This window comes from Streptomyces sp. NPDC050625, from assembly GCF_040654755.1.
Classification (GTDB): domain Bacteria; phylum Actinomycetota; class Actinomycetes; order Streptomycetales; family Streptomycetaceae; genus Streptomyces.
Genome location: NZ_JBFAIQ010000016.1, coordinates 1 through 114,907 on the forward strand (window position 1 = coordinate 1; position 114,907 = coordinate 114,907).

The window sequence follows — 114,907 nt, forward strand, 5'->3', positions numbered from 1 at the left end:
GCGGGGGAGCCCCGCCGCGGGCACGTCGGCGTGTGCCTGGAACGCGCTCAGCCGGCCGGCTCCACCGTGCTGCCGGCGGTCCTGAGCCGGGCGATCTGCTCGGCGAAGGCCGCCCGGTCGTTGCTGCGCGGGAAGGGCTCGTCGGGGACGGGCACCCCGAGGAACGCACACAGCGGCTCCCAGCCCTGGCCGACCTCGAAGACGAGCAGCCGTGCGGGGTCGAGTTCCTGCTTGACCGCGGCGATGTGCGTCTCGTAAACCTCCAGTGCGTGCTGCCGGTCGGTGAACCGCCCGCCGAAGACGCCGTCCCAGACGACGTCGAGCGACATCTGCCGCACCTGGGCGAACAGCGGATCGGCGTCGTCGGGCAGCGGTGCCACGGCGGCGGCGTGGATGCTGCTCTCGGCGCTGGCGTACCAGGCCTCCGGGTCGCGTTCGGTCAGGATCACCTTCGCCTCGGGGAAGGCGGCGGTGATCTGCCGCCAGAAGGCGGCTCCCGGCCAGTCGACGCCCGACCGGTAGCCCTGGTACATCCGCGTCCAGTCGACCGGCTCCCCGCGTGCGGCGGCCTGCCACAGCGCTACCGTGTCCGGGTCCTCGAACAGGCCCAGCATGTGATGGCACGGGTCGAACCCGAGCCGCTCCAGGGCCTTCTTGAGCGACAGGGTTCCGGTGCGCCCGAAGCCCACGCCGAAGATCTCCAACATCGTCTCTCCTCAAGTCGTACGGGTCTTACGGGTGCTCACGCTCCGCGCAACAGCACCGCCCAGATGGTGGCGCCGGGCCCGAAAGCCAGGACGACGCCGTGCTCTTCGGGGGCCAGCGGCCGGGCCGTCTGCAGCCGCTGCAGCACGCCGAGGACGGCCGGGGCCGCGGTGTTGCCGTACGCGCGCATCGCGGCGCGGGCCACCGCCATGGAGTCCTCGGGCAGACCGATCGCATCCTCGACGCGGTCGAGGATGCGCCGGCCGCCGGGATGCACAGCCCACCAGACCACGTCGCCCCACGCGAGACGGTTCCTGGCCAGCAGCGCCTTCGCCGGGACGCCGACGGCCGAGGCCACGACGTCCGGCATGGTGGGGGCGAGCCGGATCCGCAGCCCGAGGTCGCCGACGTGCACCTGAAGGTCCTCGGCATGTGCCGGGACGGTCAGTTGCTCGGCGTCGACCACCTGCGTCCCCGAGGCGCCCCGCTTGTCCTTGTCGGGCAGCAGCACGACCGCCGCCGCTCCGTCGCCGAAGAGTGTCCACACCACCGCCGCCTCCTTGTCGTACGGCGGCGGCTGCATGTGCGGCGAGAACAGGTCCACGGCCAGCAGTACGGCGGGCTTGCGCCGGGCCGCGACCCAGTGCGCGCAGGTGGTCAGGGCCGGCAGGGCCGCGTAGCAGCCCATCGGACCGAGGGAGAGGATCTCGACGTTCTCGCGCATGCCGAGTGCCGGGGCGAGGGCGTCGAGGCCGGGTGCCGAGTGGGTCGTGGTGGTGACGGTGGCCAGCAGCCCGACGTCCCGTGCGCGCAGTCCGGCCCGGCCGAGCGCCTCCAGCACCGCCGCCCCGCCCAGCCGGGAGGCCTCGGCGAGACCGCGGTCCATCCGCTGCCGGGTGGACCACCACCGTGGGTCCTCGGCCAGCATGTTGACCGCCATGCCCTTGGTGGAGATGGCCGAATTGCCGACAACCTTGGCGATGGCGAAGCCGCCGACGTCGGAGGCGACATGACCCGCCAGCTCCGCCATCTTCACCAGCGGCGGCGTCCGGAAGGAGAGCGCCGCGATCCGTGCGTGTGTCATCCCGGCCCCCGCTCAGCGGCCGCCGGACGCGGCGGCGCCGATGGGTGTGACGGGCGAGCTGTCGATCACCTTGCCCCGTTCGTCGAGGGCCTGGACCTGGAGCCGCGCGGCGTCGCGAGCGTCGGCGGGCAGCTTGATCGGCGTGTCGAACCCGTCCCAGGACGCGGTCGCGACCGGCTTCAGGGCGCCCTGCGACCCACCGGCGAGCAGCCGCCAACGGGCCACGTCCGAGGCGCCGTTCCAGTTGGCCCTGACCACACCGGAGGCGGCATCGTCGACGATGAGGTCGGGCTTGGTCAGCGGCCGGCCCTCCCAGCCGAGCCGGTAGGCGCGGTAGCTGCTGCCGTTGTACGGGAACGTGGCGTCGAACAGCAGCCTGCCGTCGCGCGAGAACTCCGACATACGGCCTGGCCCCGCCACACCCCAGCTCACGAAGGTGTCTCCGTTGGTGAGCGCCTGACTGTTGCCCTCCACCGGGCTCGACATCAGTTTCGGGTGGACCTGCTGGCGTATCAGCTTCGACGTGCCGTGAGCGGGGTCGATCCTGATCCACGCCACCCGCGACTCATAGCCCTCCAGACCGCGCCGCGTGCCATTGTCGAAGACGCGGTACGTGTTGTGGCCGACGGACCGCACATCGTGCTGCCAGCTGAAACGTACGCCCGCGCCGAGCCGGAAGTCGCTGTGCCGCCCGCCCAGCCGCCAGATGATCCTGCCGGTGCGACGGTCCACCTTGTAGACCGTGCTGGCCCCGTTGCCGGAGATGAGCAGGTTCCCGTCGGTGTCGACGTCGACGGAGTTCACATGCAGGTAGTCGTAGGGGACGGTGCTGCCGGGGGCGGGCCGGAAGTCGGAGTCGGTGAGCGGCACATGCGCCAGGCTGCTCCAGTTCATCACCTTCCTGCCGGTGGCGATGTCTATCTCCTGGACGACACTGTCGACGACCGAGCCGTCCTTGGGCCCGCCGTACTCGCTCAGGTCGTACGGCTTCTGCTGGTAGCTGACGATGAGCGCGGTCCCCTGCGGAGTCAGCAGGAACTCGTGAAGGTCCATCACCTCGCCGGGATCAGGGGTCTGCACCGTTGCGATGATCTCGTAGTTCTGGTTGGCGATGTATCCGATGCCGGAGCCGACACCGGTGTTCGTGGACTCGCCCTCCCACCACGTCAGCACTTTCTGCCCGTGGTACTCCTGCACACGGAAGTCGCTGGCGAAGTTGCCGTCCGGCACCTTGCGGAACCAGATGGGGCGGCCGTGGTCGTCCATGATCTGCGGCCCGCGCGGGAACTCGGTCTGCCCCTGGGCCGTGACGAAGAGGTCTCCCTGGGCCAGCCCTGGGCGATGGACCAGCACGTCGACGGGCGGCGGCTCGTCCACCGCCGAAGAGGCGACGTCTCCCGGGTGCAGCGCGGAGTCCGGGCGCGCGGCGGTGGGGGCATGGGTGGAGACGGCCGACGTGGCAGCTGTGGCGGCTGCCGCCCGCACGGCCGGGGTTCTGCCAGTGCTGTTGGACACGACCACCATCAGGGCGGTCGCTGCTAACGCGGTACAGGTCCGGAGCCGATGAGCCATCCGCTTGATCTCCTGTGTCAGAGGGGGTGGCGGGCGGGTGTGCGCTGATCTACCGGCGTTGCACGCTGTCGCGCTGTCGCTCCTGCGCCGGCTCGGCAGGAGCGCCGCGACGGTCCCGAACGTTCTATCCGCTCTTCGGTCACCGGACAGTCATGAGCTCTGTGACCGCTGGGTGACCGTGGCCGACCGCCGACTCGTGTGACGGCGGTCCCGCTACTCCTGGGACGTTGCGGCGGTCCGTCGCGTCGCGCGGCGCCAGATGCGGCGTTGCAGACGCAGGGTGAGGACGCCGACGACCACGAGGACGACGATGTTGAGGAGGAGCTGGACCAGCGAGCCCCATGCCTCGTGCCAGTCGGCGAAGGCGATCGAGACGGCGATGTCCGAGGCGGCGGGGATCGTGGTCACGGAGATGAAAACACCCAGCAGGGCACTGCCGCGAGCCTCGGTGAGCGAGACGATGCCGACGACACCGGCGAGGGCGGCGACGACCACCGAGAAGAAGTCGGGCGTGTTGATGAGGTGGGACACGGGCCGCAGGCCCAGCTCGAAGGCTTCGGACTGGAAGCCGGCCCCCCGCGCGAGCGCCGCGAACCCCAGAGTGACCACGATGGCCAGCAGGAAACCGAGCGTCAGCGCGCGCAGGCCGTCCCGCACCCGGCGACGGTTGCCCCGGTCGAGGCCCAGGGCGATGCTCGTGATCGCGCTGTACTCCGGGCCGACCACCATGGCCGCCACGATGAGGATCTGCGAGTTCGTCATGATCCCGACGGAACCGATGAGTCCGGCGATGACCAGGAACAGATAGAACGACGGCAGATAGGTTCCCTCCGCCCGGATGTGGGCCTCGACAGCCGCCCACAACGGTGTGTGCACGAGCGTGCGTGGCTGATCCGCCTCGATCCGCTCCGCGCGCTGGGAGAACATCATGTCGACATCGTCGACGGCGATCGATCCGCCGCGGTCGATGCCCAGCCTGTGCAGGCCGGCCAGCACACCGTTCGCGGCGCCCCGCATGACATCGCACTCGAGCGCGTCCCCGACCGGCTCCTGAGCCGCCGACTTCACGACCACGAGGTTGAGCACGCGGCCGTCCGCGGTCAGCAGGTCCACGGTCTGCTGGGTGAGCGCGGGCGGTGTCACCATCCGGAAGTGGACCAGATCCATCCGAGCCTCCTGACCGCATGCTAGGCAGCCCTGCCGACCGCGGCCGCGGTACAGCGCGTGGCGTTCATCCGATCGGGCACGGTGTTTGCCGCATGGGTCCGTGCATCACCTCAATGGGCGACTTCCGGGCTCGATTCCGTCGCCGGTCATGTGTCCCGCTTGCTCGGTCCCGGTGCGATTCGCACGCTCGACAGGTGCACGAGAACCAGACCGGACGTCAGCTGACACTGCGACACCATGACCACATGGCCGTCGTGGTGGAACTCGGGGGCACACTGCGGTCCTACTCCGTCGGCGAGCGGCAGGTGCTCCACGGGTTCGGCGCCGACGACCGGATCACCGGCGGCCGTGGCCAGATCCTCGTGCCCTGGCCGAACCGCATCAGCGGCGGACGCTACCGGTGGGACGGCGAGGACCTCCAACTGCCGCTGTCCGAACCGGAACACGGGAACGCCATTCACGGGCTGCTCCGCTGGACCTCATGGCAGGTGACCGAGTCCGATGGGCACCGGGCCGTGCTCCGGAGCACCCTGTGGCCCCAGCCGGGCTACCCCTTTCACCTGCGGGTCCACGTGGAGTACGCGGTCGGCGACAGGGGCCTGGAGGTGGCCGTGACCGCGTGGAACAGGGGCGACAGCACCGCGCCCTACGGGGTCGGCCAGCACCCCTATCTCACGGTCGGTACGGCGACGGTGGACGAGGTTCTGCTGACCGTCCCGGCGGAGACCTGGCTGAGCACGGACGACAGGGGCCTCCCGGTGGCGGAGGAACCGGTCGCCGGCACGCCCTACGACTTCCGCACGGCGCGGGCCATCGGCCGCGAGCAGTTGGACACGCCGTTCGGCTCACTCGTACGAGACGCACACGGACGCACGTCGGTCCGCCTCGCCCATCCCACCGGCGAGCGCGGCGTGGACCTCTGGCTCGGCGAGGGCGCGGACTACCTGCAGATCTACACCGGCGACACGCTCGCGGAGCCGGAGCGGCGCCGGGCCATCGCCGTCGAACCGATGTCGTGCCCGCCGAACGCGTTCGCCAGTGGGACCTCGGTCGTCGCCCTGGAACCCGGCGATCGGCACACCATGCGCTGGGGGATCACCCCGTGGGGCCAGTGACCGCACCGCCCCAGGAGCCGGACCTACGCGTCCGGCCGGGTGAGCCGGCGCAGCGCCGCGTCCAGGATGTCCGCGGTGCTGAGCGATGCGTCGACCGTGAGTCCGGGCTCGTCGGCCTGCAGCGGCTCCAGGGTCTCAAGCTGGGAGTCGAGCAGTTCCGGGGGCATGAAGTGCCCCTTCCGGTTGGCGATCCGCCGTGCCGCCACCTCAGGGTCCAGGGCCAGATGGATGAACTGCACGTTCGCCCCCGTGCGGCGAAACTGATCCCGGTACGTGCGTCTGAGGGCCGAACACGACACGACCCCGCCCCGCTCCTCGCCGGCCGTCCGGATCCAGGCCGCGAGGGCTGCCAGCCAGGGCCGGCGATCCGCCTCGTCGAGAGGGTGCCCGGAGGCCATCTTGGCGCGATTCGCGGCCGGATGGAGATCGTCACCCTCCAGGAACGGCACGCCGAGACACTGCGCGAGCCGCGTTCCGACCGTGGACTTCCCGGACGCCGACACACCCATCACGACCACCACCGGCACATGTCCAACGGACCTGGTCAACGGGCCTCCCTCGCGACACTCCGGGAACCGGTCCCCGTCCACCATCGCCTCTCACCACCTGGCCGACACCTCGCCGTGACGGTGCCGCTCACAAACGTGGGGAAGGCCTAGCCGCCCGGGGGACGACCCGCCCAGGTGTACGGGTCGTGCTGGACGTCGATGGCCGCGCCGATGAACGGCCGTTCGCGGCGGATGCCGCGGGTGAACGCCAGCGCCCAGGTGAGGATCGCACCCACGCGGTTGCGGTAGCCGGTGAGAAACGCGATGTGGATGAAGAGCCAGGTCAACCAGCCCGGCATGCCACCGAACTGCAGACGGCCGACGCTGACCACCGCCTGGCCCCGGGAGATGTACGCCGCCGAGCCGAGGTCGAGGTACCGGAAGGGACCGGGGGCGTCGTGCCCGTTGGTCAGCCGTCTGATCCGGTGTCCGGCGTACAGTCCGCCCTGCATGGCGACCTCCGCCACGCCCGGCAGCTTGTCCAGGCTCATCAGATCGCCGACGACCGAGATCTCCGGGTGTCCCCGCACCGTCAGGTCGGGTTCGACACTGATGCGGCCTGCTCGGTCGCAGGAGGCGCCGGTGGCCTTCGCCAGCGCGCCGGCGAGGGCGGGAGCCTGCACCCCTGCCGTCCACAGCACGGTTCCCGCGTCGTAGCGCGTTTCGTTGCCCTGCCGGTCCCGCGCGATCAGCCCGTCGGCGTCGACGTGGGTCACCAGAGCGCCCATGTGCAATTCGACTCCGAGAGCCCGCAGAGTGCGCGCCGCCCTGGCGGCGAGTTTGGGTCCGAAGGCCGCCAGCGGCTTCCCGGCGCCGTCGAAGAGCAGGACACGCGCGTCCTCGGGCTCGATGGCGCGGAACTCGGACCTGAGCGTGTGCGTGGCCAGTTCGCGCAACTGCCCGGCGAGCTCCACACCCGTCGGTCCTGCCCCGACCAGGGCGAAGGTGAGCAGTCGCCTGCGTTCGACGGGATCCGCAGCCGTCTCGGCCTGTTCGAAGGCGCCGAACACGCGTCGCCGGATTTCCAGTGCGTCGGCCAGGGTCTTCATACCCGGTGCGAAGCGCGCGAACTCCTCGTGCCCGAAGTACGACTGATGGACACCGGCCGCGACAATGAGGTGATCGTAGGGAAGCTCGATCTCCTCCCCGCCCGGCCGTCGCGCCAGCACCTTGCGGCCCGCGAGGTCGAAATCGAACACCTCGGCCAGGACCACTTCGGTATTGCGGTGGCGTTTGAACAGGTCACGCAGCGGCACGGAGATCTGCCCCTCGGACAGAATTCCGGTGGCGCACTGATAGAGCAGCGGCTGGAACAGATGATGGCCGGCACGGTCGACGACCGTCACGTCGACCTCTGCGCGGCGCAGCTCGCGGGCCGCGAACAGCCCGGCGAAGCCGCCGCCGATGATCACGACCTTCGGCCTGGTAGCGATACGGTCCATGTCGTCGGGCCCGTCTTCGTTCAGCGGTAGCTGTGCAGGTCAAGGGTATGAGCACGGCATCATCCGGGCGACCCGGGCGCCGTGAATCACTTGAATGGGCCAACTCGCCGGAAATACAGCCCGGAGATACCTTTGTGTGGGAGTCCAGGACCTGAGGGCGGTGGCCGAGATGACCGAAGCGCAGCACTACGACGTCATTGTCATCGGTACAGGTGCGGGCGGTGGCACGATCGCCCACCGGCTGGCGGACACGGGAAAACGGATCCTCCTTCTCGAACGCGGCGACTATCTTCCCCGCGAACGCGACAACTGGGATTCCACCGCGGTCTTCGTCAAAGGGAAATACCGTGCGCCGGAATTCTGGTTCGACAAAAACGGGAACCAATTCCCGCCCGAGGTGAATTACTACGTGGGCGGCAATACCAAGTTCTATGGCGCCGCGCTCTTCCGGCTGCGCCCCGAGGACTTCGGCGAACTCCGTCACCATGACGGCATCTCGCCCGCCTGGCCGCTGCGCTACGAGGACTTCGAGCCCTACTACACCCGGGCCGAACACCTCTACCTCGTGCACGGTCGGCACGGTGAAGACCCCACCGGCGGTCCCACCAGCGCCCAGTACGCCTACCCGCCGGTCCAGCACGAGCCCCGCATCCAGCAGCTCAGCCACGACCTGGAGAAGCAGGGCCTGCACCCCTTCCACCTCCCGATCGGGGTGAACCTCAGCCAGGACGACCGGGGCCGGGCCGTGCACACCAGCGCCTGCATCCGGTGCGACCGCGTCGACGGCTTCCCCTGTCTGGTCGGCGCGAAGTCCGACGCCCAGGTCATCTGTGTCGATCCCGCCCTCGAACGCCCCAACGTCGAGATGATCACTCATGCGGATGTGCGGCGCCTGGAAACCGATGCGAACGGCCGGAGCGTCACCTCGGTCGTCGCCACCGTGGGGGACGGCGACCCTTCGACCGTGAAGTTCAGCGCCGACGTCGTGGTCGTGGCCTGCGGCGCCGTCAACTCCGCGGTCCTGCTGCTGCGTTCGGCCAACGACCGGCACCCGCAGGGCCTGGCCAACAGCTCGGACGTGGTGGGCCGGAACTACATGCGGCACAACAACCTGGCGCTGATGGCCGTGTCCAGAGAACCGAACGACACCAAGTTCCAGAAGACCCTGGCGCTGCACGACTGGTACCTGGGATCCGAAGACTGGGAATACCCCCTCGGCGGCATCCAGATGCTCGGCAAGTCCGACGCCGAGCAGATCCACGGCGAAGCACCCCGCTGGGCCGGCGCCGTGACCCCCGACATGCCGTTCGAGGTACTGGCCCACCACGCGGTCGACTTCTGGCTGTGCGGGGAGGACCTGCCGACCCCCGACAACCGCGTCACCCTGGACCGGGACGGCGGCATCCACCTGGCCCTCGACGAGAAGAACAACATCGCCGGGCTGCAACGTCTGCGGCACAAACTGCAGGACATGCTCAGCCACTTGGGCATGCACGAACACCATCTGCTGTCGCGCAGCATCTACCTGCACAAGGGGATGCCCATCGGTGCCACCGCGCATCAGGCGGGCACGGTCCGCTTCGGCAGCGACCCCGCAAGCTCGGCCCTGGACGTCAACTGCAAGGCCCATGACCTCGACAACCTCTACGTCGTCGACACGAGCTTCTTCCCGAGCATCGGGGCGGTCAATCCCTCCCTGACCGCGATGGCCAACGCCCTGCGCGTCGGCGACCACATCGCGGAGCGACTTCAATGACCTCGGCAATGACCTCGGATCAGGGCGCCGTAGGCTTCAGAGCCGCTTCGAGCACCTGGTCCGAGCCGTCGGGCTGGGTGCCGTTGTGGTCCGTGTTGCCCGTGAAGAGCCACAGCGCGGCCCTGCCCGGAACCTTCTGTACAGCGCGGAGGCGGCCGTACTTGTCCTGGTAGTACGCCACCGGTGTGCCGACGTCGGTGCCGCTGACGGGGATGCGCCACAAGCGCTGGCCGCGCAGGCCCGCCATGTAGAGATTGCCGTCGGCGTAGGCGAGTCCGCTCGGGGATGCGTCGCTGACGGACCAGGTGGCCTTGGGATTGGTCATTCCCGCGGTGTCGCAGGGCCCGACGCAGGTGGGCCAGCCGTAGTTGTTGCCGGGCTCGATGAGGTTGAGCTCGTCGTTCGAGTCCGGGCCGAACTCGGACGCCCACAGACGGCCCGCGGAGTCGAACGCCAGACCCTCCGGGTTGCGGTGCCCGTAGGAGTAGACGTATGTGCCGAACGGATTGCCGGGCGCGGGTTTGCCGTCGGTGGTCAACCTCAGGATCTTCCCGTTGAGGGAGTCCTTGTCCTGGGCGAGTTGATCCTGGTCTGCGTCCCCGGCCCCCGCGTAGAGGTGACCGTCCGGGCCGAACACCAGTCCGCCGCCGTTGTGCCAGTCCCCCCGTTCGATACCGGTGAGCAGCGCATGGTAGTCACCGAGCGTGGTCCCGTCGCAGGTCATCCGCGCGATCCGGTTGCCCTCGTCGGCCGTGTGGAAGACGTAGACGTAGTGGTCCTCCGCCCAGTGGGGGGACACGGCGAGGCCCAGCAGACCGTCCTCCTGCCGGGTGGTCACCGTCTCCGGGACGGACCCCACGAGGATCTTCTCGCCGGTCGGGCTGAGCCGGTAGATCTTGAACGTCTCGCTCTCACCGACCAGCGCGGAGCCGTCCGGCAGCCAGCTGACGCCCCAGGGGGTGGTCCACCCGGTCGAGACGCTCGTGACGTCGCCCGGTTCCGTGGCGGCGCGCGGTCCCGGCAGGCGGGACGCGCCGCTTCCGTGCTCGGCCAGCGCGAGCAGGCCGACGACCATGGCGACGATGGCGGTTGCCGTACGCAGCGGCCTTCTCCCGGGGGTCCTTCGGGGCATCGCGACAGTGGGCAAGGTGCATCCTCCAGGCGGAACCGGCAGTTCACCCGGAGCGTAGGTCGGCCTTGCCGCACGGAGGCCGGGACAGGTCCGAAGGGACACCCGTCTGGCCGCCCCCCGGTTGCCCGACCTGCAAAGACTCCGGATGCTGCGGTGGGGGCCCCACCGCCCACCGTAAGGAGAGGCGACATGCCGAACGAAGCGATGGACCACACGAACGGTCCCGACCGGGAAGCCCGCACCGAGGCGGCCCCGCGCCCGAGCACGGCCGAGGGCGCCTGGGAGCGACCCGACTACGTAGTCGTCGACACCGCCCTGGAAGTCACCGCGTACTCGCTGGCCACCCGTTAGGGCCGCCGCGGACGTGACGCCGACGGAAGAAGACCACGCCATGACGGCTGCGCAGGCCCTGCGGCCGTGGAGCCGCGAGGAGTTCGAGGAACGGCTGCGGGTGGTGGCCGAAAAGCACTACCACGACCGCCATCCGTTCAACCTCCGCATGCACGAGGGACGTCTGAGCCCGGCGGAGCTCCGGCGCTGGATCACCAACCGTTTCCACTACCAGCGGCACATCCCGGTCAAGGACGCCCTCATCACCGCCAAGTTCGACTCCCCCGACCTGCGGCGCATGTGGCTGCGCAGGATCGAGGACCACGACGGCCGTGAGGAGGGCGAGGGCGGCATCGAACGGTGGCTGCGGCTGGGCGATGCCGCCGGCCTGGACCGGACCGTACTGCTGTCCGGCGCGGACGTGCTGCCCGGGGTACGGCTCGCCGTCGACGGATACGTCAACTTCTGCCGACTGCGCTCACCACTGGAGGCGGTCGCAGCTTCCCTGACCGAACTGGCCGCTCCGGACCTGATGCAGCGGCGCATCGAGGCCTTCGAGCGGCACTACCCGTGGATCGACCCCGACGGCCTGGCCTACTTCCGCACACGCGTCCGGCAGGGCCGACGGGACAGCGGTGAGGCGCTGCCCCTGGTCCTGAAGTGGGCACGCGGCAGGGCAGAACAGGAACAGGCCTTGGCGGCGCTCGCGTTCAAATGCGACGTCCTGTGGTCCCTGCTGGACTCCGTGGACCAAGGACCGCGGGAGACCCGCTCATGACGGCGGGAGCCGCGCCGCACTGGCGCCCCGGACTCGCCCCTGCCGTGACGCTGCGGCACGACCGGGTGCGCGGCACCGATCTGCTGGTCATGCCGGAACGCGTGGTGGTGCTGACCGGGCAGGCAGGCACCGTCCTCCGCCTGTGCGACGGTGAGCGCGACGTCCGGCGGATCGTCGGCGACCTGGGTGCACGCTTCCCCGGATCCCCGGTGGCCACCGACGTTCCGGTGTTCCTCGGCCGGATGCGGGCCGAGGGCTGGCTGCGATGAGCCGCGTGCCACGCCCCTGGGCCCTGCTCGCGGAGCTGACGCACGCCTGCCCGCTGCGCTGCCCGTACTGCTCCAACCCGCTGGAACTGACCCGCCGCTCACGCGAGTTGTCCACGGACCAGTGGGTGGACGTGATGCGACAGGCCGGGGACCTGGGCGTCGTCAGCACCCATCTGTCCGGCGGGGAGCCGCTGTTGCGGGACGGCCTGGAGACGATCGTCGCCGCGGCGGACTCGGCGGGGATCCACACGCAGCTCATCACCAGCGGGCTGGAACTGGACCGGGCCCGGCTCACCGCGCTCCTGGCGGCCGGACTGCGCAGCGTACAGCTGTCGGTCCAGCACGCGGACCCCGTCTCCTCCGACCGGATCGCCGGGCGCCGGTCCTTCGCCGCCAAGGAACGCGCGGCCGCGCTGATCCGGCAGGCAGGCCTTCCCCTGGGGGTCAACGTCGTCCTGCACCGCGACAACCTCGACGCGATCGACGCCCTGGTACGACTGGCGCTGGAGTGGGGCGCGGACCGGATCGAGCTGGCCAACACCCAGTTCTACGGCTGGGCCCTGCGCAACCGTGCCGCGCTCATGCCGAGCCGCGACCAGCTGCGCCGCGCGGCGGAGACCGTGGCACGGTGGCGGGAGCGGCTGGCCGGACGCACCGAACTCGTCTGGGTGGTACCGGACTACGTCGACGGGGTCGCGAAACCGTGCATGGGCGGCTGGGGAGCGGTGTCGCTCACGGTCGCTCCGGACGGCACCGTGCTGCCCTGTCCGGCCGCGGCGACCCTGCCCGGCCTCGATCCGCCCAATGTCGCGGACCGGCCGCTCGCGTGGATCTGGGAGCACTCCGGCGCCTTCGGCCAGTACCGCGGCACGGACTGGATGCGCGAGCCGTGCCGCAGCTGCCCGCGCCGTGACGAGGACTTCGGCGGCTGCCGCTGCCAGGCCTTCGCGCTCACGGGGGACGCCACCCGCACCGACCCGGCGTGCCGCCTGTCCCCGGACCACGACCTCGTGGAGAAGGCGGTGGCCGCGGAGGGAAGCGGGTCGGGCTACGAGTACCGGGCGTACGCGGAACGCAGGACGCGCTGAGGACACGCGAAGGTTCAGATCTCCATGACGGCATCGCAGTCGGTGCAGACGACGGACGCGTACTCGGCGGGATACCAGGGAGCCCCAGGGCTCTCGGACGGATGCCCAGGGGCCCTCTCCATGGCGAAGGTGTCCTTGCCGCACAGCGTCCGCGGTCCCGCGGCATCGGGCCTGCCAGGAGCGGCGGGCGCGGCGTGCACCCGACGGGGGAGCCGTTCCGCGTCGGGCGAGCCGGCCACGGGTGTATGCCCCGACACCGGCTTGTCGAGCTCGTACACGACGACGATCTCGCTCATGTGTCCACACCAGGCTCGTTCGCGGCTGAGCCGCCGGGCAACGCGTTCACCCGCGTTCACCCGTGCCCGGCGCCGGGGAGGGTGAGTTCACGGCCGCGGTAGAAGCCCTCGCTCTCCTCGACGACGTAGGGGGCCATGGCCGCCCGTCGCTGCTCCTCCGCATCCGAGGTCCGCCATGAATCGCATGCCTCCTGGGACTCCCAGAACGACACCCCGGTGATCTCCTGACCGTCCTCGGACCAGTACGCGAAAGCGCGGCGCAGCCCTTTGGGGGCGGGGGCCGGGCGCCACGCCCTCTCGAACTCCTCCAGCGTGCCCTGCTGAATGCGGCGCGTCGTCACCCACACGTAGTGCTCCTGCATGGCGGCTTCCTTCGTAGTACGCGTTCGGCTTGACCCCTCTCAGATTCACCGTAGGTCCGATGCGCCACTTCGGCGCGTCCTGGACGTCCAGGTGAAGAGGAGCCGGCTGCGCGGCTTGTTCAGGATGTGGCCGTGAGGCAGCTCCCCGTCAGGGCTGTCCGCGGGGTGCACCTGCAGTCGGGGGCTGGTGTTGCGGGCCTCGCGGTCCCACGCGACGACCAGGTCGGCCATCGCGTCGGCGAGGGCGTCGGCGTGCGGGCCGTGGGCATGGATGCCGAACTCCGCCACGCCGGTGCCGCAGCCATCGGTCACGAGTGTGCGGGTGAGGAGGTGGGCGAGGGAGTCGTCGCGGATCAGCGCGGCGCTGTCCCAGCCGCCGGAGCGGTGGAGGAGGCCGGTGTCGAGGTCGGCGTCGACGGCGAGGCGGGCGAAGCCGTCACCGAGGTGGTTCGCCAGCCACAGCAGGAGCATGTCGAAGGGCACGTCGCCGGGAATGGTCACGCCGGTCCAGCGTTCGGTACGGGGCATGTCGAGGGCGGCATCGAGGCGGCTGGTGTCGGCAGGGGTGCCGTCGGCGAACCGTACGGTGATCTCGCCGCCGCGGAGCCGGGTGACGACGTCGCCGCGGTAGCCGGGACCCTGGAGGGGCACGAACCCGCACACGGTGTATGTGTCCGCGATCAGCACTCCGCCGCGTTTGGTGAAGGGGATCGACCACGTGTGGCCGTGGATGCGCAACGGGACGACGAGACGGCCGCCCTCGGTGAGGCAGTCGACCCAGGCGGGCGGAATGTCGCGGGCCTCGACGGTCACGACGAGGGCGTCCACGCTCCCGGCCGCCACGAGGTGGGCCGGGGCCTGCTCGCCGTCGCCGAGGTGGACGCGGACCCGGTGGTAGCCGGTCTCGGTGAGGAAGCGGTGGGCGCGCTCGGTGACCCATGGGTCGATGTCGATGCTGATCACGGTCCCATGGGGGCCGACGACCTCCTGGACGAGGGCGGCGTTGTAGCCGCCGGAGCCGATCTCCACCACGGTGTCGCCGGGGCGGAGGGCGGCGTCGCGGATCATCTCGGCCTGCAGCCAGGGCGCCGACACGCTGCTGGTGGGCGCCCCGCGAACGGTGCGCTTGGTGACCGGGGCCCGATACGCGTCATGGGCCTCGTCGAGCGCGACGCCGGGCAGGAAGCGGTGACGTGGCACGCGCCGCACGGCAGCCTCGATCGTGCCGCCGGCGTCCATCCGGCCGTCGGCCAGCAGCCGGTCGGCCATCGCCTGCCGCAAGGCTGCCGCCTCCAGGGCCTGTTGGGCGGGCTCGGGTACTTCGGCGGGCGCGATCGGGTAGCGGTGGACGGGCGGCAGATCGGGCAGCAGACCGGGCCAGAAGGTGTCGATCACATGCGCGCTCGGCGTGAACAGCGGCTGAGCGAGCGCGGGCAGGTCGGTGAGCTCGTGCCACTCCCAGCGGCTCAGCAAGTGCGGTTCGGTCACGGCCGGTTCGCCGCTGAAGGCGGTGACGCGCACGGCGGCCGTCACCCGGGGGATGCCGTGCACGGAGTCCATCAGGAGGGCCGACAGCCGTGCGTCGGCGCGGTCGGCCCGCAGCCCGGTCTCCTCTTCCAGCTCCCGGACGGCGGCGTCGAGGAAGTCCTCGTCGCCGTCGTTCTTGCCGCCGGGCAGCTCCCACACACCGCGCCGGGTGGACCGGCCCAGCAGGATCCGCCCCGCGGAGTCGGTCACGACGACACCGGCCCCGGTCAGGGCGTGCGCGGCAGGCCGCCCCTTGTCGGCGCAGGTGACCCGCGTGGCGGCGGGGTCACGAAGGACGACGAAGGCGAGCCCGTCCGCGTCGTGTCGCTCGGCGAACGTCCAGCCTTCCTGGAGCAGGCCGATCTCCTCCTCGTCGAGGGCGATGTCCTGGCGGCTGTCCGGCACGGCCTCGCTGAGGGGTGTGATGACGCAGAGCGTGCCGCCCGGGCGCAGGAGTTCGCGCAGCCGGTTGACGATGCGGGTGCGGTCCCGGACGAAGGCCCAGCTGAGGCGGAAGGTGATGAGGTCGTAGGCGGGGTGGGGCAGATCGTCGAGGCCGTCCCGCTCGATGTCGGCCGGCCGGTAGGTGACCGCCGTGGCGGCGGTGTTCAGGGCTTCGGCCTGGGCGAGTGCGGCGGGGGCGTAGTCGATGGCGTCGACCTGGTAGCCGCCGGCGGCGAGGTGGCGGGCCAGTTCGCCCAGCCCGCAGCCGACATCGAGGGCGAGGCCGCCCGGGGCGGCCGGGGCATGCTCGGCCAGCAGTCGGCGTTCGGCGTCGCCGAGGGGCCGGAAGCTCTTGCCGCTCGCGTAGTGCGTGTCCCACTCGCCGGGCGTGGTGTGTCCCACCAGGAGGGCTCCCTGTCTGGTCGAAGTGGCCCTGGCCGTCGGCCCGTTCCGTCCGGATCCCGGGTCCGCCCCGCGTCGCCGGGGGCTGTCCGTGGACGCGGCGACGAGGGGCGAGACGACCCACGTTCTTGGAGATCGGGGGTGCGGGGTCAGGCGAGGCAGGTGAGGGGACGGCCGCCGTTGTAGGCGATCATGTCGGCGATCGCCGCGGCGACGTCGATGGGCCGGCCGAGGGGGCCGTCCTCCAACTCGGCGTACGCCCGGTGGAGGTTGCCGACGATACGCTCGCGGTCGAGCAGGTCGGCGTAGGGGCCCAGATCCACTTCGCGGGCGGTCTCCAGCGGCGTGAGCCCGGCCTCACGGCCGGAACGGGCGGTGGTCTGCACGAACCGCAGATAGCCGAGCACGTCGTCGATGAGGTCGGGGCCAGCGACACCGCCGTGCCCGGGAACGATCGTCGTCGCTCCCAGGGGCCTGATCACTTCCTCCAGGACCTGGACGGCACCGGCCACGGACCCCTGGAGGAGGAACGGCGTGCCGCCGTTGAACAGCACGTCACCGCTGAAGAGCAGCTTCCGCTCCGGCAGCCAGACGATCGAGTCGTTCGTCGTGTGGGCGGCCACACCGACGTGGCGGACGTCCGCGCGCAGCTCGTCGGACCAGACCGTCACCGCGTCGGTGTAGGTGAGGAACGGAGGCTCGGGGACGATGTCACCCCAGTCGACCTCGGTCCAGAACGGAGCTATTGCCTTCGGGTCGCCCCACTCCAGCACGTTCGCCCGGGTGGCCTCGTGTCCGACGATCGTGGCGCCGCCGAAGAGATGGTTGCCGAAGGTGTGGTCGCCGTGGTGGTGCGTGTTGATCAGAGTCCGTACCGGCTGCGGGGTGATGGAGGAGATGGCGTCCAGGTAGGCGCGGGTACGACGCACCGTCGAGCAGGAATCCACGCTGATCACCCCGCGCTCGCCCACGATGAAGCCGGTGTTGTTGATCCACCAGCTGCCGTCGGGCTGTATGTAGGCGAACACCCCGTCACTGACCTCCTCGACCCGCGGCGGGGGAAGCTCGGTGACGTCATGGTGGACGGTGCTCATGCTGGGCTCCTGCCGTAGTGGGTGGGCGGTGTGCTCGAAGCGACCAGGAGGTCGACGACAACATCCTCCCGGACGCGAGCGGCATCGCCGCGATCATCGCATCGGCGATCGGCGCGTCGGTACCCCACCGGTCGGCCAACCCGAGCAGTCCACCCCGGCATACGGCAGCGCCGACAGGCCGGGAGGGGCCCTTGTCACACCGGACGGCTGGACGCCTGGCGTGGCAGGAGTGTCCCTCCCGACCCGTCGACGGGGCGTCAGCCTCGGTACGCCGCGAAGATCTTCGCGAACTCGTACGGCGACTGAGTGATGTTGGTGCACCGGTACAGGGCACCCGTGCACGCGTTGCGGTCGCGGGTCGCCTCCCAGAAGGCGAGCTCGCCGAGATGCCTGCTCTGGGCGAAGGCGACCAACTGGCGGGCGTCGGTCTGGTCGTACACATGGCCGTCGTCGTTCTGGCCGAGCATCGGCGTCACCCCGACCATCGCCCACACCTGGGCGTCCGACCTCCCCGGGTAGAGGGACTTCAACTGGGTGAAGGTGCTCTGCGCGGCCTGGAGCGCGGCATCGCCGTAGTCGACACCGCGGTAGTAGTCCATGGCCATGACGTTGACGACGTCGAGGTCGACCCCGGCGTCGCGGGCGGACGTGACCACGTTCAGTCCGTCGGCGGTGAGGCCCTCGGGGAGCACCGGGAGGGTGAGCGAGATCCTCAGTCCCGGATGGGCCTGCTGCAGACGTGCCAGGGCCTGCGAACGGCGCGTGACGGAGGCCGGGTCGGCGGTGGCCGCGCCCTCGATGTCGAAGTCCACGTACGTCAGGCCGTAGGCGTTCACGACGGCGTTGTACTCGGCGTAGAGCGAGTCCACCGAGCCGCAGGCCTGGGCCAGTTCGATACCGGAGGCACCACCGAAGGAGACCTTGACGTCCCCTCCGCCGGCCCGGATCGCGTCGATCTGGTCCTTGGCCCAGCCGTCGCGCGGGTCATAGGCGTTGAACCACATCGCCTTGCAGCCCGAGGCGGTGATGAATGCCATGGTGTAGCTCGTGACCCCGCTCGCGGAGGCCATCTCGGGCATGCTCGGGGTGGGCCAGGCGCCCATGTCGACATAGGGCGCGGTGTGTACGCCACCGCCCGGCGGGGTGCCGCCGGACGTGGTGGTGCCGCCGGCCGCCGCGCTGTAGGCGGAGACGTTGCCCGCCGCGTCCTTGGCCCGGACGCGGAAGGAGTAGCTCGTGCCCGCCGTCAGTCCGGTGGCGGTGTACGAGGTTCCCGTGACGGTGACGGGTGTGCCGCCGTCGCGTGAGACCTCGTAGCCCGCGACCGATCCCGAGTCGTCGGTGGCGGCGGTCCATCGCACGGTGAGCGACGAGCCGGTCGCCGAGCCGACGGTCACTCCCGTCGGCACGCTGGGCGGTGTGGTGTCGCCGCCGCCCGAACTTCCTGCGCAGGAGCCGCCGTTGAGCCGGCAGTTGGTGGGTGTGCCGGTGCCGGTGGACACCCAGCCGAACGTGGTGGAGGCGCCCGGTGCCAACGTGCCGTTGTACTCACGGTTCTTGAAGGTGTAGTGGCTGCCGCTCTGGGTGAGCAGAGCGTCCCAGTACGAGCCGACCGTGGTGCCGGAGGGCAGGTCGAACTCGACCGTCCAGCCGGACAGTGTGGTGCTGCCGCCGTTGGTCACGGTGTACGCGCCCTGATAACCGCCGTCCCAGGAAGCGGACTTGGAGAAGGTGGCCGTAGCCGATCCCGCGGCATCGGCGGGCTGGGCCACGAACAGGAGCAGCGCCCCGATGAACAGGGCGATGAGTGCTGACGGTCTTCGCATTGCTGCCTCCACTGGGGGGTTGGGCGCCGGGGCGGCGCGCGAGGCTGCGCAGGATTGGTCCATACCAAGTTCTCTGTCATGTACGTACAGAGCTGCGGACCGTCCGTCAAGCAGAAAGGCCCTGCCGTTCAGTGACGGCAGGGCCAGGAGGCGGGGTCAGGCACAGCGGTTGGCGTGCCTGACGTCGAGGACGAAGCGCTCCGGGGAGTGGAGCTTGAGTGTCGTGTAGGCGGGCTTGGTGTGGAAAGCGGCTCCGAAGGTGACCGTACCCTCGAAGTCGCCGGTGAGGGCGAGGCCCTTGAGCGCGGGCAGGTTGATCTTCACCAGCTGGGGGCCTCGGTAGACGGACTGGCCCGCCTCGTTGTGCGCGGCGGCGGGGGAGAGCTTGATCTCAAGGAAGTACCTCCCGGCGAGCGGGACCTTCTTCCCGGAGGCGTCGTAGCGGAGTTCCTTGACCGGTTTCACGGTGACCGGGGGCATGGTGCCCCGGACGTCGATGACGAGCCGGTCGTAGGTGCAGTGCCCGCCCCAACGGGCGTTGACCACCAGCGCCGTCGCGGGAGCCTGCCGGGACTGCTGGGCAGCGGAGGCGGGAACCGTGGCGCCGAAGGCGGCGATGAGAAGAATTCCGGCCGCGATGGCCGTACGGCGTGGATGCTGGCGCATGACGCCCCCGATCTTTCTCGCAAGGGGACAGCGATTTCACCAGGGGAGACATACGAGCGGGCCATACGGTTGCATCGCTCGCGAGCAGCGTTTCATGCGTCCGCGTCCCTGTGAGGGGCGAGTGGATCAGGCCTTGAGGTGCCTGAGGGTGAACTCGGGCCGCGCATAGGGACCGGCCTGGAGCGCGGCCGGATCGGCAGGGAGGTCCGCTCCGGGAATGTCCGCGGCGTGGAGTTCGGCGTCGTCGACGGGGGGGGGTAGTCCAGTACGGCCGGGTCGGGGAGCTCCCAGAAGCGGCGTGTGTTGGCGGAGACGGCGTACACCGTGGCGAAGCGGGTGGCCGGCGGGGCGGTCAGTGCGGCGCGCAGGTAGCCGACGACGTCGCGTGGGCTCAGCCAGGTCGCGAGATGCCGGTGACGCGATTGCTGCCGGCCGGCACCACCCGCCCGATCCCCGTGCGCTGCGCCGCCTCCAGGACGTGATGGGTGCCGAGCACGTTGGCTTCGAGCAGATCGGCAAGCGGCGCCTCGTCCGGAACACCGCCCAGGTGGAGCACGCGGTCGGCCCCGGCGAGCGCCGACTCCACGGCGGCCGCGTCCCTCAGATCGACGGTGTGGACGGTCTCGTACTCGGCCTGCGGCGTCAAGGGCACCCGGTCGACCAGGACCAGGCGCGCCGCCTCGCCCCGCAGCGCCTCGCGCACCACGGACCCGATGTTCCCCGCCGCGCCCGTGACCGCCACCGTTCCCAGCCCCACCGTGCCTCCCCAGGTTGCGACAACCCGCGCATCCGCGCGGCGGTCGAACGGTGCGTGGTAGGGACCGCGGCCCCGGCGAGAGGGCGGCCGGGGCCGCGGTCGTGCGGTGGGTTCAGCAGGTGATGGTGCCCCTGCGCAGTGCGTGACCGCTGTCGTTGCTGTCGTCGGCCCAGAACACGGGCTTGGAGCCGCCGACGCACTCATCGGCTCCGGCCACCGAGAAGCCCTCGTTGTTGAGGTTGGCCATGCCGGTGGGCCGGTTGTAGATCGCCGTGGTGGCGAAGGCGCCGGACGCATCGACCTGCATGGTGCGGTGCTGACCGCCGCAGGTGTCGTCGCAGACGACCCACAGACGCGAAGCCTGCGGCTCCCACTGCAGTTCCATGACGCCGGCCATGCCGCTGCTGATGGACGCGACGCGAGTGAAGGCGCCCGAGTCCTGGAGGACGTAACCGTAGATCATGCCGGTGCCTTCGACGCCGACGAAGAACACCCCGCCCGTGTGCGCGCTGTACACGCTCGGGTCGTAGGCCGAGCCCGTCGACCCGTCCTTGGGCCGGCGACGCCGTCAGGGCGCCGACGACCAGCGTCGGGCCGACAACTGCGGTGAGGAGAAGACAGAGGCTACGGCGCCACCGGGGAACACGTGATTCGATCACGAAGTCCGTCCTGGGATCGGTCTGACAGGCCGCCAGGACCCTTCCGACACGGGCCGAACGGGCTCCCTACGATGGGTGAGTGTCGTGTGAACGATGAACGAATCGGAAGCGGAGCGCACAGCCGCCGGCGACTCACGCGTCAGTGTGCTGCCAGGGGAAGGGCGTGCGGTCGGGCTCGACCCAGCTGGTCCTGGCCCGGGCGCCGGCCAGCGTCGAGGGCTGGTAGAAGCGCGTGAGCAGCTTCTTGTCGAGCAGCGCGGGGTGCTGGTCGGCGAAGGTGTCGAAGTCGGCCGTGTCCGGCTGGGTCGCGTGGTGGCCCACCAGCTCGACCCAGGCGCGACTCACGGTGGCGTGGTACTTCTGCGGGGCACCTGCGTAGCGGGCGGTGCGCCGGATGCCGTCGCTGACCAGGTCCACCGCCGCTTCGGTGCCGTAGCGCCGGACGGCCAGCCAGGTGAGGTGGACGTGCTGGCGGTGCCCGAAGCGCTCGGCGGTGGCCATCACCTGCGCCATCAGTTCCGTGAACGGCGAGGACTGCTCGTTCACGTCGTGGCCGCTCGTGGTCACATCCCCTCCGCGACCAAAGCGTCCAGAACGGTGTGGAAACCGGCGATCGCCTCGGCAGACAGGCCCGCCAGCGCGCGGCCCTCGATGTCGGCCAGCGTCTGCTCGATCAAGGCTGCCGTGGCGCGACCGGACTCGGTGAGTTCGATCAGTACCGAGCGGCGGTCGCCTGCCCGGGTGCCGCGGGTGATGTGACCGCGGCGTTCCAACCGGTCCAGCACGCTGGTGAGCGTGGTGGGCCGGATGCCGACGGCGGCGCCCAGCTGGGACACGGTGCGGCCTCGGCCGTCGGCGAGGTTCGCCAGCGCGTTGATCTCCGAGGCGGTGAGGTCGAGGTCGACGAGTTCGGTGCTGATCAGCTGCAGGGTGGCGTGGGTCGCGCGCTGCAAGGTCAGCAGCACCGACCGGCCAGGTGGCACGGATTCGGACTTCATGGTCTCGGACTTCATGATTTCGGATATTACGAAATCGTACTAACGGCTCGCAAGCCGGTTTTCGTCGCGTCCGCGGCTCACGGTGCTTCCAGGAGATCGCCCGCCCCCGGCAACGGCCGGGTCGGGTCGTCGTACATCAGCATCAGTCCGTCGGACCAGCGGACGTCCGGATCGCCTGCCGCCGTGCGAGCGCGCATATCGAGGAGCGCTTGGGGCAGCTCGGCCACCCCGCGGATCGAAGCCACCGTCTGGCGGATGCCCCGGTGGTACTCCCCGCAGTCAGCGCCGGCGAACCTGCTGTGCCGGCGCCACAGCACGATGGTGAAGCCCGCGAGGAGGAGGCGGCCGAGCGCATCCGTTTCCTCGGCGTAGCCATGGCTCCTGCCGCACAGGACGGGGATCGTGGTCGGGGGAAGGGCACGCAACGACTCCACCTCGCGCAGGGGCATCGCGATGCCGTCCGCACAGTCCAGCAACTCCGGGACGGGCTCACGGGCGTGCAGGGCGCGCCAGCGTGCGAGACGCTCCTCCGCGAATTCGGAGTCCTCGTCGAGCAGGGCGTCTGCGCAACGCGTGACGATCGGGCGCGTGGCTCCCAGAGGACGGTCATCACTGGGCACCAGGCGCCAGGCATCGACAGGCAGGTCCAGGAGCCGTGCCGGGGTGGCGATCTCCAGTGTCGCGGGGTGGCCTGGCTCGTCGAAGCGGCGAAACGCCTCTGCGAGCGGGGCCACCAGAGTGGGAGCAAGTGCTTCCAGCGAAGTGCGGAAGCCTTCCGCGAGCGGCAGTACCTCATCCCGCGTTGTGTCGAGCAGAGCGATCCGCCAGTCCACGCGGCCGGGTTCGAAGCCACGCCCCGTGAGTTCCAGCAGGATCCTGCCCGGGGAGCGGGCCTCGGCACGGGTCGGCTGCTGTGGTCCGGAGCCCGTCCGGTAGCCCGGTCCCGGCCGCGACGCCTGTGTGGACCGCGCAAACCGGAGCCGTTCGACCCGCTGTTGGGCGAGGTGTTCGCGGTAGGCCGCGCCGAGGGGCTGCGCGGCTTGCATCACCCACGCCCAGAGCGCTTCCTCGGCACCGGAAGTCTGCGGCCCGTCCCCGGCCCGGTCCGTCGACATCGCCTGCATCGCGAATTCGAGCACGGCCTCTCGTCTCCTCGTGCTCTCGTACAGGACACCGAGCCCGTCCCGCCAGCCGCGCGGCGCGGGCAGGGGAGTGGGCGTACGACGCTCCTGCACGGAGGCCAGGATGTCGACCAGACTGCGGGTGCTGACCGGCGGCGGAAGGTCGGCGAGCAGACCGAGCAGCTCGGTGCGCTCGTACGGCGTCAGCATCCGGCCGGGTCGTGCGCCGAGTTGGTTCTGTAGCTCGGCCCAGGTGGGGCGGGTGATGTCGGGTTGGCGCCGGCGGGTGCGGTGGTATCGGTCGTGGGCGTGGAACACCGCTTGATAGAGGTCGGCGTGCTCGCTGTTCACCGCGGACACCGGCAGGGCGCGCAGCTCGGAGATCCCCACACAGGTTCCGCCGCGCACATGATCCGGTCGCGTCGTCAGCACGCCGACGACCTCGCCGCGGACGGGGTCGATCACGGGTCCGCCGGAGAGGCCGTGGGGGAGGTCGTCGTCGGCCAGGTGCACCCGGGCGGCACCGGACCGGCCGGCGATGCTGCCCTGCACGGCGAGCGAGCCGTGCTGGCGATGCACCTGGCCGTCCGTCTCGGCCCAGCCCGCGTAGAACATCCAGTCGCCGGGGCGCAACACCGTGGGGCGTTCGGAGAGATAGGCGCACTCGTGCTGGACAGGCTCTGTCAGCCGCACGAGTGCCAGTTCCGGAAGTATCGCCGCCACCGTGCCGCGGACGACGGACGTGCTCCGGTCCGGTGCGCTTTCGTAGACCACCGTCACGTCGTTCCCCACCGCTCGGGAAGCCACGTGAGCGCAGGTCACCACCCAGTTGGGGGCGGCGAAGAAGCCGCTGGCGATGAATGTGGCGGACTCGTCCAAGTCGTACCCGGAGGCGGGGTGATGAACACGGACCGTCGCCGCCTGGACGAGTTCGCGCAGCAACGTGAGGGCAAGGTCGTCGGAGCCACGCGATGCGCTCGACGCACTGAGCAGCTCTCGGTACAGCACTTCCAGGGCGCCATCGATCGGGTCGCCGTCCCGCTCCCGGAGCTCCGCGTACGACTCGTACGACGCGACGGCCTGGGCGATGCGCCCCTGGCCCCTGAGCGCCAGCATGTGCAGACGGCGGAGGTGCACTTGGTCGGGATGGTCTCGGACGAGGACCTCCAGCTCGGTCGTCGCGCCGGCCAAGTGACCCAGTTCCACGTCCAGTTCGGCACCGGCCGTGCGCAGTGACAGGCGCAGCGCGTGCACGCGGGCGCGGGTCGCTTCGGCGGCCGGACCGGGAATGCCGTCGAGGGGAGGGCCGTACCAGAGATCCAGGGCCCGACGGATCTCGGCGCGTCGGCTACCGGCGTCCTGCTCGCCGGGCGCGCCGGATGCGCCACTGAGCAGGTCCTCGCAGTGGAGTACGTCGACGAACGCACCGGGCACATGGAGGGCGTAGCCGTCCGGGAGGGCGGCGACGGTGCCCGGGCCCAGGCGTCTCAGTACCTCGGCGGCCAGCAGATCGATACGGCGGACGGCCTCGGGGTGCGTGGGCGGCTGTTCCCACATGCCCTGGGCCAGCTCCGGGTAGGTGACGCGCCGCCCGTGCCGGAGAATCAGCATGCACAGCATGGCCTGTGCCTCGGAGACCGGCACTGTGATGACCGGCTCGTCGGGGAGGGTGATCCGCAGTGGGCCGAGCAGCCCGAAGCTCCAGGAGTCGGGGTCCTGCGCCATGGCCAGTCGCGGGGCCGCCGCCTCGGCCGTCAGCCGGCCGTTGCCGATCTCGGCCAGCAGCTCCCTGTACTCCGCGGGTGTCGTCACGGACGGCACCAAGTCTCGTAGCAGTGCGTTGAGTTCGTGGAAGTCCGACGTCGCGTCCTTGCCCAGGGACTCCTCGCCCAGGGCGAACCTGCTGATCACGACGGTGCCGTCAGGGCGAAGCAGCAGGCCGGCCGTACCCGTCTGCCCGCGCACCAGACCACGCTCGTGCAGGGCGCGCAACCCGGGGACCACCTGGGAGGCGAGACGAGCGAACAGCCCGAAGGGCACCCCCGGTCCGCTGCCCCGCTGCAGCTCCGCCAGCGTCACCCCGTCCACGAACTGGGTGACCAGATAGGGGACTTCGCCCTGCACCCCATGGCTCAGGACCCGCACCACATGTGGGTCGTCGATCGCGGCCAGCGCTTGTGCCTCGCGCAGGAACCGGTCCTGAGGCGCAGTTTGCTCCCGGTACAGGTGCAGGGCGACGAGCTGGTCCGTGGCCACATCCACGGCCGTCCACATCCGCTGCCCCGGCCCCCGCCGCTCCACCGGCCGGTACCGTCCACCGATCAGCCCCTGCTCCGTGCCTTCGCGCGCCTGGTCCTCTCCTGCGCCCAGACGCTGTACGGTCTCCTCGCTCACCGTCGCGAAGGGCGCGTCCCCATGGCTTCCCGCATGGGCACGGAACTCCCCGGCCGCGAACCCCGCGCGCTCGTCGATCAACCCGCCGACCTGGGCCAGGAATTCGCGTGCCCGTTCCCGGGCCGTACGCGGCAGCGTGCGCATCAGCAGATCGCGGACCCCGGGGCGGAAGTCGTACGAGCCCGGCGGACCGGGGACGGCGGTCAGCATGCCGCTGAGGATGACCTCGGCCAGGTGTTGAGGGCGCGGGTCGCGGAGCAGGGTGTGCTGCACGAGGCGCATCACCGGCACCGAGGGGACGGCCAGCGCGAGGTGGCCGGCGAGCCGGAAGGCTTCCGGGGTGGCAGTGGCGCGGAAGTGACGGAACAGGTCGTCGGGCGCCAACGACGCGATGTCCGGGGCGGGTTCGGTGTCAGGGGTGGGTGCGGGCGGGAGCCAGGCCGCCGCGCCGGGCGTCCGGCCGCCGCCCGGGTCGGCGATCAGGCCGGCCCAGTGCGCGAGCCACTTCGGGCCCGGTTCCAGGACGGGGAGGAGGACGGCGCCGTCGCGCGGAGGCGGGGCGTCCGCGTCGTACGGCGCGAAGGCGAGTGCCGCGGTTGCGGCTGCCGTCGCCGGCGCCGTGAGCAGGCCGGGCTCGGCGGGCAGGGTCGTGGTCGGCCACAGGCGTTCGGGCAGCGGCTGTACGACGGCCAGCGGCATGCGGAGCGCCCAGCGCCGCAGGGTGTCGTACCAGCGTCGGCCCGCCGGGCCCGGACGCCATTGCGGGCCCATGCAGTCACTGACGACGAGTGTGACGGTGCGGCCGTCGGCGAGGTCGGGGACGTGCCGGGCCCGGCCGTCGGGGGTGGCCGGATGCAGGGTGACCGTGCGGAAGAAGCCCGACTGTGCCAGGGCGGTGTGCAGTTCGCGCACCAGGGGGCGCCAGACGGGCATCGTGGGGCCCGTGTCGTGCACCAGGCTCAGCCGTAGCCAGCGGTCGGGGGCCGGGCGCAGCACGGGTAGCCATGCGTCGGGATGCGCTCCGAGCCGGGCGATGCGGTCGGCCGTCGCACGCTCGTCCAGGATGCGGGCATGTGGGGACGGCACCCTGCGCTTGAGGGGACGCAGGGCCCGCTGGAGCGCCAGTGGTCGCTTCAGCATCGGGGGTGCGGGGGCCAGCAGCGAGGGGCCGTCGGCGGCACGCTCGGGCTGGGCCGAGGGGGGTGCGGGCATGTGCAGGGGGACTCGGCCGTCCGGGGGCGTCGCGGGTGAGGGGTCCGGCTGTGGCGCGCGGGGAGTCGGTGGTACGACGTCGGTGGCACCCTGTTCCGTCGGGACCTCGGTCTCCGTGTCCCGTGCGGGGGCGACGGGTGGTGCCGTGGCCGGTGCCACCGCTGGTTCCTCGACGGGGCCCAACCGCTGTGCCAACCACAGCAGTTCCGCCAGCTCCCTAGGCGTCGGTCCGTCGCCGGGCGCCGATGCGTGGGCTGTCTCCGTCGCTTCAGCGGCGGCTGCCAGCACGGCGGCGAGCTGGGGGACGAGTGATGCGTCTCCCGGCACAGCGGCGCCCCTGGAGTCAGAAGCCATCGCCGTCCGCGGCCGCACTGAGATACGGCATCAGCTGCGCGGCGAGATCCTCGCGGGACTCGGTGTCCAGGCCGGCGACTCCGGTGAGGTAGATGGCGTTCAACAACTGGTCGGTGGCGAGCTCCCCGCTGCCGGCGCGGGTCAGGAACGCCCGGATGAGGGACTCCGCCCGGTCGTCCGGGTCGCCGAGATGGGCGCGGACGATCTCGGTGAGCTGCTCCCGGCCGGGGCGGAGCAGCTTCAGCCGGACGCAGCGGCGCAGGAAGGCGGGCGGGAACTCGCGTTCACCGTTGCTGGTCAGCACGACGAAGGGAAAGGCGCGACAGCGGACGAGGCCGCGGCTGATCGTGACCGGGCGGTCCGTGCCGTCCGCCAGGACGTCGGCCGTGTCGCCGTCGTCGGCGTAGCGCGCGGAGCGGACCAGCTCCGGGATCTCGTACTGCCCCTCCTCCAGGACGTTCAGCAGGTCGTTGGGCAGGTCGAGGTCACTCTTGTCGATCTCGTCGATGAGCAGCGCGCGGGGGCGGTCGTGGGGGAGCAGCGCGGTACCCAGGGGGCCCAGGCGCAGGTGGTTCTCGATGCCGCCCGCGCCATGGTGCGGTGCGTCGGCACCGGCGCCGGGACGGGCGGCGTAGAGCCGGGACAGCGGGTCGTACTGGTAGAGGCCGTCGGCGAGCGTGCTGCGGCTGGTGATGTTCCAGCGCAGGACCGGGCCGAGACACAGTTCGCGCGCCACCGCGTACACCAGCGAGGACTTGCCGGTGCCGGGCGGTCCGGTGACCAGCAGCGGGCGGCGCAGACAGAGCGCCGCGTTGACGAGCTGGACGCTCTGCGCAGTGGCGACATAGGTGCGGGCGCGGTGCACCCGGTCGGGTGAGACGGCCGCTCCGTCGTCGTTGTCGCGGGGCGGCGGCAGCGTGGGGCCGCCGTCGAACGCCCGCCAGGGCGGCGGGGCCGGCAACTGCTCGATGCCGTCGTGCGGCTCGCTGTTGCCGGTGTAGACGGACCAGTGCGGCATGGGCGGTCTCCGGTTCGGTTCTCCGGGGCTGGGTTCAGGCGACGGGTGAGCGGGAGTGGGCGGCGGTGGCGTGCGGGTCGGTGAAACGGCGTGGGTCGTCCCACAGCAGCTGGATGCCCTCGGCCCAGTGTCCGGCCGGGTCGTCCGTGGTGTAGGCGGCACGGCGCAGTTCGCGGATGTGGAGCGGGAGTTCGGCGGGCGGCACGTCGGCGACCCGCTCGTCGAGCCGGTCCAGGAACGCCGTTCCGGCGCAGTCGCCCGCGCACGCGTCCCCTTCTCCGGTCTCCCCGCTGCCGCAGCCGTTGCGCGACCAGGCGATGACCGGGGCCGGTGCGGTGACCGACTTGTTGAAGTGACCGCGGGTGCGGGTCGTCTGGGGAGTCGTGGCGAAGCCCGCGAGGCATGCGTCCGCCTGCCAGAGCCTGTTCAGGAGCTGCTTGGGGCCGACTGATCCCCCGCACTCGACGCGTTCCATCCGGCAGCCGGTGGCGGAGTCGAGCCGGTTCCACGCCTTGGTGAGGTCGTTCCGGGCCGTCGGTTTGCGGCGCGCGTGGTCGGTGACGACGAGCGGATGGACGCAGCCGAGCGGAAGCTCGTCGTCGGGGTCGCTCTCCCAGGTGTCGACGGGCCAGTGGAGCCAGTCGCGGGGCAGGGAAAATGTGATCAACTCATCCGCCCCGGGCGTGAGATGAAGGATGGCTGCCTCGATGCGGTCCTGGACGTATGCACTCAGCCGGGTACGGGGCACGGTGTCCGAGGCGACCGGGTGCCGACGGCCTTCGCTGAACGCCGAGACCTCGACGCGCACTTGGCCCTCGCCCTCGCCGCTGGGACCCAACTCGACGAGAATGGGCGACCAGTCGGGCCCCGACTCCTGCGGATCACCGGCACCGAGCAGGGCCTCCAGCCGGTCGGCGAACCGGGTCACGGTGTCCTTGGCCTCACGTCCGTCGAGTTCGCACAGGACGAACAGCGCCGCCGACCGGAGCGAGTCGAACCCGTCCTGCGGTGCGGGCGGGTCGTAGTCGCCCGCGGCGGCGTTGTAGAGCCGCACCGGATCGCACTCCAGGCCCGCGCGGACCGCCTTCTCGACCAGCTCGCGCAGCCGTGCCCGGTCGGCGGCCGCGCGCGGCGACTCCGGGACCAGGCTGCGCAGGTCGCGCCAGTAGCGTTGCAGGACCCGGGTGGGCAGCATCCGCCCGACCAGGACGCCCGGGGCGGTCGTGATGGCCGAGACCATGCCGACCACCGTGCCGTCGGCGAGCGCCACCGCCGCGCCGCTGAACCCCGCCGCCAGCGGCTGGCCGTGCGCCGTGAACGCCTCCAACTGGACCCACTCGCCGAGGATCAGCGGGCCGGGCACGGCACGGTAGGAGGCGAGCACTCCCTCGTCGGACCCCTCCGGGAAGCCGTACGCGACCAGTTCGGGTGAGGGACTTCCGCGCTCGGCCCCGGGAGGCGCGAAGGCGGCCGGGGCGAGTGACACCGGGCGGTCCAGTTCGAGGACGGCGATGTCCCCGGCATCGGTGACGCCGCCGGACCAGCCGCCGTGCACGACGACGCGCGCCGGAACGGGAGGGGAGGCGGGGAGCTGCGGGAAGGACACGGCCACCGCCGACTCGGCACTGCCGTGCACGACATGAGCACAGGTCAGAACCTTGTCAGGGGTCACCAGGAAGCCCGCACCGACGACCTGACCCGCGCACTCGATCCTGGCGTGCCACTCGGAGCTCGGCATGACCGGACTGTTCTCGAAATCCACCACGCCTTCCATGGCACGCCCCCGTCGTCACACTGCCGCGCGTATGCCCATTGTTACGGGCGGTACTTGGGGTTGTCCCGATGTTCACAAGGTCGGTTCGACCAGCAGCACCGGCGTGAGCCCTGGCTGCCCGGTCGACCGCGGCGGGACGGCGCCGGGCGCCGGGGCGGAGCCTGCGGGCCGGTGTCCGTCGTCAGGTACGGGTCTCGCTTGCGGGGGCCTCGATGTCTTTGATGCCTTCGGTGCCGGAGCGGGTCCGGGCCGTGCCGTCGACGGCGAATGCGCGGAGGCGGTCACGGGCGGGGGTGTCGGGCAGAGCGTCGAGGTGGGCGAGGGCCCGGCGGATGTGCTTCTGCGCCAGCTCTCCCGCGGCGTGGAGGCCACCGGTCGTGGCGACCAGTTCCCGGATCCGTCTGCCGGTCCGCTCGTCCGGCGCGGTGGTGAAGGCACGGGCGAGCTGTTCGCGTTGCGCCGGCCCTGCGTGGTCACGGGCGAGCAGAACGGGGAGGGTGGGCCGCTGGTTGCGCAGGTCGCTGTCGGACGGCTTGCCCGGCAGGCCGCCGGTGTACGGGAGCAGGTCGTCATGGATCTGGTAGGCGATGCCGAGCGCCTCGCCGTAGCCGGTCAGCGCCGCGGCCTCGTCCTCACCGGCGCCCGCGAGGGCGGCACCGATGCGGCAGGCCGCCGAGAACAGTACCGCCGTCTTCAGCCGCGCCATCTCCAGATACTCCTCGACCTGGATGCCGAGGTCCCCGGTCTGTACGAGCTCCCGGGCCGCGCCCTCGCACGCCTCGCGCCCGGCACGGGCCTGGACCCGCATCGCCGTGACGATGCGGGAGGCCGGTACGCCACGGTCGGCGCATTCGGCGAGGGCATCGAACCAGGCGAAGAACAGTGAGTTGCCGGCCACCACCGCGGTCCCGGGACCGAACCGCGTGTGGACGGCGGCGCGGCCCCGGCGTACGGCGTCGCGGTCGATGAGGTCGTCGTGGACGAGACTCCCCGCATGGGCGCACTCCAGCCCCGCCGCCGCGGGCACCACCTGCTCCAGCACCCCGCCGACGGCCAGGGCGCTGTACACCAGCAGCAGGGGCCGCAGCAGCTTGCCCGGCGGGTCGAGCGCGGCCGCGCATGCTTCTGTGAGCACCGGGACTCCGGCTCCGCACGGGCGGACACAGCGGGCGATCTCGCCCCGGAGTACCGCCTCCGGCCCGGACCGTGCAGGTGGGGGCGGGGCAGGCGGCGCGTCAGCCACGGGCTTCTCCTTAGCGAGACACAGAGCCATCGGCTACGTGTGATCTTCGTAGCGGTCAGGAAGGCGGCTGCCCCGGGTGCCCCTGCGTCAACTCACCCGTATGAGGGTCGAAGTCATACAGTTGCCCGCCTTGCTGTCACAGGCCCAGGGAGATGGCCAGCCGGGTGAGTTCCGCGGTGCTGTTGATGTTCAGCTTGGCGCGGATGCGGCGGAGATAGGCGTCGACCGTGTGCTTGGACAGTCCCATGTGACGAGCCGTCTGCAGGTAGGTGTGACCCGCGGCGATGTGCTGCAGGGTCTCTCGCTCACGCGGGGCCAGCGCGGGCACGGTGTCTTCGTCGTGCTGCGTAGTAGCGGTGAGGCTCATGAGGTTTCCTCTGACAGATCGGCTCGGTCATCGCTGCTCACGTCGACGGAAGCAAGACACATGCCCGAAAACTGCAATTTGTCCGTTTCCAAATACTTTGATCGGCCGACGTCATCACGGTGTCCGTCGACTGTCACAGGCGTGTCACAGGGCCCCCTGGGGGCGCCGGCGAGGGGTTCGCGCCTACGCCCGAGGCCCCCCGGCGGCGGACTGGTGCTCCGTGGCCGTCGGGATCATGCTGGTTAGAGGGCCTCGGCCGGGCAGGTTCGTCGAAGGATGAGCGGCGATGGAGCGACTTCCCACCCCTCCCAGGAAGCAGGCGCAGGCTCACGCACACGCTGTGCCTCCTCGGGCCTACTCCGCTACGGCCACCGTCGATGAGCAGGGCGTCGTGACGGGATGGAGCGACGGTGCCAGGCTGCTGCTGGGCTACCGGCCCGCGGAGGTCGTGGGACACGAGGTCGTACGTCTGCTCGCCGACGTTCCGGGCGAGGCCGTCGGCCGGGCGTGGCGGGAAGCAGCCGCACGTCGGCGGTGGGGCGGCGCCGTCGTACTGCGCCACCGGGACGGCTACCAGGTGGAGCGGCACGTACTGGCGCACCTACGCCCCGTACCGGGAGGCACGGGTGCCGAGTGGCTGATCGTGTCCGCGGTGACCAGCCCGTCGCATCCCGACAGTGACAGAGCACTGGGGGAGTGGGCCTTCGACCGTTCTCCCTGCCTTCTCGCGGTCTTCGACCAGGATCTGCGACTGGTGCGGGCCAGCGCCGGAATGGAGCGCGCGCTGTCCCTGACCGAGGACACGATGCGCGGGCTGCGCCTGCCCGACATCGTGCCGCACCCGGCCAGTCACGAGGCCGAGACGAGCATGCGGGGGATCCTCGACGGCGGTGAGCCGCAGGACCTCCCGCTCTGCCTGGACCCCGTCGACCCGCGGCGCACCTGGCAGGGCGGTCTCGCGCCGCTGGTCGACTCCGCCGGCCAGGTACGAGCCGTATCCCTGACGGCACACTCCCATCCGCCCGAGCAGCTCATCCAGCAGCGGATGCGGCTGCTGAGCGACGCGGGACGGCGCATCGGTACCAGCCCCGACACGCATCGCACCGCGCAGGAGCTCGCCGACGTCGCGGTCCCGCGACTCGCCGACACCTGCACCGTCGACCTGCTGGACACCCCCCGGCGCGGCCAGCCGCCCCCCTCCTGGTCGGCTGTGGGCCTCACTCTCAGCCGCGTCGCGGTGCAGGCTGTGACCGAGCAGCACCCCGCGCCCCGGCCCCTGGACCGACCGCGGCGCTGCGCGGCCGGGTCGCCGCTCGCCCGGTGCCTGGCCGAGGGCCGGGCCGCGGTGCACTCGGGCGGCGAGGACGCCGTCATCCACTGGGCTCAGGACGACCCGCAGGCCGCCTGGATCCGCGACAGCGGCACACACTCGCTGATGGTGGTGCCGATCCGGTCCGGCGACACCTCGTTCGGTGTGGCCCTGTTCGGGCGGCATCAGCGCCCGGACCCCTTCGACGCGGACGATCTGTGGCTGGCCGAGCAACTGGCCGCGAAGGCGGCCACCAGCATCCACAGCGCCAGCCGCCCCGAGCGGCAGCACACCTCCACCATGGCCCTCCAGCGCAGCTTGCTTCCGCAGTCGCTGCCCGAGCAGGGGGCCATGGACATCGCCACCCGCTACCTGCCCTCCGTCAGCCAGGCAGGAGTGGGCGGCGACTGGTTCGATGTGATCCCGCTGTCCGGCACCCGGGTCGCCCTCGTCGTGGGCGACGTCGTCGGCCATGGGATCCGCGCCTCCGCCACGATGGGCCGGGTCCGCACCGCGGTCCGCACGCTGGCCGACGTCGACCTGCCGCCCGACGAACTGCTCAGCCACATCGACGACCTCGTCATCCATCTGTCCGCCGAGGAGGCAGGCACCGACAACGCCTCCGAAACCGCCGGTGGCGTCGGCACCACCTGCCTGTACGCCGTCTACGACCCCGTCTCCCGCCACTGCACCCTCGCCCGGGCCGGTCACCCCCCGCCCGCCGTGGTCACGCCCGGCGGCGCCGTCCGCTTCCTCGACGTCCCCGCGGGTCCCCCGCTGGGCCTGGGCGGTCTGCCCTTCGAAGCCATCGAGACCGAACTGCCCGAGGGCAGCCTGATCGCCCTCTACACGAACGGCCTGCTCGAACCCCGCGACCACGACATCGACGACTCCCTGGACACCATGTTCGCCGCCCTCGCCCGCCCCGCCCAGAGCCTCGACGCGGTGTGCGACAGGGTCCTGACCTCGATGCTCACCCACCGCCCCGACGACGACATCGCCCTGCTCATCGCCCGTACGAAGGCCCTGGACGCCGACCGGGTCGCCACCTGGGACCTGCCCTTCGACCCTGCCACGGTCGCCGACGCGCGTCAGCTCGCCACCGACCAGCTCACCGCCTGGCACCTGGACGAGGCGGCGTTCATCACCGAGCTCGTGGTGAGCGAGCTGGTCACCAACGCGATCCGCTACGGCCGACCCCCCATCCGGCTCCGCCTCATCCACGACAACCACACCCTGACCTGCGAAGTGTTCGACTCCAGCAACACCGCGCCCCATATGCGGCGTGCTCGCACCTTCGACGAGGGAGGACGCGGCCTCCTGCTGGTCGGGCAGCTCTCGCAACGCTGGGGGGCTCGCCCCACCTCGGTGGGAAAGACCGTCTGGGCGGAGCAGTTCCTCAGCGAGGCCTGAAGCACGCTCAAGAACCGGGCGACCAAGAACTTGGCGATCAGGAACTTGGCGACGCGTCGAAGACCGGTTGTGCCCAGGCCGGCGGGCCGGGGATCGGATCGGAATGCCGCACGGCCGTGACCGTCCGGCGACCGCCGCGAGTCGGTGCGGGTGACTTCGTACGGGAACCGCCGGTGGCAGCCCGCAATGCGCCCACGAACTCCAGGCACGACTCGTAACGGTCCTCGGGAACCTTGGCGAGCGCCTTCGCGATCACACCGTCCAGCTCCGGCGGCAACTCCGGCCGCAGCTCGCTCAGGGGAGGCGGACTGTCGTACTGATGGGCCCAGAGCAGCGCGATGTCATCCTCCTGACGGAAAGGAGGCCTGCCCGCGAGTATCTCGTAGGCGACGCAGGCAAGGCTGTAAAGGTCACATCGGCCGTCCACCGGGCGACCCGAAATCTGCTCCGGCGCCACGTAGTCCAGTGTTCCGACGAATTCCCCCACCGTCGTGAATCCCGACAGCGACAAGCACTTCTTCGTCAGTCCGAAATCCGTGAGATAAACATGCTCGGGATGCTCGCTGTCCGTGCCCTGTGCCACCAGGACGTTGCCCGGTTTGACGTCCCGGTGCACCAGGTCGTTCTCATGGGCCGCATCGAGCGCCGACGCGACCTGACCAGCGATGCGCAGTACGGCGTCGACGCTCAGCACGCCCTCCCGGTCGATCAAGGCCCGCAGGTCGCACCCCGACACATAACGCATGGCGATGTACAGCACGCCGTCCTTCTCGCCGGCCTCGAAAATCGGCACGATATGTGGATGGTCGATCGCGGCAGCCACCCGCGACTCGTGCATGAAGCGTTTGCGGAACGTGTCATTGCGGGCCATTTCCGGAGTGAGCAGCTTCAACGCCACCGTCCGATCGAGGCGCAGGTCCCTTGCGCAGTACACCACCGCCATTCCCCCGTGCCCGATCTCACGCAGCACCTCATATCCGGCGATCCGCGTCCCCACCAGATCGAACGTCTCGCGCATCACTCGTCACCTGCCCCTACCGCCCATTCACGCCAAAACCCCATGTCCGGCATCATGCGCACGCGGGACGACAGGGTCATGTTCCGACAGCTCGGGACTTGACGCGGGCGCCGGTCGGTTCTCTTCGCCCTCGGTTCTCTTCGCATCCGTCCTCGAAGCGCAATCCCAAACGGCTCCGCCGACGTACTCAAAGTAGGGCCGCGACCACAGTCCTTTGCGGCTTGCGGCTGCGGTCATCCCTCTCGTGACGCTGAGAGTCGCGCGAGACGATGGAAGGAAGAGGGCATCCGTCATGCGAGCACACCGCGCGAGGCGTCTCGTCGCGGCGTCCGCGGTCAGCATTCTGATGGCCGGCGGCGCTTCGATCGGCGCAGCAGGCACGGCAGCGGCGGCAGCCCCCGCCGTGCACCCCCAGGTGACCAGCAACATGTGCTTCGGCCGCAGCGACTTCCGCTGCTTCGACCGCGGCGGGTTCCGCTTCGACAACAGGCAGTTCTGCTTCGACCACCCAGGGTTCTGCTTCGGCAACGGCTTCGGTAACCGCTTCGAACGGTTCAACCGCTTCGACCACTTCGATCACCGCTTCGATCACCGCTTCTTCGACAACGGATCCATCGTGATCCTCGTGCTGTAGCGATGGTCGCCGCGAACACGAGGGGGCGCGCCCATCGCGGGCGCGCCCCTTTCGTATGCGCCGGCTCACGGGCGGGGCCCTGCCTGACGAGGTCACAGGGTGGGATCGCCGAACTGTTCGAGGAGAACGTCGACCGGTGTGTAGGCGGCGGTGGCGGAAGCGCCGTCGTGGAGGACTTGTTCCGCCCAGATGACCTTGCCGCCACGGTTGTACCGCGTGCCCCACCGCTGCGCGAACTGTGCCACGAGGAACAGCCCCCGGCCGCCCTCGTCCGTGGTCGCCGCCCGCCGTAGCCGGGGCGAGGTACTGCTGCCGTCCGACACCTCGGAGGTCAGATAGCGCCCGTTCAGCAGCCGCAGCTTGACCGGTGGCGATCCGTACCGGATGGCGTTCGTGGTCAGCTCACTGAGAATCAGTTCCGTGGTGAAGGCGACCTCCTCCAGCCCCCACTCCCGCAGCTTCTCCCTGCACTCGGCCCGGATGGACGGCACCACGGCCGGGTTCGGCGGTACGTCCCACTCCGCCACGCGCGAGGGCGGGAACAGCCGGGTCCGCGCCGTCAGCAGCGCGATGTCGTCGCCGGGGTGCTTGGGCTTCAGGGCATCCATCACCATGCCGCAGGTCTCCTCCGCGGTGCGGCCCCCGGCCCCGCCCAGCACACGGCGCAGCCTCTCCAGACCCACGTCGATGTCGCGGGTACGGTCCTCCACCAAACCGTCGGTGTAGAGCACCAGTTGGGAACCCTCGGCGAGGTGCAGCTCGGCGGTCTCGAAGGGGTAGCCGCCCAGACCCAGTGGTGCCGAGGCCGGCACTCCGGGACAGGTGACGGTTCCGTCCGGGCCCACCACCACCGGTTCGGGGTGCCCCGCGCGGGCCATCGTGCACGCCCCCGAAACCGGGTCGTAGACCGCGTACAGGATCGTCGCTCCCGTGACTCCCTCACCCTCGTGGCCTTCGGCGAGTCCGTCGGTGTCCTCCTCGTCCATGCGTACGACCAGGTCGTCCAGGTACCCGAGCACCTCGTCGACCGGCAGGTCCAGCGTGGAGAAGTTGTGCACCGCGGTGCGCAGCCGGCCCATCGTCGCCGCCGCGTGCAGCCCGTGCCCGACGACATCGCCCATCACCAGTGCCACCCGGGCGCCCGGCAGCGGGATCACGTCGAACCAGTCCCCGCCCACTCCGGCCTCCGCCGGCACGTACCGCCAGGCCACCTCCAGCGCGTCCTGTTCCGGCTGTCCCCGGGGCAGGAGACTGCGCTGCAGTGTCACCGCCGTCGCGTGCTCACGGGCGAACCTACGGGCGTTGTCGATCGCCACCGCGGCCCGCGCGCCCAACTCCTCCGCGACGGACAGATCGTCCTGCTCGTACGCCGGGGAATCCACCGTCCGGTAGAAGTTCACCACGCCCAGCGGCACACCCCTGGCCTGCAACGGCACGGTCACCAGGGAATGCAGCCCGCGCTCCAGGGCCTTCTCGGTGCGCTCCGGATCCTGCTGCTGCCAAGCGTGGGCATGCCGCAGGTCCGCCTCCAGCACACCCCGCCCCTCCTGCAGCGTCCGCATCTGCGGGGTGTCCGGCGAGAAGGTGATCACTTCGCCGAGCGGATACACCGGCATCCTCGACTGTTCACCGCTCAGCGCCGCACGGTGCAGATGCCGCCATCCCTCCGCCGTCGGTTCCAGCCCGCGCAGCACCGCATCCATCAGATCCACGGTGACGAGATCGGCGAACCGCGGCACCGCGACATCGCCCAGCTCCCGGGCCGTACGCCGGACGTCCAGCGTCGTCCCGATCCGCATGCCCGCCTCGTACAGCAGCGTCAGCCGCTCCCGCGCCACCTCGGCCCGCCCGGAGACCGCGACCAGCTCCGTGGTGTCCCTCAGGGTCACCACGTTGCTCCGCCGGTCCGTGTCCCGGAGCGTGGACCGCTTGCTCACCGCGAGCAACCGCTCGTCCGCGAGATGCACCTCGTCGGTCACCATCTCCGGCGACGTGAGCACATGCGTGAGCTGCTCGGGAAGTCCCAGCTCCCGTACCGGGCGCCCCAGCGCGTCGGACCGCAGGCCAAGGAGCCGCTGAGCCTCGTCGTTGGCCAGCATCAGCCGTCCGTCGGCGTCGACGATCAGTACTCCTTCCCGTACCGAGTGCAGGACCGCGTCGTGGTGCTCGTACATCCGCGCCAGTTCCGCGGGCGCCAGCCCGTGCGTCTGACGCCGCAGGCGCCGGGAGATCAGCGTGGTGCCGGTCGTCGCGAGCGCCAGCGCGAAGGCGCCGGAGACAAGGATGATCGGCAGTTGTGGCATCCAGCGTTGCGTCACGTTCGTGACCGTGATCCCGGCCGAGACCAGCCCGACGACCTTTCCGTGCGAGTCGGTCACCGGGACCACGGCCTGCACGGCTGTCCCCCTGCCCGCGGGCAGGGGCGGGCCGCCGGCCTGCTCGATGACGGTGCGGCCCTCCAGCGCCGGCTTGATGGTGCCGACGAACTTCTTCCCGATCTCCTCGGGGTAGGGATACGTATAGCGAATTCCGTCGGTGCTCATGGCGACGACGAAATCGACGCCCGTCCTCTTGCGTGCTGCCTCGGCTCGCGGCTGCAGTACCGAGCTCGGATCCCGGCTGAGCAGGGCTTCGTCCACACCGGGGGAGTTCGCGAACGCCTGTGCCGCGACGACCGACTCGCGACGTCCCTGCCGCAGGGCGTCCCGATCCGCCTGGATCACCAGAGCCACCACCGCCGCCACGACGAGCAGCACCACGATCATGATCTGGAGGAGGAACCCCTGTCCGGCGGTACTGCGTGGGTTCAGCAGGGTGTCCCGGTCGCGCAGCCGCCGGGTGAGGGGATGATGCGACGGGCTCCGAAAACGCCCGAAAGGTCCCATACAACCTTGATAGCACCGCCGCGTGACCCCTGACCTGCTCAGCCGGAACCATCGCGGCCGAGCGAGTCCTAGCCTGGTGTGTGGTGACCTTCCCGTGAAGTCCATGCCCAAGGAGCCGGCAGATCTCGTACGAGCCCTCAGAGCCGCCGGGATCGAGGACGAGCGGCTGCTCGAAGTCGTGCGAACGACACCCCGGGCCGCATTCGTCCCGGCCGGACACGTGGCCGACGCCTACCGCGACGTACCCATAGCGATCGGGCAGGGACAGGTCACCACTCAGCCGTCGCTGTCCGCCATGATGATCGAGAGCCTCGGTCTGGACGGCATTGAGCACGTCCTTGAAGTCGGTACCGGCCTCGGCTTCCAGACCGCGCTGCTCGCCCGGCTGGCCGCCGACGTGGTCAGCATCGAGACACGGCCGGGCATCGCCCACCAGGCGCGGGAGAATCTCGCACGGCAGGGCGTACGGAACGTGGAGTTGCGGATCGGCGACGGCAGCGGCGGCGTGCCCGACCGCGCTCCCTACGACGCCGTCCTCGTGTCCGCCGCGTACCCGGACGTGCCCGCGCCCCTGGTCGCGCAGGTACGGCCGCGCGGCCGCCTGGTGCAGCCGATCGGTCCCGGCGGGCACGAGCAGGTGGTGTGCTTCGAGCGCACCTCATCGGGGCTGGAGCAGTTGCGGACGGTGACCGGGGCGTGCTTCGTGCGACTGCAGGGGCAATACGCCTTCCCGCCGGGCGATGCGGAGTCGCCTACGCGTCCGCGACGCGCACGACCGCCAGCGTGATGTTGTCGGGGCCGCCCGCCTCGATGGCGGCCTTCCACAACTCGACCACCGCACGGCCGTCGTCGTGCTCCCGCATCACGTCGTCGATCACGTCCGGCGGCACCGGATCGGTCAGACCGTCGGTGCAGATGAGGTAGCGGTCACCGAGCGACAGGGAAACGGCCGCCACATGGGGCTGGACGGCGCGGTACGTGTCGGTACCGCCCAGGCACTGCGTCACGAGGGAGGTGGTGCGCCGCCCGGGTTCGAGCGGAGGACTGTCGTCGACGCTGACCTGGAGCAGCCCGCGGCCGGAGGCCGCCAGGACCCGGCTGTCGCCCACGTTGAACACCAGCAGTGAGTCGGGCAGTACGACGGCACCGGCGATCGTCGTCCCCATGGTGGCGAGTTCGCCTCCCTCGTCACCGCCGGAGGCCAGGTACACGGCGCGGTTGCAGTCGTTCAGCGCGTCGCGGACGGCGTCCTCGCTGCTCAGGGCGGGACCGATCGACGCGATCCGGCGGACCACCAGGGCGCTGGCCACCTCGCCGCCGGGATGCCCGCCGAGCCCGTCGGCGACGGCGACGACGAGAGGCGTCGCGAGCGGGAAGTACAGGGTCTGCGGGCTCTCGGTCACCGTGGCGCACAGGGTCCACGGTCCGATGACGAGACTGTCCTCGTTCCGGGAGCGCAGCAGCCCGGGATGGCTCAGCGCACTCACCGCCACGTACGGCACGGAAAGCCACCGCCTTCCCGCACAGGGCACAGGACCCGAGGTCGGCCGATGGTCATGCATCAAGGGTAGGCGCGCTCGATGTGACTCCCGCAAGTCGCGGCGTTAAGTTGGCTGCGACAGCGGAAGGCACGAGGCGGGAGCTCGCCATGGGCCTGCGGCAGTGGATCGACGGCTGGCCGGTGTACCGGCAGATCACCGGTGACGACGCGCTGGGCAGGGGAAGCGCGGCCCGCTCGCGCGGTACCGAGCAACTGTCGGCGCGTACCGAGCAGGCAGACAGGGTCGTACGGTCCGTGTGCCCGTACTGCGCCGTGGGCTGCGGCCAGAAGGTCTACGTCAAGGACGGGAAGGTCACCCAGATCGAGGGCGACCCGGACTCCCCGATCTCACGCGGCCGGCTGTGCCCCAAGGGCTCGGCCAGCAAACAGCTGGTGACCGGCCCAGGCCGGATCAGCACCGTCCTGCACCGGCCCCCGCACGGCGCGGGATGGGAGCGGATCCCGCTCGACCAGGCGATGGACATGATCGCCGACCGGGTCCTGGAGACCCGTCGGCGGACCTGGCAGGACACGCACCACGGTGTTCCGGTCCGGCGCACGCTCGGTATCGCCTCCCTCGGCGGAGCGACGCTGGACAACGAAGAGAACTACCTGATGAAGAAGCTCTACACGGCACTGGGCGCGATCCAGATCGAGAACCAGGCGCGGATTTGACACTCCGCCACCGTCCCCGGTCTGGGGACCTCGTTCGGCCGTGGCGGAGCCACGACGTTCCAGCAGGACCTGGCCGAGGCCGACTGCATCGTCATCCAGGGCTCGAACATGGCCGAGTGCCATCCGGTCGGCTTCCAGTGGGTGATGGAGGCCAAGGAACGGGGTGCCACGATCATCCACGTCGACCCCCGCTTCACCCGCACCAGCGCGCTCGCGGACGTCCACGTACCGCTCCGGGCCGGAACCGACATCGCCTTCCTCGGCGCCCTGGTCAACCATGTGCTGAGCAACGACAAGGACTTCCGCGAGTACGTGGTCGCCTACACCAACGCCCCGGCGATCCTGCGCGAGGACTTCGCCGACACCGAGGACCTGGACGGGCTGTTCTCCGGCTACGACCCGGACAGCCACCACTACGAGACCACCAGCTGGATGTACGAGGGCGCGCGGGTCGCGGCCGCGGCCGGCGAACGGGACCAGTGGCGGGCACCGGGGGACGAGGGCGAGCGGGGCACGGCTGCCGGACAGCAGCACGGAGGCAGGGAGACGCACGAGAGCTCCCGCGGGCAGTCGTACGGCTCCGGCGGCCCCACCCTGCGCGGGAAGCCGGCCATGGACCCGACGCTGCGCCACCCGCGCTGTGTGTACCAGGTGCTCAAGCGCCATTTCGCCCGCTACACGCCGGAGTTGGTCGAGGACGTCTGCGGCGTTCCCCGCGAGCTGTTCGCGCGCGTGGCCGACGCCATCACCGCCAACTCGGGACGCGAGCGCACCACGGCACTGTGCTACTCCGTCGGCTGGACCCAGCACACCGTCGGGGTGCAGTACATCCGGACCGCGTCCATCCTGCAGACGCTGCTGGGCAACATCGGGCGGCCGGGCGGCGGCATCCTGGCACTGCGCGGACACGCCAGCATCCAGGGCTCCACGGACGTACCGACGCTGTTCGACCTGCTGCCCGGCTACATCCCCATGCCGCACGCCCACCAGCACCAGGACCTGGACGCGTTCGTGGCCGCGGACTCCGGCACCACCGGCTTCTGGGGCAACATGCGCGCGTACACGGTGAGTCTGCTCAAGGCGTGGTGGGGAGAGGCGGCCACCGAGGAGAACGACTACCGCTTCGACTGGCTGCCCCGCCTGACCGGCGACCACGGCACCTACCAGACCGTGCTCAACCAGCTCTCGGGGGAGTGCAAGGGGTACTTCCTCGTCGGCGAGAACCCGGCGGTCGGCTCGGCCAACAGCAGGCTCCAGCGCCTCGGCCTGGCGAACCTGGACTGGCTGGTGGTGCGTGACCTGCGGCTGATCGAGAGCGCGACCTTCTGGAAGGACGGCCCGGAGATCGAGACCGGTGAGCTGCGCACCGAGGAGATCCCGACGGAGGTGTTCTTCCTGCCCGCCGCGGCGCACACGGAGAAGGACGGCAGCTTCACCAACACCCAGCGGCTGCTGCAGTGGCACCACGCGGCAGTAGAGCCGCCCGGCGACGCCCGCAGCGACCTGTGGTTCTACCACCACCTCGGACGGATCATCAGGGAGAAGCTCGCCGGATCCACCGACCCACGCGACCGCCCCCTGCTCGACCTCACCTGGGACTACCCGACGTCGGGCGCGTCGGCCGAACCGAGCGCCGACGCCGTGCTGGCCGAGATCAACGGGTACGGGCCGGACGGGCAGCCGCTGTCGAGGTTCACGCAGCTGCGCGACGACGGCTCGACCTCCTGCGGAGTCTGGATCTACTGCGGGGTCCACGCCGACGGGCACAACCACGCGGCGAACCGCCGACCGCGCGACGAACAGAGCCGGGTCGCCCCCGACTGGGGCTGGGCCTGGCCGGCCAACCGCCGCATCCTCTACAACCGGGCGTCGGCCGACCCCGAGGGACGACCGTGGAGCGAGCGCAAGCGGTACGTGTGGTGGGACGCCGGACAAGGCCGGTGGACCGGGGACGACGTCCCAGACTTCGAGGCGGACAAGCCGCCCGACTACCGGCCGCCGCCGGACGCGAGGGCCCAGGACGCCCTGGCCGGCACCGACCCGTTCATCATGCAGAGCGACGGCCGCGCCTGGCTGTTCGCGCCGGCCGGACTGGCCGACGGCCCGCTGCCCGCACACTACGAGCCGTACGAGTCGCCGGTGGACAACTCGCTGTACGGCCGGCAGACGAACCCCACGCTCCAGGCCTACGACCACCCGGCCAACCGGTACCACCCGGCGGGCAGCGAGGTGTATCCGTACGTGTTCACCACCTACCGGCTCACCGAGCACCACACGGCCGGCGGCATGAGCCGTACCCTGCCCTATCTGTCCGAGCTGCAGCCGGAGTTCTTCTGCGAGGTCTCCCCGGAACTCGCCGCGGAGCAAGGCCTGAAGCACCTGGGCTGGGCCACCATCACCACGGCCCGCACGGCGGTCGAGGCGAGAGTGCTGGTGACCGACCGGATCAAACCCCTGCGGATCCGCGGCCGCACCATCCACCAGGTGGGGATCCCCTACCACTGGGGCCCTGACGGGCTCTCCACGGGTGACTCGGCCAACGACCTGCTGTCCGTGGTGCTCGACCCGAACGTACGCATCCAGGAGTCCAAGGCGGCGACCTGCGACATCCGGCCGGGCAGGCGTCCACGGGGCCCGGCGCTGGTCGCCCACGTGGCGGCCTACCGGCTGCGCGCCGGCCTCCGCGACGACACCCCGCCGGGCGACGACATGCCGCCGGGCTCAGGAGAGGGGCAGCCATGACCGCGGACCGCAACAGGCTGTCCGGACCGCTCGCCGACCCCGCCGCGGACGCCGGTTACCCGGACGCCCACCCGCCCCGGATGGGATTCTTCACGGACACCTCCGTCTGCATCGGCTGCAAGGCCTGCCAGGTGGCGTGCAAGGAGTGGAACCTGGTCCCGGCGGAGACCGAGGAACTCGACCTGCTTGGGCAGTCGTTCGACAACACGGGCGCGCTGGACGCCAACAACTGGCGGCACGTGGCGTTCATCGAGCAGAAGGTGACGCCGGAGCGGCCCCCGGTCGATCTGGGCATGCCGACCGTCGGCCCGCCCGTTCCCGAGACGGAAACCGGCGACGGCCAGGTGCGCTGGCTGATGTCCAGCGACGTGTGCAAGCACTGCACCCACGCCGCCTGCCTGGACGTCTGCCCGACCGGGTCGTTGTTCCGCACCGAGTTCGGGACCGTGGTGGTGCAGGCGGACATCTGCAACGGCTGCGGCTACTGCGTGCCGGCCTGCCCGTACGGCGTGATCGACATCCGTCCCGGCGACGGCCGGGCCTTCAAGTGCACGCTGTGCTACGACCGGTTGGGAGCGGGCCGGGAACCGGCCTGCGCCCAGGCGTGCCCGACCGACTCCATCCAGTTCGGCCCGCTGGAGGAACTGCGCGAGCGGGCCGACCGGCGCGTGGCCGAGCTGCACGAGCGCGGAGTGGACCAGGCACAGTTGTACGGCCGGGATCCGAACGATGGCGTCGGCGGTGACGGCGCGTTCTTCCTGCTGCTGGACGAGCCCGAGGTGTACGGGCTCCCGCCGGACCCGGTGGTCACCACCCGCGATCTGCCGTCGATGTGGCGGCACGCGGCCACGGCCGCCGTCGGCGTGGCCGTGAGCGTGGCGCTGTCCTTCCTCGGGCGGGGGACCGTGGAGAGGAGAAAGCCGTGACGGGGAGCGGTGAGCGGGAGCGCCCCATGGTTCCGCGCGCGGAGTTCCGGTCGTACTACGGCCGGCCGATCCTCAAGCGCCCCACGTGGAAGGTGCCGGACGTGCCGGCCTATCTGTTCCTCGGAGGAACGGCCGGTGCCTCGGCGACCATGGCCGCGGTGGCAGAACTGACCGGCCGCCGGGAACTGGCCGCAACGGGCCGGTGGGTCGCCGCCGCCGCGTCGGCGGCCAGTGTCACCGCACTGGTCCATGACCTCGGCCGGCCCGAACGGTTCACATATATGCTGCGCGTCCTCAAGCCCACCTCGCCCCTGTCGGTGGGCTCCTGGATCCTCGCGCCGTTCTCCACGCTCGCCACCGCCTCGGCCGCCTCGCTGGCCACCGGACGGCTGCCGGGGCTCGGCCGGCTCGCCGCACTCGGCGCCGGGGTGCTGGGGCCCGCGATGTGCACGTACACTGCGGTGCTGCTCTCCGACACCGCGGTGCCGGCGTGGCACGAGGCGTATCCGGAGCTGCCGTATGTGTTCGCGGGCAGCGCGCTGACCAGCGCCGCGGGTACCGCACTGCTCTGCGCCCCCGGTGCGGACCACAGGCCTCCGATCCGGATGAGCCTCTTCGGCGTGGGCATGGAACTCGCCGCGATGCGCCGCATCGAGCGACGGCTCGGACCGGCCGGTGAGCCCTACCTGATGGACCGGCCGGGTCGGCTGCTGACCCTGAGCAAGGCGCTGACCGCGGCCGGAGCCGGGTTGTCGCTTCTCTCCGGTCGCCGAACCGCCCGGCTCCTGGCCGGAGGGTCGTACCTGGCAGCGGGACTGTGCACCCGGTTCGGCATCTTCGCGGCAGGCATCGCGTCCGCCGAGGACCCGGCCTACGTGGTGACCACGCAGCGGCGGCGGCTTGGGCGGGACCGCGAGTCGTAGAGTGCAACTCCCTTTCATATAGGGCATGTTGACGGCAAGTCGCAACGTGGCTTAACGCAGCCCTGATGGCCTGTGTGCCGAGGATCCGATGCGCCGACAGTCTTGACGTGTGCACGTCTAGTGGCTACGTTGCGACAGTGCTCCGAGTCGGCCGGCCGGGAGTGAGACAACGTTGTCAGGAGACAACGTTGTCACCTCCCGGACTCCGCCGCTTCCCTGGCCACTACCCCAACTGGTCGCCCCCGCTGGGTTCTTCGTCGTCCGTACGGCTCGGTGTGCTCCCGAACGCATCCCCTCAGGAGGCAGATCGCGATGTTATCGACTCCGGCCGGTGGCCGCCGGCCTGGTGTGCGCAGACGGCCGTCCCGCGGCCGCCCGATCCGCACGGTCCTGGGCGCCGCCGCCGGCGCGGCACTCCTCGGCGCGTACGCACTGCCCGCCCCCGTCGCCTGGGCGGCGCCGGCGAACTCGCCGAAGCTCGTGTCGTCCCCCGCGGACCTGGTCAATCCCTTCATCGGAACGTCGAACGACGCCAACGACTTCCCGGGCGCGGACATGCCCTTCGGCATGGTCCAGTGGAGTCCTGACACACCGTCACGGCCACCGGGCGGCGGGTACGAGTACAAGGACTCCTCGATCACCGGATTCAGCCTCACCCACATCGCGGGACCGGGCTGCGGTGCCGCGGGTGACATACCGGTGCTGCCCACGGTGGGCGCCGTCAACAACGCGGCCACGGACTCCTTCTCGCACGCCAACGAGTCCGCCGCACCCGGCTTCTACAAGGTGGCCCTCGACAACAAGGTGACCACCGAACTCACCTCCACCACACGCAGCGGCATGGCGCGCTTCACCTTCCCCGCGACCTCCCAGGCCAACCTGATCTTTAAGCTGACCGGCAGTCAGAACAGCGGCACCTCGGCACAGTTCAACGTCGTCTCCGACACCGAGGTCAGCGGCCAGGTCACCAGCGGGGGATTCTGCGGCGCGGGAAACACCTACACCGTCTACTTCGACATGCTCTTCGACCAGCCGTTCACCTCCAGCGGCAGCACGCTCGCCCCCCGGACGAAACCGTCCGAGCCCTCCGCCGAACGGGCCGACAAGAACGCCCCGGAGCAGCCGAACAAGCCGCGCCTGCACGGCTCCATGCCGAAGGCCCGCGCCCACGACGCGGTGCCCCACGACGCGACCCCGGGCGCCGCCGCCTCGAACGCGCACGTCACGTTCAACACGAGCGCGAACCAGGTCGTCCAGGCCAAGGTCGGCGTCTCCTATGTCTCGGTGGCGAACGCGGCCGCCAACCGAAGCGCCGAGAACACCGGCTGGAACTTCGACGGTGTCCGCTCCGCGGCCCACAGTGCCTGGGACGCGGCACTGGGCAAGGTGCAGATCGGCGGCGGCACCGCGGACCAGCAGAAGATCTTCTACACAGCGCTCTACCACTCACTGCTCCACCCGAACGTCATCAGCGACACCAACGGCCAGTACTACGGCTTCGACGGCGGAACCCACCAGGTCGACGCCGGACACGACGCCGCGTACGCCAACTACTCCGGCTGGGACATCTACCGCTCCCAGGCCCAGCTCGAAGCACTGGTGAGTCCTCAGGTCGCCTCCGACACCGCCCAGTCGATGACCGACGACTACGCCCAGACCGGGATCTTCCCCAAGTGGTCGGAGAACAACGGGGAGTCCTACGTCATGGTCGGCGACCCGGCGGCGGCGATCATCGCCGACTACCACGCCTTCGGCGCGCGGGACTTCGACACCGCGAAGGCACTGGCCGGCCTGCTGAAGCAGGCGAGCACCACGAACAACGACCGACCGGGTCTCAACTACCTGGACAACCCGGGCTACGAACCGCACGACGGCAGTTACGGCTGCTGCAACTTCTACGGTCCGGTGGCCACCACCCTGGAGTACAACACCGCGGACTTCGCCCTCTCCGCCTTCGCCGGCGCCCTCGGCGACACCCGGAGTCAGCAGACGTACGCCCATCGCGCGCAGGACTGGCGCAATGTGCTGAACCCGGCGTCCGGCTTCGTCCAGCCCCGCAACGCCAACGGCTCCTGGACGGGCGGCTTCGACCCCACCAGCGGCACGGACATGGTCGAGGCCGACTCCTGGATCTACTCGGGCATGGTGCCCTTCAACGTCGGCGGGCTCGCCACCGCCAAGGGCGGCAACAAGGCGATGGGTGACTACCTCGACACCGTGCTGCGCAGCTACACCGGCGCCAACGGCTACGCCTGGGTCGGCAACGAGCCGAGCATCGAACTGCCCTGGGAGTACGACTACATCGGCCGTCCCTACAAGACCCAGGCGACGGTGCGCTCGATCCAGGACCAGATCTGGTCGAACACCCCCGCCGGACTCGCCGACGGCAACGACGACCTCGGCGCGATGAGTGCCTGGTACGTCTGGTCCGCGCTGGGCATGTTCCCCATGACGCCCGGGACGTCGGACCTCGCACTCGGCTCGCCCCTGTTCCCCCAGGCCGTGATCACCCTGCCCTCCGGCAAGACCCTGACGATCAACGGCGACGGCGCCGCGGACAACGCACCGTATGTGCAGTCCGCGACGTTCAACGGGTCCGCGTGGAACAACGCCTACGCACCCCCGAGCGCGATCACCTCCGGCGGAACGCTCAACTACACGCTCGGCACCAGCCCGAACACCGCCTGGGCCTCGGCCCCGTCGGCCGCCCCGCCCTCCTACCCCGGTGACACGGCCGCCCCATTGAAACCACGGGTCGGTCCCGTCAAGTCCGGCGTGAACTCCGCACAGTGCATCGACGACGCCAACTCCGGCACCGGCGACCACACCGCGATCCGTCTGTGGACCTGCAACGGCACCTACGCCCAGGACTGGACGATCGCGGCCGACGGCACCCTGCGCACCCTCGGCAAGTGCCTCGACGTGTCCAACAGCGGGACGACCAACGGCACGCTCGTCCAGTTGTACACCTGCAACGGCACCGGCGCCCAGAAGTGGACGATCGGCACCGACGGCTCCCTGACCAACCCCAATTCCGGCCTCTGCCTGGACGATCCCAACTCCTCGACCACGGAAGGCACACGGCTGCAGATCTACACCTGCAACGGGACCGCCGCGCAGAAGTGGACGCTCCCACCGGCCTGACATCCCCCCGACACCCGGGTGTCCGCACACCACCTGTCGCCTCGCGGTCCCGTCTCCGGCGGGACCGCGAGCGTCCAGTGTGAGCACGTCGAGCACTGGGGGTGGAAGTGGTGGCAGAAGGGTCCGCCGGCGCCGACGTCGTGGTGGGCCCAGTTCCAGATCCTGGTCCTCCTCGTGGAACGGCTCGCCGAGATGCCGAGCCAGGAGCGCGAGAGCGTGCTCGACGACCCGTGGCGGTTCCGCGCGGAGTGCTTCGCCGTGCAGGATGCGGAGGGGCACGGGGGGTGTCGCGCTGCGCCACCTGGCCGACCACCTCCACGGCGTGCACGCGCTGCGCCGACCGTCTTCGAGCGGTTCGTCACCTCGGCGCTGGGCGGCGCCCTCGCCCGCCACGGGGTGCGGTGCGCCGCACAGGAGCAGCACCACCGCCTGGACCTGGCCGGTCACGTCCAAATCCGCCCCGATCTGGTGCTGTACCGGGCGGGCCGCACCGTCTCCGTCGTCGACGCCGCGCAGCCCCCGGAAGCCCTCCTCACGGCCGTGTTGGCGCTGGCCGACCGAATCGGGAACGACGAGGAGCTGACAGGGCGTCAGTGAGTCACGCCTGGCAGCTACTTCAGCCCGATGGCCGCGCAGTCCGCCGCGTAGGCCGCCGTGCAGATCTGCCGGACGGTGTAGACGTTGTCCGCGATCACCGTCTCCTTGATCTTGTCCTTCGTGAGGGAGACCACCGGTACGAGCATCGCGGGGATGTGCTTCTTCGTCGGGCTGTCGACCGTGTCGCGCGTCAGCGCGTCGAAGGCGATGTCACGGCCCTGGACCTTGTTCACCGCCATCTCCGCGGCATAGTCGGCCTCGTCCAGGAACGGCTTGTACACGGTCATGTACTGCTCACCCGCGACGATCCGCTGCACCGCGTCCAGGTTCGCGTCCTGCCCGGTCACCGGCGGGATCTTGGTCGCGCCCGATTCCTTCAACGCGTCGATGACGGCGGCGGCCATGCCGTCGTTCGCCGAGTAGACGGCGGCGATGTGGTCCAGGCCCACCGCCTTGATCGCCTGCTTCATGTGCGCCTTGGCGACCGCGGGCGACCACTTGTCGGTGTCGTACCGCTCGACGATGTCGACCTTGCCCTGGAGCTCGCCGAGCGCGCCCTTCTCGAACTGCGCGGTGTTCGGGTCGGCGGGATCGCCGTTCATCATGACGACCTTGCTGTTCGCCCCCTTCGAGGCGAGCGCCTCGGTGATCGCGCGGCCCTGTACCTGGCCGACGAGTTCGTTGTCATGGGAGACGTACGCGTCGATCGGACCCTGTGCCAGACGGTCGTACGCAATGACGGGTATGCCTGCGTTCTTCGACTTCTGCACGTCCGGTGCGATGCGCTCGGCGTCCACGGCGTCCACCAGGATGACGTCGACCTTCTCGTCCACCATGTGCTGGAACTGCTGACTCTGCTTGGCCACGCTCGCCCCGGCGTTGGCGTAGAGGACCTTCCCCTTGTCGTGCGTGAGCGAGGCGACTTCCTTCTTGATGATGGGGTAGTCGAACTTCTCGAAGCGCGCCGTGTCCCGGTCGGGCAGGAGCAGCCCCACGGTGATGTCGTCGCGCGCCGGGGCTGCGGAGCCGCCGCCCCCGCCGCTCCCACCGATGGCTCCGCACGCGGAAAGTGAAAGTGCGGAAGAGAAAGCGGTCAGGGCTGTGGCGGTACGGCGCACGGCGGTCCCGCGGATGGTACGAGTATTCACGTCAGGGGGGTGCCTTCCGGACCAGGGTGCAACGTCGCGCCCCGAGTGGCCGTTAGCCAAGCGGTGATTGATGTGACACGTCAAGATGTTGTCGTAACAAATTCACCGTCGCATGCGGTTACCAGTCAGTCACCCGTCCGACCGTGTCCGGTCACACGTGCGGTGCGTGCTGGAGGTGTCCCGGGGACAGGGGAGCGGCGTTGAGTTCGCGTACCAACTGCGGGGTGAGCAGTTCGCCGACGCGGTCGGCGAGCACGGCCATCTCATAGCCGACCAGGCCGACGTCACACCCCTCCGCGGCGAGGACACCGAGGCAGCTGCCGTCGCGGATACGACCGACCATGAGGAAGCCTCCGAACATTTCGATCATGACGAGTTTCATGCCGTGGAAGCCGTGTGCCGTCGCCGCGTTCTGGGCGAGGCTGGTGATGCCGGAGACAACGGCGGCCAGGTGATCGGCGCTGTCTCGGTCAAGGGTCTCCGATGCGGCCATGAGCAGCCCGTCGGAGGAGACGGCGACGGCTGCCGTGACGCCGTCGGCGGTGCGTGCGAATTCCGAGATGAGCCACCCGAAATTCTGGACGGCGGTGGTCACGATGACGCTCCTTGTGTACTTCGGGCCTCGGCACGGGCGACACCTGCTCGAAAGCCGTTGAGCAGGGAGGAGACAGCGGGCCTGGCGGGTGGTGGTGTGGTGGTGGAGGAGCCCTCCGCGGGGGCGAGCAGGCGTCGGGGAAGGGCAAGGAGGGCGGACAGGCCGCCACCGGTGGTGTCGAAGAGGTGGACTTGGACGCCTTCACCGAGGCGGTGGGCGAGTCGGCCGACGACGAGGTGGCCGAGGAACCGGGTGGGCGCGGTGAGGAAGGCTTCCTCGCCGGCGTCGCGGAGGCGGGCGTTGGCACGTTCCTTGTCGGCTTCGGACATCCCGATGCCGTGGTCGACGACGGCGAAGCAGTAGGTGTCATCCTCGGTGTCGTACCAGCCGTGCACCTCGACCGGTTCGTTGGGCGGTGAGAAGGTCAGCCCGTTCTCGATGAGTTCGGCGAGGAGGTGGGCGACATCGGCGACGGCGTGCCCGCGTACCCGCACCGGCTCCACGGGGGCGATCAGGACCCGCCGGTAGTGTTCCACCTCGGCGACGGCGGACTGGACGACTTCCAGGCCGTCGGCGGGCGCGGCCGTGGGTCGCGGTGGATTCTGCCCGGCCAGGACCAGCAGGCTTTCGGCGTTGCGTCGCATTCGGGTGGCGAGGTGATCGAGCTCGAAGAGTTCGGCGAGCGCGTCCGGGTCCAGTTCCTGCCGCTCCAGCCGGGTGATGAGGCTGAGCTGACGACGTACGAGGTTCTGGTTGCGGCGGCCGAGATTGGCGAGTGATTCGGTGGTGTTGCGGCGCAGGCCGGCCTGCTGGGCGGCCAGTTGGAGGGCGGTGTGTTCCACCTGGTGCAGGGACGTTGCGACCTCGGCGATCTCCGCCGCCCCGCCCAGCAACCGTGCGTCGGTCTCGTCCGGCGCGTCGGCTGCCGTAAGCAACTCACCCTGGTCCTGCGGGGCTTGCTGGATTCGGGCGACGGTCGCGGGCAGCCGGTGCCGCGCCACGTCGTGGGCGGCCTTGGCGAGGGCACCGAGCGGGCGGGTGAGGGAACGAGAGGCGAATGCGGCGAGGCCCGCGAGGAGGGCGGCGATGAACGCGCCCGCGAGGAGACAGACGGTGAGACCGATCTCGGCGTCGTGACTGAGCCGTTCGGCCCGGTGACTTGCGTCGTCCCCGATCGACTGCTGGACGGTGTACAGATCGTCGACGAGTACGGTCATCGCATCCCACCAGGCGCCGGCGTCCGCGCGCAGTGTCGAGCCGTCGGCGGCGCCTTCCGCCCGGCTCTCGTAGGCGGTGGCGCGTTGGGCCTCCGCGGTGCCGAAGGCCCTGTTCAGAGCCGTGCGCTGCGGTGCGGTGGCGTACTGCCGGAAGCGGGCGAGGGCGGCGACGCGCGTGGCCCGTATCTCGGTGAAGGTCAGGTACTCACGGCCGTGAAAGCCGTGGGCGGCGAACACGCCGTTGAGGAAGCCGCGTTCGAGAGCGACCGACTCCTTGGCGGCGGCGAGTTCCCGCATCGCCGCCAGTGCGTCGCGCAGTTGACGATCGGCACCGGTCGCGGTCTCTGCGACCGGATCGACGGAGTTGAGGGCGTCGACGGCGTTGGTGTAGAAGGCCAGGGTCGCGGACCGGTCCGCGGTGTCGGTCTGGGCAGTGTCCGTCTTCGCCGTGCCCGTCTTCTTGGTGTTCGTCCCCGCGCTGCCCTTGTCGACGGCCGCCCGGATACCGTCGAGGCGCTGCAAGTGCCGCTGGAGAACTGCCTCGACGGCGCCTTCGCTGTGCATTCCACGAAGCGCTGTGTCAACGCGCCTGCGGGTGGCGGCGAGCGCGGGGCGAAACTCCCGCTCCCCTCCCAGCAGACCGTTGCTGAGGCCGCGTTCGCGCTGCAGCTGATGCACAAGGGCCTGGATGCGCAGGCTGAGGCCGACCTCGGAACGGGTCGCCCGGGCATTGCCGAGGGCCTCGGCGCGACCCTGCACGGCGAGCCCGGCCACCGCCAGCAGCAGACAGATCGGGACCGTGACGACCACCGCCACACGGCCCCGGATACTTCGCCAGCCAGGCATCGGCCGCCGGCCCCGGGACGTTCCGGCAGTGCGGCGGCGCCCTGAACTGCCCTTGCCCAAAGCGCCCTTGCCGACGGCGCCGAGCCTGCCGAGCGCCGACCGTAACGGCGTGCACACCTTCATGTTCACGAAGCTAGTCCGACCGCCGTAGCAGCCGGTTTCCGACCTGTAAGGCCGCGTGGGAGATTGAATTGCGCCGCCCTCACACTCTGGGCAACGGGACTGTGACCGTGATGGATGGTGAGGCGCTGCCAGGGCGCATCGGCGGGCCGGCGGAAAAGGAGTTGCCCGGGGGCGGCATCCTCGCCCATGATCCCCCGCATGGATCTGTAATGACTGCCACGTACCCACAGTCAACCTGTCGCGCGATCGACCTAGGAGCCTGACGACTCGGCCCCCGGGGCGGCGGCCGCGCCCTCGTGTGCATCACCGGATCCCGCCCGGGAGCCGCGGCTCGGCCCGCGAGAGCTCCCGCTGAGCCAGAAATCAACCACATCCATGAATATCGACCGCAAGGCCCTGTGGGCCGTGCGTCAGTCCGCCCTGCCCATGGTCGTGCGACCCTGCCTGAACTGCTCGGGGACGCGTCACCATCCGTCGGGCAAGATCCGCGTCAACGCGAACGGCAAGCTCCTCGACGTCTGGTTGCTCCTGCACTGCGCGGTGTGCGCCCGAACCTCGAAAGTGCCCGTCCACGAACGCGTCCACGTGTCGTCGCTGGAACCCGCCCGCCGGGTGGCGTACGAGACCAACGACCCGGCCGCGGTACGGGAGCTCGCGATGAACGCGTCGCTCGCCGCGAGAAACGGATACCGCCTCGACTGGACCGGTACGTGGGAACTGGAGACCGACACGCCCTTCTCCGCACTCCACGACCCGACCCCGCTCAAGGTGGTGATCAGCTTCGAGCTGCCTGCGCCGGTCCGCGTCGAACGACTGCTGATGCTCGGGCTCGGTCTCAGTCGTACTCAGGTACGGCGCATGGTCGCGGACGGGAGAGTCCACCTGCCACTGGCTCCAGGCGCCAAGACTCATCAGGACTTCGAGCTCACCATTGACCGCCCCTGAGGCCCACAGTTTCGGTGTTGAGCTGTTCCACGACGGCCTGCCCCGCGGCACGGTGCTCGGCGGCCCCAGCCGGATCCGTCTCGTCGAGCACGATCGCGATGCCTTCGTGGGCCAGCGCTTCCGCGTACCGGTTGCCCAGCTCGGGGGCCAGCTCCAGTGCCTGTCGGTGCAGCCGTAGTGCCTCTTCGGGCAGGCCCGCCAGTCGGCAGGTCTCGGCGTAGGCGTTGAGAAAATGGATCTTCCAGTGTTCCTCGAACAACTCGTCCAGCAGCGCGAACGCCTCGCGGTGGCTGGCGAGTGCTTCCTCGTACCGGCCCATCTGCCGCAGCGCGACACCCAGGCAGTTGAGGCACCACGCCTGGTTGTGCAGATGCCCGTCGTCGCGGGACAGCGTCAGCGCCCGGTGCAGGTGTTCCGCCGCCTCGTCGGGATTCTCGTGGGCGATGGCAACGCCGAGCGTGATCCGGGCCGTCAGAGCGGGCGGCCACGCGGGGTCGGTGTGCGGGATGCCCAGCACCTCGCCGGCCCGCCGAGCCGCCTCCTCACGGTGTCCCAGCTGTAGCATCGCCCAGGCCTCCGAGGCGGCCGCGTGGGCGGCCTCCGTCGGGCAACCGGCCTTCTCGTACAGCTTGGCTGCCAGCCGGAAGAGTTCGAGCGGCTCCTCGACGTGCCCCGCGTCCCAGCTCAGATAGCCGCGTCGTACGGCCAGTTCGGCCTCCGCCCGCTCGTTCCCCGTCTGGGCCACCCGGAGTCCGGCCGCCTCGTACGCCGACGCGGCCTCCGCCATCCGGCCCGCGTTGTACCGAGCGAAGCCCAGATCGCTGTGCGCCTCGGCCAGTTGCAGTGGATCGCCCAGGCGCTCGGCGGCGGCGAGCGACCGCTCGAAGAGGACGTTGAGATGGGTCGTGCCGCAGCGTCGCGCGAAGTACGTCCGCAAGAAGCGCGGCAGCTCGCACACGTGCACGTCGGCCCCGACGGCGGCTGCCGTCTCGAACGCGGCCATCAGGTTGCCGTACTCCGTCACGAGCCAGGCGAAGGCCGCGTTCTTGTCCGTGAAGCGCGGCAACTCGGCCGGGGGCCGGCCCGCGGAGACCGTGCGGCCGGGCGACAGGAACGGCATCGCGGCATCGGCGGCGGCCGCCGCGTGCACGTAGTAGTCGAGCACCCGGCCCAACGCCCGTTCCCGCTCGGCCGCCGAGTCCTGTTCGGCCGAGGCCCGGCGCGCGTGCTGGTGCACCAGGTCGTGCAGCCGGTAGCGGCCCGCCGTCGGCTGCTGGACGAGGTGTGCGTCCAGCAGGTCCTCCAGCATGGCCCGGGCGCTGCGCAGCGGCACGCCCGCCAGCGCCGCCGCCACGTACTCGTCGAAGGACTCGCCGGGGATCAGGCCCAGCATCCGGAAGAGACGAGCCTGGGACCGGTTGAGCTGCCGTACCGACATGGCGAGCGCGGTGTCGAACTCGCTCGCGCCCTCGGCCATCCGCTCGACGAGGATGCCCACGGTCCAGCCCGGCCGGTGCCGCAGCCGTGCCGCGGCCAGCCGTAGGGCCAGCGGCAGATGCCCGCACAGCCGCAGGACCTCGGCGGCGGACTCCGGATCGCGGGCCAGCCTGCCCTCGGGGCCGCCCGGATCGCCGCTGGCGCGAACCAGCAGCTGCGCGCTTTCCTGCGGGGTCAGCACGTCGAGCGAGACCGGGGGCACCTCGTCCAGGCCGAGGAGCCGGTTTCGGCTGGTGATGACGGCGACGGAGTCGCCGGCGCCGGGCAGCAGCGGGCGGACCTGATCGGCGTCCGCGGCGTTGTCGAGGACCACGACGACCCGCCGACGGGCCAGTTCCGACCGCCAGCAGGCGGCCAGTTGCTCGATGCCCTCCTGCGGGACTCTTTCTGACGGGACGTCGAGTGCGCCGAGCAGCATCCGCAGCGCGGCGTCGGGGTCGAGCGGGGGCCGGCCCTCGGTGAACCCGTGCAGATCCACATAGAGCTGGGCGTCCGGGAAGTCGGCGGTGAGCCGGTGTGCGGCGTGCACCGCCAGACAGGTCTTGCCGACGCCCGCCATGCCGTCGACGGAGACCGCCCGATGGCTCTCGATCGCGGCGAACACGGCGGCGAGCCGCTCCTCGCGTCCGGTGAAGTCCGGTACGTCGCGCGGCAGATCGTTGCGGGGCACTGTCCGGACCTGGCGGCTGCTTTTCGGGGGCGCCGGCAAGGGGTTCGAGGTCCGCTCCCACAGCGGACGCAGCGGGCGGGGGTCGCGCTTGACGAGGCGGCAGAGGGCGACGACCGCGGGCCAGGGCGGCACGGTCTGCCCGTTGAGGTAGCGGGACAGGGACGAGGAGCTGAGACCGGCGTCCCGCGCCAGAGCCCGCACGCCGAGCCCGGACAGTTCCTGGAGCAGGCGCAGCCGGGCCGCCAACTCGTCCTGCGGATCGGCCTTCGCCGTTCCTTCCTGCGCGTCCACCGCTGTCCCCCCGCCTTTCCGTCCCGTCGCGGCAGAAGTTTTGCCAGCCAACTCGCCGCTGGTCAAGGCCGTTTCAGCTGTCCCACGGTGTCCCACCGCCGTGGTCGCCGCAGACGGGCTCGGCTGTCATGGAGTCACGCCCCGGGGGAACGGGGCACCGACCCTGAAGAGGAGCAGACCGAGATGCGGTCCCGTATGCAGAACCCCGCCGTCGTACTGTCCGGTGCGATGCAGCCCATCCAGGAGATCCTCAAGGCCGCGCACTCCGGTGGAGTGGACGGGCAGACGCTGGAGCTGGTCCATCTGCGTGTCAGCCAGATCAACGGCTGCAGCGCCTGCGTCGACGGCGGCGCCAGGACGGCCCGCAAGGCCGGAGTGAGCGACGAGCGGCTGGCCACGGTCGCCGCATGGCGGGAGGCCCCGTACTTCACCGAGGAGGAGCGGGCGGCCCTCGCGCTGGCCGAGGCCGCGACCCGGCTGGCCGACCGTCCCGACCCGGTGAGCGACGAGGTCTGGGACACGGCCGCCACCTACTTCGACGAGAAGCAGCTGGCCGCGATCGTCCTGATGATCGGCGTCACCAACCTGTTCAACCGGCTCAACGCCACGACCCGTCAGATCGCCGGCGCGTGGGGCTGACCCGGGCCGCGGTCGCGGCACCTCTCCGGCATCGAGATGTACCCGTTCAATCCGCTCGACGTGAGGAAACCGCTGTGAAGGACGTACAGAAGACCACCAGGAACACGGCCACGAAGAGCACCGCCGTCGCTGCCGACAGGCCGTCCGAGCGGTTCACGGACGAGGAGCGGGCCGCGATGAAGGAGCGGGCCAAGGAGCTGAAGGCATCCGCGCGCCGCGGATCGCGTGCGGACAAGGCGGCCGAGGAGGAGGCCGCGGTGCTCGCGAAGATCGCCGAGATGCAGGACTCGGACCGGGCCATGGCCGAACGGATCCACGCCGTCGTCAAGGCGAGCGCGCCGGAACTCGCGCCGAAGCTCTGGTACGGGATGCCCGCGTACGCCAAGGACGGCAAGGTCGTCTGCTTCTTCCAGAGCGCTGAGAAGTTCAACGCGAGGTACGCGACGTTCGGCTTCAGCGACAAGGCGAACCTCGACGAAGGCGCCATGTGGCCGGCCTCCTACGCCCTGAAGGACCTGACCGCCGCGGACGAGGCGAGGATCGGCGAGCTCGTGAAGAAGGCGGTGAACTGAGGCGGTACAACCGTTCCGCGCACTCGCCTGTCTGATCGGCAACGGGTGGGCTATTTCGAGGGGCCCGCATCCGTGACCGGTGGCCGGGAACGGTTGGTCTGGTGGCGTTCGCATGGAAAGCGCGGCTCGCCCGGGCTGTGGCCCGGGTGGCCGTCAGCGAGTATGTACGCCCGATGCGCCGGCTGCTTCTGCCTGAACCGGAGGCGGAGATGCCTACTTGGTGCTCTACCCGGCCGAGCCGACCACCTGATGGCAGCCCTCGACCTGACGACTGAGAGCGACCGAGCCCGGCTGAACCTTTGCGCACCTCCAGCCGGAGGCTACCGTCCCGAACTGCGGAGGCGCTCCCGGGCCTCACGCCGAAACGTCTCGATAAGTGCCCCCACGGCAATCAGAACGATCGCTCCGGGTACCAGAGCCCACACTCCCTGCCGTGCCCCGACGAATGCAGCCACCACAGCTGCGGTGATCGATGCGGCGAGAAGAGCCGTCTTGTCTCCCGGACCGCCTTGCGAGGCCACGGTCATTCGCTGCGCCACGACGCGACGCGCCTGCAACGCGGCCGAGCGCTCCCAAAGATCACGGCGCGCCTCACCGCTGTAGCGCGACAAGATCTCATCGGCGTACTCCGGATTGGAAAGCAGCACCTCAAGCAGTTCCCGTTCGTCGTCTGGACGCGGTTGTCCACGCCTCACCCTGCCTACCATCTAACCCCTCCAGCTATTGAATGGGCGAGTGCTAAGGATGCTCAATCGAGGCCCCCAATAGGTTCGCCAGGACCCGCAGGAGGTTCTGGTGGGAGGCATCCAGACTGCCGGCTTTCGGAGCATCGACGATGAGCACCCCTTTGGGTGTGCCGGCCACCTTGACCGAAACCGCAGCGAGCGTTTGGTACCCACTTCCAGGCGTGGGCTTGATATCGGGGTCGTCCTTGAGGTTCGTGGGTGGATACTCACCGCCGACCTTTACGAGGTCGATCAGGGCTACATTCCCCGGCTTGCTCGGGTCGTAATCAAATTCGTCCCGCGGCGGATTGGGGCGACCCCGGTAGTCCACTCTCTTGAGCTTATTTGATGCGGCATCCAGTTCGTAGTAGACGCATCGCGAGTCGGCACCGATGCCCATGACCGCGGCCTCCAGCGTGGAGGTGAGTATCTGACCCTTCGCACGGTTCTTGTCGGCATCGTGCGCCCGTACGCCTGCGTCGATCAATTCACCCATGTGCCTGGATACGGGATTCAGGCCGGTTTGAAGTGCTCGGGTGAGCTGAGCGGTGGCATCTTCGGCCACCCGGACGGCAATCCTCCTGGATCGCTCGGAAATGAGCTGCAGAATAGCGGCACCTGCGGTAAAGGTGACACCGACGCCGATGTAGAACGATTGATCGGAATTGGATTTGGAGTTTCCGGCCAACGTGCCGTAGTAATAGGCGCCCGTGGCGAAGGCTACGGTGAAGAGAGATAACAGTCCACGAAGCGCCTTGCCCCACCAACCGTTGTTCATACGCCCCCCGATATTGATCGTGCAGCCCGTCGACCCAGACTGGCCCAACCTCAGACACGCCGTGATTCGTTGCGTCCTGTTGTTACCCAACGGTGACGGTACGTGAAACGGCGCGGACCCCGCGCCCTGGAAGGGAGCCGATGCGTTACGGTGCCGCATCGTGAGTACGGACATCCATGGCGGCATCGAGTTTCGTCACCCCGGCGTCGGCACCGACTACTACGAGGGCGAGCCGTGGGTGGCCGCCATGGACCTCTGGCCGCTGTATGACGAGACCGACTACGCGGCCTTCGGCTGTCTCTTCGGAGTGCGCAACTACGCGGGATGCCAACCGCTGGCACCGGACCGTGGCCTTCCCGTCGATCTGTCGAGCGGCATGCGTGCGAATTTGGGGTCCTGGGTCGCGGCGGGCAGCCTGTACGGCGCGAGTTGGGTCAGCTGGGCGGAGCTCGCTTCGATGGATCCCGCGACCGTGCCCGATCGGTTCATCGGCCGGCTGACCTGGCGCACGACATCGCTGCCATCGACACCGCATCAACAGCTCGTGTCCGATTCCTGGCCGTCGGAGACTCTGTCCGCGGTGGGCGTGCCGCCCGCGGACTTGCACGGCGCGACGGAACGCGTGGAGTGGACCACCGGCGAAGTGATGTGCACGTACGAACCGCTGACCGTCGGCGCTGTCCTGGGACCTGAAACGCACTGGCCGCATGTCTTCGCCGTGATGAACGCGCTGGCAGGCCGCTTCGGTGATGACGGCGTGCGCCTGGTCGTGGCGTTCGACTGACCCCACAGGGCCTCTCATTCGTCTACACGCCGATCGCACCAATGATCTTTGTCGTGGAGCCGGTCCGAAGCCGCGTCTCCGCACCCGCTGGACGCCCAACTGCAGCCTGCTGATGGAGGATTGACGAGCCGTTCGCGCGACTGCTTCACTGATGCCGCTGTGGCTGAGCCACTCACCCACTGATCCGCCGCTGATCTGAGTTGTCACGTGCAAGACACTGCATCCCCAGTGAAGGGAATCACGATGCGTAGAGCACGCAGGAGACGCAACGCACTGATCGGCGTGATGCTGTCCGCCGTCGTCATCGGAACCGCCCAACCCACCGTCGCCTCCGCAGCGGCAGAGCGCGGGCCCCGACCCGCAGCCGCCCCGCAGTCCTCGGTCCATGGCGTCGAGGAGGCGATCGCACGTTCGCTCGCGTCCTCGCTGTCGCACTCCGCATGGCGCGCACAGGTGCGTTCGGCCGCCCTGCGCACGGACGAGGTGGACCTCCAGGCGCTGACCGACCACGCCGCCAACCCCGCTGGAGCGCGGCTGCGATCGTCGGCGTCCGGCGCGAACCGGCAGGTCGCCGGCCTCAAGGGGCTTCCATCGTCGATCGGTTCGCTGCTTCGCATACGCCTGGGTGCGCCCTCCATGCGCGCACGTCTGAGCGCCGACGTTACCCCCTGGGTCGCCGTCGCCGACTCCGACGACCACGACAGAGTGATCACGGCCTACGACAGCCTGGGCCGTCGTCATTCCGTGGACGCGACACACGTACCCGAATTCCCCCTGTACGTGGTGGACATCGACGCCGCCAAGGCCCACCGGGCCGGGCTGCGGGTGCTCTCGAAGGCCCTCGCCGCCAACGGCCTCAGCGCGCCGCAGGCCGGGCGCGCGAACGCGGCCGCAGCGGCGGGCTGGTGGGCCACCAAGGTCACCGCGGTCGAGGTGAACGACGATCAGGAGCCCTGGTTCAAGGGTGCAGCTGAGATGTTCTCGCTCGTGACCGGCTTCGGCCAGGACGGCAAGGCGCGCGTCGACTCGGTCGACATGCCGTACCTGGACTACGACGGCAAGGTGTATTACCCGAACCAGATCCTGGTCAACTGGTCGAACTACAAGTACAACCTGGCGGACGTCGTCATGATGGAGGACGACGACGGCACCAACTACAAGTCACTCGCCCAGGCCCTCACCACGGCCCTGCTCACCATCACCGACCAGGGCACCTACATCCCGCTGGTGAACGCGGTACTGGCGGCGATGCCCGACTCCTGGTTCACCGACGACCCCGACTATGTGGAGTCGTGGTACACCCTGTCCAGGAACTCCTCCGGTCGTCTATACGGGGCTGCCGGCAACGGCTGGATGACCGTCGAGCCCTACTTCGTCGAACAGTTCTGAGCCGCCGCCGGTCGCCGCCCACGACACTGCCAGGGCCGCGACCGGCTTGCCGGCCTTCACCGTGAGCACTACGAGCACTACGAGCATTGCGAGAAAAGAGCTTCGCCGTCGATTCCCACTCCGGGCATGATTCCCACCGTGCATGAGGACCGGGACCATCGCGGACGGGCGCGATACAGACTTACGGACACCGAGAACGGACACATCTGGGGCGTGTGCTCAGAAGCGGACGGACTGTTCGGGTCCCCGCGGCGGGGGACGTACGAACTGTTCGGCTGGGTTCCGGAACCGGAACCGGAAGAGGCCGAGGTGCGTGGCTGGGTCGGCAGCCGGGTGTGGCTGGTGCCGGAGGACGGCGAATCCGAGCCCTGGCTCCTTGAAGACGCGCAGAGCCTGGGGCGTCACCCCGGCACGGACGGCCTCGTCCTGACCGGTCTCGACGACTACGAAGGCCCGCCCGAGGGCCACCGGGGCATGGTCCGGGTGCACGACGAGTACCGGTGGCTGGGCTCGTGCCGGGAGTTCGCCCGGGTCCTGCCGCCCGAGCGGGACGCGCCCCCGCTCGTCCTGCGGGGGCTCGCACCAGATGAACGGCTGCGACAGGCACTGTCGAAGGGCACCCGGCGGGCGTTGGACCTGGAGCAGGCAGCGCTGGAGATATGGGACGACCAGGGTGAGCCGCTCATCGAAATGCTGCTGTGGACCAGAGTCAGTGCCTGGCGTCCCTCGGCCTACGGGACGGATCCTGGGGCGTGTCCAGGGACGCACCTCATCGACCTGGAGCTGGACGGAAAGCTCTTCACGCCCGTCCCGGAATATGTACGGCCCCTGTGGGAACGGTGGTTCTCCGGGCCGCCGGACGCCCCCGGCGCCTGGGCCGGCCTCGACACCCGGCGGCGCGGTGCATGGCTCGACCTCGTCCGGGACAGGGCCTGCCGGCGCGCGCACCGCGACCGGCCGTCCGGCCACCCCTACGAACTCGACGGCCGGCACATCACCGATGTCCCCGGCCTCTACCTGGCACTCGGTGAGGCGGTGAACGGCCCGGGTGGCTACTTCGGCGGCTGTCCGGCCGCTGTCGACGACTGTCTGCGTGGCACCTTCGGCTACACCGCCCCCGGGGCCCTGCTCTGGCGTGACGCCGCGATCGCGCGCAAGCACCTCTCCCGAATCCTGACGCCGGACGGCCGGCCCTACGACCTGTTCACCGAGACCCTCGATGCGCTGACCCGAGGCGGCATTGACGTCACCCTGAGGTGATATGCGCACGACACACGGTTACTGCGTGGTGAAGTCGCACCGGTGGTCCAGGTACAACCGGTGGCGTGTGCCGGCCGAGTCCGGCCGGTTGGCGGGGGAGTGCCAGCCGGTTGGCGGGTCGGTTCCGGACACCCGCCGGATGTTGCGCCGGGCGCCTTCCACCCGAACCTGGAGCTCATGAGTGGTCGGCTCTGGGACACGCACTGATCGTCCTGGAGCGGCCGTGCCGGGCCAAGGAGGAGGTCCGTCCTATGACGATCCGCCTGACGTTTCTGTGTGCGCCCGGCGGTGACGCCACCCTGGATGCACTTCTCGGTGACGCTCCCCTGAACGAGCGTGGCCTGCGTGAGGCAGGCGCCGCCCGAGCAGCACTCCCGCCGCACGGGCCGGTCCTGCGAGGGCCCTCGCTGCGGTGCCTGCAGACCGCCGACGCCCTCGGCCTGACGGCAGCGTCCGAGCCGGCACTGCGCGACGTCGACCTCGGCGAGTGGGGCGGCCGTACCGTCGACGACATCGCCGTGACCGACCCGCACGGTTTGACCGCCTGGTTCACGGACCCGGATGCCGCACCACACGGCGGTGAGTCCGTACGACAGCTCTGTCGCCGTACGGCGAACTGGCTGAGCGGCCTGGCACCGGGCACGGACCGTGCAGTGGCCGTCACCGAAGCAGCCGTAGTACGGGCCGCCCTCATCCATGCCCTGGCCATACCGGCGCGAGCCTTCTGGTATCTCGCTGTGCCGCCCCTGTCCGCGATCTCCCTCACGCGGCGAGGCGGCTGCTGGGACGTCCGTCTCGACTGCCTCAGCGCGCGAGTGGGCAGGCGATGGGTGCTCTCGCAATCGGGGACTCCGCCGCACCCCGTCGGTGAACTGCTGTCGCCCACCCACCTGGTCGGCGTGAATCGATCGGGATACGTTCGCGAAACGCTCTTCGTCAGCTGTGGGTAGGCCGGGGTTGCCGACGTACAGAAGACGCGCCGTACGCTGACCCCGCGCTGTCGGCGGACGGAAGAAGCCTCGCCGGGCGGGCGCTGACTGCGGGCGAGGGAGGCGCGCATGGGCGGGGCGACACCCCCGGGGACTGTCCTGGTCGTGGACGACGACGCCGCCATCCGGCGGTCGCTGGAGCGCGGGCTGAGGCTGAGCGGCTTTGCCGTGCGCACCGCACCCGACGGGCTCGGCGCGCTCGCCGCCGTCGCGGACGGACAGCCCGACGTGCTGGTCCTCGACGTGTCGATGCCCGGCATGAGCGGCATCGAGGTGTGCGCGCGGCTGCGTGCCGACGGCCGGGATCTGCCGGTGCTCATGCTCTCCGCGCTCGACGAGACCGCCGACCGGATAGCCGGGCTGCAGGCCGGGGGCGACGACTACCTGGTCAAGCCGTTCGCCCTGCAGGAACTGGTACTGCGGCTGCGTGCGCTGCTGCGCCGACGCCCGCCCGCCGTCCCGGAACAGGTGTTGCGGGTGGCGGACCTGCTGATCGACCCAGCCGCCCGCACCGTACGGCGGGGCGGACGGCCGCTGGACCTCACACGGCGCGAGTTCGAGCTGCTGGAGGTGCTGGCCCGCAACGCCGGGCTCGTCCTCACCCGTGACCAGCTGCTGGAGCGGGTGTGGGGCTACGACTTCGACGTGCGCAGCGATGCCGTCGACACCTTCGTCAGCTATCTGCGGCGCAAGCTGGAGGCCGACGGCGCACCGCGGCTGATCCAGACCGTGCGCGGGGTCGGCTTCGTGCTGCGGGAGGAGTCGTGAGGCTGTCGGCCCGGATCGGCCTCGCGGTCGGCTGCACGGTGCCGCTGCTGGTGCTGGCCTCCGGGTGGCTGCTGCTCCAGCTCGTCGCCCGCGATCTGCACCGCGCCGAGGACGATCATCTACGGGAACGGGCGGCGGCCGTGGTGCCCGACGCCAAGGCGTTGCTGCGGGCCGGGGCGGCCGACCGGCTCAGGGCGGCGGACACCCGTGAACGTGCCCTCTACAGCGCGGCGCTCGACGTGGGTGTGCGGGTGGTGGGACCGGACGGCACCTTCAGCGGCGGACCGCAGCCCGGTCCCGGCGTACGGCTGCCCGCGCGCGCCGGCACACCGGTCACCGTGCGCGCCGACGGCGACAGCTGGCGGGTGCTGGCCCGCCGGGTACGTACGCCGCTCGCCTCCGGCACGCTGTGGGTGTTCGCACCGGACACCGCCGACCGGGGCCAGCAGCGACTGGTCCGGCGCCGGGTGCTGGTCACCACCCTGCTCGCGGCACCCCTGTCCGGCCTGCTGGCGTGGGGCGTGTCCGCGAGTGCCGCCGCGCCGCTGCGGAGGCTGACCCGCAGCACCGCGGGACTGGACCCGCGTACCGACCTTGCCCGCCCGCCACTGGAGCGGTCCGGAGTCACCGAGGTCGACGAACTGGCCGCCACCGTGCGTACCGTGCTGTCCCGTTACGACGAGCAGGCCGCCCGAACCGGCGAGGCGCTGGACACGGCCCGCTCCTTCTCGTCGGCCGCCGCCCACGAACTGCGCACTCCGCTGATGAGCATGGGCACCAACCTGGACATCCTGGCCGACCACCCCGAGTTGCCCGAGGCGGATCGCACGGAAGTCGTCGCGGACCTGCGCCGTGAGCACGGCCGCCTGCTGGGCCTGCTGGTGATGTTGCGCGACCTCGGACGCGGGGACCTGGTGGAGGCGGAGGCGTTCCGCACCGCCGACCTGACGGAGATCGCGGAGGCGGCCGTCGCCGACGCCGGGCGCCGCGTACCCGGCGCGCGGATCGAGCTGGACGCACCGGCGGGCATCACCGTGCGCGGCTGGGAACCCGGACTGCGGCTGCTGCTGGACAACCTGCTGGCCAACGCCGTGGCACACGGAGCCGACGCACGAGGGCGGGTGAGCGTGACGGTCGGCATGCGGCGTGCGGGGGAGTGGATCGTGCTCACGGTGGACGACGGCGGTCCCGGGGTGCCGGAGCCGGACCGGGAGCGGATCTTCGAACGGTTCCGGCGCGGCCCGGCCAGCGCCGGTTCCGGGCTCGGCCTCACGCTGGTGGCCCAGCAGACCGCGCTGCACCGGGGCAGCGTCACCGTCAGCGACGCACCGGGCGGAACGGGGGCCCGCTTCGAGGTGCGGCTGCCGGCCGCTGCGGGTGAACTGCCCGACCGCCGTGACTGGTTGATCGGAACAGTCGGGACATACCGGTCACAGAGTTTCCCCAAAGAGCGCTCCTAGCCTGCCGCGGGACGGGCGGCCGAGCGGTCCGTCCGGGAACGGAGGCATGTGATGGACATCCGGCGAAGGCGCCGCACCCTGCTGGCAGGACTGGCCACGGCCGCGCTCCTCGCGACCGGCACCGGCGCGGCCGCGGCCGACAGCTCCCCCGCACCGGCACCGACCGGCGACGGGGCGAAGGCACTGTGCAAGCGGGTGCCGAAGATCGACCGGCGGATCGAGCGGGCGCTGAAGCGGCTGGACGCCGGGGCCGGTACCCGGGGTTCGGTGGCGCGGCTGGAGCGACGCGTGGACAACGCCAAGAAGGCGGGCCACACGGAGATAGCCACGTTTCTCGAGGACCGGCTGAAGACCCGTAAGGCGCTGGTGCCGACGCTCAAGCAGCGGCAGAAGGACCTCGCCGACGTCAGGACGTGGTGCCAGGACAACAACGGCGGCAGGGCAGCGAGTTGACGCGCGCAAAGGACTCCGCGGTACTGATCGCCCTCCTGGCGGCCCTGGCCGTCGGCTGCTCCGGCCACGACGGGGCAGGGCCGAAGGCACCCACGGCCACGCCGTCGGGCTACTCGCAGATGCGGCAGAAGGTCGACGCGGCCGAGTCTGCCGCCGCCGCGGCCGACCGGGACGCGGCCTCGGACACGGACCACTGAACCGAGGGGGAGGCGCGTTTCGCCTTCAAGGCCGTCAGCCCTCAACGCCGTCAGCCGAGGTCCCCGAAGATGGCAGCCAGGAGCACACCGGACGCGAGGAAGACCAGGGTCAGCGTCGCCATCGCGGCCTTCTGCTCCCGGGTCACCTCGGGGCGAGGCATGGTCATTTCAGTGCCGGGCGGGGCGGCCGCGGCCGTCGGTTCGCTGATCGGCTCGCCGCCTTCGCCCAGCACACGTACCGTTCCCATCCCGTGCTTCAGGTGGTTGCTCACCAGCCAGACATTGACGGGATAGGCCAACGCCAGACCGGCCAGGACGGCGAGGGAGAACGTCGCCCAGAAGCGCACCCCGGCGGCGTCGTGGGTGCCCGGCACATGGCTCCGGATGATGACGATCACGGCCACCATGGCGCCCATCACGCAGTTCATCGACAGCCACTCCGCGAACACCGTCGAACGGACGGCTCGCAGATAGCTGCCACCGAGCATGTCGCGCATGAAAAGGGCCTGGAAGACGAGCAGTCCGAAGCCGAAGCCCACGAGGTACTCGGTCAGGCTGTCGGCCCAGGCCGGAAGGCCGATCACCGAGGTGACGACGGCCGCCAGCACGATGCCTGTGGCGTCGCCCGCCACACAGTGGATGGTCGATCCGAAGGCCTGCTTCCACAGGGGCGCCACGAACTTCTCGTGGGTCCCCGGCCGAGGCTCCTTGCAGGAGAGCACATAGAGCGCGGCGCCGACCGGTCCGATGTAGAGGGTCACCAGGACCCAACCCCACTTCATGACCGTGAGTTCGGGGTTCTTGGTGAACGCGTCGAACGCGACGTAGACGGTGGACAGGGCGACCAGGAAGAACCAGATGTACATGAGGGTGTCAGCGGTGGTCCCGCTCATGCCGCCACTGGCCGCAAGCACGTCCACCGCGCCCTCCACCCCGCTCGCACACCTGATGTGGCATCGCTCTTCCGTGACACGTCATGATGCGGCAGGGCGCTGCCACCGGGCGGCCCGACGGACCTCACCGCGTCCTTCGGGGTGGCTGCTTTCACCCCGGTGGAGGCAGCACAGCGGGCAGCACAGCGGGAATCCGCGTACGGCTACTTCGTGCGCAGCATGAGGGCCTGGCGCGTGTTGTCCCCGTACACGCCGACCTCGTCACCGTGGATGCCGTACCGCTGCTGGAAGCGGGCGACAGCCTGGCGGACCTTGGTGTCGTACCGGCCGTTGATCGCGCCGCGGTCGTAGATCTGCGGGATCTGGAGCAGACGCACCTGCAACTCGTACACGCCATGGCCGCTGTCGCCCGGACGCAGCACCCCCGTGCCGGGGATCTCGGGCAGCGGGGCGGTGCTGCCGGGCTCCGGCTGGTCCGGTTGCCCCAGGGCTGCGGGTGGCGCCACCGTCGGTGCGCCGTGACCGTTGGTGAGGAGGGAGGAGGCAATGAGCACACCGCTTACGGCGCCCAGTCCGAAGACTCCGGCGACGCGGGCGTGCCGCGGGTCGATGGACCTCCGGTGCTTGCGGCCATGCTTGCGCGAGGCCGGGTGGACCGGGGGTGGGGGCATGGGCGCCGCGGGAGTCGGGGCGGCGGACGTGGCCGCGGGCGGACGGTGCCTTGCCGCGGATGAACCCGGGGAGTGAAGAACGGCGACGGCTCCCCGCGCCGGGGGTCCCCGTACTCCAGGGTGGACGGCTCCGCGGCCTGCTGTGGCGAAGGCGCCTGCGGACCCCCGCCGCGTGCCCACAACGGCTCCACCACGGAGGCTTCCACGGCCCCGGGCACGTGCCCGCGGAGGTCGCCGTCCTCGGTCGTTGTGCCGGGGTGCTGCTCCCGATCCAGCGCATGAAGGTCGGCGCGCGCGGCGTCCAGCGCCTCCAGAACCGCCCGGAAGGAAGCCCGGATGTCCTGCGCCGGGTCCTCCGCGGAGGCGAGGGCTCGCCGCGGCTCGGCGTCGTCGAATGCCATGGGCAGTCCTCCTCGGTCGACGTCTGTGGCATGCCACGTCGGACACCCGTCCTTGTGCAGCGATACGCAGGCCGGTCCCCCTTGTCTCAATCAGCCGCCGGGAGTTGAGGCCTTCGGGCCCTCGGCCACAGACGGTGTGGAGGTACAGCGCGAAGGGGATCACCGGATCAGATCGGTGGTCAGGACGATGACACCGCAGGCCAGGGGCCTCGGCGAGGCGGAGAGGAACGAATTCACCGCCGTCAACCGGGCTTTGGGGCTCTTCGTCACGCTGCGTGCCCCTACCGGGCGGCTTCACGGTCACTGTGAGCGGCTAGCGCGACGGGCGGCCGATCACCCGGCGGCTGGGGATGACGTCCGCGCGGGACGGTGGCCGTATCCCCTCGTCCTTAAGGTAGTTGCGCAGGCCATTGATCGACAAGGGGTGGGAGACGGCCCGGGTCGCGAGGACGGTACCGAGGCCTTTTCGTAACCGGTGTTTAACGCCAGACCCTTGCGCTCGGCCGCGTCGACCGCAAAGGTATCGCACCAAACCTTTGATTGAGGCGGGGAGCGGTACGTCGGATCCACCGGCGGCCACCAGAGCCCGAGGAGGCCCGTATGCCCACCGACAAGTCAGTGACGGAGCCGGAGCGCGAGAAGGCTCTGTCCGGAGACGCTCAACGCCTTCACGAACTCGGCTACGCCCAGGAACTGGCGCGTTCCATGTCGGCGTTCTCGAACTTCGCCATTTCGTTCACCATCATCTCCGTCCTCTCCGGCTGTCTCACGCTGTACGGCTTCGGCATGGTCACCGGCGGCCCGGCGATGATCACTTGGGGCTGGCCGCTGGTCGGCCTCATGACCCTCTTCGTGGGCCTGGCCATGGCCGAGGTCTGCTCCAGCTACCCGACGGCCGGCGGCCTGTACTACTGGGCGGCCAAACTCGCTCCGTCCCACGGCGCGGCCTGGTCCTGGTTCACCGGCTGGTTCAACTTCCTCGGCCAGGTGGCGGTGACCGCGGGCATCGACTTCGGCGCGGCCTTCTTCCTCAACGCACTGCTCGACCTGCAGTTCGGCTTCTCCGCCACGCCCGGGCACACCATCCTGATCTTCGGGATCGTGCTGGCCGTCCACGGCGCGCTGAACACCTTCGGCGTCAAGCTCGTCTCCTTCCTCGGCAACGTCAGCGTGTGGTGGCACATCCTCGGCGTGCTGATCATCGTCGGCGCGCTCGTGATCTTCCCCTCGAAGCACCAGTCGGCGGACTTCGTCTTCACTCACTTCGTCAACGGCACCGGCTGGGGCTCCAGCTTCTACGTCGGACTCCTCGGCCTGCTGCTCGCCCAGTACACCTTCACCGGCTACGACGCCTCCGCGCACATGACCGAGGAGACCCACAACGCGGCCGAGGCCGGACCGCGCGGCATCGTGATGTCGATCCTGGTCTCCCTCGTCGCCGGCTGGGTCCTCCTGCTCGGCATCACCTTCGCCATCCAGAGCTACGACGGCGCTCTGACCAGCTCGACCGGCGTCCCCCCGGCACAGATCTTCATCGACGCCCTCGGCGAGACCGGTGGCAAGCTCCTGCTGCTCATCGCGATCGGCGCCCAGTTCTTCTGCGGCATGTCCTCGGTCACCGCGAACTCCCGCATGATCTACGCCTTCTCCCGGGACGGCGCACTGCCCGGCTCGCAGGTGTGGCACCGCATCAACAAGCGGACCAAGACCCCCACCAACGCGGTCTGGCTGGCGGCGGGCGGCGCCTTCGTCCTCGGCCTGCCCTATCTGTGGAACGCCACCGCGTACGCGGCCGTCACCTCGATCGCTGTCATCGGCCTGTACATCGCCTATGTCATGCCCGTCTTCCTGCGGCTCCTCCAAGGCGACAACTTCGAGCGCGGGCCCTGGCACCTCGGCCGCTGGAGCCGGCCGGTCGGCATCGTCGCCGTCACCTGGACGCTGATCATCACCGTCCTGTTCATGCTGCCCACGGCCAGCCCCGTCACCGGTAAGAACTTCAACTACACCCCGATCGCCGTCCTCATCGTCCTCGGCTTCGCCGGAGTGTGGTGGCTGGTCTCCGCGCGCAACTGGTTCAAGGGCCCGAAGGTCCAGGGCACCGCCGAGGAGCTGGCGGCGATCGAGCACGAACTCGAGTTCTGAGCCGGTGCGGTAAACCATGTGACGTATCGCTCCGCCTGCCCCCGGTGACCGGGGGCAGGCCGCGTCCGCGGCGGCGAGGACGGCCGGCCTCGTCGTCGCGGACACCCCGGACGCCGGCGCATGTGCCGTTCATCGTCCGTCGTCGATCCGCTCGGCGAGGAGCATCGCCGTGTCGTCGGCCAGACAGCGCCCCGTGTGATCGAGCAGTCCCTGGTGGATGCGGTCCAGGAGTTCCGACGGGCCGCACGGGTGTGCCGCTTCCACGGCCTCGTGCAGGTCGAAGAACGTGTTGTCGGGGCTTCGGGCCTCGATCACGCCGTCGGTGTACAGCAGCAGACGATCACCGGGCACGAACGGAAAGCTCTCGACCGGCGGAGCGGAATCGCTCAGGAACTCCTCCATGCCCAGAGGTGGCAGCTCCGTGCTGGTCTTCAGGGCCTCGACCTCGCCGTTGCGCACCATCAGCGGTGGCGGATGGCCGCGATTCACCACCTGGACCTCGAAGCTGTCCGTCACCTCCGCCACGACGGCGGTGACGAAATCCTCGGCCCGATCCTTCGCATTGTCCTGACCAGCCGCCACAGGTGCGACGGACTCCCGCTCGATCGCCGCCGCGCAGTGGTTCACCACCTCCGCCAGATCGGCCTCGTAGTGCGCGGCCTCCCGGAACGCACCCAGCACGGCCGCGGCCAGCCGTACCGCGGGCAGACCTTTGCCACGGACATCACCCACGATCATCCGCACCCCGAACCGCGTCTGCGTGGCCTCGTACAGATCACCGCCGATCTGTGCCCCTGTCTCTGCCGCGAGGTACGTGCTGGCCATCCGCACCGGACCGAGCCGGTCCGGCACACCTCTCAGGAGGACTCGCTGTGCGGCCTCGGCGATCCGGCGAACCTGGATGAGCTCGATCTGCCTGCGCCTGCGCATGGCATTGCTCACGGCGACACTGGCCGCCGACACGACGAGCAGAGACGCGAGGTTGGTGTAGACCTGGCTGCCCCAGCTGTGATGGAGGGACGCCGTGACCAGGGTGACGGCGCAGGCGCCGGCCGCCACCGAGAGGATGCCCTTCGGGCCCCAGGTCAGCGAGGCGAGAGCCGGTGTCGCGGTGAGGATGGTGCCGGTCACCACGCTATGTACGGGCGAGAGCTCGATGACCAGCGCCAACGGGACGATCATGAACGGCGCCCAGCGTCCGAGCAGGTAGAGGAGCCGGCCATGACTGCCCGCATCCGATGGGTCGGACGAGCGGAAGTGCGACCGCATGAATACAGCCTGACGCAACGAAGTCGAGTGTTCCACTCGCCCACGGCGCCGAGCTCACGGCAGCAGTCGGCGTTCCTTCGCGGCCGCCACCGCACCCGCGCGCGTGTCGACACCGAGTTTGTCGTAGATGCGGCGCAGGTGGGTCTTGACCGTGGCCTCGCTGATGTACAGGGCGCGGGCGATGTCCCGGTTGCCGATGCCGCGGGCGAGCTGGGCCAGGATGTCGCGCTCGCGGTCGGTGAGGGTGGGCCGGGGCCGGCGCAGGTTGGCCATGACGCGGTCGGCGACCGGCGCGGACAGGGCGGTGCGTCCTTCGGCGGCCGCGTGGATCGCGGCGAAGAGCTCGTCGGGGCGCTCGGCCTTGAGCAGATAGCCCGTGGCGCCGGCCTCGATGGCGCGGGTGATGTCGGCGTCGGTGTCGTAGGTGGTCAGGACCAGGACGTGGAGGGTCGCACCGGGCTCGGAGGTGAGCCGACGGGTGGTCTCCACGCCGTCGATGCCCTCGCCCAGCTGCAGATCCATCAGCACCACGTCCGGGGTGAGCTTCGAGGCCAGCGCGAGTGCTTCCGCGCCGCTGCCGGCCTCACCTACGACCTCGATGCCCGGGGCGCTGTCCAGCAGGGCGAGCAGCCCGGCCCGTACGACGGCATGATCGTCGCAGACCAGGATGCGCACCGGAGCGCGGTCGGGGGTCATCGGGGCGCCTCCAGGGGGACGGCGGCGGACAGGATGGTGCCCTCGCCGGGTGTGGACTCGACGGTGAGGGTGCCACCGAGCGCGCGCAGCCGGGCCCGCATGGCGAGCAGACCATGGCCGCGTCCGTCGCCGGAGGAGTCGGGCAGCGCGTCGGGGTCGAAGCCGCGGCCGTCGTCGGAGACGTCCAGGACGACCTCGTCGTCGAGGAGGGTGAGGGTGAGCGCGGCACTGTCGGCGGTGGCGTGCTCGCGGACGTTGGCCAGTGCGCCCTGGGCGATGCGGAGCAGGGCGGACTGTACACGGTCCGGCAGCCGGGAGAGCCGGCCGTCGCCGTCGATGTGGACACGTACGGTGAGGTGCGCGCCGGACTCCCGCGCGGCCAGGGCACGCAGCGCCTGATCGAGGCCCCCGCCGCCGGCGAGGTCGGCCGGGGCCAGGTCGTGCACGAAGCGCCGGGCCTCGGCGAGGTTGTGCTCGGCGACGGACGCGGCGGTGCGTACATGGGCGCGGGCCTTGTCCGGTTCGGTGTCCCACACCCGCTCCGCGGCCTGGAGCAGCATCCGCTGGCTGGACAGGCCCTGGGCGAGCGTGTCGTGGATCTCCATGGAGAGCCGCTGGCGTTCGGTGAGGGTGCCTTCGCGGCGTTCCGATTCGGCGAGTTCCCGGCGGGTGCGGACCAGGTCGTCGATCAGGACGCGCTGGCGGGCGGTGTGCCGTTCCATCTGCAGGAAGACGGCGGTGGCCAGGGCGGCGACCGCGGGCGGCGCGAACACCAGGTTCGGGTCGAAGCGCCCGGCGAGCTGCACCTGCGCGGCGACGACGAACGCCGTCAGGACCGCCACGAGAACGAGGGCGGCGCGGGACGGCAGCAGGCGCAGGCCGGTGTAGAAGAGCGGCACGGCGCACCAGGCGAAGCTGGGCGCGAGCACGACCAGCACCATCCACACCACCACGACCAGCGCCAGCCACAGCCACGCCGAGCGCCGCCGTGCCGGCCGGGGGCCCATGCCACCCGTCCGGGGACCCAGCAGATGCAGTACGGCGAGCACGACGGACAGCGCGATGATCCACGGGGTGCGCGGCTCGCCGGGATGGCGCAGGAGGAAGCGGGTGAGGGCTCCGCAGAGCAGGAGGAAGAACGCCGTGTGCATCACGACGGCGAGCCACCGGCTGTCGACGGCGCTCGATTCGTACGGCCGCTTCCGCATCCGGCGTCTGCCTCCCTTCACGCTTGTGTCCCTGTGCCCCAGCGGCCCGCCGAGCGGGGCTGAACTTGGCAAACACGTCCATTGTGACGCTGAGCGTGAGCCGGGTGGTCAACCGATCGGACGACCCCGGTGTCGTCCGTCGCGCGGCGCCGAGGCAGCCGGAACGTCGACCGTACGGGCCCGAACCGGAGGCGAGGGTGGAGAGCGAACGAAGCGGGCGGCAACCGGGCCGCCCGCCGCCCACCCGAGGAGTCGACCGACCGATGAAGGCCATGAACCCCGTGTCCAAGAAGTTCCCGCTCCGTGCCCGCGTCGCCACCGGCGGTGCCGTGCTCGTCGCCGTCGCCGCGTCGGCCTTCGGCGCGGTGTCCGCGAACGCCTCCGCGTCCGGCACGACGGACGCCGCCTCCGCCTCGGCCTCCGTGCCGGCCCGGGTCACCACGACCTCCACCCATCTGACGATCGACGCCGCCACCAAGGCCGCGCAGGCCGCGCTCGACGCCGCCGAGAAGGAGAACCAGCGGGTCACGGTCGCCGTCGTGGACCGCAACGGCAACACGATCGTCACCCTGCGCGGTGACGGCGCCGGACCGCAGTCCTACGAATCCGCCGAGCGCAAGGCGTTCACCGCGGTCTCCTGGAACGCCCCCACCTCCCAGCTGGCCGACCGCCTTCAGCAGACCCCCAACCTGAAGGACATCCCCGGCACCCTGTTCCTGGCGGGCGGTGTCCCCGTCACCGACGGCAACGCACCGATCGCCGGAATCGGCGTCGCGGGTGCTCCGTCCGGCGCGCTGGACGAGAAGTTCGCGCAGGCGGGGGCGAACGCGGTGGCCCGCCGCTAGGGCCTGTCCGGAGTGGGACCACTCCCTGGCGCGGGACTACGGCTGGGCCGCGGGCCTCGTGAGGTCGGCCGCCATCTGCTGGGCCCAGCGGCGACGGGCACGCCGCACATCGTCCCCCACGGCTCCCGGCCCAAAAAGACACTCCTTGTAGACCGGAGCCAGGTCGGCCGGGTCGTCCAGGGCGGTCATCGTGTCACTGATCGCCTGACGTAGTTCCACGTTCGAGTACAGCGACGTGTGGTCGAGGCTGCTCAGGTACAGCGCGGCGGCATGCGCCGAGTCCGGGTCGGAGTGTTGGCCGTGGGGGGTCATGCAGTCCCTCCTCATGCTGGAGGATGCGCGAACGAACATTGACGTACCGCAGGTGGGGGCCGTGTCCCGTACCGCGCACAGTGTCATAGTCCGGTGGTTGTGGCTAGGTTCTTGGTGGATTGTGTTCATCCTGTGCACGGGCTGTTCGCCCGGCCTGTGGCTCATGTCACGCGCGGCCCCGCGAACTCATCGCGCCTCTCCTGCCACTCACCCACAGAAAGCGGCGCCCGGGTCGACCCCCCGGGGCCGGGCACTGGAGGGGTGACACCATGGCACGGGCAACGGCTCTCATTCGCCGGCACGGTCGCAGGACGCGGTCCACGCGTCCTCGGCTCGTCGTTCTGGCAGCTGCCTGTGCGGCGTTCCTCTCGGGCTGCGCCGGCGGGACCGACTTGACCGGGGCGAGGCCCCAGCAGGGCACCAGGCCTCCCTCCGCGGCCCCCGAACCCTCGACGGCGACCTGCCTCGACCGGATCGGCTCGCACATGACGCCCGTCCAGAAGGTCGGCCAGTTGTTCGTGGCGGGCGTGCGTGTCAGGCCGGGCAGCGAAGGGACCATGGCGGCGAGCCTGGCCGCCCTGGGCAACCACCATGTCGGCTCGGTGATCCTCATGGGACCGAGTGGCGCCGGCGCGTCGGCGATCAAGGCCGTGACGGAGCGTGTGGGTCTGCTCGGCCAGACCGTCGGAGAGAGCCGCGTCGCCCCCCTGGTCTCGACCGACCAGGAAGGCGGCCAGGTGCAGCCGCTGCGCGGGCCCGGCTTCACCGACATCCCGCCTGCTCTGGCCCAGGGCGGCTGGAGTGAGCAGCGGCTGCGTCGGCAGGCGGCACAATGGGCGGCCGAACTGCACGGAGCGGGCATCAACCTAGACCTGGCCCCGGTCGCCGATGTCGTCTCCTCGGGCATGGGACGGGCCAATGGCCCCATAGGTCGCTACGACCGTCAGTTCGGCTACACCGCGGAAGCCGTTTCCGGTCACAGTGCCGCGTTCATCGAGGGATTCCGGCAGGCGGGCGTGCTGACAACGCTCAAGCACTTCCCCGGACTGGGCGGTGTTCGCGGCAACACAGACACGACTGCGCAGGTCACGGATAACGTCGTGGGCCGCGATTCCCGTGACCTCACCGTCTATCGACAGGGCATGGCGGCCGGCGCCCGGTTCGTCATGGTGTCCCTGGCGACGTACACCCGTATCGATCCGGCGCGTCAGGCGGTCTTCTCGCCCGTCGTCATCGAGGACGCGTTGCGCAAGGACCTCGGATTCGACGGGGTCGTCATCTCGGACGACCTGGGGAACGCGGCCGCGGTGCAGTCCATGCCTCCGGCCCAGCGCGCTCTGGCCTTCCTCCGCGCCGGCGGGGACCTCGTACTGACCGTGAATGCCGAACACATCCCCGCGATGACAGCCGCGGTCCTGAACGCCGAACGCGATCAGCCGGCACTCCGGGCGCGCGTCGAGGCGAGCGTACGGCGGATCCTGGCGGCCAAAAAGGCAACCGGCCTCATTCACTGCGCGGACTGAACCCGCTGCCCATGGTGATCTCGCGGGCGACTTCCGACCGCCTTGCCCTTGCGTGAGAACCATCGTTCTCACTAGGGTGTCGAAAGTGGAGAACGTGCGTTCTCGTCGAGATCCTGACCATGAGCGCCTGACCGAAGGAAATGACATGACACACGCACCGCGCCCTCCGTTCCCGCCCTTCACCCGTGAGTCCGCGGTGGAGAAGGTCCGGCTCGCGGAGGACGGCTGGAACTCCCGCGACCCGGAAAAGGTCGCCCTCGCCTACACCGTGGACTCTCGGTGGCGAAACCGCGCCGAGTTCCCCACGGGCCACGACGAGATCGTCTCCTTCCTCACCCGGAAGTGGACCAGGGAGCTCGACTACCGGCTCATCAAGGAGCTCTGGGCCCACGACGGCAGCCGCATCGCGGTGCGGTTCGCCTACGAGTACCACGACGACTCGGGCAACTGGTTTCGCGCCTACGGCAACGAGAACTGGGAATTCGGTGATGACGGGCTGATGCATCACCGCTACGCCTCCATCAACGAACTGCCCATCAAGGAGTCGGAGCGCTTGTTCCACTGGCCCCTGGGGCGGCGGCCCGACGGTCACCCGGGTTTGAGTGACCTGGGTCTGTAGAGTCTCGTCGCCGAGGTCGGTCGGCGGTGCGGGTCGAAAACGATGGTTCCCCCGGAGGAGGTGGCTGAAGTGGAACGCGAAGAGGCCGAGAAGCGAGTTCTCGACGCGGCCGAGGAGTTGTTCTACGGCCAGGGCATCCGGGCTGTGGGGATGGACGCGATACGCTCCGCCTCCGCCGTCCCGCTGAAGCGTCTCTACCAGCTCTTCCCCTCCAAGGACTCTCTGATCGAGGCCTATCTGCGACGGCGGGACGCGCGCTGGCTCAGCGAGTTGGCCCAGTATGTGGAGACCGTCGAATCGCCGACCCAGCGCCTCCTGGCGGTGTTCGACTGGCTGTACCGCTGGTTCAGCGAGCCGGGCTTCCGTGGCTGCGGATTCATCAACTCCTTCGGGGAGATGGGCGCGACGTCCCCCGCCGTGGCCGACATCGCGAAGGCTCACAAGCAGGCGTTCCGGGACTACGTCGCCGACTTGGTGGCCGCGGCACAAGCGCCCAACTGGCTTGCCGACCAACTCGTTCTGCTCGCCGAGGGCGCGATGACCACGGCGGCCATCCATGGTTCCCCCGAGCCTGCCCGCCAGGCCAAGGACGCCGCGCGCACCTTGCTGCAGACCTCTCGTGCGGGGACCGACACCCCTGCCTGACGCGCGTGGTCGGTCGGCCCGCCTCCATCGGGCCGCACCCGTTCAGTCCTGGTCGGCGAGCCGCAGAAGAGTCGTGGCGAGGACGTCGACCCCGTGGGCGCACGCCTCGGGCGTGGAGTATTCGCGAGGGTTGTGGCTGATGCCGTCGTACTCGCCCCGCACGAAGATCATGGCGGTGGGACAGAGAGCGGCGATCTCCTGGGCGTCGTGGCCGGCCCCCGAGAGCAGAGAGATGTGCGGCAGGCCGTGGTCGTCGGCGGCCTGGGCGATGACCTTCTGCACCTCGTCGTCGAAGGGGACATGGGAGATCTTGGCCATCCGCCGGGTGGTCAGGGACAGACCCGGCCGGCTTCCCTCCAAGTCGTGCAGGAACGCGGCCAAGTCCCCCTCGGCACGGGCCATCTGGGCGTCATCGGGGTTGCGCAGGTCGACGGTCAGCTCCGCGCGGGCCGGGACGATGTTGGTCAGGTCCGGGTGGACGGTCAGATGGCCGACGGTGGCGCGCAGGTCGCCGTACGAGCCCGAGTCGACCATGGCCCGCAGGTGGACGATGATCTGCGCGGCAGCAAGACCGGCGTCGGCCCGCAGACGGGTGGGGGTGGTGCCGGCGTGCGCGGCGCGGCCGTGGATGGTGATCTCCTGCCAGGAGATGCCCTGCACACCGGTGACGACACCGACAGGGACATCGTGCTCGGCGAGTACCGGGCCCTGCTCGATGTGGCACTCCACATAGGCGTGCGGCGGGGCGAGGCGCACGTCGGCCGGGCCGTCGAACCCGGTGCGGGCCAGTTCGCCGCCGAGTGTGTGGCCGTCGCGGTCGGTCAGGGCATGGGCGTACGCCAGGGTCAGGCGGCCGGCGGCCACGGCGCTGCCGAGCATGTCGGTGCCGAAGCGAACGCCCTCTTCCTCGGTGAAGATTCCGACCTCGATGGGGCGGCGGGTGCTGATACCGCGCTCGTTCAGGGTCCGTACGACCTCGATGCCGCCCAGGACGCCGAGACAGCCGTCGAAGGCACCGGCGGTGGCCACGCTGTCGATGTGCGAGCCGGTCAGGACGGGGGCCGCGTCGGGATCGGTGCCTTCACGACGGCCGTAGATGTTGCCCATCCGGTCGACGCGGACCGTCAGGCCCGCCTGCTCCATCCAGGCGATGACCTGGCGGCGGCCGGCGGTGTCGGCGTCGGTGAGGGCCAGACGGTCGACGCCGCGCAGCCCGGTGCGTTCGTCGTCGTAGGCCCCGATCTCGGCGAGGTCCATCAGGGACTGCCACAGACGCTCGCCGTTGACGGTGATGCTGTCGGGGGTGGTCTCGGGGGCGGGGCCAGTCATGGTCGGTCTCCCATCAGTCGTACGGGGGGCAGCAGGCATACGGGGTGGGCAGCGCCGTATCAGTGCGTGGCGGTTACCGATCGACGGCGGAGTGCGGGTTGGCGTCCGTGCCCTCGGTGCTGAGCAGTACGACGACCGAGGCCGGGCCCAGCCCCAGTGCCGCACGGCGCTCTTCGGCGTCCTTTCCGGTGAGCGCCGCGCGGACACCGGCGAGAGCGGCGGCACCGCACGGGCCCGAGGAGACACCGAGTTCCGCGAGGTCTGCGGCCGCGCGGGCGCTCGCGGCATCGGTGACGGCGACCGCGGCGTCGAGCCCGCCGTGCAGACAGGGCCAGGCGATGCTGGACGGGGTGCCGCAGTTCAGCCCGGCCATGGCGGTGTGACCGGTGATGACACTGACGGGCTCACCGCGCTTGAGACTATCGATGACGCATGCCGCGGCCTCCGGTTCGACGGAGAGCAGCGCCGGAGCCGGAGCCGGTGCGCAGGGACGGCTGCGGTAGTGGGTGACCACGGCCTGGGCCAGGGACCCGACGCCCACCGGGACGGCGACGAGCCCCGGTGCCGTGGCTCCCGCGGCAGCGAGCTGCTCGTCCATCTCGACGCAGAGGGTGGAGTAGCCCTCGACGATCCAGCCCGGGATCGTCTCATAGCCCGGCCAGGCGGTGTCCTGGATCAGGACCGCGTCCGCAGCGGCTTCGGCCGCGTCGGCCGCCTGCCGTACGGCGTCGTCGTACGACCCGGGAACGCGGGTGATGTCCGCCCCCTCGGATTCGATGGCGGCGACGGCCGCCGGATGGACGCCCCGGGGAACGAATATGTGCGCGTGCCGGCCGAGCAGACGCGCCGACCGCGCCACCGCCCGGCCGTGGTTGCCGTCGGTGGCGCTGATCAGGGTGGCGGGCGCCGTGCTCGGATGGCGGGCCGCCTGCTCCGCCAGCGCACGGTGTATCGCCCAGGAAGCGCCCAGTGCCTTGAAGGCCGGCAGGCCCAGGCGGGACGACTCGTCCTTGACGAAAACCCGGCCGACCGCCAACTCGGCGGCCAGGGAGGGGAGTTCTCTCAGTGGGGTGGGGGCATAGCCGGGCAGGGCGGCGTGGAAGTCCCGTACCTCGGCAGGCGCGGGTGCGCAGGTCCAGGACCGGGCGGCGGGCCGGGCGAACCAGGGCAGCGCCCTCGTGGAAGAAGTGTTCTCAAGCACGCCCTCAGCCTGCGGCCGTCCCGCATCATCGGTCCAGCGAATGTTTCCGACTTATATTCATCAGTGGGACCGAAGAATCAAGCCCTCCGAGCGAAGCGAGCGAGCTGCCGATGTTCGACCTGCACCGACTGCGCCTGCTGCGCGAACTCAAGCACCGCGGCACCCTTGCCGCCGTCGCCGCAGCCCTGTCGTACAGCCCGTCCTCCGTTTCCCAGCAGCTCTCTCAGCTGGAGGCGGAGGCCGGTGTCCCGCTGCTGGAGCCAGTGGGCCGGCGGGTACGGCTGACCGAGCAGGCCGAGATCCTGGTCTCGCACACCGAGGCCGTGCTGGAGCGGCTGGAGCGCGCCGAGGCGGACATCGCCACCTCGCTGACCGATCTGACCGGCATGCTGCGCATCGCCTCGTTCCAGACAGCTGCCCTCACCTTGGTGCCACCTGCGCTGAGCCTGCTGCGCGACCAGCACCCGGGCCTGCGGGTGCATGTCACACAGATGCCTCCGGAAGTGGCCCTGTCCGCGCTCCAGGCCCGCGACTTCGACCTGGTCGTGGCCGAGGAGTACCCGGGCAATCCCAACCCCCGGCCGTCGGGCGTAGAGCAGGAGGATCTGCTGGATGACCCCCTTCACCTCACCCTGCCCGAAATGCCGTCAAAGGACACGGGCGGCCCCACCGCGTCGCTGCGCGCGCTCGCCGATCGGCCCTGGGCCATGGAGCCCGAGGGCACGGCCGCCCGCCACTGGGCCATGACCCTGTGCCGCAACGCCGGTTTCGAGCCCGATGTGCGCTTCGAGACCACCGACCTCCTGCTCCAGCTCCGCCTGGTCGAACAGGGCCATGCCGTCGCCCTGCTGCCCGACCTCGTGTGGAACGGGCAGTCGCCGACGCTCACCCTCCGGACACTGCCGCGCGGCCAACGCACCCGCCGCATCTTCACCGCCGTACGCCAGGGCCGTAGCCGACACCCCGCCGTCATCGCCGCCCGTCGTGCCCTCCAGCACGCGGTGACGGAACTGACGGTCCGGACCCGCGTCTGAACGGCGCGGACAAGGCTCGCAGGCCTCGCGAGTATTCGGAATTTCCGACGACTCATGCTCGGAAACCTTCGCTGGACCGATGCGATACGCCTGGTGCACGGTGCTCACATCACGGATCCGCCGTCGAGACCCCGCTCCCTGCCGCGCCCTCCCCGGGCGCGGCAACGCGCCGGAAGGCCCCCCATGCTGACCCAACCACCCGCAAACCCAACGGCTTCCGAGCTCCTGGCCCGCGACCCCGTTCGTCTCCTGGCCCGGCTGACCGCCCTCGACTCCGTCAACCCCGACCTCGTACCCGGCGGGGCCGGCGAGAGTGCCGTCGCCGACTTCTGCGGCGCATGGTTTGCCGCCCAGGGGTTCGAGGTGCATCGCCTGGAAGAACGTCCGGGGCGGCCCTCGCTCGTCGCCATCGCCCGCGGTGTCGGAGGCGGCCGGTCACTCATGCTCAACGGCCACCTCGACACGGTCGGCCTCGCCGGTTACGACGGCGATCCCCTCGGCCCGGAGATCCGGGACGGCAAGATGTTCGGCCGCGGTACCTTCGACATGAAGAGCGGTGTCGCCGCCATGATGGTCGCCGCCGCACGCGCCACCGCCGAGGGTGCACTGCGCGGCGATGTCATCGTCGCCTGCGTCGCCGACGAGGAGCACGCCAGCTCGGGCACCGAGGAGGTGCTGGCGTCCTTCACCGCCGACGCGGCGATCGTCACCGAGCCGAGCCATCTCGAACTCACCTTGTCCCACAAGGGCTTTGTCTGGTTCGACGTGGAGGTCGTGGGTCGCGCCGCCCATGGCTCACGCCCCGAACTGGGCATCGACGCCATCGCCAAGTCGGGCCACTTCCTGGTCGCGCTGGAGGAGTTGGGCCGACGCGTCGCGCTGGGCCCGGCCCACCCCCTACTGGGGAGGGGCACCCTGCACGCCTCCGTGATCCGTGGCGGCGAGGAGCCGTCCACTTACCCGGCGCACTGCCGCATCACCCTCGAACGCCGCACGGTGCCCGGCGAGAGCGCCGACAGCGTCGAACGTGAGCTGACCGCCGTACTCGACCAACTCGTCGCCACGGTCCCGGACTTCCGGTACCGGCTGACCCGCGGGCTGTACCGGGAGCCCTTCGAGGCCGATCCCCAGGCGCCGATCGTCCGCACCCTGGCCCGCCACGCCGAAAAGTCGCTCGGGCACCCGCCCGTGGTGCGTGCCGAGCCCTTCTGGACCGACTGCGCCCTCCTCGCCCGCGCGGGCATCCCCTGCCTGCTCTTCGGCGTCGACGGCGCGGGCGCCCACGCGGCCACCGAGTACGTCGAGCTGGCCTCGCTGGAGCGCCTGACCGACATTCTCACCGACACCATCGCGGAATTCTGTTCCTGAGCCCGCACGGAGTCCCCCGGGGCGCGCGGAAGACATCTGTCAGTCCGTGGGCAGTGCCTGTTCCGCCCAGATGGTCTTGCCCTCGCGGGTGTAGCGCGTTCCCCACCGCAGGACGAGCTGGGCAACGATGAACAGTCCGCGCCCGCCTTCGTCGTCGTCCGCGCTGTGGCGCAGATGGGGCGCGGTGTGGCCGGCGTCCGCGACCTCGCACACGAGGGTGCGGTCACGGATGAGCCGTAGATGCAGTGGGCCTTCGGCGTATCTGATGGCGTTCGTGACCAGCTCGCTGACGATCAGCTCGGTGGAGAACACGAGTTCCTCAAGTCCCCAGTCGGTCAGCCGGCCGGCGACCAGTTCCCTCGCGCGGCCGGCGGCCACCGGCTCAGCGGGCAGATTCCAGACGGCGACGCTGCGGCTGTCGAGCTCACGGGTGCGGACCAGCAGGAGGGCCGTGTCATCGGTGGTCGTGCTGTCGGGGAGAAGTTCGGTGATGACACGGTCGCAGAGGTCCTCCAGAGAACCCGAGTTCTCGCTGAGGACCTTCCCGAGGGTCTCCAGCCCCATGTCGATGTCCCGGTTGCGCAACTCGACCAGTCCATCGGTGAACAGGGCCAGCAGACTGCCGGCCGGCAGTTCGATCTCCAGGGACTCGAAGGGAAGCCCGCCGAGGCCCAGGGGCGGACCGGCCGGCAGGTCCGGGAAGCTGACACGTCCGTCGGGTTCCACGACCGCGGGCGGCAGATGGCCCGCGCGAGCCATGGTGCAGCGTCGCGACACGGGATCGTACACCGCGTAGAGGCAGGTGGCCCCGGCCGCGACATCGTCGTCGGGGGCCGCTCCGAGGGGGTCCGTGCCGGCCTCCGCCGACTGCCCCACGATGTCGTCCAGCCGCTTCAGGAGCTCGTCGGGGGGAATGTCCATGGGGGCGAGGGCACGTACGGTCGTACGCAGCCGCCCCATGGTGGCCGCCGCGTGGAGGCCATGACCCACCACGTCTCCGACCACCAGCCCGACGCGTGCTCCGGAGAGCGGGATGACGTCGAACCAGTCGCCGCCGACGCCGCTCAGCGCGTCCGTCGGCAGATAGCGGTGGGCCACCTCGACCGCCGAGTTGGGCGGCAGGTACTGCGGCAGGAGCTGGCGCTGAAGCGCGAGCGCCGCGGTGCGTTCGCGGGTGTAGCGGCGGGCGTTGTCGATGGACACCGCGGCCCGGGCGGCCAGCTCGTCCGCCACCGAGACGGCCGGCTTGTCGAAGATCCCCGACCCGCTGTGGCGTACGAAGGTGACGAGGCCGAGGGAGCTGCCGCCCGCGCGCAGCGGCACGACCAGCGTGTCGTCATCGAGGACGAGCCCGCCCGAGGCGAGACTGCGGTGCTGGGGCGAGCCGTCCGCGTACACCACCGGGTGCGGCTTGCGACTCGGTGATCCCGTGGAGCCCGCCGCGTCCGCCGTGTGCTCGGGGGAGGCCGAGCGGTAGGAGGCGCGGATCAGCTCGCTGCCCGCCGGACCCCCGATGTCCGGCAGCTCGCCGCTCAGCACGGCCGGAGCGAGGTCCACTTCGACGAGGTCGGCGAACTCGGGGACCGCCACCGCGGCCAGCTCGTCCGTCGTGGCGATCACGTCCAGCGTGGTACCGACGCGACGGCCGGCCTCCACCAGCAGATTGAGCTGGCGCTGTGCCTCGTGGCGGTCGGAGATGTCGAACGCGTCCTCGCACACCCCCAGCACCTGGCCGTTCTGGTCCTGCAGCCGGTAGTAAGAACAGGACCAGAGATGTTCCCTCCCGGGTGCGCTGGGCTGCTGTCCGCGGAAGTGCAGGTCGATGATCGGCTCTCCGGTGTCCAGCACCCTGCGCATGACCGCGTCCAGGGTCTCCGGGTAGCCCGGTGTCACGAACCTGCCACCGGGGTACAGCTCGCCGGCCGGCCTGCCCCGGGCCTCCGCGCTCGGCAGGCCGAGCTCCATCTCGGAGGCGGCGTTGCACCAGACGAGGCGGAGCCGGGTGTCGTAGATGGCGAAGCCCAGCGGTGACTGGGTGGCCAGTCCGTCCAGCAGGGCCAGCCGGGACTCCCAATCGCCGAGCCGGCCGCAGTCGGCCGCCACCACGACCCGCTGTGCGGGTCCGGCGCCGGACAGCTCACAGTGCCTGGTGACGAGTTGCAGACGGTGCCCGTCGCGGTGGACGGCGACCTGCACGTCGCGCTGCGGCAAGGCCAGGACCGGAACGCCGGCGGGGTGCTCCGCCGACGAGGGCTCGCACGCGGACGGCGGTCCGGTCCCGGTTCCGGCTGCGGACACCAGGAACGTGCTCATGGGGCGCCCGACGATCTCGGACGGCGCATATCCGAGGAGCTCCTGCGCCGCAGGGCTCCAGCCGATCACGATGTCCTGGCTGTCGACCACGAATGTGGCGGCCATTGTCACGTCCAGCGGGCCGCGGAAATCGGCGTCCCTGGCCGCCTTTCCTGCATAGCTCATGACGCCCTCACCGGCCTGCCTCATCAGGTCCAGAGTCCGCCTGATGCTGACGCCGCGCAAGCGACGGATCACCGGCGCGCCGGGGCGGCCAGGGGTGCGGGGGCTACGGGGGCTGCGGGGTTGCAGGGTCAGCCGGCTTCGACTGCCGTCTTGATCCGTCGGGCGAACGCGTCGGCGTCCTTACGGGCCGCGCCGACAGCGATTCCTTCGAGCAGCTTGCCGACGCCGTGGCCCTCCAGGACGTTGTAGACCCTCAGCTGGGTGTGCCCGTCGGGGAGCGGTGTGAGGTCGTAGCCGCCTTCCGCACCCGTGATCAGGTTTTTCGAGGTCTCTTCCCAGCGGATCCGTGTAGGCGGGGAGTATGTGGTGATCCGGAACTCGCGCCGGGTCTTCATGCCGGCGTCCTTGACCACGCTCCGGTAGACCGTGCCGACGGATGTCGGCCCACCCGTGGTCTTCTTGATCGCCATCACGCGGGGGCTGAACTTCGGGTCGTTCTCGCCATCCGCGAGAAATTCAAACACTTGCTCGATGGGGCGGTCGATCTCGACCTCTGCCTCGAACTGCCCAGACATGGTGCTCCCTGTTCGATCTCGTGGTTCTCACAGGTCCCTACGCAGGAGTATCCGCCGCACGGGGGTGGGCTGCCCGCCGAGTGCCGGAAGGAGCGCTATCCGGCTGCGTCCGGCCCGGTGAGCATGATCCACCGGGAGACGACGAAGGTCACCGGAATCGCCGCCGTGGACGCGAGGAGCGGAGCGAACCGGCTTCCGGCGTGCAGGACGCCGACGATCACATACACACCCGCCGTGGTGATCAGGAAATTGGCCGCGTTCGTCAGGGGAAACATCAGGAATTTCCGCCAGGTCGGCCGAGTCCGGTAAGTGAAGCGTGCATTCAGGAAGAAGGACCCGGTCATGCTGAGCAGGAATGCAAGGACATGGGCACCGAGATAAGGCAGGGGATCGAGGAAGAGCAGGTAAAGGCCGTAGTACGTGGCCGTGTTGATCACGCCGACCGCGGCGAAGGTGAGTATCTGCCTCGGCACGGCGCGCGGCGTCGCGATGCTCATCAGGGAATGAGGTCCTTCGCTCGTTCCACGTTGGTCGCCTTCACCAGGAAGTGCGGCCGCCCCTTGACCTCGTAGTAGATCCGGCCCGTGTACTCCCCGATGACCCCGAGCATGATCATCTGGACGCCCGCCAAGGCCGTGACGGCGGTGATGATCGTGACATAGCCGGGTGTCTCCACACCGTTGACGAGCGCCGCGCCCACGATCCACGCGGTGTACAGCCCCGCACACAACAGAAGTCCCATACCCAGATAGAGGGCGGCGCGCAGCGGTCGGTTGTTGAAGGACAGCAGTCCGTCGAGTCCGTAGTTGAGCAGACCGCGGAAGGTCCATGAGCTGCGCCCGTGTTCACGCGCGGCGTTCTCGTACTCGAAGGTGGTGCTGGGGAACCCCACCCACGCGAACAGGCCCTTGGAGAACCGGTTGTACTCGGTGAGGGCCAGGACCGCGTCCACCACGCGACGCGACAGCAGCCGGAAGTCCCCTACGCCGTCCATGAGTTCCACGTCGACGAGACGGTTGATGAGCCGGTAGTACAGGCGGGCGGTGACGGTACGGGCGATCGGGTCGCCGTTCCTGGTGCGCCGCGCGATGACCTGGTCGTAGCCCTGTTCCCGCAGATCCACCATGCGTTTGATCAGTTCCGGCGGATGCTGGAGGTCCGAGTCCATGACGACCACGGAGTCTCCCGAGGCGTGCCGCAGACCGGCGAGGAGCGCCGCCTCCTTGCCGAAGTTGCGGCTGAAGGAGACGTACCGCACGCGCGAGTCGCGGTCGGCGAGCCGCTTCAGGACGGTGAGGGTACGGTCGCGGCTGCCGTCGTCGACGTACACGAACTCCATGTCGTGGCCGAGCGGCAGCAGCTCCTCCGCGACCTTCTGGACCTCGTCGTGGAAGCGTTCTATGACGTCTTCTTCGTTGTAGCAGGGTGCGACGATCGAGATGAGCATGGTTCTCCCCCTGGGTCACGGTCTCGGAGCGCCGGTCACGCGCTCGTGAGGTCGAAAGGTCGTGTGGTCGTCGGTGGCGCCGCGGCACGCCGTCGGCGGACGGCGGCGAGGGCACCCAGGAGCGTCAGGGTCGCCAGCGAGGCACCTCCGACCGCCGCGCCCAGCCGCAGGCCGGGCGGGTGGAACGTACAGGTGAGGCTGGTCGAGGAGCCGTCGAGGGGTACGGCGATGAGGCCGTAGTACTCCCGGGCGGGTACGGCGGCCGCGTCGCCCGTGGCGCAGCGCCAGCCGGCGATCCGGGGAGCCGCCACCACCGCGGTTCCCTTGCTCCCCGCGGGGAGTCGGGCCCGGATGGTGCCGTCGGAGACGGTCACCTCGGTGGCGCCGGTGGTCCTGAGCCGTTCGACGGCGGTGCGCAGCCGGGCGGTGTCCAGGCAGCCGACCGCGCCGTCCGGGACGAGGCTCGTCCGGTCGGGGGAGAGGTCGATCCGCAGCCGTCCGGAAGCGGGCACCGTGCCGAGCCGCTGCATGGCGGCGATCTTGGTGACCGGGTGGTCCGACCGGAACCGCCCGGTCAGGCCGTGGGCCGAGTCACCGGCGAGCCGCGCGGAGCCCGAGAAGTACGGTGCCCACAGGTACACCTCGTTGCCGGCCGGACAGTGCGCCGTGATCGTCGGCTGCCGAGCGGCGGTCCCGGCGGTCCCGGCCTTCCCCGCGGGCAGGGCGCCGAGGCGCAGGCCCGGTCGTGCGTCGTCGCTGCGGTCCGGTGTCTTCCCGGCGCTGGTGCGCACGGTGAGGCGGGGCACGGTGTAGACCCGGCTGCCGAGCAGCAACTCCTGGTTGCGGTACGGCGACGAGCCGAAGGCGGCGACGTCCGTGCGGCCGTGAGCGCCGGGCGGTCGCACCGTGACCAGCGGCGGCACCTGCTGCCGGGACACGGTCGTGCGGCTGCCGTCCTGCGGGAACCAGTTCTGGTGCGGGTCCGGCGGGGAGTGCACCCGCGCGCCGACGGAGAAGATCGCGTCCGTGACGGCGTTGTCCAGGCTCTGCAGGTTGCGGCCGCGCGAGGTCCAGCCGTCCCCCAGGGCGGTGAGGGTGCGGCTGAGGACGTCGGAGGTGAGGCTGCTGTAGTACTGGGCGCCCTGGCCGCCCACCTCCAGCGGGTCGTTGCCGACGGTCTGCTCCCGCCCCGGTTCGGTGCGGTACCGGGGCCAGCCGTCGGCGCCGGCGATCGCATCGGCCTGCCGCTGCTGGCGTGCGCCCCAGGGGGCGTAGTCGTCCATGTGCGCGAGCCGCAGCCGGGTGGCCACGGCGGAGGTGGCGGCGGCCTCGCCGAACTGCCCGCCGAGGAGCAGGGCCACCGCGAGCGTGGCGAGGACGGTGCGGCGCCCGCCGTCCGTGCGGCCCAGCAGGGCCAGTCCGGTGAGCGCGGCCAGGGCGGCGAGCAGCGTGAGCGGCAACGTGAAGGCACGGCGCGTCAGTTCGCTCGCGCTCGCCGCGGCCGTGATCAGCGCGAGCAGTCCCGCTGCCGCTGCCAGCGCGCGCCGGTCGGGCGGGCCGTACGAGAGCGCGGTCCACGCGGCGATCACCAGCAGTCCGCACAGCACGAAGGCCTGGCGGTACGCGCTGCCCTGAGGGGTGGCGAAGGCGTGCCAGACCAGATGCGTCGGCCCCCACTGCATCGACAGCGTCACCGCCGCCACCAGCAGCGTCCACCCCGTGCGCACCCGTCCCGGAACCGCTCGGTGGAAGGGCAGGGCGAGAGCGAGCAGCAGCGCCGTGGTGCCGACGTACACGGCCGGGCTGCTGAAGCTGTACGTCGTCGGCAGCAGGCGCGCCAGCAGGTCCTCGGTCGGCACCGGCACGAACTGCCTGACCCTGCCGGGATATGCGTGCCTGGTCCCGAAGTACACGACCGTCACCAGGGGCGCGGCCAGACCGACGCCGAGTGCCACGGTCAGGCCTGCCCGGCCGGCTGCCGCGAACCGCCGCCGGCGGGGGAGACCGGAGAGCCACAGCCGGAGCAGCAGCACCAGACCGGCGCCGAGGGTGGCCATGTACGCGGTGTAGAAGTTGGCGATCCAGGCGACCGCCACGACCAGCACCCCGAGGACCGGCCGCCGTCCGCTCAGCGCCCACTCGCCCACCAGGCACAGCAGCGGCAGGGCGATGAGTCCGTCGAGCCACATGGGGTTGTACGCGCCCATCGCCACGCTCCAGCCGCACAGGGCGTAGGAGGCGCCGAGCAGTCCCGCCGCCCACCAGCGGCCGGGGCGAAGGGCGAGCAGCAGCCAGGCCATGGCCGCGCCGGCGGACGCCGTCTTCAGCACGGTGATCGCGTAGACCGCGAGGTCGATCTCGTCCCTCGGGAACACCGCGACGAGCAGGGCGAACGGGCTGGTGAGGTACGTACCCACGTCGGGCAGGAAGCTGGAGCCGAATCCCGACTGCCAGTTGACGAGGAGACCGCCGTCGGCCCTCCCGTGCAGCAGGTCCCACAGGTGCGCGTGGAACGGCACGTACTGGTTGCCCAGGTCGTTGACGTCACGGGTGCGGGGCCCGAAGGGATAGCTGCGCGCGACGGCGTCGGAGGCACACGACACGAGGACGGTGACGGCCGCCGCGAGCAGGGCCGCGGCCTGTCCCGGTCCTACCGCCGGACGCGGCAGCCGGGGCCATGGATGGCGCTCGTGCGCATGGCCGTTCGGCGGATCTGCGGGCGGCGCGGATGTGGCCTCCGGCGCCGGGCGGGTCGTCGGTTTCACACCCTGTTCCCGTGCGGAGTGCCACAGGAAATGGCGATGGGCAGGATCGAGCGGTGCATTCTTTGCAGGCCCCCAGGGGAAGTGGGACGCAGAGCGTCTCGTCCGGGGGCGTCACTCCCCGTGCCTTATGTGATTCGCAGTCTTAGACGGGCCTTGTTTCCGAATGGTTGTGCCTCGTCTGCAAATTGAGTGGGTGTACTGCAATTGCGGTTCCGGGGGCACAGGAAAGTGCGGTGAACGCCAGGGAAACGAGAATTGTCAGACGTGTGATTCAACGATGAATGATGTGGTGACCTCGTCGCCGCCCACACGGACGGGCGCCCCTCACCGTCAGGGCTGCGTGCCCGCTCCCCGTACCACCGCGACCGGACAGTGCGCGTGATGCAGCAGGGCCTGCGACCGGCTCGCCTCGATCAGAGCTTCGCGTGTCTGAGCGTGTACGACCTTGTGCTCCACCGCCACATCCGGGTACTGCTCCTGACGGCCGGCCAGCGCCGCCGAGACCAGGGTCTCTTCCTCCTGGTCGAGCGCCCCCGGCGGGTTCGCGTACGGCATCGACGCGACCTGCGGTGCGGGCAGCGGCGCATCCCACGTGGTCCAGGCGTGCAGCGCGACCAGTGGCGCCTTGCGCAGCGAGGCCTCGGCGAAGGCGAAGTCCACCGCTTCCGCACCCGCGGCGGAGCCGTCGACACCCAGCACGATCGGACCGTCGGTGTGGGCTTCCTGCCGTACCACCAGCACCGGGCATCGACCGTGTGCCGCCAGATGCACCGCCGTCGTGCCCACCAAGAGCCCGACGAACCCGCCCATGCCCCGGGATCCGACGACCACGAGTTCGGCGGCACGCGACTGCGCCTCCAACACCGTCAACGGCTCACCCATCACCACCGCGTGCGACACCTCCACCTCCGGTGCCGCGGTCCTGGCATGCTCCACCGCCTCGGTCACCAGGCGGTCGACCATGTTCTGGATCCCGCCTTCCGGCGGACCCAGGGGTGACGGACCCAGGGGCACATGCATCGCGGGCCAGAGGAAGGCGTGCACCACCTTGAGAGCCGCTCTCCTCAGCCGCGCCTCCCGCGCCGCGGTAAGACTCGACACCGACCCGTCCACGGTCCCGCAGCGGCGGCAACGTCGTAGACGCGCGGTCCCCAAGGCCGCAATTGAGCCCCGGGGACCGGTATTGGATCGGGGAGGGTGTCAGCCTCGCAGGCGGTAACTGTTTGCGAAGCCGGAAGGGTTGCAGACGTTCAATTGGTTGGACACCTGGTCGTAGGTCCACCCGGCAGGGACATTGCACGCCCACAGGCCATTCACGGGGGTGCGAAGGTGGTAGCTGTTCGCGAACCCGGAGGGGTTGCAGACGTTCAATTGGTTTGCGACTCGATCGTAGGTGAGGCTGCCGTTGGGGATGGAACAAGCCCAGATGTTGTCCTGGCCGACTCGCATGCGGTAGCTGTTGGCGAATCCGGCGGAGTTGCAGACGTTCAGCTGGTTACTTGCCTGGTCGTAGGTGTAGCCGGGCAGGACGTAGCACACCCAGATGTTGTCTTGAGGTGCGCGCAAATGATAGTAGGAATGGAATCCGGATCCGCATGTATTCAGCTGACTCGACACACGGTCGTAGGTGTACCCCGACGGCACGGAGCAGGCCCAGGTGTTGTCCAGTCCGGTCTGACCGGTCCCGGCGGCGGTTGCGGTTGCCGTAAAGCCGCCGGATAAACCCAGCAGCAGTGCCAGCACCGCGAATGCGCGCGTGCCCGCATGAGCCAGAGAACGGAATCTGAATCGCATGGAAGGATCTCCTCCGGAAAGCGTGATCCGTCGGCGCAGGATTCTGCTGCCGCTCGGGACACTACTGGCTCCCACTCGAAAAGCATGAGCCTGTTTCGGCCTCGATAGGCCGCCGTGCCGGTGGCCTGATGGCGCACGTTGACTTTTCATGGGCGGCCGGTGCGTGAAGTGCTGAGGCGATCTTTGCGGCATGACGACCGACCGTTAGCCTCGGCGGATGACCGACGACGCCGACGCCTGGAACCGGCTCGCCGCCCTGTTGCCGGCGGCCGAGGCCCAGGAGTTCAGGGACTGCTGGAGCATCGGGGAGCAGGAGGCAGGGCTCGGCCTGCTCGTCTCCGGCCTTCTCACCCACCAGATGGCGATCAGCGAGACGGTCAGGGCCCAGATCTTCGTGCTGACGGAGGCCTGGGGCGAGAGGGAAGCGCTGGCACCCCGGATTCTGCAATGCCGTGCCGACGGCGCGGCCCCCGACGTGAAGTTGATCGAGGACGACGGCGGCACGGTCAGCGGTGCGACGGTCCAAGCCGAGCGGAGCCTGGCAGATCTCGTTCTCGTGCCGTGGATCATCTGCATGAGATGCGGTCAGGTCCTGATGCGTGCCCATGACCGCGAAGACTGGGGAGGTCTCTCCTATCGCGCCCGGCACTATGTGATCACTTCACCGGGCCGCGCCACTGCCCTGCAACTGTTCTCTGCCGACGCGGTCAACGACGCCTTTGCCGCCCTCCGGCACGGGTGAGCCGGCTCCCGCGGCGGAGCCGGATCATCCGCGTGGATGACTTCTCCTCGTCGTGGTCCGGCCACGATGGAGTCATGGCGATCAAGCTGTCCGTGGACGATGCGGCGCGTCCGGGCGTGCGCCACGCGCTCCGCCTTCGGCCTGGTGCATGGCCGGGGCTCGCTGCCGCGGCATGGGGGCTCCTGTTTGCGGTCCCCGGTTTCGCCTGGGCGATGGGAAACACGTTTGGCGCGCGGACGACGGTGTCGCCGTCGGGGCGCTGGGGGCGTTGCTCCTGTTCTTGGTGTCGATGATCATCGGGATTGGTTGATCAACGAGTCGGCGCAGCCTGAGCGAGCAGTGCGTCGACGAAGGTTCGAAGTCCCTGGGGGTAGATGTCCCGGGCGGTCAGTGCGGCCCATCGGCTGCCGATGGCGGCCAGGTGCGGCACCTGGGCCGCGTCGAAGGCGTCGCGGTAGGCAGGGCGTCCGTCGTCGGCGCGTCGGCGGGCGGAGTGGGCGCGGACCAGCACCTCGCCGACGGTGTAGTACCAGATGCTGCGGAAGACGTCGACGGCTTGTTCGGGCGTGCATCCGTGGTCGTCGGCTGCGGCCACGATGGCTTCGACCATCCACAGCGCCGATTCGTCGAGGAGGCCGACGAAACCGTCGGCCGACAGGATCTCCGCGGCCCACGGCCAGGCAGCGAGAGCGTCGTGCATCGCGGTGGCGGCCACGACGATGCGGTCCCCTGGGTCATCGGGCAGTTGAGGGCGCCCCAGCTGGTCGATGTGGTCGTTGAGCAGGAGGACCAGCAGGTCGTCCTTGTTGCGGATGTGGTGGTACAGCGTCGTCGCCCCGATGCCGAGCTCAGCGGCCAGTCGACGGACGGTCAGCTTCTCCCAGCCGTCCCGGTCGATGAGCCCGCGGGCCGCCGCCAGGATCTGCGCACGTGAAGTCAGGGGTGGCCGGCCGGTGCGGCCGTGCGGGGCGGGCGGTCGAGGCATTGCCCCATCATGCCGTCCCGCCGTCCTGTGCCGTGAAACGGGTGCGGGTTGGGCCTTTCGTGTTCACACCGGCTTGCCTCGGTGCTACTTTCGGAACACGTTCGAAAAGTCCGATGGCAGCGCAGGGGACGGAGATTGAAGTGACGCGAAGTTCGGAAGTTCGGCCAGGGCTCACGCTTGCCGTGGTGGCCGTCGTGCAGTTCATGGTGTCGGTGGACCTGTCGGTCGTGAACGTCGCACTCCCACAGATGGCTGCGGGTCTCGGCTTCAGTGCAGTGGGTCTGTCCTGGGTGATCCACGCCTACGCCCTGACCTTCGGCGGGCTGCTCCTCCTGGGCGGCAAGGCCGCCGACCGGTACGGTCGTAAGCGGGTCCTGCTGTTCGGACTCGGTCTGTTCGGCCTCGCTTCCTTTGTCGGCGGCCTTGCGCAAGAACCCGGCCAGTTGGTCGCCGCCCGGGCCGCACAGGGCATCGGGGCCGCCGCGTTGGCTCCGGCCGCATTGGCGCTGCTGACAGCGACATTTCCGACGGGCAGGGCCCGCGTGCGGGCCTTCGGCGTGTGGAGTGCGGCGAACGCCGCCGGAGGCGCGCTCGGGGTCCTGATGGGCGGTCTGCTCACTCAGTACGCCAGTTGGCGCTGGGTGATGTTCGTGAGTGTGCCGATGGCCGCCTGCGCGCTGTCCCTGGCCTGGCGTGGCGTCGCCGACAATCAGCCCGACGCTCGCGGCGGACGTCCGGACGTGCTCGGTGCCGTACTGGCAACGGCTGGTCTGACCCTGCTGGTGTTCGGCGTGGTCCGCACCGATCGGTATGCGTGGAGCTCGTCGGTCACCCTGACGACTCTGGTGGTCGCCGCGGCGTTGCTGTTCGCGTTCATCCACGTCGAGCGAACCACCGCCCGCGAACCTCTGATCCGGCTCGGCCTGTTCGCCAACCGCTCGGTGGCCGGGGCGAATGCCTACAATCTGCTGGTCGGGGCGGCCATGACCTCGTCGTTCTACTTCGTGTCCCTCTACCTCCAGCGAGTCCTCGGGACAGGGCCGGCGCGGACCGGAGCCATGTTCTTGCCGTTCGCCCTCGGACTGGTCGTCGGCTCCGTGCTCGCCGTCAAACTCGGCTACCGTCTTGCTCCCCGCACCCTTCTGGTCGTCGGCGGGCTCATGACCTCGGTCGGGCTCGGCTGGTTCGGGCTGATCAGTCCCGGCGGCACCTTCACCGTCGACATCCTCGGGCCTTCGATCGTCGCGAGCGTCGGCTTCGGTCTCTGCCTCGGACCGGTCGTCTCCACCGCCACTGCGGGCGTCGCCCGCCATGAGACCGGCACCGCCTCAGGACTGCTCAACAGCTCACGCCAGATCGGCGCCTCACTCGGACTCGCCGCCCTCGGCACCGCGGCTCACGACCGCACCGGTTGGACCGTCACACCTGAAACCCTCAACGATGGATACGCATGGGGCCTGACCCTCGCTGCCGGGCTCCCGGTCGTCGCCGTGCTCGTCGCCCTCACCGTCCTGCGGCGGACCAGTCCGCCGTCACAGCCCGAGCAGAGGGGCGGGCCGGACACCCATCGGCGCGTTATGGCTGCCGACGACCAGCCGTCAAGGTTGCAGGGGTGGGGCCGTCGGGGCGGACGGTGATGCCGTACGCCGCCCTTGCGGGGGTGGAGGAGAAGGCCGGGATGTGGACCGGCAGCAGGTGTTCGAGCAGGACGGTCGATTCGCGGAGCGCGAACTGGAGTCCGAGGCAGGCGCGGGGGCCGATGCCGAAGGGGTAGTAGGCGCCCGGGTGGGCGGGGCGGCCGTCCGGGGTGAGGAAGCGCCGGGGGTCGAAGTGCTCGGGGTCCGGCCACAGTTCGGGATCGCGGTGCGTGAGGTAGGGGCAGACCAGGATGTCGGTGCCCGCTTCGACGGCATGGCCGGCGAGGGTGTCGTCCTCGGTGGCGTGGCGGGGCAGGATCCAGGCGGACGGGTAGAGGCGGAGTGTCTCGTGGACCAGAGCCTGGATGGCCTGGCGGCGTTGGACCGTGCCTTCGCCGCCGGCGGCGAGAGTCTGTTCACGGGCGGCTGGATGCTGGTCGAGCAGCAGGTAGAGCCAGGTCAGGGTGGTGGCGGTGGTCTCGTGCCCGGCCACCAGCAAGGTGACCAACTCGTCGCGGATCAGCCGGTCGGTGTACTCGGGGTGCTCGGTGGCGGCGTCGGTCAGGACGCGCAGCAGGCCCGGACCGTCGGGACCGGCCACCCCGCCGCGGGCGGCCTCGATGGCGTGCCGGGCGACCGCGTCGATCCGGGCGAGATCGGCGGCAACGGCGTCCTGGGCGTCGGTGGCGTCGGCGGGAAGAGTCGGAAGGGCGGCCGCCACCGCTGCCACGGCGGCCAGTTCGCGCTCGGTGCCCGTGTCGAGGGGGTGCCCGGTGAGAGAGCGCCAGATGGCGTCCAGGGCGAAGCGGCGCATCTCCTGCCCGACATCGAAGGTCTGCCGGGTGCGGGCGTACTCGTTCCAGCGGTCGGCGGTGGTCCGGGCAGCCTCGGTGATGCGCTGTTCGTAACGGCGCATCCCGGTACCGGTGAACTGGGACTGCAGCAGACGGCGTTGCCGCTTCCACGCCGCACCGGTGGCGGCGAGAACACCGTCGCCGACCAGCACACGGGCGCGGTGGGAGCGCTTGACGTACTGCTCCGGGTGCCGGGCGAGAACGTGCTGGACCGCCTGTGGGTCGGTGACGAGAACCGTGGGCGTCGGCCCGAGCCGGAACGCGGCGATGCCGCCGCACCGTTCACGCACCCGGGACAGCAGCTCGACCAGTTCACCTCCGCCGGAGCGCCACCGCTCCACCAGTTCAGGCTCGGCCTCGGGAACCGACCGCCCCGTTCCGGTTCCGGGCAGGTACGACACAGGGCCGGGACCTACTTCGCTCTCCACGCTACGGACTGTACGCGAACAGGAACATCCGGTGACAGGTCGCCCCACCTCGCCTTACCCCGGGCCGTCGCGGCATTCCACCTTTTCCGTATCCGTCTCAATCGCTTACGCCCACCGTCAGAAAAACTGCCACCGCGCGATTTTGCAAGCCTATTGGGCGGCACTTTGTTTCGGCTGAGTCGCTGAAGTCGAGGTGGTGCAGGTCAGGAAGGTGACACTTCGGAAGAGTGTGGGCACACCGCCTGACCAGTGTGTTCCCTCTCACGCTGTGTCATGTTTGACATGGACTTCTCTCTCTTTCCCGGTGTTCCTGACGTTCTATTAAGGCTTTGACAACCCGGTCCACCGGTTCTTATCGTCGGCGGGTATTCGGGGCCCCAGTGTCGTGGCTCCAGGGATTGATTCCCCCGGCATCCATTGCCCCTTTCGCTTGTGCGCCTCACCTTCGTCTGAACGAAATTCCGTACATGGTTCGGCCTGCTGTCCCGGTGATCCCGGGTGCGGAGGCCGACGCAGAGGAGGAAAGCACCCACATGACCACAGCCGTGACGACGCGGACCATCGTGGACCTGCTGCGCGACGCCGCCCGTGACAACGCGGGGTCCGGGCTTCGCTACCCCCGCAGCGCGGACGACCGCGACGCACCCCTGCAGAGCCATCCCGAACTTCTCGACGCGGCCCGCTCGGTCCTCGCCGGCCTGCGCGAAGACGGTCTCGCGCCCGGCGACAAGGTCGTCCTGCTGCTGGAGAAACCACGGGAGTTCCTCACCGCGTTCTGGGCCTGCCAGCTCGGCGGGTTCATACCCTGCCCGATGGCCGCACTCGGCGGCGATCCGGAGCGCTGGGCCGCCCAGCTCACCCATGTCGACACCCTTCTCGACCATCCGCTGGTCGTCACCAGCGCCACGCTCGCCGCCGAACTCCCGGCCGCCCAGGGCCTGTCCGTCGTTCCCCTGGAGGAGCTGCGCGCGGACCGGCCCGCCGACTCCTTCCACGAGGCCGACCCCAAGGACACCGCCGTCCTCGTGCTGACCTCCGGCTCGACCGGCAACTCCAAGGCGGTGATGCTCAGCCACGCCAATCTCCTCGCGTCCATGGCCGCCAAGAACGGCTACCACCGGCTGACCGCCGAGGACACCAGCCTCAACTGGGTCTCCTTCGACCATGTCGCCGCCCTCCTCGAATGCCATCTGCTGCCACTGTCCACCGGCAGCACCCAGTTGCACGTCGAGGCGCCCGTGATCCTCCAGGAGCCGCTGAACTTCCTGCGGATCATCTCCCGCTTCGGCGTCACCATGACCTTCACCCCCAACTTCCTGCTCGGGCTGATCAATCCACAGGCGGACCGGCTAGACGAGGAGGAGGACGACGGGATCGACCTGTCCCGGCTGCGCCACATCATCAGCGGCGGCGAGGCCGTCGTACGCACCACCGGCGAGACCTTCCTCAGCCGCTTCGCCCCCTACGGGCTGCGCGCCGACGCCCTGTGGCCCGCGTTCGGCATGTCCGAGACCTGCGCGGGCAGCATCTACTCCACCGACTTCCCCGCCGCCGACCAGGACCAGGAGTTCGCCAACCTGGGCCGGCCCGTCGAGGGGCTGAGCATCCGGGTCGCCGACGAGGAGCACCGCGAGCTGCCCGCGGGCCACGTGGGCGAGCTGCAGCTCAACGGGCCGATGATCACGGCCGGTTACTACAACAACGAGCAGGCCACCCAGGACGCCTTCACCCCCGACGGCTGGTTCCGCAGCGGTGACCTCGGGCGGATCGACGACGGCCGGCTCACCCTGGTCGGCCGCAGCAAGGACAGCGTCATCGTCAATGGCGTCAACTACTTCAGCCATGACATCGAGACCCTCCTCGAAGGCCTCGACGACGTCGCCCGATCCTATGTGGCCGCCTTCCCGACCCGCGCCCCCGGCAGCGACACCGAGCAACTCGTCATCGCCTTCCACCCGGAGTGCGCCGACGATGCCGAACTCGCGCTGTACCGGGTGCTCAGCGCGATACGCAGCACCGTCGTCATGCACTGGGGATTCCGGCCCGCGCTCGTCCTTCCGCTGCCGAAGGAGGCCTTCCCCAAGACCAGTCTGGGCAAGATCCAGCGTGCGCTGATGCGCAAACGGCTGGAGGCGGGAGCGTACGACGACGTGCGGGCGCGGGTCGACGACCTCGTGCTGCGCAGGCTCGGCGGCTACTCCGCCCCCGAGGGCGAAACGGAGCTGGTCCTCGCACGGATCTACGCCGAGATGTTCGACACCGACCCGGACCGGTTGAGCGCCACCGCCAACTTCTTCGACCTGGGCGGCACCTCGCTCGACATCCTGCGCCTGCGCTCCCTGGTCGCCCAGCGTCTCGGCGCGCACGACCTGCAGATCATCACCGTCCTGCGGGCCCCCAGCGTACGGGCGCTGGCCGCCCACCTCGACCGGGCCGAGGACGGCGGGAAGGAGTACGACCCGATCGTCCCGATGCAGACCACCGGCGAGAAGACCCCGCTGTTCTGTGTGCACCCCGGCGTCGGAGAGGTCCTCGTCTTCGTCAACCTCGCCAAGTACTTCGTCGGCGACCGGCCCTTCTACGCGCTGCGCGCCCGCGGCTTCAACCCCGGCGAGAGGCCCTTCGAGAGCTTCGCCGAGATGGTCGACACCTACGTCGCGGCCATCCGCTCCCGACAACCGCACGGCCCGTACGCCGTCGCAGGGTACTCGTACGGCGGTGCCGTCGCCTTCGAGATCGCCAAGGTGCTGGAGGCGCAGGGCGAACGCGTCGACTTCGTCGGCAGTTTCAACCTCCCGCCGCACATCAAGTACCGCATGAACGAACTCGACTTCATCGAGACCGCGGCCAACCTGGCGTTCTTCCTGGAACTCATCGACAAGAAGCAGTCCCTCGAACTGCCCGTCCAGCTGCGGCCGTTGCCCAGGGACGAACAGCTCGCCCACTTCATCGACCACGCTCCCGAGGGGCGGCTCGCCGAACTCGACCTGACCTTCGAGAAGTTCAAGGCCTGGGCGGAACTCGCCGACAGCCTCACCGACCTCGGACGCGGCTACTCGCCCACCGGCGAGGTCCGCTCGATGAGCGTCTTCTACGCCATCCCGCTGCGCGGCACCAAGGAGGACTGGCTCAACAACGAGCTGCGCCGCTGGGACGAGCACGTCACCGGCGAGAACCGCTACATCGACGTACCCGGCGAGCACTACACGCTGATGGGCCCGGCGCATGTGGCGACCTTCCAGTCGATCCTGCGCAAGGAACTGGACCGCGCCCTCGGGGACGCCTGACCGCCACCATCCCAGGGAGGGAAACCCCTTGAACGGCAAGAAGATCCTGGTGACCGGTGCCACCGGCCAGGTCGCCGGACCCGTGGCCAAGGCGCTGGCCGACGGCAACGAGGTGTGGGCGCTCGGCCGCTTCGGCGCCCCCGGAGCGGAGGAGGAGCTGAACCGGCACGGCATCCACACCTTCCGCTGGAACATGGACGACACGAGCTCCGGCTCCCTCAAGGGCCTGCCGGAGGACTTCACCCATGTCTTCCACTCCGCCGTACGACGCGGCGAGGACGGCGACTTCAACGCGGCCGTCGAGGCCAACTCCGTGGCCGCGGGACGCCTGATGACGCACTGCCGTACGGCGGAGGCGTTCCTGTACGTCTCCACCGGCGCGCTGTACGCCCGCCAGACCCTCGACCACAAGTACACCGAGACGGATCCGCTGGACGGCAAGGCCGACTGGCTGCCCGCCTACCCCGTGGTCAAGATCGCGGCGGAGGGCACGGTCCGGGCCTTCGCCCGGACCCTCGACCTGCCGACCGTCATCGCCCGTCTCAACATCGCCTACGGGCCCGGCGGTTACGGCGGCGTGCCGATGCTCTACTTCAAGCGCATGCTCGCGGGCGAGCCGATCGCGGTGCCACTGGAGGGCCAGAACTGGACCTCGCTGCTGTACACCGACGACCTCATCGAGCAGGTCCCGCACCTGTGGAACGCGGCGAGCGTCCCGGTGACGCTGACCAACTGGGGCGGTGACGAGTCCGTCGGCATGACCGACTGCGTCCGCTACCTGGAGGAACTGACCGGGGTGAGGGCACAGCTCGTACCGAGTGAAGTCACCCGCGAGACCTACCAGTTCGACCCGACCCTGCGCCGCTCGCTCACCGGACCGTGCAAGGTCCCCTGGCGCGAGGGCATCCGGCGCACCCTCGCGGCCATGTACCCCGAGTACCTCAAGGCTGAAGGAGCAGACAGGGCATGACCGAGAGCACCGATCCACTGGCACCGATCCATGCCGCCTACGCCGCCTTCGCGGCCCGTGACGTGGGTGCGCTCCTGGACGCCCTGGACCCGGACATCGAGTGGGTGCACCCCGAGGGGATGGCCGTCTACGGTCTGGGCGGCACCAAGCACGGGCACGCCGGCGTCAAGGAGTTCCTCGCCCATGTCCCCACCGTCCTCGGCGGCATGCGGCTGCACCCGACGGAGTTCATCCGCGACGCCGAACGCGTGGTGGTCCTCGGCCACCGGGACATCGTCTCCCGGAGCGGCCATACGGAGACACACCGGTTCGTGCACTCCTGGGTGCTGCGGAACGGCAGGGCGGTGCGGATGGAGGACATCTTCGACACCGTCGCCTTCCGCCGAGTGATCGAGAGCTGACGGGCGACGACGGCCGTGTCGGTGGCTCCACGCTGGTCCCTCGTCCCCGACGTCCTCAACGAGTTCCGCACCCTCGGCAACCATCACCTGTTTCTCGACGTCGACGCCGGGGTCGGCGGGCTGTCGGGCTCCCGGGGCTCGGGCCGGCGCAGGTCGTCTGCCGCCTCTCGGACGGCCGGGAGCAGGGCGGCCACCGGGGGGCTGTCCAGGGCGCCCTCGCGTACCACGAGAGTGACCCGGCGGATGGGCCGGATTCCCTCCAGGGCGATTCGGGTGACCGGGTGCCCCGGGCGGTCCGGAACCAGGTCGGGGACCAGCGCGACGCCCCAGCCCAGGGACACGAGGCCGAGGACGGCCTGCATGTCCCCGATGTCGGAGACGATGTCGGGGACGAACCCGGCGCCGGCGCACAGGTGCAGGGCCAACCGCCCGAGCCTGGACGTGCGGTCCAGCAGCCACGGCTGCTCCGCGAACTCGGCGAGGGCGCACGTGCCGCCGTCCCGGGCCGGCGGGCGATCGGGCGCGACGGCGAGGCGGATACGGTCGCTGATGACCTCCTCCTCGTACAGTCCCGGCACCCTGGGCTCGGGCACCTGCGGATAGCCGGCGGCCAGGACGGCGTCGAGCCGCCCCAGCCGGACCGTCTGCCGGCCCTCGTCGGGATCCACTCCGTGCAGGGTGACGCGCAGCCCTGGATGGCGCTCGCGCAGCCGGTTCAGCGCCGGCACCAGCAGCGCCGGACCCTCGTGCAGCGGTACGCCCACCCGCAGTTCGCCGGTGACCTGGCCGTCCTCCCGGGTGAGCAACTGTGCCTCCGCCGTTTCGAGTGCGGCGAGCACCCGCTCCGTGTGCGCCACCAACAGCTGTCCGGCCGGGGTGAGTTCGGCCCGCTTGCTGCCGCGGTCCAGGAGCGCGGCGCCGGTCTCCGCCTCCAGGGCGGACAACTGCTGGGAGACCGCCGAACGCGTGTAGTTCAGCGCCTGCGCCGCCGCGGCGATCGACCCCCGGGCTCCGACCTCGCGCAGCAGCACCAGTTTCCGTACGTCCAGCACCGTCATCCTCGCTAACGCTTCCGGTTACGAAGTATCACGTCAGATTACGGGACATGAGTCCACCGGGTGATTTCAATGGAGATCGACTCCGGTACAACACGCTGATCAGACAGGGAATTCACGCCATGACCACACTTCTCCACCTCGACTCCAGCCCCCGCCCGGGCTCGGTTTCCCGCCGGATCTCGGGCGAGTTCGCTGAGACCTGGCGCAAGGCCAACCCCGAGGGCGAGTACGTCTACCGCGACCTGGCCGCCGACCCCGTCCCGCACGTCGACAGCGCGCAGATCGAGGTCATGCACCGGCTGGAGACGGAGGGCGTCCGCGACCTCGCGGCGGCCCGGGAGGCGGCGCGGACCCATGAGGAGAAGGCCAGTTGGGCCGTCACCTGGCCACTGGTCGAGGAGCTTCTCGCGGCCGACACGATCCTTCTCGGCGTGCCGATGTACAACTTCTCGGTGCCGTCGACGTTCAAGGCGTGGTTCGACCGCGTCCTGATCGCGCCGCTGATCCTCGACCCGGCCTCCGGCGAGGGGCCGCTGCGGGGCAAGAAGGTCGTGGTGGCCTCCGCACGCGGCGGCGCCTACGGTCCCGGCACTCCCCGCCACGACTGCGACCACCAGGAGCCGTACCTGAAGGCGGCCCTCGGCATGGTGGGCCTCGCCTCCGACCTGACCTTCCTGCACGCGGAGCTGACCAAGTCGGCGCACGTACCCCGGCTCGCCCACCTGAAGGACGTGGCGGCCGCCTCCTACCGGACGGCGCTCGACGGGGCCCGCGCGCACGGCGGGGTGTGACCGCCGGGGGAACCCACCGACTGCATGCGCGCAACGCACTCAGCGCAGCGGGAAGTTGCGGTCGAAGACGTTCTCCGGGTCGTACCGAGCCTTGAGCGTGCGCAGCCGGGCCAGGGTCGGCCCCGGGAACGCCTCGGCCAGGACGTCGGGGGAGCGGCGGCTGTCGAAGCTGAGGTACATGCCGTTCACCTCTGGGGCGAGCTGTGCCCAGTGGGTGTCCAGGGCGCGTTCCAGCCCGGGCACGGTCGCGGACAGCAGCTGGAAGTTCTGGCCGCGGTGGGCGTAGGCGGTGGCGGCCGGATCGACGTCGTTGACCGCGCCGCCCACCGAACGGAACTGCCCCATCAGCACCTCTCCCGACGCCAGCGCCTCCGCGACCGACCCTGCGGTGTGCGCGGAGACGCGATCGAGCAGCCCGGAACGGGTGGCGCCCAGCCCCTGCCCGTGGTGGGCCGCGCCGCCGACCGGCACCAGCGCCGGATACGGGGCGAGGACCGCCTCCTGCTGCAAGAGCGGGCCCAGACCCAGCAGGGGCGTCAACACCCGCTGGGCGGCATCGGGTTGGTCCCCGGCGTACACCGCCGCGACATGCCCGACAGCCGGGCGGCCGGGTCCGGCGGGCATGAGCGTGAGGAAACTGGTCAGCTCGCGCGGCGCGGCTTCGAGGACGGCGCCCCACTGTTCCACCAGGGGAGCGGCGTCGCGCGCGTCGAAGACCAGGTTGGCGAAGACGACATGACCGGTCTCCGACGCCTCCAGCTCCACGGCCGTGACGATGCCGAAGTTGCCGCCCGCGCCCCGTACGGCCCAGAACAGGTCGGGTTCGTGGTCCATGTCGGTCCGGACGAACGTCCCGTCGGCCAGTACGAGTTCGACGGCTGTCACATGGTCGATCGTCAGCCCGTCCCGCCGTGCGAACCAGCCCATGCCGCCCGCCGTGACCAGCCCGCCCACGCCCACATCACCGGTGTCGCCGGAGCTGACGGCGAGCCCGTGCGGGGCGAGGGCCTGGGCCACCCGCCCCCAGCGGGCGCCCGCGCCGACCCGGACCCGACGTCGCGCCCGGTCCAGCACCTGGACGCGGTCGAGACGCGACACGTCGACGACAACACCGCCGTCGTTGGTCGACCGCCCGCTGATGCCGTGCCCACCGCTGCGCACCGACAGCACCGTGCCCCGGGCTCGTGCGTACGTCAGCGCGACGGCCACCTCCTCGGGGCTCTCCGGGAAGATCACCACCGCCGGGGCGCCCCGGTGCACGTATCCATGGCGCACTCGCTCGTAGCGGGCGTCGTACGGCAGCACCGCACGGCCGGCGAGGGAGGGCGGTAACTCGACGTGGGCGACGCGCTGTTCCGTCATGACGAGGAGGTCCCTTCGAAGGACGCGGAGGACTGGGCGGAGGACTCGGGAAGCGTGACGGGCTCCAGGAGGCACCGCAGGGTCCGCGTCAGATACGCCACGAGCCGCTCCGGCGGCATCTCGGCCACGGGCCCGCTGCGCAGCACGTACCGGCTGAAGGTGACACCGATCAGATGGGAGGCGAGCAGATCGATGCGCTCGTCCGCGTCGGGCCCGCTGAGCACCGTGCGGTAGGCCGCCGCGCTGCTGCGCCGCATCGCCGCGTACAGCCCGGTGGCGGCCTGCTCGTCGGAGGCCGCGCTGCGGATCAGCGCGAGGAACGGGTCGTTGCCGTCGGAGCGTTCCATCCGCGCGACAAAGGCCCGCGCTATCCGGTCCGGCAGCGTCCGAGGCGGGCCGGGGACCAGTTCGGGCAGGTCCCGGGGGCCGGGCACGGCCGCGAGGAACAACTGTTCCTTCGAGCCGAAGTGCCGCATGACCAGACCGTGGGTGACACCGGCCCGCCCGGCGATCTCCCGGATGGTGGCACGGGCATAGCCCCGCTCCGCGAACGCGGCCCGCGCCGCCTCCAGGATCGCCTCGCGGTGCGCCTCGGGAGCGCGGACGCGCTTCCTGGCGAGGGCCGGGGCGTTGGTGGGTTCGTCGCTCACAACTCGTAATGTACATCTGGTCATTAGCGTCGGCGGTGGCTACGCTGCTCAAAATGACCAACCGTTCATTACGGCTCCGGCAATCGCACTTGGAGCCGGTCAGGGACCTCGTAGGAGCCGTGGAAACCGCGGAACCCGCGGAAACCGCGGAGGCTTTCCTGGAGGGCCGCACTGTACTCGTCGTCGGCGCGAGCGGAGGCATCGGCGAGGGGATCACCCGAGCCCTGCTGGAGCTGGGCGCCACCGTGGTCGCGGCCGGCCGCAGCGAGGCCCGGCTGAACGCCCTCGCCGAGTATGTGGCGGATGCGGGACCGGGGGTCCTTCAGCCGTATGTCGTCGACGTCTCCGATCCGGACAGCACCGCGGTACGCCACCGGCTCGTCGAGGATCACGGGAGGTTCGACGGCGCCGTCCTCACGATCGGCAACTGGGGCCCGCCGGGCCGCACGGGGCTGCTGGAGGTGTCCGACGCCGTCTGGGACGCGATGATCGCGGACAACCTCACCAGCCACTTCCGCGCGCTGCGAGCCGTCACCCCGCTGCTCGTCCGGGACGGCGCGCTCGTCCACCTCACCGGCTTCAGCGCGGAGATCCCCTACCCGGGCGCCGCCCTCGTCGGCGCGACCAACGCGGCCAAGAAGTCGTTGCTGAGCAGCCTGACCGCCGAACTCGACGGCAAGGGCCGACGTATCTACGAGCTCGTCATCGGCCCCATCCGCACCCGTCCCCGTGCGGCGGCGGGCGCCGACAGCGAGGCCTGGCTGAGCGGTGCGGACCTCGGCCGGCACGCCGGCGAACTGATCGCCGACCGCGGCCCGTGGGCCGCCGAGCCCCTGCAGTACCTGCTCGACCGGGCTTCGGGCGTGTTCACCATGCTGCCGCACTGATGCGATGCTCCGTCGGTGTCGGTCAAGGCTTCGCCATGTGGCACCGGCGGCTGAGCGGGCGGGAGTTGCCTGACGTACTGCAGGAGTAAGCAGAACGCCCGGCGAAGGGAAGCTCCGTGAACCAGCAGCGCATCGTCCTCCTCTCGGCCGCGGGGCTCGCCTCGGCACTTCTCCTGGGGGCGTGCGGCAGTTCGATGGACAACGCCTCCTCCGGGACCAGCCCCTCCCGTGTCGCTCCGGTCGCCACGGCCGCCGCCTCGGAACCCGCGACCTCCGCACCGGCCGGCAGCGCCGGCTCCGGCGGCGGGCACCTGGCCATCACCGCCATGCTGATGGCCAAGGCTGTCGAGGGCGTGGGCAGTGTGGTGACCGACGACAAGGGGATGACTCTCTACCGTTACGACAAGGACGAGGCGCATCCGTCCAAGTGGACGTGTTCCGGTACGTGTACGAAGACCTGGATGCCCGTCATGGTGCAGGGCTCCGTAAGGACCATGGGAGTTGAGAAGAGCCTTCTCGGCACGGTTCACCGGGACGGTAGGACGCAGCTCACCCTCGGAGGCTGGCCGCTGTACCGGTACATGGGCGACACGGCGGCCGGACAGGCCAACGGGCAGGCGGCGGACGGGATGTGGTACGCCGTCACCCCGTCCGGCGGGAAGTCCGTCCGTTGAGTCCTACCTGCGATGCAACGTCTCCAGAGCCCTTGCCAGGACGTGAGGATCGTGATGGCCCTTGTAGACCGCCGGAGGCTGCTTGTCGAGCTTGAGGAGCTTGGCCACCGCGGTCCAGGCCGTGCGCACGGAGTACTCGACGGTGAAGACGACGTCGTCGGGCACTTCGGCGAACTGGCCGATGAAGGCGAGGTTGACCGATCCGTCGGGCACGACCTCGGGTCGGTCCTCGCGGCGGCGCACCAGGAACTGGCTGGTGATGTACGGCATCACGCAGGGCACCACGGTGGACGTCTCCAGAACTCGCGCAGCCGTCCGCTCGTCGAACTTCAGATGGTGCAGCACCTCTTCGAGGATCTCCCGACCGGAGCACATGGTCATCGGCTTGGGCGTCTGGTTGCCGGCCCGGTCGGGGAACAGGCCGTAGCCCCACCAGACTCCGACGTCCTCGGGCTGGTCGCGGTAGACGGGCTGGCGGTTGGCGACGATGGTGAGCAGCCAGTTGGAGTCGGTGAAGGTCATCAGCCCGCCCTTGCCGGCCGGGCGCCCGCTGAACTCCTCCAGCGCCGCGAGGAACGCGGGGTCCTTGGAGGTGACCGTGAAGGACTCCCAGCGGGACTCCTTGACGTGCTTGTCGAAGGCGGACGGGTTGCCGAAGTTCTCCCGTCCCCGGGCCAGTCGATGCCACAGGAGCCAGGCTTCCGAGCGATGGGGAGCCGGGGGCGGGGCGGAGTTGTGCGAGCCGAGGCTGGAGGCGTCGGTCATGGAGCCGTTGGTGACCAGGACGAGATCCTCGGGGGCCACGGACACCGTCTCGTCCTCGCCGTGCCGGCTCAGGAACAGGGCATCGACCGTACCGCTGTGGATTCCCGGCGCGAATCCGAGGTCGGTGACATGGCAGCCGGTGTGCACGGTCACACCGCGCTCGCGCAGCCAGGCGGTCAGCGGGCGCACGATGGAGTCGTACTGGTTGTAGCGGGTCCGGTGGATGCCCGACATGGCGGCGAACTCGGGGAAGAGGTGGATGAAGCGCTTGAGGTAGCGCCGGAACTCGATCGCGCTGTGCCAGGGCTGGAAGGCGAACGTGGTGCACCACATGAACCAGAAGTTGGTGGTGAAGAAGTGCTTGCCGAAGCAGTCCGTGATCCGCTTGTCGTCCAGGTGCTCCTCGGGGGTCGCCAGGCACCGGATCAGCTCCAGCCGGTCCCGCTCGGAGAAGCCCATCGAGCCGGTGTCGACTATCTTGCCGTCACCGTCGACGAGGCGGGCGATGTCGTCCCAGGCGAAGTCCTCGTGTCCGGCCAGGATTTCATCGGTCACGGAGACGGCGGGATCGTCGAGGGTGGGGATGCCGGACAGCAGATCGTAGGTGCAGCGGAATTCGGCCTCGAACATCCGGCCGCCGCGCATGGTGTAGCCGGCGTCGAAGGTGCCACCCGCGTCCAGGCTGCCGCCGATGGTCCGTTGACCTTCGAAGAGGTGGATGTCGGATCCCTGGAAGCCGCCGTCGCGGATCAGGAACGTGGCCGCGGAGAGTGCCGCGATACCGCTGCCCACCAGATACGCCTTCGCCATCACACAACTCCTGGTTCTTACTCGGGTTTTCGGGAACCGCGCAGCTCAGGGTCTCCTGTGGCGGAGGGTTCAGTCAGTGGGCCGTTGGGCACCTTCCTGGCCCGGAGGTCCCACCGGCGGGGTGAGCTCGAACTTCACGTCCACCACGCCCTCGACGGCCCGGATCAAACGCGCGGCCACAGGGACCAGTGAGGTGTCCCGCACACTGCCACCGAGCTGGACGACTCCCTCGCGCACCGTGACACGTATCGCTGACGCCGGCGCCGGGAAGAGGTAGGACACCACTTCCCGCCGTACCTCCTCGGCGATGTCCTCGTCGTCCCGCAGGAACACCTTCAGCAGATCGGCACGGCTGACGACGCCCTGCAGCACGCCCAGCTCGTCGACCACGGGGAGCCGCTTGACCCCGGCGTGGGCCATCCTCCGAGCCGCCTGGGCGAGCGTCTCGTCCGCGCGCACGGTCAGGGCCGGAGCCGTCATCAGCTCTCCCGCGGTCACGGCCCCCGCCTTCGCGAGATCGTCCAGGCGCCGCAACTGGGTGTGCCGGTCGGGGTCGCTGTCGCGGAACTCCTCCTTGGGCAGCAGGTCGGCCTCGGAGACGACACCGACGACACGGCCCTCGCCTTCCAGGACGGGGAGGGCGCTGACCTTCCAGTCCTGCATCATCCGCACGATCTCCTTGAAGCCGGCCCCGCGGCCGATCGCGGCGACCGTATGGGTCATCACGTCGCTCACGATGTGCGGGCTGCCTGTCATGGTGCCTCCTTGTTCTGGGCCGCTTCGACGGGTGGGACCGGTCAGTGCAGGCTCCCGCTGCCGTAAGGGGCGTAAAGGTCCAGCAGCCGGGTGCGGGCCGAGCGCAGCCGGTGGGCGACGATGTCACCCACCCACTGGGCGACGGCGAGGCCGAGCGCGGGGTCGTCCTGGCACATCGACCGGACCGCGACCGCGTCGAACTCGTAGGCGCGCACCGGGCTGGTCGTCTCGGCACCCAGGTGCCGGCTGTGCGGGCCGAAGAGCCAGGACCAGCCGACGAGTTCGTCGTGGCCGAGGTTCTCGATGACGGCCGAACGACGGCCGGGCACCCTCATGTCGAGGGAGACGGTGCCGGTGCGAATGATCCAGAACCGGTCGGACCGGCCCCCTTCCTCGAAGAGACGGGCGCCCTGCGGGAACGAAACCTCCCGGGCCATGCGCATCAGCCGTGCCCGGTACTCGACGGGCAGCGCGCGCATCATGCCGGGGGTAGGGGGAGCGTTCATCACGTGCCTCCAATAAGGCGTACCGGCCTCTTCTTCAAGCGTCGTCCATGGCGCCGGTGCGGCACATGGGCCACTGGGCCCTGTGACCGGGCCGCTCGGCACCGGGTCCGATCAGTGGCCGCCCTGGTGGGCGGCCGGGCGGGTGTCGTCGAGGTGGAAGGTCAGGCTGTTGACGACGCCGATCACTCCGTCCACCCGGTACGTCGACCGGACGGTCAGGGGTATGTCGCTCCGGCGTTCGAGCCGGCCCTCCAGCGTGACCATGCCGTCCCGGACCGAGACGACCACGTCCTGGGGCGGAAGGGTCAAGGTGTTCAGGATGTCGTCGAGGACCTCCTGCCGGATCTCCTCGTCGGTGCGCAGGAAGACGCGGAGCAGGTCGCGGCGGGTGGCGATGCCGATGAGCCGGTCCTCCTCGTCCACGACCGGAAGGCGCTCGACACCGTGGCGTTCCATCACCCGCGCGGCGTCCGCGACCTTCTGTTCCGGATGCACGGTGATCGCGGGCGTCGACATCAGTTCCCCCGCCGTGGCGGCGACGGCGCGACGGGGGGAGTGGTCCCGAGCGTGCGGGTGTTTCCGCTGTGCCGGGCCGTCCGCGGGCCGGGTCGCCTGGCGGCGGATCAGGTCGCTCCCGGAGATCACCCCGATGACCTTGTCGTCGTGATCCACCACGGGCAGCCCACTGATCCGGTGCTGGTCGAGCAGCCGTGCCACGACCTTGAACGGTGTCTCCCGGTGCGCTTGGACGACGTCCCGGGTCATCACCTCGCCGACTGTGCGGGCCATGCCGCCCACTTCCTTCCTGGTCTGCCGTCTTCCTCGGGCCCGTCCTCGGAGCCGTGCGGACACCCGTCCAGGCTCTCGCCGGCACGCCGCCCGGCGCAGGGGCCGAGTGTCCCGAGACAGGGGACTGACCCGCCCACCCGTCGATGGGTCTCAGGAGCCTGGCTCCCTCACCTGCTGTCGCTCGTCTCCGTCCCGGTGAGCGCGGCCCGTCCGGCCTCCAGGCGTGCGACCGGGATGCGGAAGGGCGAGCAGGAGACGTAGTCGAGGTCCGCGTCGTGGAAGAAGTGGACGGAGTCGGGATCCCCGCCGTGCTCGCCGCAGACGCCGATTTTCAGGCCGGGTCGTGACGCACGGCCTTCGGCCACGGCGATCCGGATCAGTCGGCCCACGCCCGTGCGGTCCAGCGTCTCGAACGGTGAGGCGGCGAAGATGCCCTTGTCGAGGTAGGCGGAGAAGAATGCCGCCTCGACGTCGTCGCGGGAGAAGCCCCAGGTGGTCTGGGTCAGATCGTTGGTGCCGAAGGAGAAGAACTCCGCCTCCTCGGCGATCCGGCCCGCGGTCAGGGCGGCCCGTGGCAGTTCGATCATCGTGCCGACGGGGCAGCGCACGGGGACGCCGGACTCCTCGGAGACCTCGGCCAGCACCCGTTCCACTTCTTCCCGTTCGATACGCAGCTCCTCCACGGCACCGACGAGCGGCACCATGATCTCCGCCTCGGGGGAGCCCCCGGCCCGCACGCGCTCCACGACCGCCTCGGCGATGGCACGCACCTGCATGGCGACCAGCCCGGGGACGACCAGGCCCAGACGCACCCCGCGCAGGCCCAGCATCGGGTTCTCCTCGTGCATACGGTTCACGGCGTCCAGCAGCTCGGCGTCGCGCGGGTCCGGGACGTCGCCACGCGCCTCGGCGGCGGCGACGCGCACGGCGAGGTCCGTGCGGTCGGGCAGGAACTCGTGCAGCGGCGGGTCGATGAGCCTGATGGTGACCGGCAGGCCGTCCATCGCCTCCAGGATGCCGGTGAAGTCCTGCCGCTGGAGCGGCAACAGGGCCTCCAGCGCCTGTTCGCGCTCGGCGTCCGTCCGGGCCAGGATCATCTCCTCGACCAGCTTGCGGCGTTCACCGAGGAACATGTGCTCGGTGCGGCACAGTCCGATGCCCTGCGCACCGAACCGGCGGGCCCGGGCGGCGTCTTCGGGGGTGTCGGCGTTGGCCCGTACTTCCAACCGCCGTACGCCGTCGGCCCGTTCCATGGCGCGGGCCACGGCCTCGACGACCCCGTCCGACCGCTGGCCCGTCTCGAAGTAACGCATCACCGCGGAGTCGACCAGCGGCGCGGCGCCCAGGTGGACGGTGCCCTCGGAGCCGTCGACGGAGATCACCGTGCCCTCCTCGACGACGGTGTCACCCACCGTGAACCGGCGGGCCTGGGTGTCCACCCCGACCCCTTCGGCACCGCAGACGCAGACCTTGCCCATGCCACGTGCGACGACGGCGGCATGGCTGGTCTTGCCGCCGTGGCTGGTCAGTACGGCCTGTGCGGCGATCATGCCCGGCAGATCGTCGGGTGTGGTCTCCTGGCGCACGAGGACGACCTTCTCGCCCGCGGCGGCCCGCCGGACCGCTTCGGCGGAGTCGAAGACCGCGGCGCCGACGGCCGCTCCCGGCGAGGCCGGTAGGCCGTGCGCGAGCGCCTCGCCGACGGCCGTGGTGTCGAACCGGGGGAACATCAGATGGGCGAGGCCGTCCCCACCGACACGGGCCAGGGCCTCGTCGGCGCTGATCAGGCCCTCGTCGACGAGCTCGGCGGCGATGGCGAACGCGGCCTCCGCGGTGCGCTTGCCGACCCGGGTCTGCAGCATCCACAGCCGGCCGCGCTCGATGGTGAACTCGATGTCGCACAGATCCCGGTAGTGCTGCTCCAGGGTCCGCATGTGGTCGCGCAGCTGCAGGTACGACCGTGGATCCAGCCGCTCCAGTTCGGTCAGGGAGACGGTGTTGCGGATCCCGGCGACGACGTCCTCGCCCTGCGCGTTGGGCAGATAGTCGCCGTACAGTCCGGGCTGTCCCGTGGCCGGGTCGCGGGTGAAGGCGACACCGCTGCCGGAGTCGGGGCCCAGGTTGCCGAAGACCATGGTCTGAACGTTGACCGCGGTGCCCAGGTCGTCGGGGATGTGCTCCCTGTGACGGTAGAGACGGGCGCGCTCGCCGTTCCACGACTCGAAGACGGCGAGGACCGCGCGCCGCAGTTGCTCGGCGGGGGACTGCGGGAAGGTCTCACCGGTCTCGCGCCGTATCAGCTCCTTGTACGCCTCGACGAGCGCTGCCAGATCGGCCGCGTCCAGGCCCAGGTCGTCCGCGGCGCCGCGGGCCTGCTTGAAGTCGGCCATGGCCTTCTCGAACAGCGCGCCGTCGACCCCCATGACGGTGCTGCCGAACATCTGCACCAGGCGGCGGTAGGAGTCCCAGGCGAAGCGCTCGTTCCCGGAGGACTTGGCCAGGCCGTGCACGGATTCGTCGTTGAGGCCGATGTCCAGGATCGTCTCCATCATGCCGGGCATGGAGAACCGCGCGCCGGAGCGGACGGACAGCAGCAGCGGGTCGTCGGGCTGCCCCAGCACCCGCCCCGCACCGGTCTCCAGGAGCGAGAGGTGCCCGGAGATCGCGCGGGACATCCCGTCCGGTTCCGTGCCGGTGGCGAGGAAGGCGCGACAGGCTTCCGTGGTGACGGTGAACCCGGGCGGCACGGGCAGGCCCATCCGGGTCATCTCGGCCAGGTTGGCCCCCTTGCCGCCGAGCAGGTCGGCCATGTCGCGGCCGCCCTCGGTGAACGCGTACACGTAGCGGTCCATGACGGTGTGTGCTTCCTTCCGACTACTGGTGCCTGGGAGGTGCGGGGGCTACTGGTGCCCGGGGAGATGCGGGCTCGGCCGCGCGCCGGGCGGTGCGGGGCTGCGGGCTCGACGCGCGGCTTGTTGGCGGGGGCGGGTCACATCTCGAAGACGATGCGTGCCTTGACCCGCCCGTCGAGGACCTCGGCGATCGACTCGTTGACGGTCTCCAGGTCCCGGGTCTCGTAGATGACCTTGGTGCGTCCGGCCGCGTGCAGCCGGAACACCTCGTCCAGGTCCTGGCGGGTGCCGACGATGGAGCCGATGACTGAGGTGCCGTTCAGCACGGTGTCGAAGATCGGCACCCGGATGGTGCCACCGGCGGGCAGGGCGACCATGACCAGCTTGCCGCCACGCCGCAGACCGCCGTAGACGGCCGCGAACGCCTGCTCGGCGACCGCCAGCGCAATCGCCGCGTGGGCGCCGCCGTGTTGCTTGAGCACCTCGGCCGGGTCCTCCTTGCGGGCGTCGATGAGGATGTCCGCGCCGAGGTCGCGGGCGAGGGCCAGCTTGTCGTCGGTGACGTCGATCGCGGCGACAGTGGCTCCGGCGATCTTCGCGTACTGCACGGCGAGGTGACCGAGCCCGCCGACGCCGGAGATCGCCACCAGCTGCGCCGGGCGGACCCCGGCGACCTTCAGTGCCTTGTACGTGGTGACGCCGGCGCAGGTCAGCGGCGCGGCGTCACGCGGGTCGACGCCGTCGGGGACCGGGGCGGCGAAGTCGGCCGGCGCGAGCATCTTCTCGGCGTAGCCGCCGTCGACGCTGTAGCCGGTGTTCTGCTGCTGCTCGCACAGCGTCTCCCAGCCGGACAGACAGTGCTCGCAGCGACCGCACGCCCAGCCCAGCCAGGGCACGGCCACCCGTTGGCCGAGGTCCAGGTGGGTCACTCCCTCCCCGAGCGCCTCGACGATGCCGACGCCCTCGTGTCCGGGGACGAACGGCAGGGTGGGCTTGACGGGCCAGTCCCCGTGGGCGGCGTGGATGTCGGTGTGGCACAGTCCCGACGCCTCAAGACGGATACGGACCTGGCCGGGGCCGGGCCGGGGGTCGGGGCGCTCCTCGATCACCAGCGGCTCGCCGAAGGACCTGACGACTGCTGCCTTCATTGCCTGCTCCTTGAGCATGGTTCGGTGCGTTGTGCTCCCAGCGTCGAACGAGCCGCGGCTCGTCAGGAAGTACTGGACGTCCCGGGCGCGAGGCCGCTCGGCCCTGGTCGTACGGCCCTTCGTCCCGCAAGATTTGACAGACCGGGAACAATTGAGGTCCGCCGGGCTCGTTCCGGTACCGGGGAACAGAACAGACGACGCGGCACGAGGAGCAGATCAATGGCGGACAGCGAGCGACCCGGTCCCGACAACCCGATCCGGGTCTTCCTGCTGGACGACCACGAGGTGGTACGACGTGGGGTGCACGACCTGCTGAACGACCACCCGGACATCACCGTGGTCGGCGAGGCCGGGACGGTGGAGCAGGCACTGGCGCGCGTCCCCGCGTTGCGTCCGGACGTGGCGGTGCTCGATGTGCGCCTGCCGGACGGCGACGGTGTGACCGTGTGCCGCGAACTGCGTTCCCAGATGCCGGACCTGGCCTGCCTGATGCTGACCTCGTTCGACGACGAGGAGGCCCTGCTCGACTCGATCATGGCGGGCGCGTCCGGTTACGTCCTGAAGCAGATCCAGGGCTCGGACCTGGTCTCCGCCGTGCGAACGGTCGCCGCCGGCCAGTCCCTGCTGGACGCCAGCGCCACCTCCCGGCTGATGGCCCGGCTGCGCGGCGCTCAGGAGCGGGAAC

The 114,907-nt window shown here is 70.3% G+C and carries 97 protein-coding genes and 1 pseudogene (1 of these 98 cut by a window edge); 41 read left to right on the forward strand and 57 right to left on the reverse strand.

The features are described 5' to 3' along the window. Positions 1-47: 47 nt before the first annotated feature. The 4 genes from AB0I54_RS29215 to AB0I54_RS29230 all read right to left on the reverse strand — a co-directional run bounded on the left by AB0I54_RS29215 (position 48) and on the right by AB0I54_RS29230 (position 4,528). A complete protein-coding gene (locus tag AB0I54_RS29215) occupies positions 48-707 on the reverse strand; it encodes a sulfotransferase family protein (RefSeq protein ID WP_363299166.1) in 660 nt (219 codons plus the stop codon). A 35-nt stretch (positions 708-742) separates the two neighbouring features. Further along, positions 743-1,789 (reverse strand): 3-oxoacyl-[acyl-carrier-protein] synthase III C-terminal domain-containing protein, encoded by a 1,047-nt coding sequence (locus tag AB0I54_RS29220; RefSeq protein WP_363299167.1) that lies wholly within the window; start codon positions 1,787-1,789, stop codon positions 743-745. A gap of 12 nt (positions 1,790-1,801) precedes the next feature. Beyond that, entirely contained in the window at positions 1,802-3,304 is a 1,503-nt protein-coding gene (locus tag AB0I54_RS29225) for an arylsulfotransferase family protein (protein WP_363299168.1), read from the reverse strand. A 270-nt stretch (positions 3,305-3,574) separates the two neighbouring features. Continuing rightward, entirely contained in the window at positions 3,575-4,528 is a 954-nt protein-coding gene (locus tag AB0I54_RS29230) for a DUF389 domain-containing protein (RefSeq protein ID WP_363299169.1), read from the reverse strand. A 113-nt stretch (positions 4,529-4,641) separates the two neighbouring features. Between AB0I54_RS29230 and AB0I54_RS29235 the strand changes: the two genes are divergently transcribed. Continuing rightward, entirely contained in the window at positions 4,642-5,643 is a 1,002-nt protein-coding gene (locus AB0I54_RS29235; RefSeq protein ID WP_363299170.1) for an aldose 1-epimerase family protein, read from the forward strand. A 23-nt stretch (positions 5,644-5,666) separates the two neighbouring features. Here AB0I54_RS29235 and AB0I54_RS29240 read toward each other — a convergent pair whose 3' ends face one another. Beyond that, on the reverse strand, positions 5,667-6,152 hold the full coding sequence (locus AB0I54_RS29240) for a gluconokinase (protein WP_363299333.1): 486 nt from the start codon (positions 6,150-6,152) through the stop codon (positions 5,667-5,669). 146 nt (positions 6,153-6,298) lie between these two features. Then, entirely contained in the window at positions 6,299-7,633 is a 1,335-nt protein-coding gene (locus tag AB0I54_RS29245; RefSeq protein WP_363299171.1) for an NAD(P)/FAD-dependent oxidoreductase, read from the reverse strand. Positions 7,634-7,802: 169 nt separating this feature from the next. Between AB0I54_RS29245 and AB0I54_RS29250 the strand changes: the two genes are divergently transcribed. After that, positions 7,803-9,389, forward strand: a complete 1,587-nt coding sequence (locus tag AB0I54_RS29250) for a GMC family oxidoreductase (RefSeq protein WP_363299172.1) — start codon at positions 7,803-7,805, stop codon at positions 9,387-9,389. A gap of 19 nt (positions 9,390-9,408) precedes the next feature. Here AB0I54_RS29250 and AB0I54_RS29255 read toward each other — a convergent pair whose 3' ends face one another. Then, positions 9,409-10,536 carry a PQQ-dependent sugar dehydrogenase gene (locus AB0I54_RS29255; RefSeq protein WP_363299173.1) on the reverse strand — a complete coding sequence of 376 codons (1,128 nt, stop codon included), beginning with the start codon at positions 10,534-10,536 and terminating at the stop codon, positions 9,409-9,411. A 174-nt stretch (positions 10,537-10,710) separates the two neighbouring features. Here AB0I54_RS29255 and pqqA point away from each other — a divergent pair, with 174 nt between their 5' ends. Genes pqqA through pqqE form a run of 4 tightly spaced genes read left to right on the forward strand, consistent with a single transcriptional unit; the run spans position 10,711 to position 12,986 of the window. After that, positions 10,711-10,872 carry a pyrroloquinoline quinone precursor peptide PqqA gene (gene pqqA / locus AB0I54_RS29260; protein WP_363299174.1) on the forward strand — a complete coding sequence of 54 codons (162 nt, stop codon included), beginning with the start codon at positions 10,711-10,713 and terminating at the stop codon, positions 10,870-10,872. A 40-nt stretch (positions 10,873-10,912) separates the two neighbouring features. Continuing rightward, complete coding sequence (gene pqqC / locus AB0I54_RS29265) at positions 10,913-11,629, forward strand: pyrroloquinoline-quinone synthase PqqC (protein ID WP_363299175.1); 717 nt, start codon at positions 10,913-10,915, stop codon at positions 11,627-11,629. Beyond that, a complete protein-coding gene (gene pqqD, locus AB0I54_RS29270) occupies positions 11,626-11,898 on the forward strand; it encodes a pyrroloquinoline quinone biosynthesis peptide chaperone PqqD (protein WP_363299176.1) in 273 nt (90 codons plus the stop codon). Before pqqC ends, pqqD begins: the two co-directional genes overlap by 4 nt. Further along, the gene (gene pqqE, locus AB0I54_RS29275; RefSeq protein WP_363299177.1) at positions 11,895-12,986 is read left to right on the forward strand and encodes a pyrroloquinoline quinone biosynthesis protein PqqE; all 1,092 of its coding nucleotides are present in this window, start codon (positions 11,895-11,897) and stop codon (positions 12,984-12,986) included. Before pqqD ends, pqqE begins: the two co-directional genes overlap by 4 nt. A 14-nt stretch (positions 12,987-13,000) precedes the next feature. Here the strand turns inward: pqqE and AB0I54_RS29280 are convergent, their stop codons facing one another. From AB0I54_RS29280 to AB0I54_RS29350, 15 genes and pseudogenes are all read right to left on the reverse strand, one after another. Then, a complete protein-coding gene (locus AB0I54_RS29280) occupies positions 13,001-13,282 on the reverse strand; it encodes a hypothetical protein (RefSeq protein ID WP_363299178.1) in 282 nt (93 codons plus the stop codon). A gap of 56 nt (positions 13,283-13,338) precedes the next feature. Beyond that, positions 13,339-13,644 carry a hypothetical protein gene (locus tag AB0I54_RS29285; RefSeq protein WP_363299179.1) on the reverse strand — a complete coding sequence of 102 codons (306 nt, stop codon included), beginning with the start codon at positions 13,642-13,644 and terminating at the stop codon, positions 13,339-13,341. Positions 13,645-13,689: 45 nt separating this feature from the next. Beyond that, positions 13,690-16,017 carry a methyltransferase, FxLD system gene (gene fxlM, locus AB0I54_RS29290; RefSeq protein ID WP_363299181.1) on the reverse strand — a complete coding sequence of 776 codons (2,328 nt, stop codon included), beginning with the start codon at positions 16,015-16,017 and terminating at the stop codon, positions 13,690-13,692. 149 nt (positions 16,018-16,166) lie between these two features. Further along, entirely contained in the window at positions 16,167-17,111 is a 945-nt protein-coding gene (locus tag AB0I54_RS29295; RefSeq protein ID WP_363299182.1) for an MBL fold metallo-hydrolase, read from the reverse strand. 257 nt (positions 17,112-17,368) lie between these two features. Beyond that, complete coding sequence (locus tag AB0I54_RS29300; protein ID WP_363299183.1) at positions 17,369-18,937, reverse strand: cellulose binding domain-containing protein; 1,569 nt, start codon at positions 18,935-18,937, stop codon at positions 17,369-17,371. Between the two features lie 156 nt (positions 18,938-19,093). Next, complete coding sequence (locus AB0I54_RS29305; RefSeq protein WP_363299184.1) at positions 19,094-19,603, reverse strand: hypothetical protein; 510 nt, start codon at positions 19,601-19,603, stop codon at positions 19,094-19,096. A gap of 391 nt (positions 19,604-19,994) precedes the next feature. Next, entirely contained in the window at positions 19,995-20,360 is a 366-nt protein-coding gene (locus tag AB0I54_RS29310) for an NAD-dependent epimerase/dehydratase family protein (RefSeq protein WP_363299185.1), read from the reverse strand. A 112-nt stretch (positions 20,361-20,472) separates the two neighbouring features. Then, positions 20,473-20,913, reverse strand: a pseudogene (locus tag AB0I54_RS29315) (hypothetical protein); the annotation flags it as partial. A gap of 238 nt (positions 20,914-21,151) precedes the next feature. Next, positions 21,152-21,586 (reverse strand): hypothetical protein, encoded by a 435-nt coding sequence (locus AB0I54_RS29320; RefSeq protein ID WP_363299186.1) that lies wholly within the window; start codon positions 21,584-21,586, stop codon positions 21,152-21,154. After that, on the reverse strand, positions 21,583-22,032 hold the full coding sequence (locus AB0I54_RS29325) for a MarR family transcriptional regulator (RefSeq protein ID WP_363299187.1): 450 nt from the start codon (positions 22,030-22,032) through the stop codon (positions 21,583-21,585). The genes AB0I54_RS29320 and AB0I54_RS29325 overlap by 4 nt, the downstream gene beginning before the upstream one ends. Before the next feature lie 62 nt (positions 22,033-22,094). Beyond that, positions 22,095-27,098, reverse strand: a complete 5,004-nt coding sequence (locus AB0I54_RS29330; protein WP_363299188.1) for an SAV_2336 N-terminal domain-related protein — start codon at positions 27,096-27,098, stop codon at positions 22,095-22,097. Beyond that, positions 27,088-28,116: a MoxR family ATPase gene (locus tag AB0I54_RS29335; protein WP_363299190.1), complete on the reverse strand. Its 1,029-nt coding sequence runs from the start codon at positions 28,114-28,116 to the stop codon at positions 27,088-27,090. The genes AB0I54_RS29330 and AB0I54_RS29335 overlap by 11 nt, the downstream gene beginning before the upstream one ends. 34 nt (positions 28,117-28,150) lie before the next feature. Continuing rightward, a complete protein-coding gene (locus AB0I54_RS29340) occupies positions 28,151-29,854 on the reverse strand; it encodes a trypsin-like peptidase domain-containing protein (protein WP_363299191.1) in 1,704 nt (567 codons plus the stop codon). Between the two features lie 217 nt (positions 29,855-30,071). Beyond that, positions 30,072-31,025, reverse strand: coding sequence for a polyprenyl synthetase family protein (locus AB0I54_RS29345; RefSeq protein WP_363299192.1), 954 nt, complete (start codon positions 31,023-31,025; stop codon positions 30,072-30,074). A gap of 244 nt (positions 31,026-31,269) precedes the next feature. Continuing rightward, the gene (locus AB0I54_RS29350; RefSeq protein WP_263215444.1) at positions 31,270-31,500 is read right to left on the reverse strand and encodes a helix-turn-helix transcriptional regulator; all 231 of its coding nucleotides are present in this window, start codon (positions 31,498-31,500) and stop codon (positions 31,270-31,272) included. A 391-nt stretch (positions 31,501-31,891) separates the two neighbouring features. Here AB0I54_RS29350 and AB0I54_RS29355 point away from each other — a divergent pair, with 391 nt between their 5' ends. Continuing rightward, on the forward strand, positions 31,892-34,222 hold the full coding sequence (locus AB0I54_RS29355; RefSeq protein ID WP_363299193.1) for a SpoIIE family protein phosphatase: 2,331 nt from the start codon (positions 31,892-31,894) through the stop codon (positions 34,220-34,222). A 37-nt stretch (positions 34,223-34,259) separates the two neighbouring features. Here AB0I54_RS29355 and AB0I54_RS29360 read toward each other — a convergent pair whose 3' ends face one another. Beyond that, the gene (locus tag AB0I54_RS29360; RefSeq protein WP_363299194.1) at positions 34,260-35,240 is read right to left on the reverse strand and encodes a serine/threonine-protein kinase; all 981 of its coding nucleotides are present in this window, start codon (positions 35,238-35,240) and stop codon (positions 34,260-34,262) included. Positions 35,241-35,532: 292 nt separating this feature from the next. Here AB0I54_RS29360 and AB0I54_RS29365 point away from each other — a divergent pair, with 292 nt between their 5' ends. Further along, complete coding sequence (locus AB0I54_RS29365) at positions 35,533-35,874, forward strand: hypothetical protein (RefSeq protein ID WP_363299195.1); 342 nt, start codon at positions 35,533-35,535, stop codon at positions 35,872-35,874. A gap of 92 nt (positions 35,875-35,966) precedes the next feature. Here the strand turns inward: AB0I54_RS29365 and AB0I54_RS29370 are convergent, their stop codons facing one another. Beyond that, a complete protein-coding gene (locus AB0I54_RS29370) occupies positions 35,967-38,639 on the reverse strand; it encodes a SpoIIE family protein phosphatase (RefSeq protein ID WP_363299334.1) in 2,673 nt (890 codons plus the stop codon). A 223-nt stretch (positions 38,640-38,862) separates the two neighbouring features. Between AB0I54_RS29370 and AB0I54_RS29375 the strand changes: the two genes are divergently transcribed. Further along, positions 38,863-39,546, forward strand: coding sequence for a methyltransferase domain-containing protein (locus tag AB0I54_RS29375; RefSeq protein WP_363299196.1), 684 nt, complete (start codon positions 38,863-38,865; stop codon positions 39,544-39,546). Here the strand turns inward: AB0I54_RS29375 and AB0I54_RS29380 are convergent. Continuing rightward, positions 39,512-40,261 carry a protein phosphatase 2C domain-containing protein gene (locus AB0I54_RS29380; RefSeq protein WP_363299198.1) on the reverse strand — a complete coding sequence of 250 codons (750 nt, stop codon included), beginning with the start codon at positions 40,259-40,261 and terminating at the stop codon, positions 39,512-39,514. The two genes, AB0I54_RS29375 and AB0I54_RS29380, sit on opposite strands and share 35 nt — an antisense overlap. A gap of 146 nt (positions 40,262-40,407) precedes the next feature. Between AB0I54_RS29380 and fdh the strand changes: the two genes are divergently transcribed. From fdh to AB0I54_RS29405, 5 genes are all read left to right on the forward strand, one after another. Next, positions 40,408-43,716, forward strand: a complete 3,309-nt coding sequence (gene fdh, locus AB0I54_RS29385) for a formate dehydrogenase (protein ID WP_363299199.1) — start codon at positions 40,408-40,410, stop codon at positions 43,714-43,716. After that, entirely contained in the window at positions 43,713-44,642 is a 930-nt protein-coding gene (locus tag AB0I54_RS29390; protein ID WP_363299200.1) for a 4Fe-4S dicluster domain-containing protein, read from the forward strand. Before fdh ends, AB0I54_RS29390 begins: the two co-directional genes overlap by 4 nt. Further along, positions 44,639-45,565 carry an NrfD/PsrC family molybdoenzyme membrane anchor subunit gene (nrfD, locus tag AB0I54_RS29395; protein WP_363299201.1) on the forward strand — a complete coding sequence of 309 codons (927 nt, stop codon included), beginning with the start codon at positions 44,639-44,641 and terminating at the stop codon, positions 45,563-45,565. Before AB0I54_RS29390 ends, nrfD begins: the two co-directional genes overlap by 4 nt. Before the next feature lie 312 nt (positions 45,566-45,877). Further along, complete coding sequence (locus AB0I54_RS29400; protein WP_363299203.1) at positions 45,878-48,709, forward strand: lectin; 2,832 nt, start codon at positions 45,878-45,880, stop codon at positions 48,707-48,709. 18 nt (positions 48,710-48,727) lie between these two features. Beyond that, positions 48,728-49,306 (forward strand): hypothetical protein, encoded by a 579-nt coding sequence (locus AB0I54_RS29405; RefSeq protein WP_363299204.1) that lies wholly within the window; start codon positions 48,728-48,730, stop codon positions 49,304-49,306. Positions 49,307-49,320: 14 nt separating this feature from the next. Here AB0I54_RS29405 and AB0I54_RS29410 read toward each other — a convergent pair whose 3' ends face one another. The 3 genes from AB0I54_RS29410 to AB0I54_RS29420 form a co-directional block, all read right to left on the reverse strand. After that, positions 49,321-50,454 carry a substrate-binding domain-containing protein gene (locus AB0I54_RS29410; RefSeq protein WP_363299205.1) on the reverse strand — a complete coding sequence of 378 codons (1,134 nt, stop codon included), beginning with the start codon at positions 50,452-50,454 and terminating at the stop codon, positions 49,321-49,323. Between the two features lie 151 nt (positions 50,455-50,605). Further along, a complete protein-coding gene (locus AB0I54_RS29415; protein WP_363299206.1) occupies positions 50,606-51,049 on the reverse strand; it encodes a roadblock/LC7 domain-containing protein in 444 nt (147 codons plus the stop codon). After that, positions 51,046-53,082 (reverse strand): nitrate- and nitrite sensing domain-containing protein, encoded by a 2,037-nt coding sequence (locus tag AB0I54_RS29420; protein WP_363299207.1) that lies wholly within the window; start codon positions 53,080-53,082, stop codon positions 51,046-51,048. Before AB0I54_RS29420 ends, AB0I54_RS29415 begins: the two co-directional genes overlap by 4 nt. Before the next feature lie 528 nt (positions 53,083-53,610). Here AB0I54_RS29420 and AB0I54_RS29425 point away from each other — a divergent pair. Beyond that, the gene (locus tag AB0I54_RS29425; protein WP_363299208.1) at positions 53,611-54,180 is read left to right on the forward strand and encodes a DUF1062 domain-containing protein; all 570 of its coding nucleotides are present in this window, start codon (positions 53,611-53,613) and stop codon (positions 54,178-54,180) included. Here the strand turns inward: AB0I54_RS29425 and AB0I54_RS29430 are convergent. After that, positions 54,161-56,638, reverse strand: coding sequence for a helix-turn-helix domain-containing protein (locus AB0I54_RS29430; RefSeq protein WP_363299209.1), 2,478 nt, complete (start codon positions 56,636-56,638; stop codon positions 54,161-54,163). The genes AB0I54_RS29425 and AB0I54_RS29430 overlap by 20 nt on opposite strands. A 183-nt stretch (positions 56,639-56,821) precedes the next feature. On the opposite strand from AB0I54_RS29430, the gene AB0I54_RS29435 reads away from it, so the two are divergent. Next, entirely contained in the window at positions 56,822-57,277 is a 456-nt protein-coding gene (locus AB0I54_RS29435) for a carboxymuconolactone decarboxylase family protein (protein ID WP_363299210.1), read from the forward strand. A 176-nt stretch (positions 57,278-57,453) separates the two neighbouring features. Beyond that, on the forward strand, positions 57,454-57,849 hold the full coding sequence (locus AB0I54_RS29440; protein ID WP_363299335.1) for a DUF1801 domain-containing protein: 396 nt from the start codon (positions 57,454-57,456) through the stop codon (positions 57,847-57,849). 320 nt (positions 57,850-58,169) lie between these two features. Here the strand turns inward: AB0I54_RS29440 and AB0I54_RS29445 are convergent, their stop codons facing one another. Together AB0I54_RS29445 and AB0I54_RS29450 are read right to left on the reverse strand one after the other, a co-directional pair. Beyond that, positions 58,170-58,496: a hypothetical protein gene (locus AB0I54_RS29445; protein ID WP_363299211.1), complete on the reverse strand. Its 327-nt coding sequence runs from the start codon at positions 58,494-58,496 to the stop codon at positions 58,170-58,172. Positions 58,497-58,587: 91 nt separating this feature from the next. After that, positions 58,588-59,352: a GAF domain-containing protein gene (locus tag AB0I54_RS29450; RefSeq protein ID WP_363299212.1), complete on the reverse strand. Its 765-nt coding sequence runs from the start codon at positions 59,350-59,352 to the stop codon at positions 58,588-58,590. A 160-nt stretch (positions 59,353-59,512) separates the two neighbouring features. Here AB0I54_RS29450 and AB0I54_RS29455 point away from each other — a divergent pair, with 160 nt between their 5' ends. From AB0I54_RS29455 to AB0I54_RS29490, 8 genes are all read left to right on the forward strand, one after another. Continuing rightward, positions 59,513-60,136: a hypothetical protein gene (locus tag AB0I54_RS29455; RefSeq protein ID WP_363299214.1), complete on the forward strand. Its 624-nt coding sequence runs from the start codon at positions 59,513-59,515 to the stop codon at positions 60,134-60,136. A gap of 243 nt (positions 60,137-60,379) precedes the next feature. Continuing rightward, positions 60,380-61,525, forward strand: a complete 1,146-nt coding sequence (locus tag AB0I54_RS29460; RefSeq protein ID WP_363299215.1) for a DUF3103 family protein — start codon at positions 60,380-60,382, stop codon at positions 61,523-61,525. A 126-nt stretch (positions 61,526-61,651) separates the two neighbouring features. Next, positions 61,652-62,785, forward strand: coding sequence for a hypothetical protein (locus AB0I54_RS29465; RefSeq protein ID WP_363299217.1), 1,134 nt, complete (start codon positions 61,652-61,654; stop codon positions 62,783-62,785). Positions 62,786-63,036: 251 nt separating this feature from the next. Continuing rightward, positions 63,037-63,735 (forward strand): histidine phosphatase family protein, encoded by a 699-nt coding sequence (locus tag AB0I54_RS29470; RefSeq protein WP_363299218.1) that lies wholly within the window; start codon positions 63,037-63,039, stop codon positions 63,733-63,735. A 108-nt stretch (positions 63,736-63,843) separates the two neighbouring features. Further along, positions 63,844-64,542 carry a response regulator transcription factor gene (locus AB0I54_RS29475; RefSeq protein WP_363299219.1) on the forward strand — a complete coding sequence of 233 codons (699 nt, stop codon included), beginning with the start codon at positions 63,844-63,846 and terminating at the stop codon, positions 64,540-64,542. Then, complete coding sequence (locus AB0I54_RS29480) at positions 64,539-66,002, forward strand: HAMP domain-containing sensor histidine kinase (protein WP_363299220.1); 1,464 nt, start codon at positions 64,539-64,541, stop codon at positions 66,000-66,002. The genes AB0I54_RS29475 and AB0I54_RS29480 overlap by 4 nt, the downstream gene beginning before the upstream one ends. Before the next feature lie 51 nt (positions 66,003-66,053). After that, positions 66,054-66,455 (forward strand): hypothetical protein, encoded by a 402-nt coding sequence (locus AB0I54_RS29485; protein ID WP_363299221.1) that lies wholly within the window; start codon positions 66,054-66,056, stop codon positions 66,453-66,455. Continuing rightward, complete coding sequence (locus AB0I54_RS29490) at positions 66,452-66,652, forward strand: hypothetical protein (protein ID WP_363299222.1); 201 nt, start codon at positions 66,452-66,454, stop codon at positions 66,650-66,652. Before AB0I54_RS29485 ends, AB0I54_RS29490 begins: the two co-directional genes overlap by 4 nt. Positions 66,653-66,702: 50 nt before the next feature. Here AB0I54_RS29490 and AB0I54_RS29495 read toward each other — a convergent pair whose 3' ends face one another. Further along, the gene (locus AB0I54_RS29495; RefSeq protein ID WP_363299223.1) at positions 66,703-67,545 is read right to left on the reverse strand and encodes a DUF4396 domain-containing protein; all 843 of its coding nucleotides are present in this window, start codon (positions 67,543-67,545) and stop codon (positions 66,703-66,705) included. Positions 67,546-67,748: 203 nt separating this feature from the next. Further along, positions 67,749-68,216 carry a peptidoglycan-binding domain-containing protein gene (locus tag AB0I54_RS29500; RefSeq protein WP_363299224.1) on the reverse strand — a complete coding sequence of 156 codons (468 nt, stop codon included), beginning with the start codon at positions 68,214-68,216 and terminating at the stop codon, positions 67,749-67,751. Positions 68,217-69,217: 1,001 nt separating this feature from the next. Between AB0I54_RS29500 and AB0I54_RS29505 the strand changes: the two genes are divergently transcribed. Beyond that, a complete protein-coding gene (locus AB0I54_RS29505; RefSeq protein WP_363299225.1) occupies positions 69,218-70,762 on the forward strand; it encodes an amino acid permease in 1,545 nt (514 codons plus the stop codon). Positions 70,763-70,891: 129 nt separating this feature from the next. Here the strand turns inward: AB0I54_RS29505 and AB0I54_RS29510 are convergent, their stop codons facing one another. Genes AB0I54_RS29510 through AB0I54_RS29520 form a run of 3 tightly spaced genes read right to left on the reverse strand, consistent with a single transcriptional unit; the run spans position 70,892 to position 73,935 of the window. Further along, positions 70,892-72,031, reverse strand: coding sequence for a PP2C family protein-serine/threonine phosphatase (locus tag AB0I54_RS29510; RefSeq protein ID WP_363299226.1), 1,140 nt, complete (start codon positions 72,029-72,031; stop codon positions 70,892-70,894). A gap of 54 nt (positions 72,032-72,085) precedes the next feature. Continuing rightward, positions 72,086-72,727: a response regulator transcription factor gene (locus AB0I54_RS29515; protein WP_363299227.1), complete on the reverse strand. Its 642-nt coding sequence runs from the start codon at positions 72,725-72,727 to the stop codon at positions 72,086-72,088. After that, positions 72,724-73,935, reverse strand: a complete 1,212-nt coding sequence (locus AB0I54_RS29520; RefSeq protein WP_363299228.1) for a sensor histidine kinase — start codon at positions 73,933-73,935, stop codon at positions 72,724-72,726. The genes AB0I54_RS29515 and AB0I54_RS29520 overlap by 4 nt, the downstream gene beginning before the upstream one ends. Positions 73,936-74,198: 263 nt before the next feature. Here AB0I54_RS29520 and AB0I54_RS29525 point away from each other — a divergent pair, with 263 nt between their 5' ends. Continuing rightward, on the forward strand, positions 74,199-74,780 hold the full coding sequence (locus AB0I54_RS29525; RefSeq protein ID WP_363299229.1) for a heme-binding protein: 582 nt from the start codon (positions 74,199-74,201) through the stop codon (positions 74,778-74,780). A gap of 36 nt (positions 74,781-74,816) precedes the next feature. Here the strand turns inward: AB0I54_RS29525 and AB0I54_RS29530 are convergent, their stop codons facing one another. Beyond that, positions 74,817-75,092 (reverse strand): hypothetical protein, encoded by a 276-nt coding sequence (locus AB0I54_RS29530; protein WP_363299230.1) that lies wholly within the window; start codon positions 75,090-75,092, stop codon positions 74,817-74,819. Between the two features lie 392 nt (positions 75,093-75,484). Between AB0I54_RS29530 and AB0I54_RS29535 the strand changes: the two genes are divergently transcribed. The 3 genes from AB0I54_RS29535 (at position 75,485) to AB0I54_RS29545 (ending at position 77,879) form a co-directional block, all read left to right on the forward strand. Continuing rightward, positions 75,485-76,615: a glycoside hydrolase family 3 N-terminal domain-containing protein gene (locus tag AB0I54_RS29535; RefSeq protein ID WP_363299231.1), complete on the forward strand. Its 1,131-nt coding sequence runs from the start codon at positions 75,485-75,487 to the stop codon at positions 76,613-76,615. Between the two features lie 145 nt (positions 76,616-76,760). Beyond that, the gene (locus tag AB0I54_RS29540; protein WP_363299232.1) at positions 76,761-77,234 is read left to right on the forward strand and encodes a nuclear transport factor 2 family protein; all 474 of its coding nucleotides are present in this window, start codon (positions 76,761-76,763) and stop codon (positions 77,232-77,234) included. 42 nt (positions 77,235-77,276) lie between these two features. After that, positions 77,277-77,879 (forward strand): TetR/AcrR family transcriptional regulator, encoded by a 603-nt coding sequence (locus AB0I54_RS29545; RefSeq protein ID WP_363299233.1) that lies wholly within the window; start codon positions 77,277-77,279, stop codon positions 77,877-77,879. Between the two features lie 42 nt (positions 77,880-77,921). Here the strand turns inward: AB0I54_RS29545 and AB0I54_RS29550 are convergent, their stop codons facing one another. Beyond that, positions 77,922-79,208: a Zn-dependent hydrolase gene (locus AB0I54_RS29550; RefSeq protein ID WP_363299234.1), complete on the reverse strand. Its 1,287-nt coding sequence runs from the start codon at positions 79,206-79,208 to the stop codon at positions 77,922-77,924. 73 nt (positions 79,209-79,281) lie between these two features. Then, a complete protein-coding gene (locus AB0I54_RS29555) occupies positions 79,282-80,409 on the reverse strand; it encodes a diaminopropionate ammonia-lyase (RefSeq protein ID WP_363299235.1) in 1,128 nt (375 codons plus the stop codon). Positions 80,410-80,519: 110 nt separating this feature from the next. On the opposite strand from AB0I54_RS29555, the gene AB0I54_RS29560 reads away from it, so the two are divergent. Both AB0I54_RS29560 and AB0I54_RS29565 read left to right on the forward strand, forming a co-directional pair. Next, positions 80,520-81,443, forward strand: coding sequence for a LysR family transcriptional regulator (locus tag AB0I54_RS29560; protein ID WP_363299236.1), 924 nt, complete (start codon positions 80,520-80,522; stop codon positions 81,441-81,443). Between the two features lie 183 nt (positions 81,444-81,626). Further along, complete coding sequence (locus AB0I54_RS29565) at positions 81,627-82,811, forward strand: M20/M25/M40 family metallo-hydrolase (RefSeq protein WP_363299237.1); 1,185 nt, start codon at positions 81,627-81,629, stop codon at positions 82,809-82,811. 39 nt (positions 82,812-82,850) lie between these two features. Here AB0I54_RS29565 and AB0I54_RS29570 read toward each other — a convergent pair whose 3' ends face one another. From AB0I54_RS29570 to AB0I54_RS29600, 7 genes are all read right to left on the reverse strand, one after another. Beyond that, positions 82,851-85,289 carry a SpoIIE family protein phosphatase gene (locus AB0I54_RS29570; protein ID WP_363299238.1) on the reverse strand — a complete coding sequence of 813 codons (2,439 nt, stop codon included), beginning with the start codon at positions 85,287-85,289 and terminating at the stop codon, positions 82,851-82,853. Positions 85,290-85,417: 128 nt separating this feature from the next. Beyond that, positions 85,418-85,864, reverse strand: a complete 447-nt coding sequence (locus AB0I54_RS29575) for an SRPBCC family protein (RefSeq protein ID WP_363299239.1) — start codon at positions 85,862-85,864, stop codon at positions 85,418-85,420. A gap of 95 nt (positions 85,865-85,959) precedes the next feature. Next, positions 85,960-86,361, reverse strand: a complete 402-nt coding sequence (locus AB0I54_RS29580) for a GtrA family protein (RefSeq protein ID WP_363299240.1) — start codon at positions 86,359-86,361, stop codon at positions 85,960-85,962. After that, positions 86,361-87,311, reverse strand: coding sequence for a glycosyltransferase family 2 protein (locus AB0I54_RS29585; protein WP_363299241.1), 951 nt, complete (start codon positions 87,309-87,311; stop codon positions 86,361-86,363). The genes AB0I54_RS29580 and AB0I54_RS29585 overlap by 1 nt, the downstream gene beginning before the upstream one ends. Before the next feature lie 35 nt (positions 87,312-87,346). Beyond that, complete coding sequence (locus AB0I54_RS29590; RefSeq protein ID WP_363299336.1) at positions 87,347-89,980, reverse strand: YfhO family protein; 2,634 nt, start codon at positions 89,978-89,980, stop codon at positions 87,347-87,349. 426 nt (positions 89,981-90,406) lie between these two features. Next, complete coding sequence (locus tag AB0I54_RS29595) at positions 90,407-91,189, reverse strand: universal stress protein (protein WP_363299243.1); 783 nt, start codon at positions 91,187-91,189, stop codon at positions 90,407-90,409. Positions 91,190-91,276: 87 nt separating this feature from the next. Then, entirely contained in the window at positions 91,277-91,870 is a 594-nt protein-coding gene (locus AB0I54_RS29600) for a hypothetical protein (RefSeq protein ID WP_363299244.1), read from the reverse strand. Positions 91,871-92,087: 217 nt separating this feature from the next. Here AB0I54_RS29600 and AB0I54_RS29605 point away from each other — a divergent pair, with 217 nt between their 5' ends. Next, complete coding sequence (locus AB0I54_RS29605) at positions 92,088-92,612, forward strand: hypothetical protein (protein ID WP_363299245.1); 525 nt, start codon at positions 92,088-92,090, stop codon at positions 92,610-92,612. 310 nt (positions 92,613-92,922) lie between these two features. On the opposite strand, the gene AB0I54_RS29610 is transcribed toward AB0I54_RS29605, so the two are convergent. Continuing rightward, the gene (locus AB0I54_RS29610) at positions 92,923-93,597 is read right to left on the reverse strand and encodes a TetR/AcrR family transcriptional regulator (protein ID WP_363299246.1); all 675 of its coding nucleotides are present in this window, start codon (positions 93,595-93,597) and stop codon (positions 92,923-92,925) included. A gap of 185 nt (positions 93,598-93,782) precedes the next feature. Here AB0I54_RS29610 and AB0I54_RS29615 point away from each other — a divergent pair, with 185 nt between their 5' ends. Then, the gene (locus AB0I54_RS29615) at positions 93,783-95,234 is read left to right on the forward strand and encodes an MFS transporter (protein WP_363299247.1); all 1,452 of its coding nucleotides are present in this window, start codon (positions 93,783-93,785) and stop codon (positions 95,232-95,234) included. Here the strand turns inward: AB0I54_RS29615 and AB0I54_RS29620 are convergent. Further along, complete coding sequence (locus AB0I54_RS29620) at positions 95,173-96,516, reverse strand: cytochrome P450 (protein ID WP_363299248.1); 1,344 nt, start codon at positions 96,514-96,516, stop codon at positions 95,173-95,175. The genes AB0I54_RS29615 and AB0I54_RS29620 overlap by 62 nt on opposite strands. 533 nt (positions 96,517-97,049) lie before the next feature. On the opposite strand from AB0I54_RS29620, the gene AB0I54_RS29625 reads away from it, so the two are divergent. From AB0I54_RS29625 to AB0I54_RS29635, 3 genes are read left to right on the forward strand one after another with little or no spacing between them, the layout of a single operon-like run. Beyond that, positions 97,050-99,803 (forward strand): non-ribosomal peptide synthetase, encoded by a 2,754-nt coding sequence (locus AB0I54_RS29625; protein ID WP_363299249.1) that lies wholly within the window; start codon positions 97,050-97,052, stop codon positions 99,801-99,803. 28 nt (positions 99,804-99,831) lie between these two features. Next, positions 99,832-100,773: an NAD(P)-dependent oxidoreductase gene (locus tag AB0I54_RS29630; protein WP_363299251.1), complete on the forward strand. Its 942-nt coding sequence runs from the start codon at positions 99,832-99,834 to the stop codon at positions 100,771-100,773. Next, positions 100,770-101,174 (forward strand): nuclear transport factor 2 family protein, encoded by a 405-nt coding sequence (locus tag AB0I54_RS29635; RefSeq protein WP_363299252.1) that lies wholly within the window; start codon positions 100,770-100,772, stop codon positions 101,172-101,174. The genes AB0I54_RS29630 and AB0I54_RS29635 overlap by 4 nt, the downstream gene beginning before the upstream one ends. 83 nt (positions 101,175-101,257) lie before the next feature. Here the strand turns inward: AB0I54_RS29635 and AB0I54_RS29640 are convergent, their stop codons facing one another. Beyond that, positions 101,258-102,232, reverse strand: coding sequence for a LysR family transcriptional regulator (locus AB0I54_RS29640; protein ID WP_363299253.1), 975 nt, complete (start codon positions 102,230-102,232; stop codon positions 101,258-101,260). Positions 102,233-102,351: 119 nt separating this feature from the next. On the opposite strand from AB0I54_RS29640, the gene AB0I54_RS29645 reads away from it, so the two are divergent. Continuing rightward, on the forward strand, positions 102,352-103,023 hold the full coding sequence (locus AB0I54_RS29645) for an NAD(P)H-dependent oxidoreductase (RefSeq protein WP_363299254.1): 672 nt from the start codon (positions 102,352-102,354) through the stop codon (positions 103,021-103,023). A gap of 39 nt (positions 103,024-103,062) precedes the next feature. Here AB0I54_RS29645 and AB0I54_RS29650 read toward each other — a convergent pair whose 3' ends face one another. Next, positions 103,063-104,385 carry an FAD-binding oxidoreductase gene (locus AB0I54_RS29650; RefSeq protein WP_363299255.1) on the reverse strand — a complete coding sequence of 441 codons (1,323 nt, stop codon included), beginning with the start codon at positions 104,383-104,385 and terminating at the stop codon, positions 103,063-103,065. Beyond that, positions 104,382-105,035, reverse strand: coding sequence for a TetR family transcriptional regulator (locus tag AB0I54_RS29655; protein WP_363299256.1), 654 nt, complete (start codon positions 105,033-105,035; stop codon positions 104,382-104,384). Before AB0I54_RS29655 ends, AB0I54_RS29650 begins: the two co-directional genes overlap by 4 nt. 119 nt (positions 105,036-105,154) lie before the next feature. On the opposite strand from AB0I54_RS29655, the gene AB0I54_RS29660 reads away from it, so the two are divergent. Both AB0I54_RS29660 and AB0I54_RS29665 read left to right on the forward strand, forming a co-directional pair. Beyond that, positions 105,155-105,922 carry an SDR family oxidoreductase gene (locus AB0I54_RS29660; protein WP_363299257.1) on the forward strand — a complete coding sequence of 256 codons (768 nt, stop codon included), beginning with the start codon at positions 105,155-105,157 and terminating at the stop codon, positions 105,920-105,922. Between the two features lie 116 nt (positions 105,923-106,038). Continuing rightward, positions 106,039-106,596 carry a hypothetical protein gene (locus tag AB0I54_RS29665; protein ID WP_363299258.1) on the forward strand — a complete coding sequence of 186 codons (558 nt, stop codon included), beginning with the start codon at positions 106,039-106,041 and terminating at the stop codon, positions 106,594-106,596. 3 nt (positions 106,597-106,599) lie between these two features. Here AB0I54_RS29665 and AB0I54_RS29670 read toward each other — a convergent pair whose 3' ends face one another. The 6 genes from AB0I54_RS29670 to adhP all read right to left on the reverse strand — a co-directional run bounded on the left by AB0I54_RS29670 (position 106,600) and on the right by adhP (position 114,222). Then, positions 106,600-108,171, reverse strand: coding sequence for an oleate hydratase (locus AB0I54_RS29670; protein ID WP_363299259.1), 1,572 nt, complete (start codon positions 108,169-108,171; stop codon positions 106,600-106,602). Between the two features lie 69 nt (positions 108,172-108,240). Continuing rightward, positions 108,241-108,927 (reverse strand): CBS domain-containing protein, encoded by a 687-nt coding sequence (locus tag AB0I54_RS29675; RefSeq protein ID WP_363299260.1) that lies wholly within the window; start codon positions 108,925-108,927, stop codon positions 108,241-108,243. A gap of 41 nt (positions 108,928-108,968) precedes the next feature. Continuing rightward, entirely contained in the window at positions 108,969-109,433 is a 465-nt protein-coding gene (locus AB0I54_RS29680) for a cyclic nucleotide-binding domain-containing protein (protein WP_363299261.1), read from the reverse strand. Positions 109,434-109,544: 111 nt separating this feature from the next. Next, entirely contained in the window at positions 109,545-110,222 is a 678-nt protein-coding gene (locus AB0I54_RS29685; RefSeq protein WP_363299262.1) for a CBS domain-containing protein, read from the reverse strand. A gap of 167 nt (positions 110,223-110,389) precedes the next feature. Beyond that, complete coding sequence (ppdK, locus tag AB0I54_RS29690; RefSeq protein WP_363299263.1) at positions 110,390-113,074, reverse strand: pyruvate, phosphate dikinase; 2,685 nt, start codon at positions 113,072-113,074, stop codon at positions 110,390-110,392. 137 nt (positions 113,075-113,211) lie between these two features. Continuing rightward, positions 113,212-114,222, reverse strand: coding sequence for an alcohol dehydrogenase AdhP (adhP, locus tag AB0I54_RS29695; RefSeq protein WP_363299265.1), 1,011 nt, complete (start codon positions 114,220-114,222; stop codon positions 113,212-113,214). A 219-nt stretch (positions 114,223-114,441) separates the two neighbouring features. Between adhP and AB0I54_RS29700 the strand changes: the two genes are divergently transcribed. Next, positions 114,442-114,907: the 5' portion of a response regulator transcription factor gene (locus AB0I54_RS29700; protein WP_363299266.1), read on the forward strand. Its footprint extends 227 nt past the window's final position; the window shows 466 of its 693 coding nt (coding positions 1-466); it begins with the start codon at positions 114,442-114,444; the stop codon falls past the right edge of the window.

Excerpts from the sequence above, each read along its gene's own strand:
- AB0I54_RS29215 (WP_363299166.1), bottom strand. The coding sequence starts at position 707 with ATGTTGGAGATCTTCGGCGTGGGCTTCGGGCGCACCGGAACCCTGTCG.
- AB0I54_RS29220 (WP_363299167.1), bottom strand. The coding sequence starts at position 1,789 with ATGACACACGCACGGATCGCGGCGCTCTCCTTCCGGACGCCGCCGCTG.
- AB0I54_RS29230 (WP_363299169.1), bottom strand. The coding sequence starts at position 4,528 with ATGGATCTGGTCCACTTCCGGATGGTGACACCGCCCGCGCTCACCCAG.
- AB0I54_RS29235 (WP_363299170.1), top strand. The coding sequence starts at position 4,642 with ATGGGCGACTTCCGGGCTCGATTCCGTCGCCGGTCATGTGTCCCGCTT.
- AB0I54_RS29240 (WP_363299333.1), bottom strand. The coding sequence starts at position 6,152 with ATGGGTGTGTCGGCGTCCGGGAAGTCCACGGTCGGAACGCGGCTCGCG.
- AB0I54_RS29245 (WP_363299171.1), bottom strand. The coding sequence starts at position 7,633 with ATGGACCGTATCGCTACCAGGCCGAAGGTCGTGATCATCGGCGGCGGC.
- AB0I54_RS29250 (WP_363299172.1), top strand. The coding sequence starts at position 7,803 with ATGACCGAAGCGCAGCACTACGACGTCATTGTCATCGGTACAGGTGCG.
- pqqA (WP_363299174.1), top strand. The coding sequence starts at position 10,711 with ATGCCGAACGAAGCGATGGACCACACGAACGGTCCCGACCGGGAAGCC.
- pqqC (WP_363299175.1), top strand. The coding sequence starts at position 10,913 with ATGACGGCTGCGCAGGCCCTGCGGCCGTGGAGCCGCGAGGAGTTCGAG.
- pqqD (WP_363299176.1), top strand. The coding sequence starts at position 11,626 with ATGACGGCGGGAGCCGCGCCGCACTGGCGCCCCGGACTCGCCCCTGCC.
- pqqE (WP_363299177.1), top strand. The coding sequence starts at position 11,895 with ATGAGCCGCGTGCCACGCCCCTGGGCCCTGCTCGCGGAGCTGACGCAC.
- AB0I54_RS29280 (WP_363299178.1), bottom strand. The coding sequence starts at position 13,282 with ATGAGCGAGATCGTCGTCGTGTACGAGCTCGACAAGCCGGTGTCGGGG.
- AB0I54_RS29285 (WP_363299179.1), bottom strand. The coding sequence starts at position 13,644 with ATGCAGGAGCACTACGTGTGGGTGACGACGCGCCGCATTCAGCAGGGC.
- AB0I54_RS29295 (WP_363299182.1), bottom strand. The coding sequence starts at position 17,111 with ATGAGCACCGTCCACCATGACGTCACCGAGCTTCCCCCGCCGCGGGTC.
- AB0I54_RS29300 (WP_363299183.1), bottom strand. The coding sequence starts at position 18,937 with ATGCGAAGACCGTCAGCACTCATCGCCCTGTTCATCGGGGCGCTGCTC.
- AB0I54_RS29305 (WP_363299184.1), bottom strand. The coding sequence starts at position 19,603 with ATGCGCCAGCATCCACGCCGTACGGCCATCGCGGCCGGAATTCTTCTC.
- AB0I54_RS29325 (WP_363299187.1), bottom strand. The coding sequence starts at position 22,032 with ATGAAGTCCGAGACCATGAAGTCCGAATCCGTGCCACCTGGCCGGTCG.
- AB0I54_RS29330 (WP_363299188.1), bottom strand. The coding sequence starts at position 27,098 with ATGGCTTCTGACTCCAGGGGCGCCGCTGTGCCGGGAGACGCATCACTC.
- AB0I54_RS29335 (WP_363299190.1), bottom strand. The coding sequence starts at position 28,116 with ATGCCGCACTGGTCCGTCTACACCGGCAACAGCGAGCCGCACGACGGC.
- AB0I54_RS29340 (WP_363299191.1), bottom strand. The coding sequence starts at position 29,854 with ATGCCGAGCTCCGAGTGGCACGCCAGGATCGAGTGCGCGGGTCAGGTC.
- AB0I54_RS29350 (WP_263215444.1), bottom strand. The coding sequence starts at position 31,500 with ATGAGCCTCACCGCTACTACGCAGCACGACGAAGACACCGTGCCCGCG.
- AB0I54_RS29360 (WP_363299194.1), bottom strand. The coding sequence starts at position 35,240 with ATGCGCGAGACGTTCGATCTGGTGGGGACGCGGATCGCCGGATATGAG.
- AB0I54_RS29365 (WP_363299195.1), top strand. The coding sequence starts at position 35,533 with ATGCGAGCACACCGCGCGAGGCGTCTCGTCGCGGCGTCCGCGGTCAGC.
- AB0I54_RS29370 (WP_363299334.1), bottom strand. The coding sequence starts at position 38,639 with ATGATCGTGGTGCTGCTCGTCGTGGCGGCGGTGGTGGCTCTGGTGATC.
- AB0I54_RS29375 (WP_363299196.1), top strand. The coding sequence starts at position 38,863 with ATGCCCAAGGAGCCGGCAGATCTCGTACGAGCCCTCAGAGCCGCCGGG.
- AB0I54_RS29390 (WP_363299200.1), top strand. The coding sequence starts at position 43,713 with ATGACCGCGGACCGCAACAGGCTGTCCGGACCGCTCGCCGACCCCGCC.
- AB0I54_RS29400 (WP_363299203.1), top strand. The coding sequence starts at position 45,878 with ATGTTATCGACTCCGGCCGGTGGCCGCCGGCCTGGTGTGCGCAGACGG.
- AB0I54_RS29425 (WP_363299208.1), top strand. The coding sequence starts at position 53,611 with ATGAATATCGACCGCAAGGCCCTGTGGGCCGTGCGTCAGTCCGCCCTG.
- AB0I54_RS29435 (WP_363299210.1), top strand. The coding sequence starts at position 56,822 with ATGCGGTCCCGTATGCAGAACCCCGCCGTCGTACTGTCCGGTGCGATG.
- AB0I54_RS29440 (WP_363299335.1), top strand. The coding sequence starts at position 57,454 with ATGAAGGAGCGGGCCAAGGAGCTGAAGGCATCCGCGCGCCGCGGATCG.
- AB0I54_RS29450 (WP_363299212.1), bottom strand. The coding sequence starts at position 59,352 with ATGAACAACGGTTGGTGGGGCAAGGCGCTTCGTGGACTGTTATCTCTC.
- AB0I54_RS29460 (WP_363299215.1), top strand. The coding sequence starts at position 60,380 with ATGCGTAGAGCACGCAGGAGACGCAACGCACTGATCGGCGTGATGCTG.
- AB0I54_RS29465 (WP_363299217.1), top strand. The coding sequence starts at position 61,652 with ATGATTCCCACCGTGCATGAGGACCGGGACCATCGCGGACGGGCGCGA.
- AB0I54_RS29470 (WP_363299218.1), top strand. The coding sequence starts at position 63,037 with ATGACGATCCGCCTGACGTTTCTGTGTGCGCCCGGCGGTGACGCCACC.
- AB0I54_RS29475 (WP_363299219.1), top strand. The coding sequence starts at position 63,844 with ATGGGCGGGGCGACACCCCCGGGGACTGTCCTGGTCGTGGACGACGAC.
- AB0I54_RS29485 (WP_363299221.1), top strand. The coding sequence starts at position 66,054 with ATGGACATCCGGCGAAGGCGCCGCACCCTGCTGGCAGGACTGGCCACG.
- AB0I54_RS29495 (WP_363299223.1), bottom strand. The coding sequence starts at position 67,545 with ATGAGCGGGACCACCGCTGACACCCTCATGTACATCTGGTTCTTCCTG.
- AB0I54_RS29500 (WP_363299224.1), bottom strand. The coding sequence starts at position 68,216 with ATGCCCCCACCCCCGGTCCACCCGGCCTCGCGCAAGCATGGCCGCAAG.
- AB0I54_RS29505 (WP_363299225.1), top strand. The coding sequence starts at position 69,218 with ATGCCCACCGACAAGTCAGTGACGGAGCCGGAGCGCGAGAAGGCTCTG.
- AB0I54_RS29510 (WP_363299226.1), bottom strand. The coding sequence starts at position 72,031 with ATGCGGTCGCACTTCCGCTCGTCCGACCCATCGGATGCGGGCAGTCAT.
- AB0I54_RS29515 (WP_363299227.1), bottom strand. The coding sequence starts at position 72,727 with ATGACCCCCGACCGCGCTCCGGTGCGCATCCTGGTCTGCGACGATCAT.
- AB0I54_RS29520 (WP_363299228.1), bottom strand. The coding sequence starts at position 73,935 with ATGCGGAAGCGGCCGTACGAATCGAGCGCCGTCGACAGCCGGTGGCTC.
- AB0I54_RS29525 (WP_363299229.1), top strand. The coding sequence starts at position 74,199 with ATGAAGGCCATGAACCCCGTGTCCAAGAAGTTCCCGCTCCGTGCCCGC.
- AB0I54_RS29530 (WP_363299230.1), bottom strand. The coding sequence starts at position 75,092 with ATGACCCCCCACGGCCAACACTCCGACCCGGACTCGGCGCATGCCGCC.
- AB0I54_RS29540 (WP_363299232.1), top strand. The coding sequence starts at position 76,761 with ATGACACACGCACCGCGCCCTCCGTTCCCGCCCTTCACCCGTGAGTCC.
- AB0I54_RS29545 (WP_363299233.1), top strand. The coding sequence starts at position 77,277 with ATGGTTCCCCCGGAGGAGGTGGCTGAAGTGGAACGCGAAGAGGCCGAG.
- AB0I54_RS29550 (WP_363299234.1), bottom strand. The coding sequence starts at position 79,208 with ATGACTGGCCCCGCCCCCGAGACCACCCCCGACAGCATCACCGTCAAC.
- AB0I54_RS29560 (WP_363299236.1), top strand. The coding sequence starts at position 80,520 with ATGTTCGACCTGCACCGACTGCGCCTGCTGCGCGAACTCAAGCACCGC.
- AB0I54_RS29565 (WP_363299237.1), top strand. The coding sequence starts at position 81,627 with ATGCTGACCCAACCACCCGCAAACCCAACGGCTTCCGAGCTCCTGGCC.
- AB0I54_RS29570 (WP_363299238.1), bottom strand. The coding sequence starts at position 85,289 with ATGAGCTATGCAGGAAAGGCGGCCAGGGACGCCGATTTCCGCGGCCCG.
- AB0I54_RS29575 (WP_363299239.1), bottom strand. The coding sequence starts at position 85,864 with ATGTCTGGGCAGTTCGAGGCAGAGGTCGAGATCGACCGCCCCATCGAG.
- AB0I54_RS29580 (WP_363299240.1), bottom strand. The coding sequence starts at position 86,361 with ATGAGCATCGCGACGCCGCGCGCCGTGCCGAGGCAGATACTCACCTTC.
- AB0I54_RS29585 (WP_363299241.1), bottom strand. The coding sequence starts at position 87,311 with ATGCTCATCTCGATCGTCGCACCCTGCTACAACGAAGAAGACGTCATA.
- AB0I54_RS29600 (WP_363299244.1), bottom strand. The coding sequence starts at position 91,870 with ATGCGATTCAGATTCCGTTCTCTGGCTCATGCGGGCACGCGCGCATTC.
- AB0I54_RS29605 (WP_363299245.1), top strand. The coding sequence starts at position 92,088 with ATGACCGACGACGCCGACGCCTGGAACCGGCTCGCCGCCCTGTTGCCG.
- AB0I54_RS29610 (WP_363299246.1), bottom strand. The coding sequence starts at position 93,597 with ATGCCTCGACCGCCCGCCCCGCACGGCCGCACCGGCCGGCCACCCCTG.
- AB0I54_RS29625 (WP_363299249.1), top strand. The coding sequence starts at position 97,050 with ATGACCACAGCCGTGACGACGCGGACCATCGTGGACCTGCTGCGCGAC.
- AB0I54_RS29635 (WP_363299252.1), top strand. The coding sequence starts at position 100,770 with ATGACCGAGAGCACCGATCCACTGGCACCGATCCATGCCGCCTACGCC.
- AB0I54_RS29640 (WP_363299253.1), bottom strand. The coding sequence starts at position 102,232 with ATGACGGTGCTGGACGTACGGAAACTGGTGCTGCTGCGCGAGGTCGGA.
- AB0I54_RS29645 (WP_363299254.1), top strand. The coding sequence starts at position 102,352 with ATGACCACACTTCTCCACCTCGACTCCAGCCCCCGCCCGGGCTCGGTT.
- AB0I54_RS29650 (WP_363299255.1), bottom strand. The coding sequence starts at position 104,385 with ATGACGGAACAGCGCGTCGCCCACGTCGAGTTACCGCCCTCCCTCGCC.
- AB0I54_RS29670 (WP_363299259.1), bottom strand. The coding sequence starts at position 108,171 with ATGGCGAAGGCGTATCTGGTGGGCAGCGGTATCGCGGCACTCTCCGCG.
- AB0I54_RS29675 (WP_363299260.1), bottom strand. The coding sequence starts at position 108,927 with ATGACAGGCAGCCCGCACATCGTGAGCGACGTGATGACCCATACGGTC.
- AB0I54_RS29680 (WP_363299261.1), bottom strand. The coding sequence starts at position 109,433 with ATGAACGCTCCCCCTACCCCCGGCATGATGCGCGCGCTGCCCGTCGAG.
- AB0I54_RS29685 (WP_363299262.1), bottom strand. The coding sequence starts at position 110,222 with ATGGCCCGCACAGTCGGCGAGGTGATGACCCGGGACGTCGTCCAAGCG.
- ppdK (WP_363299263.1), bottom strand. The coding sequence starts at position 113,074 with ATGGACCGCTACGTGTACGCGTTCACCGAGGGCGGCCGCGACATGGCC.
- adhP (WP_363299265.1), bottom strand. The coding sequence starts at position 114,222 with ATGAAGGCAGCAGTCGTCAGGTCCTTCGGCGAGCCGCTGGTGATCGAG.